At 69.4% G+C, this 114,131-nt stretch carries 106 protein-coding genes (2 of these 106 cut by a window edge); 55 read left to right on the top strand and 51 right to left on the bottom strand.

Features of this window, described 5'->3' with window-relative positions; all coding sequences use genetic code 11:
• The 4 genes in view from pgaA to pgaD are tightly spaced (at most 7 nt apart) and all read left to right on the top strand, a layout consistent with a single transcriptional unit that may run on beyond the window.
• Positions 1-1,229, top strand: the 3' portion of a protein-coding gene (gene pgaA, locus BM004_RS23230; RefSeq protein WP_177206581.1) for a poly-beta-1,6 N-acetyl-D-glucosamine export porin PgaA. The gene continues 1,057 nt to the left of window position 1, outside the view; the window shows 1,229 of its 2,286 coding nt (coding positions 1,058-2,286); its start codon lies beyond the left edge, outside the window; the stop codon is at positions 1,227-1,229.
• Complete coding sequence (gene pgaB / locus BM004_RS23235) at positions 1,226-3,337, top strand: poly-beta-1,6-N-acetyl-D-glucosamine N-deacetylase PgaB (RefSeq protein WP_093217173.1); 2,112 nt, start codon at positions 1,226-1,228, stop codon at positions 3,335-3,337. Before pgaA ends, pgaB begins: the two co-directional genes overlap by 4 nt.
• On the top strand, positions 3,334-4,635 hold the full coding sequence (pgaC, locus tag BM004_RS23240; protein WP_093217176.1) for a poly-beta-1,6-N-acetyl-D-glucosamine synthase: 1,302 nt from the start codon (positions 3,334-3,336) through the stop codon (positions 4,633-4,635). Before pgaB ends, pgaC begins: the two co-directional genes overlap by 4 nt.
• A gap of 7 nt (positions 4,636-4,642) precedes the next feature.
• Positions 4,643-5,206 carry a poly-beta-1,6-N-acetyl-D-glucosamine biosynthesis protein PgaD gene (pgaD, locus tag BM004_RS23245; protein ID WP_177206582.1) on the top strand — a complete coding sequence of 188 codons (564 nt, stop codon included), beginning with the start codon at positions 4,643-4,645 and terminating at the stop codon, positions 5,204-5,206.
• A gap of 28 nt (positions 5,207-5,234) precedes the next feature.
• Here the strand turns inward: pgaD and BM004_RS23250 are convergent, their stop codons facing one another.
• Genes BM004_RS23250 through BM004_RS23270 form a run of 5 tightly spaced genes read right to left on the bottom strand, consistent with a single transcriptional unit; the run spans position 5,235 to position 10,289 of the window.
• Positions 5,235-6,017 carry a citryl-CoA lyase gene (locus BM004_RS23250; RefSeq protein WP_093217181.1) on the bottom strand — a complete coding sequence of 261 codons (783 nt, stop codon included), beginning with the start codon at positions 6,015-6,017 and terminating at the stop codon, positions 5,235-5,237.
• Between the two features lie 54 nt (positions 6,018-6,071).
• A complete protein-coding gene (locus BM004_RS23255) occupies positions 6,072-6,818 on the bottom strand; it encodes an SDR family oxidoreductase (protein ID WP_093217184.1) in 747 nt (248 codons plus the stop codon).
• Positions 6,815-8,407 (bottom strand): class I adenylate-forming enzyme family protein, encoded by a 1,593-nt coding sequence (locus BM004_RS23260; RefSeq protein ID WP_093217186.1) that lies wholly within the window; start codon positions 8,405-8,407, stop codon positions 6,815-6,817. The genes BM004_RS23255 and BM004_RS23260 overlap by 4 nt, the downstream gene beginning before the upstream one ends.
• A gap of 16 nt (positions 8,408-8,423) precedes the next feature.
• A complete protein-coding gene (locus tag BM004_RS23265) occupies positions 8,424-9,410 on the bottom strand; it encodes a tripartite tricarboxylate transporter substrate binding protein (RefSeq protein ID WP_093217188.1) in 987 nt (328 codons plus the stop codon).
• Positions 9,411-9,455: 45 nt separating this feature from the next.
• Complete coding sequence (locus BM004_RS23270; protein WP_093217190.1) at positions 9,456-10,289, bottom strand: SDR family NAD(P)-dependent oxidoreductase; 834 nt, start codon at positions 10,287-10,289, stop codon at positions 9,456-9,458.
• Positions 10,290-10,357: 68 nt separating this feature from the next.
• Between BM004_RS23270 and BM004_RS23275 the strand changes: the two genes are divergently transcribed.
• On the top strand, positions 10,358-11,470 hold the full coding sequence (locus BM004_RS23275; protein WP_093217193.1) for a substrate-binding domain-containing protein: 1,113 nt from the start codon (positions 10,358-10,360) through the stop codon (positions 11,468-11,470).
• Here the strand turns inward: BM004_RS23275 and BM004_RS23280 are convergent.
• The 5 genes from BM004_RS23280 to BM004_RS23300 are packed head-to-tail and all read right to left on the bottom strand — an operon-like array spanning position 11,424 to position 15,741.
• Positions 11,424-12,239 (bottom strand): SDR family NAD(P)-dependent oxidoreductase, encoded by an 816-nt coding sequence (locus BM004_RS23280; protein ID WP_093217195.1) that lies wholly within the window; start codon positions 12,237-12,239, stop codon positions 11,424-11,426. The genes BM004_RS23275 and BM004_RS23280 overlap by 47 nt on opposite strands.
• A 40-nt stretch (positions 12,240-12,279) precedes the next feature.
• Complete coding sequence (locus tag BM004_RS23285) at positions 12,280-13,086, bottom strand: enoyl-CoA hydratase/isomerase family protein (RefSeq protein ID WP_093217198.1); 807 nt, start codon at positions 13,084-13,086, stop codon at positions 12,280-12,282.
• A gap of 30 nt (positions 13,087-13,116) precedes the next feature.
• Positions 13,117-14,274, bottom strand: coding sequence for a thiolase family protein (locus BM004_RS23290; protein WP_093217200.1), 1,158 nt, complete (start codon positions 14,272-14,274; stop codon positions 13,117-13,119).
• The gene (locus BM004_RS23295; RefSeq protein WP_256220005.1) at positions 14,271-14,705 is read right to left on the bottom strand and encodes a Zn-ribbon domain-containing OB-fold protein; all 435 of its coding nucleotides are present in this window, start codon (positions 14,703-14,705) and stop codon (positions 14,271-14,273) included. Before BM004_RS23295 ends, BM004_RS23290 begins: the two co-directional genes overlap by 4 nt.
• Positions 14,706-14,748: 43 nt before the next feature.
• Positions 14,749-15,741: a Bug family tripartite tricarboxylate transporter substrate binding protein gene (locus BM004_RS23300; protein ID WP_093217203.1), complete on the bottom strand. Its 993-nt coding sequence runs from the start codon at positions 15,739-15,741 to the stop codon at positions 14,749-14,751.
• Between the two features lie 196 nt (positions 15,742-15,937).
• Here BM004_RS23300 and BM004_RS23305 point away from each other — a divergent pair, with 196 nt between their 5' ends.
• From BM004_RS23305 to BM004_RS23365, 13 genes are all read left to right on the top strand, one after another.
• Positions 15,938-16,702, top strand: coding sequence for an IclR family transcriptional regulator (locus BM004_RS23305; RefSeq protein WP_093217206.1), 765 nt, complete (start codon positions 15,938-15,940; stop codon positions 16,700-16,702).
• 49 nt (positions 16,703-16,751) lie between these two features.
• Complete coding sequence (locus BM004_RS23310) at positions 16,752-17,900, top strand: acyl-CoA dehydrogenase family protein (RefSeq protein ID WP_093217209.1); 1,149 nt, start codon at positions 16,752-16,754, stop codon at positions 17,898-17,900.
• Positions 17,901-17,920: 20 nt separating this feature from the next.
• Positions 17,921-20,056: an acetate--CoA ligase family protein gene (locus tag BM004_RS23315; protein WP_093217211.1), complete on the top strand. Its 2,136-nt coding sequence runs from the start codon at positions 17,921-17,923 to the stop codon at positions 20,054-20,056.
• Positions 20,053-21,213, top strand: coding sequence for a CaiB/BaiF CoA transferase family protein (locus BM004_RS23320; RefSeq protein WP_093217214.1), 1,161 nt, complete (start codon positions 20,053-20,055; stop codon positions 21,211-21,213). Before BM004_RS23315 ends, BM004_RS23320 begins: the two co-directional genes overlap by 4 nt.
• A gap of 4 nt (positions 21,214-21,217) precedes the next feature.
• Entirely contained in the window at positions 21,218-22,216 is a 999-nt protein-coding gene (locus BM004_RS23325; RefSeq protein WP_093130331.1) for an NAD(P)H-dependent flavin oxidoreductase, read from the top strand.
• The gene (locus tag BM004_RS23330) at positions 22,213-23,178 is read left to right on the top strand and encodes an NAD(P)H-dependent flavin oxidoreductase (RefSeq protein WP_093217216.1); all 966 of its coding nucleotides are present in this window, start codon (positions 22,213-22,215) and stop codon (positions 23,176-23,178) included. The genes BM004_RS23325 and BM004_RS23330 overlap by 4 nt, the downstream gene beginning before the upstream one ends.
• A gap of 129 nt (positions 23,179-23,307) precedes the next feature.
• On the top strand, positions 23,308-24,567 hold the full coding sequence (locus BM004_RS23335) for an MFS transporter (RefSeq protein WP_093130072.1): 1,260 nt from the start codon (positions 23,308-23,310) through the stop codon (positions 24,565-24,567).
• A 165-nt stretch (positions 24,568-24,732) separates the two neighbouring features.
• Entirely contained in the window at positions 24,733-25,218 is a 486-nt protein-coding gene (locus BM004_RS23340) for a sigma-70 family RNA polymerase sigma factor (protein WP_371270343.1), read from the top strand.
• Complete coding sequence (locus tag BM004_RS23345; RefSeq protein WP_256220006.1) at positions 25,219-26,310, top strand: FecR family protein; 1,092 nt, start codon at positions 25,219-25,221, stop codon at positions 26,308-26,310. It begins immediately after the preceding gene.
• Positions 26,311-26,383: 73 nt separating this feature from the next.
• On the top strand, positions 26,384-28,867 hold the full coding sequence (locus BM004_RS23350) for a TonB-dependent receptor (RefSeq protein ID WP_256220007.1): 2,484 nt from the start codon (positions 26,384-26,386) through the stop codon (positions 28,865-28,867).
• A 2-nt stretch (positions 28,868-28,869) separates the two neighbouring features.
• Positions 28,870-29,139 carry a hypothetical protein gene (locus BM004_RS23355; protein ID WP_093217221.1) on the top strand — a complete coding sequence of 90 codons (270 nt, stop codon included), beginning with the start codon at positions 28,870-28,872 and terminating at the stop codon, positions 29,137-29,139.
• The gene (locus BM004_RS23360) at positions 29,139-30,668 is read left to right on the top strand and encodes a PepSY-associated TM helix domain-containing protein (RefSeq protein ID WP_256220008.1); all 1,530 of its coding nucleotides are present in this window, start codon (positions 29,139-29,141) and stop codon (positions 30,666-30,668) included. The genes BM004_RS23355 and BM004_RS23360 overlap by 1 nt, the downstream gene beginning before the upstream one ends.
• Before the next feature lie 2 nt (positions 30,669-30,670).
• Positions 30,671-30,994 carry a DUF3325 family protein gene (locus BM004_RS23365; RefSeq protein WP_093217224.1) on the top strand — a complete coding sequence of 108 codons (324 nt, stop codon included), beginning with the start codon at positions 30,671-30,673 and terminating at the stop codon, positions 30,992-30,994.
• Here the strand turns inward: BM004_RS23365 and BM004_RS23370 are convergent, their stop codons facing one another.
• The 11 genes from BM004_RS23370 to BM004_RS23420 all read right to left on the bottom strand — a co-directional run bounded on the left by BM004_RS23370 (position 30,995) and on the right by BM004_RS23420 (position 42,457).
• Entirely contained in the window at positions 30,995-31,969 is a 975-nt protein-coding gene (locus tag BM004_RS23370; protein ID WP_093217226.1) for a helix-turn-helix domain-containing protein, read from the bottom strand.
• A gap of 52 nt (positions 31,970-32,021) precedes the next feature.
• The gene (locus tag BM004_RS23375) at positions 32,022-33,113 is read right to left on the bottom strand and encodes a DUF2817 domain-containing protein (protein ID WP_093217229.1); all 1,092 of its coding nucleotides are present in this window, start codon (positions 33,111-33,113) and stop codon (positions 32,022-32,024) included.
• A gap of 2 nt (positions 33,114-33,115) precedes the next feature.
• Positions 33,116-34,105: a tripartite tricarboxylate transporter substrate-binding protein gene (locus BM004_RS23380; protein WP_093217232.1), complete on the bottom strand. Its 990-nt coding sequence runs from the start codon at positions 34,103-34,105 to the stop codon at positions 33,116-33,118.
• Positions 34,106-34,192: 87 nt separating this feature from the next.
• A complete protein-coding gene (locus tag BM004_RS23385) occupies positions 34,193-35,224 on the bottom strand; it encodes a pyridoxal-phosphate dependent enzyme (RefSeq protein WP_093217234.1) in 1,032 nt (343 codons plus the stop codon).
• A 4-nt stretch (positions 35,225-35,228) separates the two neighbouring features.
• Positions 35,229-35,642 (bottom strand): RidA family protein, encoded by a 414-nt coding sequence (locus tag BM004_RS23390; protein WP_093217237.1) that lies wholly within the window; start codon positions 35,640-35,642, stop codon positions 35,229-35,231.
• A 108-nt stretch (positions 35,643-35,750) separates the two neighbouring features.
• Positions 35,751-37,424 (bottom strand): methyl-accepting chemotaxis protein, encoded by a 1,674-nt coding sequence (locus tag BM004_RS42425; protein ID WP_305727954.1) that lies wholly within the window; start codon positions 37,422-37,424, stop codon positions 35,751-35,753.
• Between the two features lie 308 nt (positions 37,425-37,732).
• Positions 37,733-38,752 carry a 2Fe-2S iron-sulfur cluster-binding protein gene (locus BM004_RS23400; RefSeq protein WP_093217239.1) on the bottom strand — a complete coding sequence of 340 codons (1,020 nt, stop codon included), beginning with the start codon at positions 38,750-38,752 and terminating at the stop codon, positions 37,733-37,735.
• The gene (locus BM004_RS23405; RefSeq protein WP_256220009.1) at positions 38,749-39,717 is read right to left on the bottom strand and encodes a PdxA family dehydrogenase; all 969 of its coding nucleotides are present in this window, start codon (positions 39,715-39,717) and stop codon (positions 38,749-38,751) included. The genes BM004_RS23400 and BM004_RS23405 overlap by 4 nt, the downstream gene beginning before the upstream one ends.
• Complete coding sequence (locus tag BM004_RS23410) at positions 39,714-40,181, bottom strand: aromatic-ring-hydroxylating dioxygenase subunit beta (protein ID WP_093217242.1); 468 nt, start codon at positions 40,179-40,181, stop codon at positions 39,714-39,716. The genes BM004_RS23405 and BM004_RS23410 overlap by 4 nt, the downstream gene beginning before the upstream one ends.
• Before the next feature lie 36 nt (positions 40,182-40,217).
• The gene (locus tag BM004_RS23415; protein WP_093217244.1) at positions 40,218-41,465 is read right to left on the bottom strand and encodes an aromatic ring-hydroxylating dioxygenase subunit alpha; all 1,248 of its coding nucleotides are present in this window, start codon (positions 41,463-41,465) and stop codon (positions 40,218-40,220) included.
• A gap of 23 nt (positions 41,466-41,488) precedes the next feature.
• Positions 41,489-42,457: a Bug family tripartite tricarboxylate transporter substrate binding protein gene (locus BM004_RS23420; protein WP_093130059.1), complete on the bottom strand. Its 969-nt coding sequence runs from the start codon at positions 42,455-42,457 to the stop codon at positions 41,489-41,491.
• An 81-nt stretch (positions 42,458-42,538) separates the two neighbouring features.
• On the opposite strand from BM004_RS23420, the gene BM004_RS23425 reads away from it, so the two are divergent.
• The 11 genes from BM004_RS23425 (at position 42,539) to BM004_RS23475 (ending at position 51,270) form a co-directional block, all read left to right on the top strand.
• A complete protein-coding gene (locus BM004_RS23425; RefSeq protein ID WP_093130058.1) occupies positions 42,539-43,339 on the top strand; it encodes an IclR family transcriptional regulator domain-containing protein in 801 nt (266 codons plus the stop codon).
• A gap of 304 nt (positions 43,340-43,643) precedes the next feature.
• Positions 43,644-43,904 carry a helix-turn-helix domain-containing protein gene (locus BM004_RS23430; RefSeq protein WP_093217420.1) on the top strand — a complete coding sequence of 87 codons (261 nt, stop codon included), beginning with the start codon at positions 43,644-43,646 and terminating at the stop codon, positions 43,902-43,904.
• 285 nt (positions 43,905-44,189) lie between these two features.
• Positions 44,190-45,053: an STAS domain-containing protein gene (locus BM004_RS23435; RefSeq protein WP_093217246.1), complete on the top strand. Its 864-nt coding sequence runs from the start codon at positions 44,190-44,192 to the stop codon at positions 45,051-45,053.
• A gap of 10 nt (positions 45,054-45,063) precedes the next feature.
• Complete coding sequence (locus tag BM004_RS23440) at positions 45,064-45,438, top strand: STAS domain-containing protein (RefSeq protein ID WP_093130055.1); 375 nt, start codon at positions 45,064-45,066, stop codon at positions 45,436-45,438.
• Positions 45,428-45,832 carry an anti-sigma regulatory factor gene (locus BM004_RS23445; RefSeq protein WP_093130054.1) on the top strand — a complete coding sequence of 135 codons (405 nt, stop codon included), beginning with the start codon at positions 45,428-45,430 and terminating at the stop codon, positions 45,830-45,832. The genes BM004_RS23440 and BM004_RS23445 overlap by 11 nt, the downstream gene beginning before the upstream one ends.
• A complete protein-coding gene (locus BM004_RS23450; protein ID WP_093217248.1) occupies positions 45,823-46,848 on the top strand; it encodes an ATP-binding protein in 1,026 nt (341 codons plus the stop codon). Before BM004_RS23445 ends, BM004_RS23450 begins: the two co-directional genes overlap by 10 nt.
• 3 nt (positions 46,849-46,851) lie before the next feature.
• Positions 46,852-47,742 (top strand): sensor histidine kinase, encoded by an 891-nt coding sequence (locus BM004_RS23455; RefSeq protein ID WP_256220010.1) that lies wholly within the window; start codon positions 46,852-46,854, stop codon positions 47,740-47,742.
• A gap of 2 nt (positions 47,743-47,744) precedes the next feature.
• On the top strand, positions 47,745-49,733 hold the full coding sequence (locus BM004_RS23460) for a hybrid sensor histidine kinase/response regulator (protein ID WP_371270355.1): 1,989 nt from the start codon (positions 47,745-47,747) through the stop codon (positions 49,731-49,733).
• Positions 49,734-49,857: 124 nt separating this feature from the next.
• The gene (gene msrB / locus BM004_RS23465) at positions 49,858-50,307 is read left to right on the top strand and encodes a peptide-methionine (R)-S-oxide reductase MsrB (protein ID WP_093130051.1); all 450 of its coding nucleotides are present in this window, start codon (positions 49,858-49,860) and stop codon (positions 50,305-50,307) included.
• On the top strand, positions 50,304-50,816 hold the full coding sequence (msrA, locus tag BM004_RS23470) for a peptide-methionine (S)-S-oxide reductase MsrA (RefSeq protein ID WP_093217251.1): 513 nt from the start codon (positions 50,304-50,306) through the stop codon (positions 50,814-50,816). Before msrB ends, msrA begins: the two co-directional genes overlap by 4 nt.
• Positions 50,817-50,844: 28 nt before the next feature.
• The gene (locus tag BM004_RS23475) at positions 50,845-51,270 is read left to right on the top strand and encodes a nitronate monooxygenase (protein WP_093217424.1); all 426 of its coding nucleotides are present in this window, start codon (positions 50,845-50,847) and stop codon (positions 51,268-51,270) included.
• Positions 51,271-51,286: 16 nt separating this feature from the next.
• Here BM004_RS23475 and BM004_RS23480 read toward each other — a convergent pair whose 3' ends face one another.
• On the bottom strand, positions 51,287-55,714 hold the full coding sequence (locus BM004_RS23480) for a DEAD/DEAH box helicase (RefSeq protein WP_371270358.1): 4,428 nt from the start codon (positions 55,712-55,714) through the stop codon (positions 51,287-51,289).
• Positions 55,715-55,918: 204 nt separating this feature from the next.
• Between BM004_RS23480 and BM004_RS23485 the strand changes: the two genes are divergently transcribed.
• From BM004_RS23485 to BM004_RS23525, 9 genes are all read left to right on the top strand, one after another.
• Entirely contained in the window at positions 55,919-56,239 is a 321-nt protein-coding gene (locus BM004_RS23485) for a hypothetical protein (protein WP_093217255.1), read from the top strand.
• Between the two features lie 26 nt (positions 56,240-56,265).
• Entirely contained in the window at positions 56,266-56,736 is a 471-nt protein-coding gene (locus BM004_RS23490) for a hypothetical protein (protein WP_093217258.1), read from the top strand.
• Positions 56,737-56,740: 4 nt separating this feature from the next.
• On the top strand, positions 56,741-57,475 hold the full coding sequence (locus BM004_RS23495; protein WP_256220012.1) for an extensin-like domain-containing protein: 735 nt from the start codon (positions 56,741-56,743) through the stop codon (positions 57,473-57,475).
• Between the two features lie 166 nt (positions 57,476-57,641).
• A complete protein-coding gene (locus tag BM004_RS23500; protein WP_093217261.1) occupies positions 57,642-57,980 on the top strand; it encodes a four-helix bundle copper-binding protein in 339 nt (112 codons plus the stop codon).
• 18 nt (positions 57,981-57,998) lie between these two features.
• Positions 57,999-58,349, top strand: coding sequence for a hypothetical protein (locus tag BM004_RS23505; RefSeq protein ID WP_093217263.1), 351 nt, complete (start codon positions 57,999-58,001; stop codon positions 58,347-58,349).
• Between the two features lie 102 nt (positions 58,350-58,451).
• The gene (locus tag BM004_RS23510) at positions 58,452-59,384 is read left to right on the top strand and encodes a non-homologous end joining protein Ku (protein ID WP_093217265.1); all 933 of its coding nucleotides are present in this window, start codon (positions 58,452-58,454) and stop codon (positions 59,382-59,384) included.
• Between the two features lie 334 nt (positions 59,385-59,718).
• The gene (locus BM004_RS23515; protein ID WP_093217268.1) at positions 59,719-60,018 is read left to right on the top strand and encodes a hypothetical protein; all 300 of its coding nucleotides are present in this window, start codon (positions 59,719-59,721) and stop codon (positions 60,016-60,018) included.
• Positions 60,019-60,034: 16 nt separating this feature from the next.
• On the top strand, positions 60,035-60,712 hold the full coding sequence (locus BM004_RS23520) for a phosphoribosyltransferase (protein WP_093217270.1): 678 nt from the start codon (positions 60,035-60,037) through the stop codon (positions 60,710-60,712).
• Between the two features lie 100 nt (positions 60,713-60,812).
• A complete protein-coding gene (locus BM004_RS23525) occupies positions 60,813-61,601 on the top strand; it encodes a YdcF family protein (RefSeq protein WP_093217273.1) in 789 nt (262 codons plus the stop codon).
• Here the strand turns inward: BM004_RS23525 and BM004_RS23530 are convergent, their stop codons facing one another.
• Both BM004_RS23530 and BM004_RS23535 read right to left on the bottom strand, forming a co-directional pair.
• Positions 61,602-61,994: a hypothetical protein gene (locus BM004_RS23530; RefSeq protein ID WP_093217275.1), complete on the bottom strand. Its 393-nt coding sequence runs from the start codon at positions 61,992-61,994 to the stop codon at positions 61,602-61,604. It abuts the gene before it with no gap.
• Between the two features lie 317 nt (positions 61,995-62,311).
• Entirely contained in the window at positions 62,312-63,211 is a 900-nt protein-coding gene (locus tag BM004_RS23535; RefSeq protein WP_093217278.1) for a LysR family transcriptional regulator, read from the bottom strand.
• Between the two features lie 146 nt (positions 63,212-63,357).
• On the opposite strand from BM004_RS23535, the gene BM004_RS23540 reads away from it, so the two are divergent.
• Together BM004_RS23540 and BM004_RS23545 are read left to right on the top strand one after the other, a co-directional pair.
• Positions 63,358-63,969, top strand: a complete 612-nt coding sequence (locus BM004_RS23540) for a glutathione S-transferase family protein (protein ID WP_093217280.1) — start codon at positions 63,358-63,360, stop codon at positions 63,967-63,969.
• Between the two features lie 39 nt (positions 63,970-64,008).
• A complete protein-coding gene (locus BM004_RS23545; RefSeq protein ID WP_093217283.1) occupies positions 64,009-66,081 on the top strand; it encodes a 2Fe-2S iron-sulfur cluster-binding protein in 2,073 nt (690 codons plus the stop codon).
• A gap of 45 nt (positions 66,082-66,126) precedes the next feature.
• On the opposite strand, the gene BM004_RS23550 is transcribed toward BM004_RS23545, so the two are convergent.
• Positions 66,127-67,284 (bottom strand): CaiB/BaiF CoA transferase family protein, encoded by a 1,158-nt coding sequence (locus BM004_RS23550; protein ID WP_093217285.1) that lies wholly within the window; start codon positions 67,282-67,284, stop codon positions 66,127-66,129.
• The gene (locus BM004_RS23555; RefSeq protein ID WP_177206583.1) at positions 67,281-68,507 is read right to left on the bottom strand and encodes a pyridoxal-phosphate-dependent aminotransferase family protein; all 1,227 of its coding nucleotides are present in this window, start codon (positions 68,505-68,507) and stop codon (positions 67,281-67,283) included. The genes BM004_RS23550 and BM004_RS23555 overlap by 4 nt, the downstream gene beginning before the upstream one ends.
• 271 nt (positions 68,508-68,778) lie before the next feature.
• Here BM004_RS23555 and BM004_RS23560 point away from each other — a divergent pair, with 271 nt between their 5' ends.
• From BM004_RS23560 to BM004_RS23600, 9 genes are read left to right on the top strand one after another with little or no spacing between them, the layout of a single operon-like run.
• On the top strand, positions 68,779-70,221 hold the full coding sequence (locus BM004_RS23560) for an amidase (RefSeq protein WP_093217290.1): 1,443 nt from the start codon (positions 68,779-68,781) through the stop codon (positions 70,219-70,221).
• 47 nt (positions 70,222-70,268) lie between these two features.
• On the top strand, positions 70,269-71,861 hold the full coding sequence (locus BM004_RS23565; RefSeq protein ID WP_093217293.1) for an ABC transporter substrate-binding protein: 1,593 nt from the start codon (positions 70,269-70,271) through the stop codon (positions 71,859-71,861).
• A gap of 1 nt (position 71,862) precedes the next feature.
• On the top strand, positions 71,863-72,804 hold the full coding sequence (locus tag BM004_RS23570; protein ID WP_177206584.1) for an ABC transporter permease: 942 nt from the start codon (positions 71,863-71,865) through the stop codon (positions 72,802-72,804).
• 12 nt (positions 72,805-72,816) lie between these two features.
• Positions 72,817-73,716, top strand: coding sequence for an ABC transporter permease (locus BM004_RS23575; RefSeq protein ID WP_093217295.1), 900 nt, complete (start codon positions 72,817-72,819; stop codon positions 73,714-73,716).
• Entirely contained in the window at positions 73,716-75,380 is a 1,665-nt protein-coding gene (locus BM004_RS23580; protein WP_093217298.1) for an ABC transporter ATP-binding protein, read from the top strand. Before BM004_RS23575 ends, BM004_RS23580 begins: the two co-directional genes overlap by 1 nt.
• Positions 75,377-76,303, top strand: a complete 927-nt coding sequence (locus tag BM004_RS23585; protein WP_093130030.1) for a 2-hydroxyacid dehydrogenase — start codon at positions 75,377-75,379, stop codon at positions 76,301-76,303. Before BM004_RS23580 ends, BM004_RS23585 begins: the two co-directional genes overlap by 4 nt.
• A gap of 39 nt (positions 76,304-76,342) precedes the next feature.
• A complete protein-coding gene (locus BM004_RS42045; RefSeq protein ID WP_093217301.1) occupies positions 76,343-77,338 on the top strand; it encodes an alpha/beta hydrolase fold domain-containing protein in 996 nt (331 codons plus the stop codon).
• A 9-nt stretch (positions 77,339-77,347) separates the two neighbouring features.
• A complete protein-coding gene (locus BM004_RS42050) occupies positions 77,348-78,028 on the top strand; it encodes an FMN-binding negative transcriptional regulator (protein ID WP_093217304.1) in 681 nt (226 codons plus the stop codon).
• Positions 78,025-78,798 carry a class II aldolase/adducin family protein gene (locus BM004_RS23600; RefSeq protein ID WP_093217306.1) on the top strand — a complete coding sequence of 258 codons (774 nt, stop codon included), beginning with the start codon at positions 78,025-78,027 and terminating at the stop codon, positions 78,796-78,798. Before BM004_RS42050 ends, BM004_RS23600 begins: the two co-directional genes overlap by 4 nt.
• A gap of 19 nt (positions 78,799-78,817) precedes the next feature.
• Here the strand turns inward: BM004_RS23600 and BM004_RS23605 are convergent, their stop codons facing one another.
• The 9 genes from BM004_RS23605 to BM004_RS23645 all read right to left on the bottom strand — a co-directional run bounded on the left by BM004_RS23605 (position 78,818) and on the right by BM004_RS23645 (position 88,204).
• Entirely contained in the window at positions 78,818-79,594 is a 777-nt protein-coding gene (locus tag BM004_RS23605) for an IclR family transcriptional regulator (protein WP_093217429.1), read from the bottom strand.
• A 155-nt stretch (positions 79,595-79,749) separates the two neighbouring features.
• On the bottom strand, positions 79,750-80,601 hold the full coding sequence (locus BM004_RS23610; protein WP_177206585.1) for an alpha/beta fold hydrolase: 852 nt from the start codon (positions 80,599-80,601) through the stop codon (positions 79,750-79,752).
• 47 nt (positions 80,602-80,648) lie between these two features.
• Positions 80,649-82,601, bottom strand: a complete 1,953-nt coding sequence (locus BM004_RS23615) for a TRAP transporter large permease (RefSeq protein WP_093217309.1) — start codon at positions 82,599-82,601, stop codon at positions 80,649-80,651.
• Entirely contained in the window at positions 82,598-83,611 is a 1,014-nt protein-coding gene (locus BM004_RS23620) for a TRAP transporter substrate-binding protein (protein WP_093130024.1), read from the bottom strand. The genes BM004_RS23615 and BM004_RS23620 overlap by 4 nt, the downstream gene beginning before the upstream one ends.
• A 60-nt stretch (positions 83,612-83,671) precedes the next feature.
• Positions 83,672-85,261: an acyl-CoA synthetase gene (locus tag BM004_RS23625; protein ID WP_093217311.1), complete on the bottom strand. Its 1,590-nt coding sequence runs from the start codon at positions 85,259-85,261 to the stop codon at positions 83,672-83,674.
• The gene (locus BM004_RS23630; RefSeq protein WP_093217315.1) at positions 85,258-86,427 is read right to left on the bottom strand and encodes an acetyl-CoA acetyltransferase; all 1,170 of its coding nucleotides are present in this window, start codon (positions 86,425-86,427) and stop codon (positions 85,258-85,260) included. Before BM004_RS23630 ends, BM004_RS23625 begins: the two co-directional genes overlap by 4 nt.
• Before the next feature lie 12 nt (positions 86,428-86,439).
• Positions 86,440-87,318, bottom strand: a complete 879-nt coding sequence (locus BM004_RS23635; RefSeq protein WP_093217317.1) for an SDR family NAD(P)-dependent oxidoreductase — start codon at positions 87,316-87,318, stop codon at positions 86,440-86,442.
• Positions 87,319-87,339: 21 nt separating this feature from the next.
• Positions 87,340-87,738 carry a PPC domain-containing DNA-binding protein gene (locus BM004_RS23640; protein WP_093130020.1) on the bottom strand — a complete coding sequence of 133 codons (399 nt, stop codon included), beginning with the start codon at positions 87,736-87,738 and terminating at the stop codon, positions 87,340-87,342.
• A complete protein-coding gene (locus tag BM004_RS23645; RefSeq protein WP_256220013.1) occupies positions 87,731-88,204 on the bottom strand; it encodes a PCC domain-containing protein in 474 nt (157 codons plus the stop codon). The genes BM004_RS23640 and BM004_RS23645 overlap by 8 nt, the downstream gene beginning before the upstream one ends.
• Positions 88,205-88,402: 198 nt before the next feature.
• On the opposite strand from BM004_RS23645, the gene BM004_RS23650 reads away from it, so the two are divergent.
• Positions 88,403-89,323 carry a LysR family transcriptional regulator gene (locus BM004_RS23650; protein ID WP_093217320.1) on the top strand — a complete coding sequence of 307 codons (921 nt, stop codon included), beginning with the start codon at positions 88,403-88,405 and terminating at the stop codon, positions 89,321-89,323.
• Positions 89,324-89,341: 18 nt separating this feature from the next.
• On the opposite strand, the gene BM004_RS23655 is transcribed toward BM004_RS23650, so the two are convergent.
• From BM004_RS23655 to BM004_RS23700, 10 genes are all read right to left on the bottom strand, one after another.
• Positions 89,342-89,983 (bottom strand): glutathione S-transferase family protein, encoded by a 642-nt coding sequence (locus BM004_RS23655; protein WP_093130017.1) that lies wholly within the window; start codon positions 89,981-89,983, stop codon positions 89,342-89,344.
• Between the two features lie 127 nt (positions 89,984-90,110).
• Positions 90,111-90,860, bottom strand: coding sequence for a class II aldolase/adducin family protein (locus tag BM004_RS23660; protein ID WP_093217323.1), 750 nt, complete (start codon positions 90,858-90,860; stop codon positions 90,111-90,113).
• Positions 90,861-90,878: 18 nt separating this feature from the next.
• On the bottom strand, positions 90,879-91,538 hold the full coding sequence (locus BM004_RS23665; RefSeq protein WP_093217326.1) for an FMN-binding negative transcriptional regulator: 660 nt from the start codon (positions 91,536-91,538) through the stop codon (positions 90,879-90,881).
• Positions 91,539-91,549: 11 nt separating this feature from the next.
• Entirely contained in the window at positions 91,550-92,536 is a 987-nt protein-coding gene (locus BM004_RS23670; protein ID WP_093217329.1) for an alpha/beta hydrolase fold domain-containing protein, read from the bottom strand.
• A 58-nt stretch (positions 92,537-92,594) separates the two neighbouring features.
• Positions 92,595-93,521 carry a 2-hydroxyacid dehydrogenase gene (locus BM004_RS23675; protein ID WP_093217332.1) on the bottom strand — a complete coding sequence of 309 codons (927 nt, stop codon included), beginning with the start codon at positions 93,519-93,521 and terminating at the stop codon, positions 92,595-92,597.
• Complete coding sequence (locus tag BM004_RS23680) at positions 93,518-94,723, bottom strand: serine hydrolase domain-containing protein (protein WP_093217334.1); 1,206 nt, start codon at positions 94,721-94,723, stop codon at positions 93,518-93,520. Before BM004_RS23680 ends, BM004_RS23675 begins: the two co-directional genes overlap by 4 nt.
• A complete protein-coding gene (locus BM004_RS23685; protein WP_093217432.1) occupies positions 94,720-96,384 on the bottom strand; it encodes an ABC transporter ATP-binding protein in 1,665 nt (554 codons plus the stop codon). Before BM004_RS23685 ends, BM004_RS23680 begins: the two co-directional genes overlap by 4 nt.
• Before the next feature lie 5 nt (positions 96,385-96,389).
• Positions 96,390-97,220: an ABC transporter permease gene (locus tag BM004_RS23690; protein WP_093130011.1), complete on the bottom strand. Its 831-nt coding sequence runs from the start codon at positions 97,218-97,220 to the stop codon at positions 96,390-96,392.
• Between the two features lie 17 nt (positions 97,221-97,237).
• The gene (locus BM004_RS23695; protein WP_093217337.1) at positions 97,238-98,254 is read right to left on the bottom strand and encodes an ABC transporter permease; all 1,017 of its coding nucleotides are present in this window, start codon (positions 98,252-98,254) and stop codon (positions 97,238-97,240) included.
• 7 nt (positions 98,255-98,261) lie between these two features.
• Entirely contained in the window at positions 98,262-99,851 is a 1,590-nt protein-coding gene (locus BM004_RS23700; protein ID WP_093130009.1) for an ABC transporter substrate-binding protein, read from the bottom strand.
• A 276-nt stretch (positions 99,852-100,127) separates the two neighbouring features.
• On the opposite strand from BM004_RS23700, the gene BM004_RS23705 reads away from it, so the two are divergent.
• Positions 100,128-100,925, top strand: coding sequence for an AraC family transcriptional regulator (locus BM004_RS23705; protein ID WP_256220014.1), 798 nt, complete (start codon positions 100,128-100,130; stop codon positions 100,923-100,925).
• 24 nt (positions 100,926-100,949) lie between these two features.
• Here BM004_RS23705 and BM004_RS23710 read toward each other — a convergent pair whose 3' ends face one another.
• From BM004_RS23710 to BM004_RS23725, 4 genes are all read right to left on the bottom strand, one after another.
• Positions 100,950-101,369, bottom strand: coding sequence for a hypothetical protein (locus tag BM004_RS23710; RefSeq protein ID WP_093130008.1), 420 nt, complete (start codon positions 101,367-101,369; stop codon positions 100,950-100,952).
• Positions 101,370-101,438: 69 nt separating this feature from the next.
• Positions 101,439-102,365 (bottom strand): LysR family transcriptional regulator, encoded by a 927-nt coding sequence (locus BM004_RS23715; protein ID WP_093217340.1) that lies wholly within the window; start codon positions 102,363-102,365, stop codon positions 101,439-101,441.
• A 73-nt stretch (positions 102,366-102,438) separates the two neighbouring features.
• A complete protein-coding gene (locus tag BM004_RS23720) occupies positions 102,439-103,125 on the bottom strand; it encodes a TetR/AcrR family transcriptional regulator (RefSeq protein ID WP_256220015.1) in 687 nt (228 codons plus the stop codon).
• Between the two features lie 226 nt (positions 103,126-103,351).
• A complete protein-coding gene (locus BM004_RS23725; RefSeq protein WP_093217345.1) occupies positions 103,352-104,905 on the bottom strand; it encodes an MFS transporter in 1,554 nt (517 codons plus the stop codon).
• A gap of 334 nt (positions 104,906-105,239) precedes the next feature.
• On the opposite strand from BM004_RS23725, the gene BM004_RS23730 reads away from it, so the two are divergent.
• The 3 genes from BM004_RS23730 (at position 105,240) to BM004_RS23740 (ending at position 108,547) form a co-directional block, all read left to right on the top strand.
• Positions 105,240-105,719, top strand: coding sequence for a DUF4188 domain-containing protein (locus BM004_RS23730; RefSeq protein WP_093130004.1), 480 nt, complete (start codon positions 105,240-105,242; stop codon positions 105,717-105,719).
• 439 nt (positions 105,720-106,158) lie between these two features.
• The gene (locus BM004_RS23735; RefSeq protein WP_256220016.1) at positions 106,159-108,027 is read left to right on the top strand and encodes a sensor histidine kinase; all 1,869 of its coding nucleotides are present in this window, start codon (positions 106,159-106,161) and stop codon (positions 108,025-108,027) included.
• 106 nt (positions 108,028-108,133) lie between these two features.
• Positions 108,134-108,547, top strand: a complete 414-nt coding sequence (locus BM004_RS23740) for a GFA family protein (RefSeq protein WP_093217349.1) — start codon at positions 108,134-108,136, stop codon at positions 108,545-108,547.
• 30 nt (positions 108,548-108,577) lie between these two features.
• Here the strand turns inward: BM004_RS23740 and BM004_RS23745 are convergent, their stop codons facing one another.
• Complete coding sequence (locus BM004_RS23745; protein WP_093130001.1) at positions 108,578-109,882, bottom strand: ArgE/DapE family deacylase; 1,305 nt, start codon at positions 109,880-109,882, stop codon at positions 108,578-108,580.
• Positions 109,883-109,991: 109 nt separating this feature from the next.
• Positions 109,992-113,546 (bottom strand): indolepyruvate ferredoxin oxidoreductase family protein, encoded by a 3,555-nt coding sequence (locus BM004_RS23750; protein ID WP_093217351.1) that lies wholly within the window; start codon positions 113,544-113,546, stop codon positions 109,992-109,994.
• Positions 113,547-113,831: 285 nt separating this feature from the next.
• On the opposite strand from BM004_RS23750, the gene BM004_RS23755 reads away from it, so the two are divergent.
• Positions 113,832-114,131, top strand: the start of a protein-coding gene (locus BM004_RS23755) for a LysR family transcriptional regulator (protein WP_093129999.1). Its footprint extends 588 nt past the window's final position; only the first 300 of its 888 coding nucleotides appear in the window; it begins with the start codon at positions 113,832-113,834; its stop codon lies beyond the right edge, outside the window.

Consider the following 114,131-nt stretch of genomic DNA (forward strand, 5'->3'; position numbering starts at 1 on the left):
AGTACGCCGAGGTGCGCAACCTGCGCGCGCTCTACCAGCTCTACACCGAGCGTCCCTGGCAGGCCGAGATGAGCTTTCGCGGCCTCACGTCGCTCGCGCCGCTCAACAGCGGCTTTCGCTCGGGTCTCGCGGAGACCATGAAGCTGCGCGAGAAGCCCGATGAAGCCCTCGGCCGCTACCGCGAGACGCTCGTCGACCATCCGGACGACGTGGCGGCGCGCGCCGGCTATGCGGGCGCGTTGTTCGATGCCGGCGAGATCCGCGCCGGCCGCGAGCTCACCGACCGCCTGCAGGCCGAGGCGCCCGAATCCATCGCGGTGCGCAACGCCGTCACCCAGCGCGACACGCTGCGCGCGCCGCGCCTGGACATCGACGCCGACGTCGGCCAGGGCCATGGCAGCAGCGTGCTGGCCGACCGCGACTGGCGCGTCGACGCGAAGCTGTCCTCGCCGCTGTGGGACGACAGCTGGCGCCTGTTCCTGCGCCATGTGTTCGCGCGCGGCGACACCTCGCTGGGCAACGCCGACCTGTCGCGTACCGGTATCGGCGTGGAGTACCTGCAGGGCCGCTGGCAGGCCAGCGCCGAACTGCACCAGGCCGACAAGGGCCGCTACCGCACCGGCGTCGCGCTGGGCCTGGACTACCGCGCCAGCGATGCATGGCGCCTGTCGGCGCGCTTCGATTCCAACAGCCTGGAGACGCCGTGGAAGGCACGCCTTGCCAATGTCGGCGCGCGCTCGCTCGAGTTCGGCGGCACCTATGTGGTGAACGAGTCGCGCGCCTTCGAGGGCCGCCTGCAGCGCATGGACTTCAGCGACGGCAACAGCCGCGACGCGCTCGGCCTGAGCTGGCGCGAGCGCCTGGTGAGCGGGCCGCGCTTCCAGCTCGAAGGCACCCTGAGCGGCGAGACCGCGCGCTACGCCCGCCAGGACGTCGCGTACTTCGCGCCGCGCGGCGAAAGCGCATTGCAGCTCGGGCTCACCGGCAAGTACCTCGGCTGGAAGCGCGACGACCGCCGCTTCTCGCAGGTGGTCGGCATCGAGGCCGGCAGCTACCGGCAGCAGGGCTTCGGCAGCGGCGGCCTGTGGTCGCTGCGCTATGGCCATGAATGGGTCTTCGGCCGTTCCGCGACGCTGAGCTACGGCCTCGGCATTGCGAGCCACCCCTACGACGGCGTGCGCGAACGCCGCCGCTTCGTCTACCTCAACCTGTCGGTGCCGTTCCAATGAAGAATAAAAATGTGGAGGCCCTTGCGGGCCGAACGTGGGGCCGCGCGCTGCGCGCTGCCACGGCTGCTGTCCTGCTGCCGCTGCTGTCGGTTCTTGCGGCCGCGGCGCATGCCCAGGCCCTCCCGCCCCCCGATGCCGACGACGGCAAGACCTTCCGCGCGATCGCGATGCACGACGTGCGCCACAACGTGCGCGAGAGCTTCGCCGGCGAGCCCGAACCCACCGCGCTCGACGAGCGCACCGTCGCCGATTTCTTCGCCTGGCTGCGCAGCGCCGGCTACCAGCCGGTGAGCCTGCAGCAGATCGTCGATGCGCGCGCGGGCCGCACGCCGCTGCCGCCGCGCGCCGTGCTGCTGAGCTTCGACGACGGCTACGAAAGCTTCTACGCCAAGGTCTACCCGCTGCTCAAGCAGTTCAACTACCCCGCCGTCATGGCGCTGGTCACCGGGTGGCTCGAGGTGCCGCCGGGCCAGGTCGTGAGCGGCTACGGCGCGACGAACGCCGTGCGGCGCGAGGCCTTCATCACCTGGGACCAGGCGCGCGAGATGGGCGCCTCGGGCCTGGTGGAGTTCGCGAGCCACGGCGACGCGATTCACACCGGCGTGCCCGGCAATCCGCAGGGCAACCTGCAGCCGGCCGCCGTCACGCACCGCTACGACAGCGCCACCGGGCGCTACGAGGACGATGCCGCCTGGGTCGCCCGCGTCGAGGCCGACCTGCGCCGCAGCCGCGGCCTCATCGAGCAACGCACCGGCACCCGCGTGCGCGCCATGGTGTGGCCCTACGGCGCCTACAACAAGGCCGCGTTGCGCGCGGCCGACCGCGCCGGCATGCCCATCACGCTCACGCTCGACGAAGGCCCCAACACGGCCGACGTTCCTCTGCAGACCATCCGCCGCGGCCTGGCGACCTACGACATCGCGGTGCCCGACTTCAGCCTGCTGCGCGCGCCCGCGCGGCCCGACCCGCGCGCGCTGCAGCGCGCGATGCACATCGACCTCGACAACGTGTACGACCCCGACCCCGCGCAGCAGGAGGCCAACCTCTCGCGCCTGCTCGACCGGGTGCAGGCCGTGGGTCCGTCGGCGGTGTTCCTGCAGGCCTTTGCGGACCCCGACGGCGACGGCGCGGCCGACGCGCTGTACTTTCCCAACCGCCACATGCCGATGCGCGCCGACCTGTTCAACCGCGTCGCCTGGCAGCTGCGCACCCGCACCGGCGTGGAGGTGTATGCGTGGATGCCGGTGCTCGCCTTCCAGCTGCCCGCGAGCAACCCGCTGGCCGATGTGCGCGTGACGCACCTGGAGCCCGCTTCGCCCGCGGCGCGCGACCAGGTGCGCTACCACCGGCTCTCGCCGGCCGACCCGCGCGTGCGTGCGCTCATCGGCGACATCTACGAAGACCTTGCGAAGAACGCGCCCGTCGCGGGCCTGCTTTTCCACGACGACGCCACCTACAGCGACGACGAGGACGCCAGCCCCGCCGCCTTGCGCGAGCTCTCCGCGCAGGGCCTGCCCGCGAACATCGTGACGCTGCGCGCCGACCCCGCGCTGCGCGCGAAGTGGACCGCGTTCAAGACGCGCCAGCTCACCGACTTCACGCTCGCGCTCGCGCAGCGTGCGCGCGAATGGCAGCCGGACATCCTGACCGCGCGCAACCTCTATGCGCGGCCCGTGCTGGAGCCCGCGTCGCAGGAGTGGTTCGCGCAAAGCCTGGCGCAGTCGCTCGAGGCCTACGACTACACGGCCGTCATGGCGATGCCCTTCATGGAGCAGGCCGCCGACCCGAAGGCCTGGCTCGAGGCGCTGTTGCGCCAGGTCGCCGCGCAGCCGCGGGGGCTCGAGCGCACCGTGTTCGAGCTGCAGGCGCGCGACTGGCGCAGCGGCCGCATGGTCGACAGCGCCACCCTGGCCGGCCAGTGGACGCTGCTGCACCGGCTGGGCGCACGCCACGTCGCCATCTATCCTGACGACTTTCTCGAGGGCCAGCCGCCGCTGGTGACGGTGCGCGACATTCTGTCGGTGCGCGCCAACCTGCGCGGCGGCAAGGTCGACAGCCTCGAAACCCCGCCGGCGCTGGCGCCCGCCAAGCCGGGAGCATCGCGATGAATCCCGACTTCTGGGGCGCCGGCGCGGTCCGCGTGCTGCTCGACTACGTCTTCTACTACCCCTTCATTGCGGCCTATGTGTGGATGGCCGGCGGCATCGCGCACGCGCTGGTGTTCGAGCGGCGGCGCCACCTGCGCACCGACCCGCTGCCGCTCTTGCCCGAGCAGCCGCTGGTGAGCGTGATCGTGCCCTGCTTCAACGAGGGCGCGCAGGTGCAGGAGGTCATCGAGCAGCTCATGCGCAGCCGCTACACCAACTACGAGGTGATCGCCGTCAACGACGGCAGCAGCGACGACACCGGCCCGGTTCTCGACGCGCTGGCCGGGCGCTACGCCGCGCTGCGCGTGGTGCACCACGCGCGCAACCAGGGCAAGGCGGTGGCGCTGAACACCGCGGCCGTGCTGGCCAACGGCGAGTACATCCTGGGCGTGGACGGCGACGCGCTGATCGACCCCGACGCCATCGCCTGGATGCTCACCCACATGCTGCATTCGGAACGCGTGGGCGCGGTCACCGGCAACCCGCGCATCCGCACGCGCACCACGCTGCTCGGGCGCATGCAGGTGGGCGAGTTCTCGTCGAACATCGGCCTCATCAAGCGCACGCAGCAGCTCGCGGGGCGGCTGTTCACGGTGTCGGGCGTGCTGTCGATGTTCCGCCGCAAGGCGCTGCTCGACGTCGAGTTCTGGAGCCCCGACGTGATGACCGAGGACATCGACATCAGCTGGAAGCTGCAGCTGCAGGGCTGGCGCGTGCGCTACGAACCCCGCGCGCTGTGCTGGATCCTCATGCCCGAGACCGTGCGCGGCCTGTACCGCCAGCGCCAGCGCTGGGCCACCGGCGGCATCCAGACCCTGCTGCGCTACGCGGGCCAGGTGATCAGGCCGCGCAACTTCATGATGTGGCCGGTCTTTGCCGAATACCTGGCGAGCGTGGTGTGGGCCTACGCCATGTTCTGCGTGCTGGTGCTCGCGCTGGTGCGCCGCTTCCTGCCGCCCGAGTGGCAGTACGTGGGGTTCTGGCCCGAGTGGCACGGCATGCTGCTGGGCATCACCTGCATGCTGCAGATGTTCGTGAGCCTGTGGATCGACCGCCACTACGACCGCAACATCCTGCGCTATCTCGTCTGGACCATCTGGTACCCGCTTGCCTTCTGGATGATCAACATGTTCACCACGGTCGTGGCCTTGCCGGTCACGCTCCTGCGGCGCAAGGGCAAGCGCGCCCGGTGGACCAGCCCCGACCGAGGAGTCAACAATGAAAGACCTGCAATTGTCCGTTCCATCGACCACGAATGAGCCGCGCATGCGCGCGCACACCGCCGAGCAACCCGCCCCCCCGCGCTTGCGCGGATGGGCCGAGCCGCAGGCGGAAACGCCGGTGCTCGACGCCGCGCGCGTGCCGCTGAGCGAGTTCATCCGCAACAAGCCCATGCTCAGTGCCGTGGCCACCTTCGCGTGGCTGCGGGTGGGGCGGCCCGTGCTGCTGGTGCTCTTCTGGGTGGCCGTGTTCCTCTACGCGTGGCGCCATTTCTTCCATGTGTCGCAGGTACGGCAGGACAACGGCCTGCTCGCCATCTACGCGCTGTGCGCGCTGGGCATCTTCGCGGCGATGCTGCTGCTGGCGCCCGTGCGCCGCCGCGCCATCCGCGGCGAGGAAACCGAAGGCCGCAGCGCCGACAGCACCGTGGCCCAGCTCGCCGAATATTCGTCGCTCGAGGCGCGCAACCTGTCGCTGTGGCAACGCGCGCGGCGCCTGCTGGTGCAGCACGACCGCGACGGCCGCGTGACCGACGCGTCGGACCTGGACACCGAGCCGGCGATGCTGACGCCTTCGGGCACGATCGCGCGGCCGCAGCGCGAAGCCTGAGCGGGCCACGGCTGCGCCGCGCGCCGGGTCAGCCCTTTCGGGCCAGCACGTTGCGCTCGTCCTGCCGCAGCACCAGGTCCCACACCTGCTGGCCGGTCGGCGAGCTGCGCTCTTCATAAACGTGCGCCACCAGCCCGGCGGCGCGCCCGATGAGCGCGAGGCCGCGGCCCAGCAAGGGGTCGAGGCCCATGTCGGCCAGCACGGCGCCGTTGGCCCCGGCGGCATTCAGCGGCAGCCGGCGGCCGTGGTCTTCCCGCAGCACCTCGGTGATGGCCAGCGCCAGTCGCCAGTGGCGGCCGAAGTAGCCGTTCTCCTTCGACACCGCCATGAGCGTCGGTACGCGCGGATCGCCGTCGACGTGGATCGGATGGCCGATGCCCGGAATCGACCGGCGCTGCGCACGGAACTCGCTCACCACCTGCGCCGCGCGCGCACGCACGGCGGTGTCGTCCGCGTCGTCGGCCAGCGAGGCGGCTTCACGGATCAGGATCTCGCTCACGTTCTGCACCGTGCCCAGGAAGTTGTTGCCCGCGCCCAGCAGCCCGGCCGCCACGGCGCCCTGCAGCGATTCCGGCGCGCCCAGCCAGGTCAGCCGCGCGGTGATGGCGCTGGGCGTGAGGCCGTGGTCGGCGGCGGTCACCAGCAGCAGGTTGACCATGTTCTTCTCGCGCGGCTCGGGCGTGCGGCCGAAGATCAGGAGCCAGATCATCTCGACGAAGTCGAGCTTGCCGATGACCTCGGTGGACAGGTTGCGCCCGCGCACCCAGATGGTGTCGGGCGTGGTGTAGCCGATGTCGGTCTTGATGGGCATGTGCGCGCTCTGCTTTTGCTGTTGCTCTGTATGGCTTTGCTCTGCTCGCGGCGTTCAGCCCGCGAGCCCGACCGTGATGCCGCCGCACACGTACAGCACCTGTCCCGTCATGAACGAGGCCATCGGATGCATGAAGCAGCCCACCGCATGCGCCACCTCGGCGGGTTCGCCGAAGCGCTGCACCGGAATGCCCTGCGCGATGCGTTGCGTGCGCGGGCTGTCCGCCGGGTTCGCGGCCTTGAAGGCGGCGGTGGCGATGGGGCCGGGCGCCACCGCGTTCACGGTGATCCCCTGTGGCGCCAGTTCCAGCGCCCAGGTGCGCGTGAGCGCATTGAGCGCGCCCTTGGCCGCCGCGTAGCCGCTTCGCAGTTCCTTGCCGAGCGCCGCGCGGCTCGTGATGTTGACGATGCGCCCGTGCCCGGCCGCGCGCATCGCGGGCAGCACGGCCTGCGTGCATTGCAGCGCGGCGCGCGCGGTGACGCCGATCTGCAGGTCGAAGTCGTCGAGCGAGGTGTCCTCGATGGGCGCCGGGCGGATCGCCGCGACGTTGTTCACGAGGCCGGTGAGCGCCTTGCGCGCCGTCACTTGCGCCAGTGCCTCGGCGAGCGCCGCGCGGTCGCCCATGTCGACGCGCACGAACTCGCCGGAGCTGGCATCGGGCGGCGGCTGGATGTCGAAGTTCACGACCTCCCAGCCTGCCGCGATCAGCGTGTGGCAGATGGCCAGGCCGATGCCCGACGAGCCGCCGGTGACCAGCGCGTGGCGCGGTGCGGCGTCTTTTGTCTGTGGTTGCGATGTCATGTGGGAATGTCAATGTGAGGTGGTTGGGTTGACTGCATGGGCTCCATGCGCCGGACGATGTCCGCGCGCGCATCCTTCTTCGACACCTTGCCGTTCGCGGTGCGCGGCAACTGCTCGAAGAAATGCACGGCCTTGGGGGTCTTCACGGGGTCGAGCCGCGCGCGCACCCATGCGATGAGTTCGTCGCCGGTGGCCTGCTCGCCCGCGCGCAGTTGGACGGCGGCATGCACCGCCTCGCCCCACTTGGCGTCGTCGACGCCGATCACCGCGCAGTCGTACACGGCAGGATGCTTGCCTAGCGCGTTCTCCACGTCGGTCGGGTAGACGTTGAAGCCGCCCGTGATGATCATGTCGCGCACGCGGTCCTTCAGGAACAGGAAGCCGCGCTCGTCGAGGTAGCCGCCGTCGCCGGTGCGCAGCCAGCCGTCGTGGAAGGTCTCGGCCGTCTTCTCGGGCTGCTTCCAGTAGCCCGACATCACCAGGTCGCCGCGCACGACCACCTCGCCGGTTTCGCCCGTGGGCAGCAGCCGGCCCGCGGTGTCCATGATGGCGATCTCGGTCATCAGCGCCGCGCGGCCGACCGAGTCGAGGTTGCGCGCATCGAGCAGGTCGTCCACCGGCATGTACGAGATGATGGCCGGCGCCTCGGTCTGGCCGTAACCCGTTTCCACATGGCCGAACACCTGTTGCGCCTCGAGGATCTTGTCGCGCCGCATCGGTGCGGCGGCATACACGAAGTGGCGCAGCGCCGACCAGTCGCGCCCGCGCGCGGTCTCGTCCTCGAGCAGGCTGTAGATCAGCGTGGGCGGCATGAACACGGCGGTGACGCGGTCGTGCTCGAGCTGGTCGAGCACGTCGCGCGGGCGCGTGGAGGTCGGCAGCAGCACGGTGCCGCCGCAGCCCAGCACCGGCAGCAGGAAGGTCGAGGTGCCGTGCGTGATGGAGGCCACCGCCAGGTAGCGCTCGTGCTCGTCGAGCCGCATGGCCTGCATGATCGACACGATGGTGGTGTTCCACGCGCGGTAGCTCTGCATCACGCCCTTGGGCGCGCCGGTGGTGCCGCCCGTGAACTTGATGGCCTGGGTTTCGCCGAGGTCGTGGCGCACGGCGGCGGGCTGGCGGCCGCGGTATTCGGCGATGAGGGCGCCGAGTTCGTCGAGTTCGTCGAGTTCGCCAGGTTTGCCATTTCCGCGCTGCGCGGCGTGCGCCGCGTCCTGCGGCACATAGCCGATGCGCCGTGCCTGCGTGCCCGCCACCTTGTCTTCGAGGCCGGCCTCGGTCACCAACAGCGCGGCTTCGGTGAACTCGACGATGCGGCTGAGCTCTGCCTGCCCGGCGCGCGGGTTCAGCGGCACCCAGATGCGGCCCGCGAGCAGCGTCGCGAACAGCGCGACGACGTGCGCGATGTGGTTGCCCGCGCAGATCGCGATGCGCCCGCGCGCATCGGGCACGAGCGCCTGGAAGGCGGCGGCCAACGCCTCGGTGCGCGCGAGCAGTTCGGCGTAGCTGATCTCGCCCTCGGGGCCCGAGATGGCGGTCTTGGCGGGATGGCGCCGCGCGCTGCGCAGCAGAAAGTCGATGGGACGCATCGTGCTGTTCCCCGCTCTATTCGGCCTTGGCGCCGGAGGCCCGCACCACCTCGGCCCACTTGTCGTACTCCTTGCGCACGAAGGCGTCGAAGGCCGGCTGCGTCATCTCGGGCGCGTCGGCGCCCAGGTCGCGGTAGCGCGCCTTCACCTTGTCGGTGCGCAGCGCCTTCTCGACCTCGTCGTGCAGCCGTTGCGTGACCGCGGCGGGCACGCCGGTGGGCACGAACAGGCCCGACCATGCGGTGGATTCGTAGCCGCGCACGCCGGCCTCGGCCATCGTGGGCACATCGGGCAGCGAAGGCGAGCGGCGCGTGCCCGTCACGGCCAGTGCGCGCAGCGAGCCCTTGGCAATGTGCGGCAGCGAGGTCGGCAGGTTGTCGAACATCAGGTCGATCTGCCCGCCGATCAGGTCGGTGAGCGCGGCGGCGCCGCCGCGGTAGGGCACGTGCAGGATGCTCACTTGCGCCAGGTGCTTGTAGAGCTCGCCCGACAGGTGGATGCTGCTGCCGTTGCCCGACGAACCCATGCTCAGCTTGCCGGGCTTGCTCTTGGCGATCGCCGTGAGTTCGGCCACCGACTTCGCGGGCAGCGACGGGTTCACCACCAGCACGTTGGGCACCGAGCCCACCATGGCCACCGGCGTGAATGCCTTGCGCGTGTCGTAGGGCAGGTTGCCGTACAGCGTCGGGTTGATGGCATGCGTGCCCACGGTGCCGAGCAGCATCGTGTAGCCGTCGGGCGCCGCCGCCGACACCTCTCGCGCGCCGATGTTGCCACCCGCGCCGGGCCGGTTGTCGACGATCACGGGCTGGCCCAGCGACTGCGCCAGCTCCGCGCCGATGAGCCGGGCGAACAGGTCGGCGGCGCCGCCGGGCGGGAAGGGCACGACGAGGCGGATGGGTTTGGCCGGCCAGGCCGCGGCCGCCGGTTGCGACCAGGCGGCGGGTGCGCACAGCGCGGCCAGTGCGGCAGCGGTGGCAAGGGCGAGGGCTCTTCTGTTCAAGGGGTGTCTCCAGGAATGCGGGGAAGGAATGTGCGGGAGGGGGTGTCAAGCCGGGTGCGAGGGCGCGCGCGCAATGCCGTGGCGCAGGCCGCCGTCCACCGCCAGCTCGGCGGCGTTGACGTAGTCGGCTTCGTCCGAGAGCAGGAAGCACACGGCGTTGGCGATGTCCCATGCGGTGCCCTGGCGGCCGAAGGGCAACGGCCCAGCCGCCCGGCCCGGGCGCGCCGCGCTGGCCGCGCGGCCCATGGGCGTGTCGATCAGGCCGGCGCGCACGAGGTTGGCGCGAATGTCCTTGTCGTGCGCTTCGAGCGCCGTCGCGCGGCACAGGGCCGAGAGGCCCGCCTTCGAACTCTCGTAGGCGGGGTTGCGGCCCGCGGGCATTTCCGCCGCGAGCGACGACACGAAGACGATCGCGCCGCCCGTGTTCATGGCCGGCAGCGCGGCCTGCGCGCACAGCGCATGCCCGCGCAGGTTGACGCCGAAGATCGTGTCCCAGCTCTCGGGCGTGATGTCGCGCAGCGGCCGGCGGTCGCTGATGCCCGCGTTCAGCACCAGGCCGTCGATGCCGATGCCGCGCTGCGCCAGCCCGTCGAACAGGGTACGGATGTCCTCGGGCCGCGCGATGTCGGCCGTGAGCGCGAAGGCGATGCCGCCATGCGCGGTGATGTCGGTCACGGTGCGCGACGCCGCCTCGGCCGAGCGGTCGGCGCAGAGCACGCGGGCGCCGCCGGCCGCCAGGCGCAGGCAGATCGCACGGCCGTTGCCCACGGGTTCCTCGGGGTCGGCCATGGCTTGCCCGCCGCCGATCACCAGCATCGTGCGGCCCGCGAAGCGCGCGCCGGAAGGCTGCGGGTCGTTAAGATATGGAAACGTTTTCATATGGTGCCCGAGGATAGAAAATGCATTCGCCAGCCGCAAGCCATGGAACGTTTTCATAAGGGAAAACAATGAGCAGCGAGACAGGAAGGTCGGTATCCCTGCGCGACGTCGCGGCCGCTTCGGGCGCGTCGATCGCAAGCGTGTCGCGCGTGCTGAACAACAGCGGCTATGTCAGCGCGGACGTGCGGCGCAGGGTGGAGCGCGCGGTCGAGGCCACGGGCTACGTGCCCAATTTCAATGCCAGGCACCTGAAGACCGGGCGCAGCAAGGCGGTCGGGTTCATGGTGTCGAACATGGCCAACCCGTTCCTGTCGGCCTTCTTCGCGGCGGTCGAGATCCGCATGCAGGCCGCGGGCTTCTCGCTGCTGGTTGCCAGCACCTACGACCAGCCCGCGCGCGAGAAGGAGCTGCTCACGCTGTTCGAGAACCGCCGGCTCGAAGGCATCATCGCCTCGCCGAGCGTGGAGGGGCTGCCGCGTGGCGTCGATCCCTTCGCGCGCTGCAAGCTGCCGCTGGTCATCGTCGACCGCGAGGTCGACTGCGACGGCGACGTGGTCTACCAGGACCACCGCAAGGGCGTGGCGCAGGCGGTCGACTACCTGGTGTCGCTCGGCCACCGGCGCATTGCGTTGTTCGGCCCGAGCGTGGCGATCCGGCCGGGCCGCGAAAAGCTGCTCGGCTACCAGGACAGCCTGGCGCGCAACGGCGTGCCCTTCGACGAGGCGCTGCTGTGCATGCTGAGCTCCGCCGTGCAGTCGTCCGAAGCGCAGATGGCGCGCATGCTCGACCTGGCCGCGCCGCCCACCGCGCTGATCGCGCTGGGCACGCGCCTGCTGTCCGGCGCGCTGCGCAGCGTGCGCGCCGCGGGCCGGCGCATTCCGCAAGACCTGTCGGTGGTGGGCATCGGCACCGACGACGCCTTTGCGCTGATGCATCCCGCGCTGACCACCTTGCGCTTCAACATCGACGAGGCCGCGCAGGCCGCGGCGCACCTGATGCTCGACCGCCTGGGCGGCAAGGCGGCCGCCGCGCCGCGCAAGGTGACCATCGGGCTCGACCTGGTGCTGGGCGCGTCGTGCATGCCACCGCCGGTGGTGGCGGCGGGTGCGGCGGCGATCGACGCCGCGGGTGCGGCTACACCATCGCGAAGCCGCCCGACGCGCCGATCGTCTGGCCGGTGATGAACAGCGAACGGTCGGAGGCCAGGAAGGCGACCAGGCCCGAGATGTCCTCGGGGCGCGAGAGGCGGCCCACGCCCTTGGAGATCGGGTAGACGTTCAGCATCTTGCCCAGCCGCTCGTCGTTCTCCACCGTCGCGTGGATGTTGAGCGGCCCGTCCTTGATGCCCGCATGCGATACCGCGCCGAGCGCCACCGAGTTCACGGTGATGGCGTGGCGCCCGTGCTCGCGCGCCAGCGCCTTGCCGAAGCCGGCAATCGCGGCCTTGGCGCCCGAGTACACCGCCATGTTGGCCTCGCCGATGCGCCCGGCCTCCGAGATGATGTTGACGATGCGCCCGCCCTTGCGCTCGACCATGCCCGGCAGCACGCTGCGGCAGCAGTGCATGGTGCCGTACACGTTGAGGTTGACGATCTTGGCCCAGTCCGCGGTCGGCATGTCGAGAAAGGGCGGCGTGCGGCCGCCTTTTTCGCGGCGCTCGGGAATGATGCCGGCGTTGTTCACCAGCACCGCGACCGGTGCGTCGAAGTGCGCCATGCCCTTGGCGACCATGGCCTCGACTTCTTCGGCGCGCGTGATGTCCGCGGGCGCCGCGAGCGCCTGGCCGCCGGCCGCGGCAATCTCGGCGGCCACCGCTTCGGCGCGCTCCGCGAACAGGTCGTTGACGATCACGCGCGCGCCTTCGGCCGCGAGTTCGATGCAGATCTGGCGGCCCACGCCCTGGCCGCCGCCGGTAACCAACGCAACCTTGCCTTCCAATCCGAGTTTCATGTGTGTTCCTTGAGGTAGTCGTGCAAAAAAACGAAGGCGCTCAGCGCCCGGTGAACACCGGCTTGCGCTTCTCGACGAACGCCCGCATGCCTTCCTTGCGGTCCTCGCTGTCGATGATCATGGCGGCCGCATAGCGCTCGTACTCGAGGCCCGAGTCGAGGTCGGTCTGCATGCCGCGGTTGATGGCGCGCTTGGCGAAGCGCACCGCCAGCGGCGGGTGCTCCGCGATGCGCTGCGCGAGCGCGAAGGCCTGCGTCATCAGCTCGGCCTGCGGCACCACGCGGCTCACGATGCCGTAGCGCAGCGCGGTGTCGGCGTCGACCAGGTCGGCGGTGAGGATCAGCTCCTTGGCGCGCGCCTCGCCGACGAGGCGCGGCAGCCGCTGAGTGCCGCCGGCGGCGGGAATCACGCCGAGCTTGATCTCGGGCAGGCCGAAGCGTGCGCTGTCGGCCGCCAGGCGGATGTCGCAGCACAGCGCGATCTCCAGGCCGCCGCCGAGCGCCACGCCGTTGATGGCGGCGATCACGGGCTTCTCGAACTCCTCGATGTTGCGGAACAGGTCGTGCGTGGCCTTCTGCGCCACGAAGTAGTCGGTGCCCGCGGCCTGGTTGCCGGCGCGCTCCTTGATGTCGGCGCCCGCGCAGAAGGCGCGCTCGCCGCTGCCGGTGACAAGCACCGCGCGCACGCGCTCGTCGGCGCGGGCGTAGTCGAAGAAGGCGCGCGCGAGGTCGGGTTTCATGGAGCCGCCGAGCGTGTTCATGCGCTCGGGGCGGTTGAGCGTGACGATGGCGACGTTGTCGCGCACCTCGTACAGCAGCGTGTCGAGCGCGGGGTGGGATGCGGTCATGGGTGGGGTTCCTTCCTGTCTTGCATTCGTTCAGGCCTGTGCCGCCGACAGCACGTGCGCGACGGCCACCGAACCGAGGCCGATCATGTGGGCCATGCCCCAGCGCGCGTTCGCGTGCTGGCGGCCTTCGGCTTCGCCGCGGATCTGCCGCGTGATCTCCGCGATCTGCCCGATGCCCGTCGGTCCGAGCGGATGGCCCATGCCGATCAGGCCGCCCGAGGCATTGATCGCGCAGCGCCCGCCGATCTGCGAGTCGCCGCGCGCCAGGTACGCCGCGCCTTCGCCGGGCGCGCACACGCCGATCGCTTCGCTGTAGAGCAGCTCTTCCACCGAGAAGGCGTCGTGCAGTTCGAGCAGGTCGAGCTGCGTGGCCGCGATGCCGGCCTGTTCGAGCGCGCCCTGCGCGCTGCCGCGCACCAGCTCGATGGGGCCGTCGCCGTACACCGTTTCGTCGCGCTCGCTGTTGGCGAACGAGGCGCGCACGCGCACGCAGCGCTTCGCATCCAGCCCCAGGCGCTTCAGCGCGCGGCCCGACACGAGCAGCACCGCCGCCGCGCCCTCGCCGCGCGGGCAGCACTGCTGCACGGTGAGGTCGCCCGCCACCTTCGGCGAGGCGAGCACCTGTTCGAGCGTGCGCGGCTTGCGGAACTGCGCGTACGGGTTGCGCGAGGCGTTGCCGTGGTTCTTCACCGCGACCCCGGCCATCGCCTCGATGCCGGCGCCGCGCTCGCGCAAGTAGCTGCGCGCCATCAGCGCGAACTTCACCGCCGGGATGGTGGCGGTGTCGCTCAGGCGTTCGAGCCCGTCCTTGTTGGCGGCGCGGCGGCCGTCGCCATGCTTGTCCACCCCCATGGCGAGCACCACGTCGCTGATGCCGCTCGACACCTCCATGCAGGCCTGGCGGAATGCGAAGGAGCCCGAGGCCGAGGCGTTCTCCACCTGCGTGACCGCCACTCCCGTGGCGCCCAGGTGGCGGAACATCACGCGCCCGGCGGCCATGCCGATGGAGGTGGTGCCCACGTACGCGGCCTGCACCTGTTTCCAGTCGAGCCCCGCGTCGGCCAGCGCACCGCGCACGGCCGCAAGGCCGAGGTGGGTGTAGGGCGTTTCGCTCGGGAACTGATAAGGGTGCAGGCCGATGCCCACGACGTAGACGCCGTCGTTGCCGTCGATCCAGTTGCCGCTCATTGCGCGGCCTCCTGCGCGGGCACGAACGCGCAGCCGTAGCTGTCGCCGCAGGCCAGCGGCACGGCCACGGCCCGCAGCGCCATGCCGGGGCGCAGCGCGCGCTCGTCGCCGACCGCGATCACGCCCTCCTCGACCACCTGCGGCGCGATGCGGATGTCGCCCGCGATGCTGGGTGCCGGCATGCCCGGCACCAGGGGCACATGCAGCGTCACGTATTCGAGCAGCGTGCCGCCGCCGGGCCTCGCGACTTGCGCGGCTTCGTCGGTGGGATGGCCGCAGTGCATGCAGCCCGGTGCATTGGCCGGAAAGCTCAGCGCATGGCACGCGGGGCATTGCGCGAAGAGAAAGTCGAGCGAGCGGCCGTCCGCCGCCAGCCGGTAGAGCGACGGCCGCTGGGGCTTCATCGTGGTCAGGTCTTGGGTCATGGGCATGGAAAGGACATGGAAAGGGACATGGGGAAGCGAAAGGGAAAACTCACTCCAGCCTGGCGCCGGACTCCTGGACGACCTCGCGCCAGCGGACCATCTCGGACTTGACGAACTCGCCCAGCCTGGCGTCGCGCAGGTCCTTCAGCGGCACGCTGCCGAACTTCTCGGTGACCTGCTGCATCTCGGGGTCGGCAATGGCCAGCGCGATGGCGTCGCCCAGCCGCTTGACGATCTCTGGCGGGGTCCTGGCGGGCACGAACACCGCGCTCCATGCGGTGGACTCGGCCTTGGGGAAGCCGAGTTCGCTCACGCTCGGGATCTCGGGCGCGATGGCCAGGCGTGTCTTGCCGGTGACGGCCAGCGGCTTGAGCTTGCCGGCCTTCACGAAGGGCATCACGACCACCGGGTAGTCGAACATCAGGTCGAGGTTGCCGCCCATCAGGTCGGTGAGCGCCGGGCTGCTGCCCTTGTAGGGCACGTGGGTCATCTTGATGCCGGTCGCCACCTGGAACAGCTCCGCCGTCAGGTGCGTGCCGGTGCCCGGACCGGCCGAGCCGAAGTTGAGCTTGCCGGGGTTGGCCTTGGCGTAGGCGATGAGCTCGGGCACGGTCTTGAACGGCCGCGAGGGGTTGACGACCAGGATCAGCGGCGTCTCCGACATGGCGTGCACCGGCACGAAGTCCTTCACCGGGTCGTAGCGGATGTTCTTGTACAGCGCCAGGTTGGCGGCCTGCGTGCCCTGGGTGCCGTAGATCATGGTGTAGCCGTCGGGCGGCTGGCGCGAGGCCGCCTCCACGCCGATCGAGCCGCCGGCGCCCGGCCGGTTGTCGACCACCACCGGCTGGCCGAGCTTGTCGCCCACGATCTTCGCGAGCACGCGCGAGGTGTTGTCGGTGATGCCGCCGGGCGTGAACGGCACCACGAAGGTGATCGGCCGGGTCGGCCATGTCTCGCCCGCCGCATGCGCGGCACCCAGCGTCGCGAGGGTCGCCGCAGCCGCGCACAGCCCGGCGAGCGCCTTCTTCCAGAACTTGTCCATGCATGTCTCCAGTTGGTTTTTTGGCCTCGTTTGTCTACGAGTAATCGCAATATACGTCGACTGGTCGTAGAAAGACAAGAGGAGATGTGCCGATGAATCTTGGCCGTTCAAATCGGAAACTACGGTTCCAAGAATGAACAAGACCGCAGGTTGCTCCGCTAATATTCGTGCTTGTCTACGAAATATCGGAGGAAATATGCCCACACTCGTCCCCGCCGCCGCCCGCACCATGTCCTTGCTGGAGCTGTTCGCCCGCGAAAAGCGCGAACTCTCCAACTCCGACCTCGCGCGGCTCATGGACCTGCCCGAGAGCAGTTGCTCCGACCTGCTGCACACGCTGCACGAGCTCGGCTACCTGCTGCGCACGGCGCGCAGCCGGCGCTTCTATCCAACCGCGCGGCTGCTGTCGGTGGCCAGGGAGATCTCGTCGAGCGACCCGCTCTATGCCGTGGCCTCCGAAGCCGCCGAGCTGCTGCGCGACAAGACCGGCGAAACCGGCCTGTGCGGCCGCGTCGAGGGCGGCGTGGTGAAGGTGCTGGCGTTCACCGAGGGGCGGCATCCGTTGCGCTACATGCAGAACGTGGGCGACAAGCTCAGCCTGCACGTGTCGGCGCTCGGCAAGGCCGTGCTCGCGCTGGGCACGCCCGAGGAGGCGGCGCGGCAACTTCGGCTCAAGCCGCTGCGCAAGATCGCCGAAGGCACCATCGTCGACCTTGCCGCGCTCGAGGCGCAGGTCGAGCAGGCGCGCGCGCAGGGCTGGATCTGGGTCGAGAACGAAGGCGGCGACGGCCTCTCCGCGCTCGCCGTGGCGGGCTACGTGGGCGGCGAGCCCATGGCCCTGTCCGTGGCCGGCCCCACCGACCGCCTGCGCCAGCAGCGCGAACCCTTTCTCGCGGCCCTGCAGGAAGTGCAGGCCCTCGTCTTTCGTCCACGCAACGCCCGGGAGCCCGGCGCCTCGTAGCGCACGGGCGCGGCGCGCGCCTTTTTATCCAACCTCAGGAGACAGCCAGATGAGTTTCACCCTTGACGCCGACCAGGCCCTGCTGCGCGACAGCATTCGCCGCTTCATGAAGAGCGAGGTCGCGCCGCTGATCGCGAAGCACGACGTCGAGCGGAGCTTTCCCTTCGAGCTGCTGGGCGAACTGGCGCAGTTCGGCTACATCGGCGGACGGCTGCCGGAGGCCGAGGGCGGCATGGGCATGGACCAGCTCACCTGGGCGATGCTGATGGAAGAGGCGGGCTACGCATGGCTGTCGCTGCGCACCATGCTCAACATCACCAACGGGCCGATCCACAAGATCGCGGCCGAGGGGACGCCCGAGCAGAAGGAGCGCTTCCTGAAGCCGCTGCTGGCTTCGCAGCGCCGTTGCTTCACCGCCATCAGCGAGCCCGGCACGGGCTCGAACATCGCGCAGATCCAGACCCGCGCCGACCTGAAGGACGACCACTACGTGCTCAACGGGCGCAAGCTCTGGATCACCAACGGCGCCTTCGCCGACTTCGGCATCGTGGTGGCGCGCACCTACAGCGCCGACTGCCAGGGCCAGCTGTCGACCTTCCTGGTCGAGCGCGAGGTGTCGCCCTACGAGGTGCGCCGCGTCGACACCATGGTGCTGCGCAGCACCGGCACGGCCGAACTGAACTTCGACAACGTGAAGGTGCCGCGCGCCAACCTCATCGGCGAGGAGGGCAGCGCGCTCAAGCGCATGCTGGTGGGACTGGACAGCGCGCGCGTGAACATCGCCATGGGCGCGGTCGGCGCGGCGCAGTCGGCGCTGGACCTGTCGATCGACTACGCGCGCACGCGCACCCAGTTCGGCAAGCCGATCGGCAGCTTCCAGCTGGTGCAGAAGCTCATCGTCGACATGACGGTGCGCGTGGAGGCCGCGCGGGCATTGGGCCTGCGCGCGGCCGCCGCGCTCGACTCGCAGCACGACGCGCGCATGGCCTGCTCCATCGCCAAGCTGTACGCCACCGAGGCCGCGCACGAGGTGGCCAGCATGGCGCTGCAGGTGCACGGCGGCCTGGGCTATTCCACCGACTACCCGATCGAGCGCATCTTCCGCGACACCCGCGGCGGCACCATTCCCGAAGGCACGACCGAAGTGCAGACGCTGATCGTCGGGCGCGAGATCCTCGGCATGTCGGCCATCGTCTGAAGCAACAGGAAGCACGCACCATGGAGACAACGAAGAACACCCCGGCCGACCTGTCGCGCCTGATCAACCCGCGTTCCATCGCACTCGTCGGCGCGTCCGACCGCGAGGGCAGCATCGGCGAACGCACGCTCACCAACCTGCTCACGCATTCGGAGTTCGAAGGCGACGTCTACCTCGTGAACCCCGGCAAGGCCGAGATTCGCGGCCACCGCTGCTGGCCCAGCGTGGCGGCGCTGCCCGACACGCCCGACGTGGCGGTGGTCGCGGTGCCCGCGAGCGGCGTGCTCGAGGTGATCGAGCAATGCACTGCGCGCGGCGTGAGATTCGCGGTCATCCTGAGCTCGGGCTTCGGCGAGGCCGGCGCCGAGGGCGAGCGCGAGCAGCAGCGCATGAAGGAGATCGCCGAGCGCGGCGGCCTGCGCCTGTACGGCCCCAACTGCCCCGGCCTCACCAACGTGAACAAGCGGCTGGGCCTGACCTTCTCGCCCTCGTTCCCGCACGACCTGATCAAGGGCCCGATCGGCCTGGCCACGCAGGGCGGCGGCCTGGGGCGCAACGTGATGCAGGCGATGGAGCGCGGCATCGGCATCGGCCTGTGGGCCTCCACCGGCAACGAGGTCGACCTGCAGGTGGCCGACTTCATCCACTACATGGCGGACGCGCCCGACATCAAGGTCATCGTCACGCTGCTCGAGGGCATCAAGGACGGCCCGAAATTCGTGGCCGCGGTGCAGCGCGCCGCGGCCAACGGCAAGCCGGTGATCGGGCTGAAGGTGGGCAAGTCGGAGTACGGCCGGCGCGCGGCGCAGTCGCACACCGCGTCGCTCACGGGCTCGGCCGAGGTCAACAGCGCGGTGTTCCGCCAGTTCGGCGTGATCGAGGTGGACGACATCGACGAGCTGGTCGACACGGCGTGGCTGTTCGCGCGCGCCATGCCGGGCGCGCAGGACGCGCTGGGCATCTACTGCTCGTCGGGCGGCACCGCGGCGCTTGCGGCCGACGCGGTGGGCTCGGCCGGCCTCACGCTCGCGGCCTTCACGCCCGAGACCACGGCGGTGCTGCGCGCCAAGCTGCCCGACTACGCGGCCATCGGCAACCCGGTCGACACCACGGCCATGGTGCTCAGCGACAAGACCGTGGTGGAGACCACGCTGGGCTGCGTGGCCAACGACGCCAACCTGGGCCTCACGATCGTGCCCATTGCGCTGGACTACGGCGAGACCACCACGCGCATGGCCGACAACATCATCAATGCGCAGAAGGGCTGCGCCGCGCCGATCGTGCCGATCTGGATGAGCGACCGCCTGGGCGAGGGCTACCAGCGCCTCGTGGCCGCGGGCTTTGCGCCGCCGCGCTCGGTGGGCAAGGCGATATCCGCCATCGCGCGCTGGGTGGCGTATGGGCGCTGGAAGCGGGCGAACCCGGTGATTCATCCGCTCGCGCTGCCACCGCTGGCCGCGCCGATCGGCGAAGGCGCAACGCGCAGCCTGTCCGAAGCGCAGGCCAAGCAGCGGCTGCGCGAAGCCGGCGTGGCGCTGCTGCCGAACGTGCTCGCCACCTCGGCCGACGAGGCGCGCGCGCTGGCCGACCGCATGGGCTACCCGGTGGTCGCCAAGATCGCGAGCGGGCAGATCGTGCACAAGTCGGACATCGGCGGCGTGCGGGTCGGCCTGCAGGACGGCGCGCAGGTGGCCGCGGCCTGGCGCGACATCATGGCTTCGGTCGCACAGCACCAGCCGCAGGCGAAGATCGATGGCCTGCTGATCGAGAAGATGGCGCCGCGCGGCGGCGTGGAGCTGATGATCGGCGTCACGCGCGACCCGGTGTTCGGCCACGTGATGACCTTCGGGCTGGGCGGCATCTACGTGGAGATCTTTCGCGACGTCACGCGCCGCCTGCTGCCGATCGGTCCGCGCGACGCGGCGGCGATGGTGCGCGAGATGCGCTGCTTCGCGCTGCTCGACGGCGCGCGCGGCCGGCCCGCGGCCGACGTGGCCGCGCTCGAGGAGTTGCTGGTGCGCATCTCCGACTTCGTGGTGCGCCACGGCGAGCGCATCGAGGAGATGGACCTGAACCCGGTGTGGGTCGGCGCGAAGGGCGAGGGCGCCATGCCGCTCGACGCGGTGATCATCGAGCGCAGCGGAGGCGCCGCATGACGGGCACCGCTGCCAGGTCTCAAGCCCAGCACCCGGCCCAGCACCCGGCCCAGCACCAGGCCCAGCCCCAACCGCCTTTGGCGGGCATCACCGTCATCGACTTCAGCGAGTTGTTGCCCGGCCCGTTCTTCACGCAAAGCCTGGCCGAGCTCGGCGCGCGCGTCGTCAAGATCGAGCGTCCCCCCGGCGGCGACAACGTGCGCCGCATGGGCCCCGGTGTGTTCGAGGCGGTGAACCGCGGCAAGCAGAGCCTGCTGGCCGACCTGAAGGACGAGGCGCAGCGCGCGGAGGTGCGCGCGCTCATCGCCAAGGCCGACGTGGTGGTCGAGTCGTACCGGCCCGGGGTGATGGCGCGGCTGGGGCTCGATGCGGCCAGCCTGCTCGCCGAGTTTCCGCGGCTCATTTATGTGTCCTTGAGCGGCTACGGACAGGAAGGGCCGTGGGCCGGCCTGCCGGGCCACGACATCAACTACCTTGCCGCCGCCGGCGTGCTCGCGGTGTCGGGCGTGCCCGGCCAGGGGCCGGCACAGAGCTTCGGCTTGCCCGTGGCCGACCTGTGCGGCGCGATGTATGCGCTGTCGTCGACGCTGGCAGCCCTGTACCAGCGGGAGCACACGGGGCGGGGCCAGCATCTCGACGTGGCGCTGGCCGATTGCGCGCTGCACTGGATGAACCCGCGCGTGGGCGCCTACCGCGAGGCCGGAGCCGTCACGCTGGAGGCACAGCGCGAGGCCACGCTGGTCAAGCCTGCGTACGGTGCCTTCGCCTGCCGCGACGGGCGGCACGTGTCCATTGCCGCGCTCGAAGACCACTTCTGGGCGCGTCTTTGCGAAGCGCTCGACCTCGCGCCCTACGGCGGCGAGGCGTTCCGCGCGATGAAGGCGCGCAAGGCCGTGGCCGGCGCCATCAACGCGCGCATCGCCGAGCTGCTGGCGGCCAGCGACGCGGACGAGGTCTTCGCGCTGCTGCAGCGGCACGACGTGCCGGCCGCGCCGGTGGTCGAACCTTCGCGCGTGGCCGCGGTGTCCCAGTTCGCGCAGCGCGGCAAGTTCGAGGGCGGTGGTGTGCTGCCCGTGGCGCGCTACCCGGTACCGATGACCGGTGTGGTGCCGGGCCGGCTCGGCGGCGCGCCGGCGCTCGACAGTGCGCGGGGCTGACGCCGTGCCGCCGGTCTTTCGCACGCGCATCACCGAGCTGTTCGGCATTGCGCACCCGATCCTCGGCGGCGGGCTGATGTGGCTCTCCGGCGCGGACTACGTTGCCGCGCTGGTCAACGCAGGCTGCATGGGCTTCATCACGCCGCGCTCGTTCGACAGCGACGAAGACTTCGCGCAAGCGCTGGTGCGGTGCAGCGCGCTGACCGGCGGCAAGCCCTTCGGCGTGAACCTCACGCTGTCGAGCCGGCCCGAGGCCAACGCGGCCGTGCGGCGCTGGCTCGACATCGCGCTGGCGCACGGCGTGCGCTTCTTCGAGACCGCGGGCTACGCGCCGACCGAGCTGATCGGCACGTTGCACGAAGCCGGCGCCGTCGTGCTGCACAAGGCGCCGAGCATCCGCCATGCGCTGTCGGCCGAACGCGCAGGGGCCGACGCCATCGCGCTGATCGGCATGGAGGAGGGCGGCCACCCCGGCACCAACGAGCTTCCCACCATGCTGATGGGCGCGCTGGCCGCGGAGCAGTTCCGCGTGCCCGTGGTGCTCGGCGGCGGCATCGGCCACGGCCGCCAGCTGGCGGCGGTGCTGGCGCAGGGCCACGAGGGCGTGATGATGGGCAGCCGCTTTCTGGTGTGCGAGGAAATCGGCGCGCACCGTGGCTACAAGGAGCACCTGCTCGGCTGCGACGAGCATTCCACCGTGCGCCTGCTTCATACGCTGGGCAACACCTGGCGCGTGCTGCGCAACGACACCGCGCGCCGCATCGACGAGATCGAGCGCGCCGGCGCGGCCGACCATGCGGCCTTCGGCGATCTGATCAGCGGGCGGGTTGCGCGCGACCATTGCTATGCACAAGGCGACTGGCAGCGCGGCATGCTGTCGCTCGGGCCTTCCATCGCGTTCGCCAAACGCATCGAGCCGCTGGCCGGCATCGTGGCCCAGTTGCTGGACGAGGCGCGCGCGTCGCTCGGCCGGCTTTCTTCACTTGCACAGGTCCCTGCATGACGAAACGACGACTGCCTTTTCTCGATCGGCTCGCGCTGCCCGTCATTGCGGCGCCGATGCTGCGCGTGTCGGGCATCGAACTGGTGTCGGCCGCCTGCCGTGCAGGTGTGGTGGGCGCGTTTCCGACGGCCAACTGTGCGTCGCTGGACGAGTTCGATGCGTGGCTTCGGCGCCTGGGCGACGAGGCAAGGGCGGCCGTGGCTGCCGGCTCCGGTGGCCGGCCGCATGCGCCCTGGTGCCCCAACCTCATCATGCGGCGCGACCCCGCGAAGGTGAAAGCCGAGGTTGACATCATCGTGCGCCACCGCGCGGAAGTGGTGATCACCAGCGTGGGCTCGCCCGCCTCGGTGATCCCCGCGCTGCATGACGGCGGCTGCCTGGTGCTGGCGGACGTGGCCTCGGTGCACCATGCCGAGCGCGCCATCGAAGCCGGTGCCGACGGCCTGGTGCTGCTGACGGCCGGCGCGGGAGGACACACCGGCTGGGCCAACCCGTTCGCTTTCGTGCGGGCCGTGCGGGCCATGTTCGACGGGCCGGTCGTGCTGGCCGGAGGCCTGTCGGACGGCGTTGCGCTCAAGGCCGCCACGGTGCTGGGCTGCGACCTGGGCTCGATGGGCACGCGCTTCATCGCCACGCGCGAGAGCCTCGGCTCCGCGCCCTACAAGCAGATGCTCGCGCAGAGTTCGCTGGACGATGTGATGACCACGCGCGCCTTCACCGGCCTGCCCGCGAACTTCCTGCGGCCCTCCGTGGTGCAGGCGGGGCTCGATCCCGCGGCGCTCGACGAGGCGGTGTCGGTGCAGGAGGCGCGCAGCCGCTTCGGTGGCGGCTCGGAGGGCGCGGTGGTCCAGCGCTGGGCCGACCTGTGGAGCGCGGGGCACTCCGTCTCCGGCGTGGCGGGGCTGCCGACGGTGGCCGAACTGGTGGGCACGCTTCGCGCGGAGTTCGGCGGCGGCACCTGACGCGGGCATGCGGCAGGGCGCCGCTGCGGCATTCGGGGGCCGCCGTGCAGACATCGCGCATCGGCGGGACAATGGCCGCCCCTTGGCCCGCCCGGTGGGCCAGGGCTGCCAACCCGAACCCCTCCGCGCATGTCTTCCCCGCCCGCCGCTTCGTCTGCCTCATCGGCCCCTCCCGCCCCTCCTGCGCCTTCCGCACCTTCCGCGTCTCCTTCACCCTCCTTTTCCCTCTGGCGCATCGCCGTGCCCGCCTTCGGCCCGTCGCTGCTGTTCGGGCTGGGCGAGGGCGCGATCCTGCCGATCGTGCCGCTGACGGCGCGCGAGCTGGGCGCCTCGGTGCCCATCGCCGCGCTGATGGTCGCGCTGATCGGCATCGGCTCGCTGTTCAACAACATCCCGGCCTCGATGATCACCATCCGCTGGGGCGAGCGCTGGGCGATCGTCGCGGCGGGCGTGTGGAGCGGCCTGGGCATGGCGCTGTGCGTGGGCACCTCGCACCTGGGCCTGTTCGCGCTCGGTTGCTTCATGGTGGGCATGTCGCAGTCGGTCTACAACCTCGCGCGGCAAAGCTACATGACCGAGGCCGTGCCCATCGAGTACCGCGCGCGGGCGCTGTCGACGCTGGGCGGCGTCATGCGCATCGGCATGTTCGCCGGGCCCTTTCTCGCGGCGGGCGCGGTGCACGTGTTCGGGCTGTCGGCAGCCTATGTGCTCGGCATCGTCGCGGTGCTGGGCGCGGCGGCGCTGGGCGCGCGCATTCCCGACCTGGAGATGCCGCCGGTGCCGCACGGGCAGGCGGCGCCCGCGTCGACCACCATCGCGTCGACGCTGCGCGACCACCGGCGCGTGTTCCTCACGCTGGGCATCGGCGTGGTGCTGGTGAGCGCGGTGCGCGCATCGCGCCAGGCGGTGATTCCGCTGTGGGCCGACCACCTCATGCTGGCGCCGTCGGTGGCGTCGCTGGTCTACGGGCTGGCCGGCGCGGTCGACATGCTGGTGTTCTACCCGGCCGGCAAGGTCATGGACAAGAAGGGCCGGCGCTGGGTCGCGGTGCCGTCGATGCTCATCATGGGGCTGGCGATGCTGCTGATGCCCTTGACGACCGGCACCTTCACGCTGCTGCTGGCGGCGCTGGCCATCGGCTTCGGCAACGGCATCGGCTCGGGAATGATCATGACCCTGGGCGCCGACCACTCGCCGCGCCACGGGCGCGCGCACTTCCTCGGCGTGTGGCGGCTGATGTCTGACATCGGCTCCTCGTGCGGGCCGGCGCTGCTGTCGTTCCTGGCGGGCAGCCTGTCGCTGGCCGCGGGCATCGCGGTGACGGGGCTGATCGCGTTCGCCGCGGCGGGGACGCTGGCGTACTGGATTCCGCGGCGGCCGCGCGGCTGAGGAACGGCTGCGCGGGCTGGATGCGGCGGTGCGTACGCCGGGTGCGGCGGTGAGCGATGTAGTACCTCAGTCTAAAATAATGATAACTATTCGTATCGCCCGCGGCCAAAGCGAGCGTGGCCAGGAGAAAACATGTCTGCAGGAGGGCCCACATCGCAACAGCACGTGCATGCGCTTTACTGCGAGCACCATGGCTGGTTGTTCGGCTGGCTGCGCCGCAAGCTGGGGTCCGCCGACAATGCCGCCGACCTGATGCAGGACACCTTCGTTCGCATCATTTCCTCCCGCGACACGCTTCTCGGCGTCCGGGAGCCCCGGGCGTTCCTGGTGACCACCGCCAAGCGCCTGATGGTGGACCAGGCCCGGCGCAAGCGCGTCGAAGACGCCTACCTGCACGAACTGACGATGGCCGCGGCGCACCTCGGCAGCCCGCCTTCGCCCGAGCAGCTTCTGGAGACCCTGCAGGCCCTGGCGCACATCGAGATGGCGCTCGACGGCCTGTCGGCGAAGGCGCGCCAGGCGTTCCTGCTGCACTACCTCGACGGTGAAACCCACGTCGGCATCGCGTCCCAGCTCGGCGTGTCGACCCGGATGATCCAGAAGTACCTGGTCCAGGCGCTCGTGCATTGCCACCGGCATGCGGGGGACTGAGTGCAGCTGCGCGAACCCGACCCGTCGAACCTGGCGCAGCAGGCCTCCGAGTGGCTCGTGCTGCTGACCTGCGACGACCCGGCCGAGCGCGCTCGCGGGCAGGCGGGCTTCAGCGCCTGGAAGGCGGCCGATGCGCGCCACGCGCGGGCGGCGGCGCGCATCGAGGCTTTCATCGGCCAGGTCGAAGGCGTGCGCCAGGCCACCGACGGCAATCCCCGTCCGGCGCATGCGGCCCTCGACGCGGTCTACGAAGGACAGCGTCAGGTGCGCCGCACGGGGCGCCGACGCGCCGGCGTCGCGCTGCTCGTGGCCATCGCCGTGGCGGTGCCGGTGTGGTTCACCGCGTCGGTCCCGGCACCCGCGCACCTGCTGGCGGACGTGCGCAGCTCAGAGCGCGAATGGGTCAGCCAGACCCTGCCGGACGGCACGCGCATCACGCTGAGCGGCGCGAGCGCCATCGACCTGCACTTCGACGAGAAGAGCCGCACGGTCGAGCTGCTGTCGGGCGACATTCGCGTGGACGTTGCCAAGGACGCGCAGCGGCCTTTCTATGTGCAGACGCCGCTGGCCCGCATTCGCGCGCTCGGCACCCGGTTCGCGGTCAGCCACGAGAAAGGCAAGTCGAGCCTGGAGATGTTCGAATCCCAGGTCGCCGTGCAGGCGCTTCCCCTGCCCGCCGCCGTCGACGACGCCAGCGGCAACAGCAACAGCAACAGCAACGGCAACGGCAACATCTACGAGAAGGCCACCGTGGTCCGCGCCGGAGAACGGGTCGAGCTGACCCGCCAGGGCATCGGGCAGATCGAGCGCATCGATGCCGAGCGGGTCGAGAACGGCTGGCGGCAGCACCAGCTGGTGCTGGTCGACCGACCCCTGTCCGAGGTGCTGGCGCAGCTGGCGCGGCACCGCCCGGGAGGCATTCACTACGACAGCCGGCAGCTCGCGTCGCTGCGCGTGTCCGCCGTGTTGCCGCTGGACAGGCCGGACGAGGCGCTGCAGCTGCTGCAGACCAGCTTCCCCGAGCTGCGGCTGCGCTTCCTCGCCGATCGCTGGGTCTGGGTCGACCTTCGGGCCGCGCCGCAAAAAAACTAGCCCGCAGGGGTTCCGGATCTTCGTTCTCGTTCGTCATTGCTGATGAACCTAACGAAAGAGGAAGTTCCTACCCGTGACCCAACCAAAGAATCCGGCGCCGCGCAGCCGCTCGCTGTCCCTCGCGCTGGCACTGCAGCTGGGCCTTGCAGCGGCGAGCGTCGCGGCGCCCGGCGCGGCGCTGGCCCAGCCACGGAACTACAGCATTCCCGCCGGCCCCCTGGGCCCGGCACTGACGCGCTTCGCCCAGGAGGCGGGCGTCTCCATGGCCCTGGACGCGCGTCGCGCGGCCAACCTGCGATCGCCGGGGCTGAGCGGTTCGCACGGCGTGGACGAAGGCTTCGCGCTGCTGCTGCAAGGCACCGGCTACGCCGTCGAGAAAACGGGCGTGGGCTATCGCCTGGTGCCTGTCGCACCGCAGGCCGGGGCGCGCACGTCGGGCGCCTCTTCCGTCTCCGCGGCGCCCGTTGCCAGCGGTGCGGTCACGCCGCCGGCAGCCGCGGCGACCGGCGATGCGCCTGTCTTCAGCCCGCGCGCGTCGCTCGAGGAAGTGACCGTCTCCGCGTCCCGCTCGAACATGGAAGCGGCCAAGGCGCCCCAGACCGTGCAGATCCTCGACAAGGAAGAGATCGAGCAGCAGCTGGCCATCTCGTCGAACTCGTCGGATGCGTTGAGCAACCTGATCCCGTCGTACTCGCCCAGCCGCGGCAAGATGAACGGCAGCGGCGAGACCCTGCGCGGGCGCACGCCGCTGATCCTGATCGACGGCGTGCCGCAGTCCAACCCGATCCGCCCCACCGGGCGCGAGGCCCACACCATCGACTTCTCGATGCTCGAGCGCATCGAGGTGATCCAGGGCGCCAACGCCATCAACGGCCTGGGCGCCACCGGCGGCACCATCAACCTGATCACGCGCCGCCCGGAGAAGGGCAGCTTCAACCAGCACCTGGACGTGCAGACCACCATGCCCACGTCGCGCATCGGCGGCGACACGATGGGCTACAAGACCACCTACCGCGCCGACGGCCGCTTCGACAAGCTCGACTACCTGTTCGGCTTCAGTTTCGAGGACCAGGGCCTGTACCGCGACGCCAAGGGCCGCGCCATCGGCGCGGACAACACGCAGGGCGACCTGATGGACTCGCGCAGCCACGACTTCCTCGGCAAGATCGGCTACTGGCTCGACGCCAACCAGCGCCTGCAGTTCTCGATGAACCGCTACCGCATCAAGTCGAAGGCCAGCTACACCGGCGTGGCCGGCGACCGGGAACGGGGCATTCCCACCACCTCCGTTGAGGCGACGCCGCCGGGCACGCCGCCGTGGAACGACGTGTGGACCACCAGCGCCAGCTACAACCACTACGACCTGGGCGGCATGGAGCTGTCGGCCATGGTGTTCCACCAGAAGTTCGAGGCGCTCTTCGGTGCCGACAACTCGTCGACCTTCCAGGACACGCGCATCGCGCGCAACGGCACGCTGTACGACCAGTCGCGCGCCTCGTCGTCGAAGACCGGCAGCAAGGTCAGCCTGACCAAGTCGGACCTGTTCGACAGCCGCATGAAGATCACCGGCGGCTTCGACACGCTGTTCGACAGCGGCGAGCAAGACCTCTACACCACCGGCCGCACCTATGTGCCGCCTTCCAAGTACCGCAACCTGTCGCTGTTCACGCAGGCCGAGTTCAAGCTGCTGGACACCCTCACGCTGCACGGCGGCGTGCGCAAGGAAATCGCCGACCTGGAGGTGGACTCCTACCGCACGCTGGCGCGCTACAACCGCGTGGCCGTGCAGGGCGGCAAGCTCAAGTTCAACAAGACGCTCTTCAACACCGGCCTGGTGTTCGAGCCCGTCAAGGACCTGAACCTGTACACCAGCTACTCCGAAGGCTTCGGCATGCCCGACGTGGGTCGCGTGCTGCGCGCCATCAACATCCCCGGCCAGAGCATCGACAACCTGAGCACCCTCGCGCCCATCGTCACGCAGAGCGTGGAGGTGGGCGGACGCTACAAGCGCGGCGACTGGGACTTCGACGCCAGCTACTTCCGCTCGGCGTCGGACTACGGCGCGCGCGTGGTGCGCGTGGGCGATGCGTTCATGACGGCACGCGAGAAGAACCGCATCGAGGGCATCGACGTCGGCGCGGGCTACCGGCTGAACCGCGCCCACAGGTTCAAGGTGTCCTATTCGCGCACCAAGGGCCGCTACGACAGCGACGACAACGGCAGCCTCGACACCACGCTCGACGGCCTGAACGTGTCGCCCGACCGCCTGATCGCCACCTGGTCGGCCGACTGGAACGACCGGCTGTCTTCCTTCCTGCAGGTGCAGCACGCCTTCAGCCGGCGCTTCGACGACCCGCAGAAGAACTTCAAGGGCTACGCGCTGGTGGACGTGAGCCTGCGCTACAAGCTGCCCAAGGGCAGCGTGCGCCTGGCGGTGAGCAACCTGTTCAACCGCAACTACATCACCTACTACTCGCAGAGCGCGCTGGTGGAGCCGCTGCGCTACTTTGCCGGCCGGGGCCGCACGCTGACGCTGGGCTACTCGGTCGACTTCTGAGGATGGTTCACGCGCGTGTGTTCCTGCGCCTCGTTGCGGCGCTGGGCGGCGGCTACGGCGTGGCCAGCCTGGCCGTGTCGGTGGCCGTGGCCTTGCTGGTGCGTTGCGGCCTGGCGGGCGCCGAGGCGGTGGTGGCGGCGGCCATGGCGGGCTTCGTGCTGTACCTTGCCATCCTGCTGTGGGGCCTGGCCTGCGAGAGCGTGGCGCGCCTGTGCTGCGGGCTCGGCGCGGCGGCCGCGGCCCTGTGCGGCGTGTGGTGGGCCGCGCGCTGATGGCCGGCTTCCGGAGGCGCCTGAGCGGCGTGCACAGCTGGGCCGGCGTGGTCTTCGGCGGCCTGCTGTTCGCCGTGTTCTGGATGGGCACGCTGAGCGTGTTCGACCGGGAAATCGATCGCTGGATGATGCCGTCCACGCGGCTGGCCGCCGCGCCCCGGCTCCCGTCGCTGGACCCGTTGGCGGCCGCGGTGGCGCCGTTGATTCCCGCCGGCGCGCGCCAGTGGCGCATCGACCTGCCGACCCCCCGCACGCCCGTGCTGCGCTTCACGGCCCAGCGCCCCGGCGGCCCCGCGGTCAGCCAGCTGCTGAACCCGCGGGACTTCGCGCCGCTGGGCGACCCCGCCACGCTGGGCGCGAGCGGGTTCTTCTTTCCGTTTCACTACGGCCTGCTCATCTCCTGGAAGGAGCTCGGCAAGTGGATGGTGGGCACGGCCGCCATGGCCATGCTGGTGCTGCTGGTGGCGGGCGTGGTGATCCACCGCAAGCTGCTGGCCGACTTCTTCACCTTCCGCCCGCGCAAGCGCCTGCCGCGCAGCACGCTCGACCTGCACAACGTGACCGGCGTGATCGGCCTGCCGTTTCACTTCCTCATCACGCTGTCGGGCCTGGTGATCTTCTTCAACATGTACTTTCCGTTCGCGTACCAGGGCGCGTTCGACGCCGGCGCCAAGGGGCAGTCGCAGTTCCAGTCGCAGTCCTACGGCCGCTACAGCCGCGCACGCGCCGGCACGCCGGGAACGCTGTCGTCGCTCGACGCCATGGCGGCGCAGGCCGGGCGCGAGTGGGGCGGGGGTGTGCCGTACTTCGTGCGCGTGTGGCACCCGGGCGATGCCAACAGCTACGTGGAGCTGCGCCGCTCCTATGCCGGCGAGGTGACGATGAACCTCGACCAGCTCTACTTCGACGCCGCCACCGGCCGGCTGCTGCAACGCTTCCAGGCCGGCCCGGCCATGGGCGTGCAGCGCTTCCTGTCGGGCCTGCACTTCGTCCAGTTCAACCACTGGCCGCTGCGCTGGCTCTACTTCGTGCTGGGCCTTTCGGGTTGCCTGATGATCGCGACCGGCCTGGTCTTCTGGGTCGAGGCGCGTCCTGCCGACGCCAGGCGCACCCCCAAGCCGGGGCGGCGCGTGGTGCTGGGCCTGTGCGTCGGCAGCGTCACCGGCCTCTTCATCGCCACGCTGGCCTACCTGGCGGCCAATCGCCTGTTGCCTGCCGAGGCCGGCCTGGCGGGCAGCAGCCGCTCCGGCCTGGAGGTCTCGACCTTCTTCCTGGCGTGGCTGGCCTGCTTCGGCCATGCCGCATGGCGTGGGGCGCGTGCGTGGCGCGAACAGGTCGCGTGCATCGGCGTGCTGGCCTGCCTGTGCGTGGCAGCGAACGCATGGACCACCGGCGCGTACGGCGCCGCGGCACCGCCGTTGCCGGCGGCGGTGTGGGGCGTGGACCTCGCATTGCTCGTCAGCGCGCTGGCCGCTGCCTGGGTCTGGCGCAGGCTGGCGCGTGGCCGCGTCGGAACTGCGAAGGCCTGACGATGTCGTTGCTGCTGTTGTGCCTTGCCGCCGTCGCCGGCTATGCCGCATGGGCGTGCGCGGCGCTGTCCATGCCCGTGCACTGGCATGCGATTCGCGCGCTGTCTCGGCGTGGACCCCCTTCGCGCCGGCTGATGCGGGCGTTGGCGCTGGCCTTCGCCGGAGCAGCAGGTGGCCTGTGCATCCTGCGCGACGGCTGGGGCCTGGGCACGCTCCTGGGCGTGTGCATCGCGTGCACGAGCGCCTACGCGGTGGTGCTGACCCTGTCCTGCTTCGACGGGAAGGGCGCACCCGGTGCAGGTGCGCGCGGCGGCCCGGGTGTCTAGTCAGTGCGCCTGGCGCATGCCCCTGCGCGCACCCTGCGGCGTCATGCCGAACTGCCGCTTGAATGCGGTGCTGAAGTTCGCGGCGTGGCCGTAGCCGACCTCCAGCGCAATCTGCGCAATGCTGAGCCGGCCGTCTTCGATGAGCCCGCGTGCGCGCGTCAGCCGCGCATTGCCGACGTATTCGAAAAGAGGAACGCCGAACACTTCGCGAAAGCGGCGGGCGAGGTGGCTTTCGCTGAAGCCGAAACGCTTGGCCAGGTTGCGCATCTCGAGCGCCTCGTGCAGGTTCGCGTCGATGTAGCGCTTGACCGGCATCAGACGTTCGCGGGTTCGCGCACCGGCGGTGTCGGACGCGGCATCGTCGAAGCGCCGGGTGAGAAAGGTGTGCAGCAGCGCGAAGGCCTTCGACTCGGCGTAGATGCCGCGAAAGGCGTCTCCTTGCGGCTCGCCGAGCAGCGCCAGCGCAATGTCGTACTGCGCGGCATCGATCGGAAAGCGCGCCAGTTCGAACTGCTGCGGAGCGCCGCGAACGAAGGTGCCGAACGGCCCGCGAAGCGTCTCGCCGGACAGCCCCAGCTCGTCCATGAGAAAGCTGCGCGAGCAGCACAGCGTGACCGAGCGTTCCTTGACCTCGCTGGCAAAGCACTCTTCCTTGGCCAGCCCCGGCGGCTGCAGCAGCGTGCTCACGCTCATGGCGCTCACGGTCTGCGCGCCGACCGCGCCGGGCTGCCCGACGAAGCTCTCGCCTTCGAGGCGAAAGTGCAGCTTGATGAAGTCGCCGCTGCGGTACACCTCGCGGCTGGGTTCGACATGGTTGACGTGCCCCAGCGCAACGTAGAAGCCCGGGCGAAAGCACAGGAACTCCCGCCGCCCCTGCGCGCGCCCGATCGGCGTCAGCGTCAGGCCCTGCGTGCGACCCCAGCTGCGCGCCGACTCCAGGGCATGGGCAGAAGGTAGGCTGAATGGCATGTCCATGCGCAGGGTCCCCGATCCTTGTTGACGAGGATCGCAAGCATACGCCCGCACTTCAGGGCCCGTGAGAGAGAAAACGCAGGCCCTTGTCGATGACCTGGCGCGACTGGTCGACGAGGCTGCGCTGCCAGGCGGCGTCGTCGGGATAGAAGAAATCGAGCAGCTCGCGCCGCACGCCCGGCAGCTGCGTGCGGCCCAGGCCGCGGGCCCATTCGCGCTGGTCGCGCACCAGCAGGTCGAGCATGTGGCGCGGGCGCCCCGTGCCGAACTCCAGCACGCCGGCCGTCACACGCGCGTGCGGCAGCGCGCGCTCGTAGCCGGGCGTGGTGTGCCCTGCGACGGGCGAGAAGTCGTCGGGCGCGCTGCCCTCGTGCACGGCAACCACCCACCGGCCGAAGGCCTCGCGCATGCGCTGCAGGTCGTCTCCCTGCTGGAGCGCGACGATCGATCCGTAGCTGTACGGGCCCAGGCCCGTGTGGTAGTCGACGATGCACACGTCCGTCGCCGCTGCGCAATGACGCCGCAGCACCGCCTCGATGGTCATGCGCGACCACGTGGGCGCCTGTCCACCGAAGCCCATGCCGTTCGGCACGGTGTACTGGCCGGCCATCAGTGCGTTGTAGAGCGCGTCGTTGCCCCTGGCCTTGGCGAAGGCCGCAAGCATCGCGTCGCCGCGCGCTGCGGCATCGGTGTCCTGCGGGTCGAGGTCGATCGCGGCGTGCAGCGGGTCGTAGGCGCAGGATGCCGGCGATGCAGGCAGCGCCGAATGGTCGATGAAGTTGCGGCAGAGATCGACGTTGTCTTCGGTGTAGCGCCGCAGCCAGGATGCGCCCCAGGGGTTGATGGCATGCACCAGCACGACGGCGGTGTCGGGCGGCAGCTCGGTGCGGTGCTGGGTCAGCAGCCAGTCGACCTGGCAGCCCGAGCCGGCGAACAGTTCCACCCCGTGCACGCCCGAGGTCAGCACCAGCACGCGCCTGGCATTGGCCGGGCCGACGCGCACCACGTCGGTCGAGAGCATCTCGCGTTGCGCGCCGGCCAGCGGGTGCGCATAGGTCTGCGGCGTGAGGCCGCGCAGCGTGCAGGCCGCGAGAAACTTGTCGCGTGCCGTCGCGTAGTCGGCGCTGAACAGGGTGTCGGGGTGCATCGTCAGTCGATCTGGAAGCCCGACTCGCGAATGATCGGCTGCCACAGCGCGAGCTCGCTGCGCACCGCATCGTGCAGCTGCTGCGGGTTGCCGGCCGCCGTGTCGAAGCCCGCGGTCGCCAGGTTGGCGGTGGTGGCCGGCAGCGCCGCGACCTCGAGCACGCCGGCGTTGACGCGGTCGATGTAGGCCTGCGCCGTGCCGGGCGGCGCGAACAGGCCGACCCAGCTCGAGCTTCCCAATGACTTGAAGCCCAGCTCGCCGAAGGTCGGCACTTCGGGCACGGCCTTGCTGCGCCGCGGGCCGGTCACCGCGAGCACGCGGATCTTGCCGGTCTTGTGCGAGGGCAGCAGCCCGCCCAGCGCATCGACGCCGGCCGGAATCTGGTTGCCGATCAGGTCGGCCAGCAGCGGCGCGCCGCCCTTGTAGGGCACCGGCATAAGCTCGACGCCTTCCTGCTTGCCCACCACGTAGCCGACGAAGTGCGGCGAGCTGCCGGCCGCGGGCACGCCGAAGTTGCGGGCCTGCGGCGTGGCGCGCGCCAGCGCGATGTATTCCTTCAGCGTCCTGGCCGGCTGCTCGGCGCTCACCGCCCATGCGACTTCGAAGGTGGCGAGCCGGGCCACCGGCGCGAAGTCTTTCACCGGGTCGTAGCGCACCGTGCGCGAGGTCAGCGGCAAGGTCGAGAACATGTGGCTGTTGCCCAGCAGCAGCGTGGTGCCGTCCGGGCGCAGCGCGCGGAACTGTTCGGCCGCGAGCTGGCCGCCCGCGCCGGGCTTGTTGTCCACGATCACGTTCACGCCCAGGCGCCGCTGCAGGCCCTCCGCGTAGATGCGCGCCACCGCGTCGGCCGTGCCGCCCGCCGGGTAGCCGACCACCAGCCGGATCGTGCGCGGCAGTTCCGGCGCAGCGGGCTGCGCGGCGGCCAGGCGCGGCCACAGCGCGCTGCCCGCGACACCGGCCGGCAGCAAAGACAAAAGGTCGCGTCGCTTCATCGGGGCTGCTCCAGGAAAGTTGAAAAGGGTGGGCGCCGTCGCCGCGCCCGGGGACCCTGGCGTGCTGTTGCGGTGCCGTGCCAAAGCTCAGGCGGTGAGCAGCCGTTCGCCGCGCGCCAGTTGCTGCGCGTAGGTCTCGGCATCGAGGTTGGCGCCGCAGACGATGAGCCCGGTGCGCGCGCCGCGCAGCTCGTCGCGCAGCGGACCCAGCAGCGCGGCAAGCGCCGTGGCGCCCGCCGGCTCGACGGCCAGCTTGGCGTCGCGGAACATGACGGCCATCGCGCGGCAGATCTCGTCGTCGCTCACGGTGACGATGCGCTCCATGTAGCGGCGGCACAGGCCGTAGGCCATCGGCAGCGTCATGGGCGGCGCCAGGCTGTCGGCAATGGTCGAGAGCTTTTCCATGCGCTGCGGCGAACCGGCTTCGAAGCTGCGCCGCATGACGTCGGCGCCTTCGGGCTCGATGCCGATCACGCGGCACGACGGCAGCATCTTGCGAATGGCCGCGGCCACGCCGCTGCCCAGCCCGCCGCCGCCCACGGCGACCAGCACCACGTCGAGGTCTGGCGCCTGCTCGGCGAACTCGAGGCCCAGCGTGGCGGTGCCCAGCGACACGGCCTCGCCCTCGAACGGATGGATGAAGCTGCGCTGCTCGTCGCGCACCAGCGCCTCGGCCATGGCGAAGCCGGTTGCGCCGTCGGGCGCGACCAGCAGTTCGGCGCCGTACGAGCGGGCCAGGGCCGCGCGCGCCGGGTTGGCGCTGGCCTGGATCACGATCTTTGCGCTCACGCCGGCTTCGCGTGCCGCGAACGCCGCGGCCACCGCGTGGTTGCCCGCGCTCACGGCCGTGATGCCGAGCGCCTTCTGCGCGGGCGACAGGCGCCGCACCGAGTTCAACGCGCCCCGCGCCTTGAAGGTGCCGGTACGCTGGAACAGCTCCAGCTTCATGACGACGTCGGCGCGGCCCAGCAGCCGCTCGACGGTGGCGCCGTGCAGCGGGGCGACGGGTGTGCGCAGCAGCGCACCGGCGTTGGCGCGGGCGGTCTCGCGGATCGCTGCGAGCTCGAGGTCGAAGGCCGGGTTCGTGTTCGTGTTCGGGTCTGGAAGTTGTGTGTTCATGCCATCAGTCTCCGGCCGGGGGGCGGTTGCGCGCAATGGCTTCGATCTCGACCAGCGCGCCCGGCACCATGAGGTCGGCGCGCACGGTGGAGCGTGCCGGCGCCGGCGCTTGCGTCGCGGCGAAGACCGCGGCGTAGCTGCAGTTGAATTCAGCGAAGTCGCCCACGCGGCCCAGCCATACCGTCGTCTTCACGACGTCGGCGAGGCCGAGGCCTTCGGAGCGCAGGATGTCGTCGATGCGTCCCAGGCAACGCCTGGTCTGCTCGCCGACCGTGTCGCCCGCAATGAGCGAGTGTTCGTCGAACGCCATCTGGCCGCTGACGAACACCCAGTCGCCGTCGCGGCGGGCCGAGGAGAAGTAGGGCGCGGCAGAGGCGTGGGGGCCTGCTGCGGGAACCGGCAAGGATGCGTGGGGCATGCATGGCAGTCTATGAATCGACCGCTTGCCTGTCTTTTGCATGGCGACCTGAATCCTTTGCGCGCTCTTCTTTTTCTTCTCGTGCTCCTCCTTGTGCTCCGTCCTTGTTCAGGCCGCCATCAGCGCGCGCGCCTTGGGCAGTGCCGGCTTCAGGCGCAGGCTGGCGATGCCCGCGCCCGCGGCCGCCTTGAAGGCGCGTGCCGTCACCCGCGACTCGCTGCCCAGCTTGAAGACGCCCACGGCCTGCACCAGGCTGCCCGCCTGCTCCTGCAGCGAGGCGGCCGACGCGGTGGCCTCTTCGACCAGCGCGGCGTTCTGCTGCGTGACCTGGTCCATCTGCGTGATCGCCTGGTTGATCTGCTCGATGCCCGAGGTCTGTTCCTGCGTGGCGGCGGTGATCTCGCTCATGATGTTCGTCACGCGCTGCACGCTCGTCACGATCTCTTCCATGGTGCGCCCGGCGGTGCCGACCATCGCGGTGCCCGCGTTCACGTTGCCCACCGAGTCGGCGATCAGTTCCTTGATCTCCTTGGCCGCCGCGGCCGAGCGTTGCGCCAGATTGCGCACCTCGGAGGCGACCACCGCGAACCCGCGGCCCTGCTCGCCGGCGCGCGCGGCTTCCACCGCGGCGTTCAGCGCCAGGATGTTGGTCTGGAACGCGATGCCGTCGATCACGCCGATGATGTCGACGATCTTCTTCGACGAGCTTTCGATGTGGCCCATGGTGGCAATCACTTCGCTGACCACCTTGCCGCCGCGCACGGCGACTTCGGTGGCCGACATGGCCAGCCGGTTCGCCTGCAGCGCGTTGTCCGAGTTCTGCTTGACCGTGCTGGTGAGCTCCTCCATCGACGCCGCGGTCTGCTCGAGCGAGCTGGCCTGCTCCTCGGTCCGCGACGAGAGGTCGTGGTTGCCGGCGGAGATCTGCTGGGAGGCCGACGCGATGGTTTCCGCGCCGTTGCGCACGCCGCTGACCACCTCGACCAGGCTGTCGCGCATGCGCTTCATGGCCATCATCAGGCTGCCGGTGTCGCCGGGCCGTGTCTCGATGGGAACGGCAAGGTCGCCTTGCGCAATGCGCCGCGCCGCGTCCGCCGCGTCGCCGGGTTCACCGCCGAGCTGGCGTGTCAGCACGCGCGAAGTGACCAGGCCGATCGCGATGCCGACCAGCACGCCGCCGGCCGTGAGAACGGCCAGCATCGTGCGGATGCGGTTGTAGACCGCGTCCGTTTCCTTGTGCAGCGCTTCCGCGTTCGACTGCTTCAGTTCGATCATTTCGGTCATCAGGTCGTCGGCCTTGTCGCCCAGTGCGCGCACGTCGCCGAAGAGCTTGCTCGCCGATTCGCGCGCCTCGCCGAGCGGCTCTGTGTTCAAGGTGGCGATGACGCCGCCAAGGCCTTCACCGTAGGCCAGGGCCGCGGCGCGCGTGCGCTGGACCAGGTCGCGCCCGTGCTGGGTGACGAACTTCGGGTCCGACTTGTCGAGCTCGTTGTGCAGCTGCTTCAGACGGTCCTGCACGATGGCCAGTTGCTGCTTGCGGTCTTCCTCGGTGCGCGAGAGAACGGCCGTGCGAACGCCGCGGCCGGCAGCCAGCAGGTGCATGTTGGCTTCCGCGACATGCCTCAGCCCGACGGTGTCCCGCTGGAACATGAGGCTGGCCATGCTGTTCATCTGGGCCGCCTTCAGGATGCCCTGAATCCCGATGATGGCGCCGATGGCGGCGACGATCAGAAACCCGCCGACCAGCTTGGTCTTGACTTTCAATCCAATGAACCACTGCATGCGATCTCCTTTGAGTGTCTAGGTCTTCTTCAGGCGGCCCGGATGCGGGCCGCTGCGCGAGAGGAAATTTCTCCCTCAGATCGGCTATCGACTCGAAGGATTGAAAAATTCAGATCTGCGCGGAAAAATAGAAGACGCCTGAAACCATGGAAGATGCGCCGGCCGCCATCGCCGCGCTCCGCGCCGTCCGCCCCCTCGTGCGGATGTCACGCGGATGCACGGCGATGGCTGCAGTGATTACTGACTTAAGGGATGGCCGACCGGCGAAGCGGGGCCGCCGCCGATCGCCGGCGGCGAACCCTTTCGACTCAAGCCGCCGTGTGCGCCGCCGGGCCTTCGACGAACACGTCGGAGTGGAAGTCGCCCGCATCGAGCCCGCGATGCTGCACCGCCGCTTCGCGCACCGCGTGCACCATCGCCGGTGAACCGCAGCAGTAGAGCTCGTGGCCGCGCAGGTCGGGGAATGCGGCCAGCAACGCCTGGTCGGGGCGGCCGGCGAAGTCTTCGCCCGAGGCTTCACCGCCGTCGCTCAGCGCCGCGATGAAGCGCATCTGCGGCCATTGCTTCTGCCAGCGCGCCACGGCCGCGCGCAGGTAGATGCCCTCGGCCTGCTGCGCGCCCCAGATCAGCGTGACGGGCCGGTCGACACGGCGCTTGAGCATGTCGTCGAGGATGGACTTCACCGGCGCGAACCCGGTGCCGCCGGCCACGAACACGACGGGCCGTGCCTGCTCTTCCTGCAGCGAGAACGCGCCGAAGGGCAATTCGATCTCCAGCAGGTCGCCGGGCACAAGCTGCGCCACGCGCGCGCTGAAAGCGCCGCCCTGCACGTGCCGCACATGCAGCGTGACCGCGTCGCTCTCGTGCGGCGCATTGGCCATCGAGTAGCTGCGCGTGCTGCCGTCGGCCAAGGCGACCTGCAGGTACTGGCCGGCGCTGAACTTCGCGCGCTGGCCCGCGGGCAGGCGCAGCTGCAGCACCGACACGTCGCTCGCAGCCAGCTGGTTGCGGTACACCTTGGCCGTGAAGCGCTTGCGCGCGGCCGGGTCGATGCGGCGCCATGACACGGGCGCGATCTGGAGGTCGCCGCGCGGCGCGCACATGCAGAACAGCACCTGGCCCGGCAGGCAGGTCTCGTTGACGATCGCGCCGTTGCCGGCGGCGCCCACTTCGCCCTGCGTCACCGCGCCCGCGCAGTTGCCGCAGACGCCCTTGCGGCACGAATAGGGCAGCTCGATGCCGGCGCGCGCGGCGGCGTCGAGCACGCTCTCGTTGCCGGCGCAGTCGAAGGCGACGTCGCTGTTCGCGATCGCGATGCGGTGGCTCATGCGCGCACCTCCGCGCCGATGCCCGACAGCAATGCGATCGTTCGCAACACCGCTTGCGGATCGGCGATGCCGCGGCCCGCGATGTCCATCGCGCTGCCGTGGCCCACGCTCGACAGCAGCGCATCGCCGCCGATGCTGAGCGCGCTCGCCGCCTGCGGCGCGAGCAGCTTCACGGGAATGTGGCCCTGGTCGTGCAGCATCGCCACGTACAGGTCGTGCCCGCGCGTCGCCAGCAGCGTGTCGGCGCCGGCCGGTCCGTCGGCGCGCAGCCCTTCGGCGCGTACCGCTTCGACGCCGGGAACGACGATGGCCGCGTCCTCCGGCCCGAACAGCCCGCCCTCCGACGCATGCGGGTTGATGCCGAACACGCCGATGGACGGGTTTGCCACGCCCAGCATCGCGCAGGCCCGCGCACCCGCGCGGATCGCTTCGGCGACGAGCGCAGGCGTGAGCCGGTCGAGTGCGGTGCGCACGCTCTCGTGCAGCGTCGCATGCACGATGCGCAGCCCGCCGCCGACCAGCATCAGGAACACGCGCTCCTCGGGCAGGCCGCACACGCGCGCAACCAGCGAGGGGTAGCCGCTGAAGGCAATGCCGGCCTGGTGGATGGCTGTTTCGTGGTGCGGGCAGGCCACCACCGCATCGACCTCGCCGCGGCGGCAGGCCTCGAGGGCGGCCGTGGCGCTGGCGACGGCCGAGGCGCCGGCTGCTGCGTCGATGCGGCCCGGCACGGCGGAACTCGCAGGCAGTTCACCGGCATCGACGAACGCCACCTCGCGCAGCAGCGCGGCAAGACCGAGCTGCGATGCCATCCGTTCGAGAACGCTGCCCGGTCCATAGAGCGTGATTCGCGCGCGTTCGTCGGCAGGCAACGCAGCCAGGGCCTTCAGCGCGATCTCCGGGCCGATGCCGTTCGGGTCGCCGGCCGCCAGCGCCAGCTTGCGCGGCGACGGATGCTTCGTCACAGCGGCAGCGCCAGCAGGGTGTCGGTCACGGTGCTGTCGCACACGGCCACGCGCGACCGCAGCCGCAGCTGCCCGTCGCCTTGCCGCACGAAGCGGTCGTGGTAGCTGCCGGTGGCGAACAGCTCGGTCTGGCCGGTGGCCATGATGCGCGCCACCATGAAGGGCGTGCGCGCCTCGGCGCCGTCGCCCTCGGCCTTCAGCAGCAGCGGCATGCCCAGCAGGTGGCGGTAGCGCTGGCGTTCGTAGATGTTGGCTTCGCGCAGCGCGGCGATGCGGTCCTCGAGCATCGCGCGCGAGTCGGCATACACGATGCCGGCGGGCAGGCCCTCGCGTTCGTTCTCGACGTGGGTGATGCGGTAGTGGCAGTCTTCGGTGAAGAAGCCCGGCCATTGCTCCAGCGCATCGCTGTCGATGGCGTCGGCATAGGCCGCGTTGAAGGCGCACAGCGCCAGCAGGTCGATCATGGTGGGGGTTCTCTTGTCTTCTTTTTTCTCTTGCGCTCAGGCGCCCATGTGCCGGCGGTAGGCCTTCCAGAAGCCGCGCACCGAGGCCTCGGTGGCGCGCCCTTCGCCGGACACCGCGTCGTCGCCGCCCATCTCGACGACGGCCTCGTGGTCGGCCGCGCCCGCGATGCCGCGCTGCACGAAGCCGCCGACCGCGCCGTCTTCCATCGAGATGAAGCCGGCCGGCCCCACCAGGTTCGACTGCTTGAGGCGCACGCGGCGCTGCTCCGGCGTGTCGTCGGTGTAGCCGATGTAGGTCCAGTTGAGCTCGGTGCGCGCCGTGCCCTTGGGCAGCACCTGCCGCACGGCCAGGCAGTTCTGGATCTGCTGCAGCACGAAGCCCGGGAACACCGACAGGATCTGCAGCGTCACGCCGTCGTCGTACTCCTTGAAGCCCGCGAGCAGGCTCGGGTCCTTCAGGCGGTAGCGGTCGTTGTCGGAGCGCAGGGCCTGTTCCTTGTAAGAGGCGTCCTTCTCGGCGGCCGCGTCGATCATCGAATAGCTCACGTGGTGGCCGCCGCTCTCGTCGACGATCACGCCGCCCTTCTGCGACAGGCGGTTGAGCTCGAAGGTGGTGAAGAACAGGTGCAGCAGGCTTGCGTGGTAGCTGTCCTTCACGTTCTCGACGTACAGCTTCCAGTTGTTGGGCAGCGCCTGCGTGAAGCGGCCGATGACTTCCACCGGCTTGTGCAGCACGCGCTCGATGCGCTCGCGGATCTCGTCGCCGAGGTAGTCCTCGATCGAGGGCACGTCTTCATTGAAGCTGCCGAACACCAGCCCGCAGAAGGTGGCGATGCGCAGCTTGCGCGGGCCGTGCGCTTCCTTGCAGAAGCTCGCGGGCATGCCGCCCTGGCCCTTCACGCCTTTCTCGAAGGCCACGCCCGTCAGGCCGCCCTGGCGGTTGTAGCTCCAGGCGTGGTACACGCACTGGAAGTTGTCGGTGCGCCCGGACTTTTCCAGCGCGATGAGCGCGCCGCGGTGCGCGCAGCGGTTCTCGAAGGCGTAGATCTCGCCGTCGTCGTCGCGCACCGCGACCACGGGCGTTTCGCCGGCGAAGGTGGTGCGGTAGCTGCCGCTGTCGGGCAGCTCGGCCTCCAGGCAGAGGTAGTTCCAGACCTCGCCGCGGAAGATGCGCGACTGCTCGTCGGCGGCGAGCTGCGCGTCGCTGTAGACCGCGAACGGAATGCGCGTCAGACCGGGGCCGGCCCAGTGGATGGCTTGGGTGGGGATGTCGTTGTTCGTCATGGCATGCGTGTGTGCTGGCGTGCTCACTCGAGCGTGACCTTGGCGCTCTGGATGACCTTGTTCCACTTCACGGTCTCGGCCTGGATGAACTGGCCGGTGCGCGCGCTGTCCCAGCCGCGCGGCTCGGCGCCCTGCTCGGCGAACTTCTGCTTCACGTCGGGCAGCGCCAGCGCGTTGGCCATGGCCTTCTGCGTGGCGTCGACCGTGGCCGCGGGCGTGCCGGGCGGCGCGACCACCGCGAACCAGGTGACCGCGTTCATGTCGGGCAGCTTCTGTTCGGCGAAGGTGGGAACGTTGGGCAGGGCCTTGGAGCGCTGCTCGTCGGCCACCGCGAGGATGCGGACCTTGCCGGTGCGCTCGAACTGCAGCGACGAGGAAATGTTGTCGAAGAACACATCCACCTGCCCGCCGATCAGGTCGACCAGCGCGGGTGCGGTGCCCTTGTACGGCACGTGCGTCATGGTTGTGCCGGTGAGCTGCATGAACAGGCTGGCCGTCAGGTGCGAGGTGGTGCCGTTGCCCTGCGAGGCAAAGCTCACCTTGCCGGGGTTGGCCTTCAGGTAGGCGATGAACTCGGCCACGTTGCGCACCGGCAGCTTGGGGTTGACCACCAGCACGTTGGGCACGGTGGCCAGCACCGTCACCGGCACCCAGCGCGCGGGGTCGAAGGCGAGCTTCTTGTAGAGGTGCTGGTTGATGGCGATGGGCGCGGGCGGCGACGCCAGCAGCGTCTTGCCGTCGGGCTCCGAGCGGTACACCACGTCGGCGCCGATGTTGCCGCCGGCGCCCGTGCGGTTCTCGACCACCACGCCGCCGGGGTAGAGGTCGCGCAGCTTGTCGGCCACCACGCGCGGCAGGATGTCGGCGGTGCCGCCGGCGGGAAAGGGCACGACCAGGCGTGCCACCTTGTTGTCGTTCTGGGCCTGGGCCTGAGTCATCAGGAAGGCGCAGGCAACCAGCGCCAGCGTGCGCCTGGCAGTGTCTTGGAACATTTTTTGTCTCCGGGTTCTTTGTGCTTCGAGGGGATTTCAGTGTCCCTTTGCAGGCAGCGCGCAACAAGCTAGATTTGCGCTATGCGCAAAAACCAAGCCACCGTCCCCGGAGAAGAGAACGCCGCGCCCGACAAGAATTTCGTGGCCTCGCTGCAGAAGGGCCTCGACGTGCTGACCTGCTTCGGTCGCCAGCACAGCCGCGTCACGGTGTCGGAAGTGGCGCGGCTCACGCAGAGTTCGCCCGCATCCGCGCGGCGTTCGCTGCTCACGCTGCAGGCGCTGGGCTACCTGGAAAGCGACGGCAAGCGCTTCTGGATGCTGCCCAAGGCGTTGCTGGTGGCGCACGCGTACCTGGCCTCGCGGCCGACGCCGTCGATGGCGCAACCGCTGCTCGATGCGCTGTCGGAGCGCACGCGCGAGTCGGCCTCGCTGGCCATGCTGCTGGAGGACGACGCGATCATCATCGCGCGCTCCACCGCGCGGCGCAGCCTGAGCACGGGGCTGGGCATCGGCTCGCGGCTGCCGGCCTACTGCGCGGCGCTGGGCCGCGTGCTGCTCGCGGGCATGCCGCCCGAGGAGGCCGCGCGGCGCGTGCGCGCCATGCCGCGGCCCAGCCTCACCGCGCGCACCGTCACCGATGCGGGCGAGGTGCTCGCGCTGATCGATCGCTGCCGCGAAGAGGGCTATGCGAGCAACGACGGCGAGCTGGAACTCGGTGTGCGGTCGATGGCCGTGCCCGTGTTCGACCGCTCGGGGAAGGTGTTCGCGGCGATGAGCATCGCGGTGCGCGCGGAGCGCATGACGCTGGCCGAGGTGCGCGACACCTTCCTGCCTTCGCTGCGCAAGGCGAGCGGCAACCTGGCGCGGTTGCAGGCGGGATGAGTTGACGCGCAGCACCTGCTGCTGTGCAACGCGATGGCCGGCCTGGTCGTGCCGCATGGCAAGCCGCTGTGCGACGGCGCCAATGAAAAAGCCCGCACGAGGCGGGCTTTGGGAATGTGGTCGTGAACTCTTACGCGGTCCACGCTACGGCAAATTCTTTTGCATGAAGTCATTGTTGTTTTTCTCGTCGTAGTGACTTCGACGCGCTGGCATGAGATTCAGCTTGCCTGGCCAGGCAGCGCTCAGGATCCTTGAGCGACGCGAGAGTGTAACAGACTGGCCGCATCTGGGCGAGAATTCCCGGATGGCTCAAGGCAAACGAATCTCCGTAGACATTGGCGACGACGCCATTCGCGCAATCAAGGACATGGGCGCCGCTGCGAAGCAGGCGCGCCTTGCCGCCGGCGAGGGCCAGGCCGCGGCCGCGGTGCGCCTGGGCGTCCACGTCCAGACGGTCGGGCGGATCGAGGCGGGCGAGCCCGGCGTGGCGATCGGCCATGTGATCGGCATGCTGGCGCTGTACGGCGTCACCACGGAATTGCGCCGAGCCGGCCCGACGGCCTGAGGGGCCAGGCCGGGGCGCAGCCCGAGCGCCGCGCCGCGTTGGCTCTGCTGTGCATGCAGTGTCAAAAGACATTGCGCCCGCCCACCACCGCGGGCTATGAAGAGTCCGCCTGTGGGAGACGGCCTACGTCAAGACGCGCCGTCCGGCATTTGCGGCGGGCCTTTTGCGAGGGCTGGCGCAGATACGATCCTCAACGTGAAACGCCACGTCAGAGCAAGCCGCATTCGCTCGTTCACGCAGCCTCGTCGTTTCACATGAACGACTCCAGAACTACAGAGGAATCCAATGAACAACGAATACCAGGCTTTGCTGGCCACCCTGCGCGACGACGAGAGCACCGTGGTGGAAGGCTGGCTCGATGAAGCCCGCATCAGCGAACCGGGCGTGCGCCGCAGCGCGCAGGCCGAGGCCACCGACATCCTGCGCCTGCTGCGCGAGGCCCTGCAGGCCGACGGCGACCCGGCGCGCTTCGAGGCGCCCGTGTGGACGCCGCTGCGCGACATGCTCGCCAACCTCTCGCGCACCCGCGCCGCCAAGGGCCAGTCTGCCGGCGAGACGAGCCTGTTCGTCCTGTCGCTCAAGAAGCCGCTGTTCGAGGCCCTGCAGCGCCGCATGGCCGCCGACCCGATTGCCATGAGCAGCGCGCTGTGGGCGCTGTCGACCACGGCCGACAAGCTCGCGCAGCACACGGTCGGCACCTTCCAGCTGGCGCGCGAGGAAATCATCCGCCGGCAGCAGGAAGAGCTGCTCGAACTCTCCACCCCCGTCGTCAAGCTGTGGGACGGCGTGCTGGCGGTGCCGATGATCGGCGTGCTCGACAGCAGCCGCACGCAGATGGTCATGGAAGCCCTGCTGCAGAAGATCGTGGAAACAGGCTCCGAACTCGCCATCATCGACATCACCGGCGTGCCCACGGTCGACACGCTGGTGGCGCAGCACCTGCTGAAGACGGTCACGGCCATCCGGCTCATGGGCGCGGACTGCATCATCAGCGGCATCCGCCCGCAGATCGCGCAGACCATCGTGCACCTGGGCATCGACCTGCAGGGCGTGCAGACCAAGGCCACGCTGGCCGACGCGCTGTCGCTGGCGCTGAAGCAGACCGGCTGGCGCGTGTCGCGTTCGTCTGTAGTGTCTGCCGACGTCTGATCGGCACGCCATGGACCGCATTCCAATTCTTCGCATGGGCGAAACCCTGCTGGTGACCATCCAGGTCGACATGCAGGACCAGACCGCCCTCACGCTGCAGGACGACCTGGCCAACCGCATCGCCGCGACGGGCGCCTCGGGCGTGATGATCGACATCTCGGCGCTGGAGATCGTCGACTCCTTCGTCGGGCGCATGCTCACCAGCATCTCGGGCATTGCACGCATCCTCTCGGCCACCACGGTGGTGGTGGGCATGCAGCCGGCCGTGGCCATCACGCTGGTCGAGCTCGGCCTGTCGCTCGACGGGGTGAAAACCGCCCTGAACGTCGAGCGCGGCATGGAGCTTCTCCGGCGCGCCCGGCTGGAGAACGCCCTTGGCCGCTGAACCCACCGGCACCCTGCCGCTGCTGAACGAGCAGAACATCGTCGCGAGCCGGCAGATGGTGCGCATGCTGTGCCAGGACCTGAAGCTCTCGCTGGTCGACCAGACCAAGATGATCACGGCCGCCAGCGAGCTGTCGCGCAACACGCTGATCCACGGCCGCGGCGGGCGCATGCACTGGGAGTTCGCCGAGCGCAACGGGCGGCGCGGCCTCGTGCTGCACTTCGAGGACGAAGGCCCCGGCATCGCGGACATCGCGCTGGCGCTCACCGACGGCTGGACCAGCGGCAACGGCATGGGCCTGGGCCTGCCGGGCAGCAAGCGCCTGGTGAACGACTTCGAGCTCTCGTCGACGCCGGGCAAGGGCACTCGCGTGAGCATCACCAAGTGGAAGTAGCCACCGTCAGGGGTTGGACCCACAAGGCCTTTGCGATCGACGACGCCAGCCGCGTGGGCGAGGCGCGCCGCCATGCGGCGCATGCCGTGGCGGACATGGGCTGGAGCGACGTCGACGCGGGCCGGCTGGCGCTGGTGGTGACCGAGCTGGGCACCAACCTGCAACGCCATGCGCAAGGCGGGCGCCTGCTGATCGCGGCGCGCCCGCAGCAAGGCGAGGTCGAGGTGATCGGCATCGACGACGGCCCCGGCATCCCGGACCTCGCGCTCGCCATGCAGGACGGCCACTCCTCCGGCAGCACGCCCGGCACCGGCCTGGGCGCGGTGAGCCGCCTGGCCGACGATTTCGACATTCACTCGTCCATGCCCGGCGGCACGGTCAGCGTGGCGCGGGTGCGGGCCAAAAGACCCGCGAACGAAGTGCCACCGGCCGCGGCCGTGCAGATCGGTTCGATCTGCCTGCCGGCGCCCCACGAATCGGTGAGCGGCGACGGCTGGGCCTTCGCCGTGCACGGCGAGCAGGTGTCCGTGCTGCTGGCCGACGGCCTGGGCCACGGCCCGGAGGCCGCCAAGGCCTCGCAGGCCGCCATCGACGCGTTCGCGCTGGCGCCGCAGGGCGACCTGCGCGAAACGGTGCAGCGCCTGCACCGCGAGCTGCAGACCACGCGCGGCGCGGCCGTGTGCGCGTTGCGCGTCGACCTGGCCGCCTCGGCCGTCAGCTACACCGGCGCGGGCAACATCGTGGGCCGCGTGCTGTCCGGCGTGTTCGACAAGTCGCTCGTCACCCAGCACGGCACCGCGGGCATCCAGATCCGCAAGCCCGAAACCACCTCGCTCGACCTGCCGGAACACGCGCTGGTGATCCTGCACAGCGACGGCATCGAGACCCGATGGACGGTGGAGCGCATCCGGGCGTTGCTGCAGCGGGATCCCACGCTGGTGGCGGCGGTGCTTTTGCGCGACCATACGCGCCACCGCGACGACGCGACCGTCGTGGTGATCCGCCGAAAGGAATAGCCGATGAACAGCCCCGTCGCCATGACCGACCATGAAGCCGCGCAGGCCGCGCTCGCCCAGAGCCAGCGCGAAGTGGAAGAACTGCGCGAGGAACTCGAGGAAACCAACCGCGGCGTGGTCGCGCTGTACGCCGAGCTCGACGCGCAGGCCGAGCAGCTCAAGAAGGCCACCGAGCTCAAGAGCCGCTTCCTGGCCTACATGAGCCATGAATTCCGCACGCCCATCAGCGCCATCCGCAGCATCGCGCGGCTGCTCAGCGACCGGATGGACGGGCCGCTCACGCTCGAGCAGGAAAAGCAGGTCGGCTTCATCGACACCACCGCGGCCGAGCTGGCCGACATGGTCGACGACCTGCTGGACCTGGCCAAGATCGAGGCGGGCCGGGTCGACATCTCGCCGGCCTGGTTCGAGATGGTCGACCTGTTCTCCGCGCTGCGCGGCATGTTCCGCCCCGTGCTGCACAACCCGGCCACCGCGCTGATCTTCGAGGAGCCCGAGGGGCTGCCGAAGCTCTACACCGACGACCGCAAGCTGTCGCAGATATTGCGCAACTTCATCTCCAACGCGCTCAAGTTCACGCCGCACGGCGAGGTGCGCGTGACCGCAATGCGCGTCGGCGAAGACGCGGTGAAATTCTCGGTGGCCGACACCGGCATCGGCATCGCACCCGAACACCACGCCGCGGTGTTCGACGACTTTTCGCAAGTCGATTCGCCGGTGCAGAAGCGCCTGCGCGGCACCGGGCTGGGCCTGTCGCTGAGCCGGCAACTGGCCGCGCTGCTCGGCGGCCACGTGGAAGTGGCGAGCGAACTGGGCAAGGGGTCGGTGTTCTCCGTGACCTTGCCCGTGCTGCTGCCGCGCGCGGAAACTGCCCAGCCGCTCCGGGCGGAATGACCATGCCACCCGAACCGCTGTTCAACACGACGATCGACCGCTCGCGCCACACGGTGCTGGTGGTGGACGACAACCCCACCACGCGCTACGCCACGGCGCGCGTCATTCGCGCGGCCGGCTTCGAAACCCTCGAGGCCAGCACCGGCGGCGAGGCGCTGGTGCTGGCCTCGCGCCACATCTCGGCGGTGGTGCTCGACGTGCACCTGCCCGACTTCAGCGGCTTCGAGGTGTGCCGCGAGCTGCGCATCAAGCCCATGACGGCCACGCTGCCGGTGGTGCACCTGTCGGCCACCTTCGTGCGCAACGAGGACAAGGTGGCCGGCCTGAACGCCGGCGCCGACGCCTACCTGGTGCACCCGGTCGAGCCGCCGGTGCTGATCGCCACGCTGCAGGCGCTGATCCGCGCGCGCATGGCCGAGGAAAAGCAGCGCAACAGCGAGGCGCGCTTTCGCGCCATCTACGACCACGCGCCCACCGGCATTGCGCTCATCGACGCCGAAGGCCGCTTCGCCGACGTGAACCCGGCCATGGTCGCGATGCTGGGGCAGTCGCGCGACGCGCTCATCGGCCAGCCGGTGAGCGCCTTCGCGCCCGACGAATGGACCCCCTTCGTCAAGGACCACACCGCCGGCACGCAGCCGCCGACCTCGAGCTGGAAGGGCGAGTTCCCGCTGCTGCGGCAGGACGGCTCGTGGATACGGCTCGAATGGACCATGTCGGCGCACATCGAGCCCGGCCTGCGCGTGGGCATTGCGCTGGACGTTTCCGAGCGCTTCGAGCTCGAGGCGCGCCGGCGCGAGGTGCTCGAGCGCGAGCAGGCGGCACGCGCCTCGGCCGAGCGCCTGAGCCGCACCAAGGACGACTTCGTCGCCGTGCTCTCGCACGAGCTGCGCAACCCGCTCAACGCCATCGGCGGCTGGGTGCATGTGCTCAAGGTGGGCAACCGCACGCCCGAGCAGATGGAAAAGGGCCTGAACGCCATCGACCGCAGCGTGAAGGCGCAGACCCGGCTGATCGCCGACATCCTGGACGTGTCGCGCATCAGCTCGGGCAAGCTGCGCCTGCACCGCGAATGGATCGAGCCGCGCGGGCTGGTGGGCGCCGCCATCGACGCGCTGGCCGCACCCGCGGCGGCCAAGCGGCTCGACATCGTGTTCGACCAGCGCAAGGCCGACCCGCCCGCCTGGCTCGACGCCACGCGCTTCCAGCAGATCGTGTGGAACCTGCTGTCGAACGCCATCAAGTTCTCGAGCGAAGCCGGCCGCATCGGCGTCGAACTGCAGCGCGAGGGCGACCTGCTGGAGCTCACGGTGCAGGACTTCGGGCGCGGCATCAGCCACGACTTCCTGGAGCACCTGTTCGACCGCTTCTCGCAGAGCGATTCGCCCGACAACCGCTTCCACGGCGGCCTGGGGCTCGGCCTGTCGATCGTCAAGAACCTGGCCGAGCTGCATGGCGGCAGCGTGTCGGCGTACAGCGAAGGCGAGGGCCGCGGCGCCACGCTGCGCGTGGTGCTCGGCGTGGTGCCCTCGGCCGACGCGCCGCTCGTTCTGCTCGAGGCGGACGATGCGCGCCCCGCCGCGTCGACCGACCGCGTGCTCGCGGGCCTCGACGTGCTGGTGGTCGAGGACAACGCCGACGCCAGCGAGATCATGGCGGTGGTGCTGTCCGATGCCGGCGCCACGGTGCGCCTGGGCACCGACTGCGACGGTGCGCTGCAGCTGTTCGAGCAGAAGTGGCCCGACGTGCTCATCAGCGACATCGGCCTGCCGGGGCGCGACGGCTACGACCTGATCCGCGAGGTGCGGCAACGCGAAAGCGCGCTGGGCAAGCCGCGGCTGTTCTGCGTGGCGCACACCGCCTTCACGCGACCGCAGGACCACGCCAAGGCGACCGAAGCCGGCTTCGACGCCCACCTGGGCAAGCCGCTGCAGCCGCACGCCTTGCTGGCACTGATCAGCGGCCGCCCCGCGACGCGGCTGGAGGGCTGAGGGCGCCGCCGGCCGGCCGGCCGCGCGGAAAAAGGCCGATAGACCCTGCGGGCTTGTCTTTTTGCCGAAGATCCCTACCTTGTTGACTCCGCCGCCACCGGCATCCCTTCCTGGAGAACATTGCATGCCCGACTACCGCAAGACGCCAGAAGCCATTGCTGCACTGTCGCGAGAACAGTTCCTCGTGACGCAGGAGGGCGCCACCGAGCGCCCCGGAACCGGCCAGTACCTCGAGAACGAGGAGCCCGGCATCTACGTGGACATCGTCTCCGGCGAGCCGCTGTTCGCGTCGTCCGACAAGTTCGAGTCGGGCTGCGGCTGGCCTAGCTTCACCAAGCCCATCGAGCCCGCGCACGTCAGCGAGCTGCGCGACACCACGCACGGCATGGTCCGCACCGAGGTGCGCTCGACGCACGGCGACAGCCACCTGGGCCACGTGTTTCCCGACGGCCCTTCGGACCGGGGCGGCCTGCGCTACTGCATCAACTCGGCGTCGCTGCGCTTCATTCATCGCGACGACATGGCCGCACAAGGCTACGGCGCTTACATCGACCAAGTGGAGGACATCAAGTGAACCAAGAAACCGCAATCCTGGCCGGCGGCTGCTTCTGGGGCATGCAGGACCTGATCCGCAAGTACGACGGCGTGATCGCCACGCGCGTGGGCTACTCGGGCGGCGACGTGCCCAACGCCACCTACCGCAACCACGGCACGCACGCCGAAGCCATCGAGATCGTGTTCGACCCCGCGAAGATCAGCTACCGCAAGCTGCTCGAGTTCTTCTTCCAGATCCACGACCCGAGCACGCGCAACCGCCAGGGCAACGACGTGGGGCTGAGCTACCGCTCGGCCATCTTCTACACGAGCGACGAGCAGAAGCGCGTGGCCGAAGACACCATCGCCGACGTGGATGCCTCGGGCATCTGGCCCGGCAAGGCCGTCACCGAGCTCGCGCCGGCGGGGCCTTTCTGGCAAGCCGAGCCGGAGCACCAGGACTACCTGGAGCGCATTCCGAACGGCTACACCTGCCACTTCATCCGGCCCGACTGGAAGTTGCCCGTTCGCGCGGGTTCGGCGCAGTAAGCCGGGGCCTGGCCGCTTCGGCCGGGGCATCCAGTCGGCGCTGAACCGGGGGGCGGCCTGCGTGCAGCCGGGCACGGCCTTCATCCTCTGCCCCGACTCGTCGGCCAAGGCGGCCTGCCGCGCGAACCTGAAGAGCGAGCGTGCCGCGGTCACCGCGCTCACTGCGCTCACCGCGGTCATCGCGCTCACGGCCGTGCTCTCGGGGCGACCGGCGCGAGGCATCGTCAACCGCCTCATTGCGCACGGCGAGGCCGAGGGAAGCCCGCCGTGGGCCGACTACCCGGTGGCGTACGACGCCACCAGGCAGCTGAACGCGCTGGCGGCGAAGAAGGGCGTCGACGACTTCGCGGTGCACCGGGCCGGGCAGGCCGCGCCGCTGGCGCGCGAGATGTCCGCGGCCCGCCTGATGGAAACCTTGCTGCGGGAGTGGCGCGAAGTTCGCGAGCGCTGCTGAAGGCGCGGCTTCGGCCTCAAGAGGCCTGCTGCACGGCCAGGTCGAACAGCCGCAGCGGCGTCTCCAGCGAAAGCGCGCGCGTGGCCGCCTGCGCCTGCGCCGCGTCGAGCGGCGCGAGCATCGCGATCTCTCCCGCCACGCTGGTCGCGATCGGCACGCCGTCGCGGTACAGCACGCGCGAGCCCGCCACGCGCGGCACCTTGGGGCCGTGCACGATGGTGCCGAGCAGGTTGGCCGGGTCGCTGGCCGACAGCGCGACCAGTGCGCCGTCGCCCGGCTGCCTGCGCACCTGCCGCATCGACGTCACGGCCTCCGGCAGCGCGAACTGTTCGCCCGACACACCGGCGATGAAGCGGCCGCCGCGAATCTCGCCGCGCGCCTCCAGCCGCCGGCACACGCGCACCAGGTCGCGCCACGGCGGCAGCCAAGCGGCCTCGCGTTCGAGCAGGCGCCAGCAGATCACGCCGTAGCGGCGCAGCAGCACGTGGACCACCTGCTCGGCGGCGTCGGGCCCGCCCGTTCCTCTTGTCGAGGACGCTTGCGCTTGCGTGGGTGCCGGTGGCCGCACCAGCGTCCAGCGCCCCGCGTCCTCGATGCCGAACAGCGGCGTGCGCCGCCGGCGGCGCGTGTCGGTCGACGCGCGCTTCGAGGCCGGCACCAGCAGCGCGCGCAGGCCGGCATAGCTGTCGCAGCGGGCCCGTCCCTTCGCGACGAGTTCGGTCAGCGCCTCTTCGATCTCGACCGGCAGCAGCCGCGTGCCGTGCGCGATCTCGTCGAAGAAGCAGGCGCCGTGCTGTGTCAGGTGAGCTGCCACGCGGGTGGCGCGCGAGCCCAGGTTGTCATCGTCGACGGGTGCCGGCGCCAGGGTGGTCCACAGCGCGGCGCTGCGGCGCGGCAGCAGCACGACCGGCGTGGCGCGCAACGACAGGCTGCCCGCGCCCTTGCGGCCTTCCGTGGCGCTCGGCCGCAGCCGGGTCCACAGCACGCGCCCGGCGGTGCACAGGTCGTCGAGCCAGGCGCCGGCGTAGTCGGTCACGCGCGCGGGCAACAGCTCGGCCTCCCACAGCGGCGCGGGCGCCTCGTAGCCTTCGAGCTGCGACAGGATGCCCGCCAGCGCCTCCGAGCCGCTCACGCGCGCGGCCGCGCCGATGTGCTGCCACTCGAACAGGAAGCGCACGAAGTCGCGCGGCTCGACCGGCTCGATCTCGTGGCGCAGCCGCTTGAGCGTGTAGCGGTGGATGCGCGCCAGCAGGTGGCGCTCGCACCATTCGAGCTCCGCGGTGCCGGGCGTGAAGCGGCCCTGCAGCACGCTGCCTTCGGCCTGCAGCGCGAGCAATGCGCCTTCGACAGTGGTCGATGGCAGCAACAGCGGCGCGGCCAGTTGCGCCACCGTGACCGGGCCGAGCCCGCCGAGCCGCGAGCGCAGCAGTTCGCGCAGCGCGGTGTCGCGGTCGGGCGGCTGCTCGGCATCGGCGGGCGCCACGATGGCGGGGTGCATCGGCGCGTCGGGCGCGATGGCCTGCAGCAGCGGTAGGCGCTCGGCCGCGACCCACAGGCCGCGCGCATCACGTGCACCCTGGTCCTGGTCTTCGAGCAACAGCCGCGTCGCACGGCCGGCCTTGGCCAGCGCCGTGAGCCACTTCTTCCAGTCCGCCTGCAGCGCCACCTCGCCGTCGCCCAGGGCGCCGAGCATGCCCAGCGCTTCGTGCATTTCGTCGGCGCTGCGCGGTTGCGGCCAGGCTTCTCCGCGCACGCTGGCGATGGCGTCCGCATCGAGCTGGCCGACGTCGTCGGCGCTCTCGGGGTCGGTGTAGCGGCGGTTCTGCACGGCCTGCGTGCGGCGCTCTTCCAGCGGCGCGTCGTCCAGGAACGCGTAGGGCCGCGCGTTGAGCACCTCCATCGCAAGCGGCGAGGGCGCGGGCAGGTCGCGCGCGATCACCGTCACCTCGCCGGCCTCCATGCGGCGCAGCAGCGCGAGCCAGCCGTCGGCGTCCATCGCGTCGTGCAGGCAGTCGTCCAGCGTCTGCGCCACCAGCGGGTGTTCAGGCACCTCGCGCTCGCCGACGATGTTCTCCGCGCACGCCACCTGGTCGGGGAACACCGCCGCGAGCAGGTCTTCGGAGCGCATGCGCTGCAGCTGCGGCGCCACCTTGCGCCCGCCGCTGAAGCGCGGCAGCGCCAGCGCGGTGGTGGCGTTCCAGCGCCAGCGCACACCGAACAGCGGCGCGTCGAGCAGCGCCTGCACCAGCACGTGCAGCGCCGAGGCCGAATGCAGGTAGCGCGCCACCTCGTCGAGCGCGAAGCTGTGGCTGGTGGACAGCGACAGCACGATCGCGTCTTCGGTGGCCGCGGCCTGCAGCTCGAAGTTGAAGGTGCGGCAAAAGCGCTTGCGCAGCGCCAGGCCCCACGCGCGGTTGAGCCGGCTGCCGAAGGGCGAGTGAATCACCAGCTGCATGCCGCCGGAGGCGTCGAAGAAGCGCTCCATGACCAGCGTGCGCTGCGTCGGCAGCGCGCCGAGCACGGCGCGTGCATGCGCCAGGTGCTCGACGATCTGGCGCGCGGCGTCGTCGCCGAGGCCGAGCGTGTCCGTCAGCAGCTTCATCGCGGCGTCGCGGCCGCCGGCCTCCAGCGCCTGCGCCACTTCTTCGCGCAGCCGCGACACGCCGAAGGAGAGTTCGTCGCTGCGCCCCGGCGCCTCGCCGAGCCAGAACGGAATGTTGGGCGCGGCGCCGTGCGCGTCTTCCACCCGCACGCGGCCCGGCTCGATCTTCAGGATGCGGTAGCTGGTGTTGCCGAGCTGGAACACATCGCCCGCCAGGCTCTCCACCGCGAAGTCTTCGTTGACCGTGCCGATCTTGTCGGCCTGCGGCTCCAGCACCACGGTGTAGTCGCCGGTCTCGGGAATGGTGCCGCCGGAGGTCAGCGCCGTCATGCGCGCGCCCTTGCGTTCGCGCAGCAGGTGGTTCACGGCGTCGCGGTGCACGTAGCCGGCGCGCTGGCCTTGCCGCGTGGCGAAGCCTTCGGCCACCATGCGCACCACCTCCATGTAGCGCGCGTGCGTGAGCTGCGCATAGGGCCAGGCGCGGCGCACCAGCGCGAAGAGCTCGTCTTCGTGCCACTCGCGGCAGGCCGTCTCGGCCACGATCTGCTGCGCCAGCACGTCCAGCGGCGCGGGCAGCACGCGCAGCGCGTCGAGCTCGCCGCGGCGGATGCAGTCGAGCAGGGCGGCGCACTCCACCAGCTCGTCGCGCGACTGCGCAAAGAGCCGCGCCTTCGGCACGCCGCCCACGGCGTGGCCCGAGCGCCCGGCGCGTTGCAGGAAGGTGGCAATGGCGCGCGGCGAGCCGAGCTGGCACACCAGGTCGACGTCGCCGATGTCCAGGCCCAGCTCCAGCGAGGCCGTGGCCACCAGCACCTTCAGCTCGCCGCGTTTCAGGCGCTGCTCGGCGTCGAGCCGGGTTTCCTTCGACAGGCTGCCGTGGTGCGCGGCCACGGCCTCCTTGCCGAGGATGTCGCCCAGGTGCCGCGCCGCGCGCTCGGCCATGCGGCGCGTGTTGACGAACACCAGCGTGGTCTTGTGCAGCCACACCAGCTCGGCCACGCGCGCGTACACCTGCGTCCACTGGTCGTTGGACATCACGGCCTCGAGCGGCGTCGGCGGCAGCTCGAGCGCCAGGTCGCGCTGCTTGGCGTAGCCGATGTCGACAATGGCGCACTCGGCCGTGCCGTCGGGCCGCAGTGCGCCGGCGCCCACCAGGAAGCGCGCGACCTCGTCGATGGGCTTCTGCGTGGCCGACAGGCCGATGCGCACCGGCCGCACGCCCGAGTGCGCCATGCACAGCGCCTGCAGCCGCTCCAGCGACAGCGCCAGGTGGCTGCCGCGCTTGCTGGCGGCAATGGCGTGGATCTCGTCGACGATCACGCTGCGCACGGTCGAGAGCAGCTTGCGCCCCGACGCAGAGCCCAGCAGCACGTAGAGCGACTCCGGCGTGGTCACCAGGATGTGCGGCGGGCGCCGCAGGCTCTGCTGGCGGTCGCGCTGCGGCGTGTCGCCCGTGCGCACGGCGGTGCGCACGTCGACGTCGGGCATGTCCAGGGCCGCCAGCTCGGCGCGGATGCCGGCCAGCGGGGCGTCCAGGTTCAGCCGGATGTCGTTGGACAGCGCCTTCAGCGGCGACACATAGACAACGACGGTTTCATCCGGTAACCCGCCGGGTTCGAGGCCGCGGCGGTACAGGTCGTCCAGCGCGGCCAGGAAGGCGGTGAGCGTCTTGCCGGACCCGGTGGGCGCGGCCACCAGCGTGTCGCGGCCACGGCGGATCGCCGGCCAGGCTTCGGCCTGGGCGGAGGTGGGCCCTGGGAAGGTTCGGCTGAACCAGCGGGCCACGGCGGGGTGGAAGAGGCTGAGGGTCACGGGAGGTGTCGCTGGCGTCTGCGGTGCCACGCCCGGAAAGCTGGAAAGGCGTGGCGGCCAGCGTCCATCAGATCGGGATTGGGCGGGCAATGTCAAGTCTCGAGGGCGCGTGGCGCGGCCCGAAGTTGCCTTTGCCTACACAAGATGCCTGCGCCCCCCGACAGTGCGCGGGGCGCGGGTTTCCGCAAATGGAAGCTTCGCAACTTGTTGCTCCCATTTTTTTGGAAGACCCTGATGGCAGACGAAGCAAAGACACCCTCTCAACTCGCAGATGCCGCGCGAGGCATTGCCTCCGATGCGCAGGACGTGGCCGCCGACGCCGTCGACACGGGCAAGGCCTACGCGGAGAACGCCGTCAACCAGGCCGGCAAGAAGATCATCAGCTTCGAGGAGCGCGCCGCGCAGTGGCATGCGTCCTGCACGAAGCGGATCTCGGCCGATCCGGTGAAGTCGGTGCTGCTGGCCGCGGCGGGCGGCGCCTTGCTGGCCGGCCTGCTGCTGGCATTCGATCGCTCTGACCGGCCCGACTGGCTCTACCGCGGCTGGCACCGCTGAACCCCCGCCATGCGAAAGACCAGGCAATGACGGACCTGCTCAGCCCGAAGGAAAAGCTCGCGCTTTCCCGCGCCGCGCTGCTGGCCGCCATGGGCTACCGGACCGTCGAGAGCGAGACCGGCTCGCAGGTGGTGCGCCTTGCAAGGGAGCGAGGCCACAACGCGGTCGGGTCGGGCGCCGGCATGGAGGAACGGGTCGAGCGAAGCGTGCTGGGGCGCTGGTGGCGCCGAAGCCACCTGAGCACCATCGCCGAACTGGGCACGCCGTTCCTGCAGGACTACGCCTCCAGACACCCGAAAAAGCTCATGGCGTACGCGGCGGGCACGGGCTCGCTGATCGTGCTGGTGAAGCCGTGGCGCCTGCTGTCGGTCGGCATGGTTGTCGGCTTGCTCGTGCGCAGCACGAACCTGGCCGGTGTGCTGACCGATTTTCTGGTCCCGCAACTCGGCGACACCGAGGGGCCGAGGGACGACTTTCTGGACCGGCCGCCCGGATAGGGTGTTGAACCGCCCGCTCGGCCTTGCGCTGTGCCTTGCCGCCGCCATGGCTGCGGCGGCCTGGGCCGTGTTCACCGATGCCGTCGAGATTCCGGACCGCTGGAATCCGTGGGCGCCGCTCGACGTGCAGGCGCCGCCCGACTGGTTGACCGGCCACAAGCTGGCACGGGCCCGCCGGGAGCCCGCGCGTTGCCTGGCCGCGCTCGCGCAGGCGGGCATGCGGTACGACCTGCTGCCCGACCGCACCACGGACACGGGCTGCGGCCTCGAGAACGCCGTGAGGTTGCGGTCTGCCGGCGTTCGCCTGAGCCCGGCGGCGCCGTCGCTGAGTTGCCCGATGGCGCTGTCGTTCTTCATGTGGGAACGGCATGCGCTGCAGCCGGCCGCCAGCCAGCGCTTCGGTCAGCCCGTGGCCGCCGTCGAGCACCTCGGCAGCCATGCCTGCCGCAACGTGAACCGCGGCGAGGGCGCCACGCCCGGCGCGGCGCGCAGCCGCCATGCAACGGCCGATGCTTTCGACGTGGCCGGCCTGACGCTGGCCGATGGCCGTCGCATCACGGTGGCACGCGATTGGCCGCATGCCGGTGCTGCGGACACGGACGATGCGGCCGCCTTGCTGTTGCGCGACGCGCACGCCGGCGCGTGCCGCTATTTCGATGGCGTGCTGGGCCCCGACTACAACGCCGTGCACCGTGATCATTTCCACCTGGAGACCGGCGGCTACAGCATGTGCCGTTAGCCAGCGCCCGGGCCACCCGTTTTCGCGCATGGCCGACCGGGGCCGCCGCATTCGTCCGACATGCGGTGTGCGTGGCGATGCGAATCTGTTTTCTTCCCCGGCCGTCGCTCTGCGTCGCTGCCTGCCTGCGCAATGGTCAGAACCCATCTTCTCGAAAGGATCCTCGATGACTTCCGACGTATTCGATCGCTGCATTGCCGCATGCAATGCGTGCGCCCAGGCTTGCGCGCATTGCGCCTCGTCCTGCCTGCGCGAGAAGGACGTGACGCCGATGGCCGCGTGCATCGCGCTCGACGCGGACTGCGAGGCCATGTGCCGGCTCGCGGCTTCGCTGATGGGCCGCCACAGCCCGCAGGCGCATGCGGTGTGCGCGCTGTGCGCCGACATGTGCAGCGCCTGCGCCGACGAATGCGGCAAGCATTCGCACGCGCATTGCCAGGCCTGCGCCACGGCCTGCAGGAACTGCGCGCAGGAATGCCGCGGCATGGCGGCGGCCACGGCCTGAGCACCGCTGGCCTTCGCCATGAAGCACGCCGATCGCCTCCCGCTGCGCCGGATCGCCGTGCACGTCGACGAGCCGCGGCCCGGCAAGTTCGAATGGGTGCTGAACGAGGCATCGCCACCTTCATCGGAGATGTGGACCCTGCTGCAGAAGTCGGCACGGCCTCTGGCCAGTTACCAGAAGGCGATGGCGCAGGGCCTGCTGGCGCTGCAGGCGCTCGTTGAAGACCTCGAGACGGGGCCACGGGCGTCCGAGAGCGACCTGGAGTCGGCGAACGATGAGCCGCCGGCCGACCGAAGAGGCAGGAAGGCGGCGGACCTGCCCGCATCGCAGCGGCGGCGCACCGCATTCGGCTTCGGCCTGATCGGTTGAGCGGCCACGTCCCACAAGCGCTGGGTCGAGCGGGCGTAGGCTGCGGCCTTGCGCGATGCATGGCACTCGCTCACAGCAACGCCCACGACGCGGAGGACATTCATGGCTGCAGGCAGGACACTCTGGAAAGGCGCAATCACTTTCGGGCTGGTGCACATCCCGGTCGGGTTGCACACCGCGAGCACCGAGCAGGGCGTCGATTTCGACTGGCTCGACAAGCGCAGCATGGACCCGGTGGGCTACAAGCGCATCAACAAGCGCACCGGCAGGGAGATCGACAAGGACAACATCGTCAAGGGCTTCGAGTACGAGGACGGCAAGTACGTCGTCATCTCCCCGGACGAAATCGAGGCCGCGTTTCCGCGCACCACGCAGACGATCGAGATCCAGCGCTTCATCGACGCCGACGAGATTCCCTTCGTCTACCTCGAGCGCCCCTACTACGTGGCGCCGATCAACAAGGGCCAGAAGGTCTACGCGCTGCTGCGTGAGGTGCTCATCAAGACCTCCAAGGTGGGGCTGGCCAAGGTGGTCATCGCCACGAAGCAGCACCTGGCGGTGCTGGTGCCCTCCGAGAAGGCACTGGTGCTGAACCTCATGCGCTGGGGCGACGAGGTGAAGTCGCTCGAGGGGCTCGACCTGCCCGCGGCCGGCGTGAAGGGCGCGCACATCACCGCGGCCGAGATGAAGATGGCCGAGCAGCTGGTGAAGGACATGTCGGGCCGGTGGGCGCCCGGCGACTTCAAGGACGAGTTCAAGCACGCCGTGATGAAGATCGTCGACAAGAAGGTGAAGGCGGGCGACACCGAGACCGTGATCGAGCCGGAGGAAGAAGCGCCGAGCGAGGGCGCGGAGGTCATCGACCTCACCGAGCTGCTCAAGCGCAGCCTGAAGGGCGGCGGAGCTGCGCGGGCCAGGAGCGAGGCCAGCGCGTCGAAACCGGCGGAGAAGAAGCGCGCACCGGGTCGCAAGACCGCGACCAGGACCGCGAAGAAAGCTGCGAAGGCGCCAGCCCAGGCGCGAAAGGCCGCCTGAGAGCGACCGGCCGGAGAGCTGAATGCGCCGCGCCCGGCCGCCACAGGATCGCGAGCTGCATCGCGACACGCCGGACGCGCACCAGAACGCCGCTGCTCCATGCCGACATCGGAGAGAAGCAGCTGGCGATCAGGCATTTCAGTGCCTTCCGGCGGCTGCAGGCCCTGCGCCCGGACGCTTGAAGTGTCCGTGCGCTGCGGCAGGGTGCGCCGCATGTTCGCTTCGCCTTGCCGGCGCCGTGGCTGTTCCTACAGAAGCTGTGTCGCCGTTCCCACAACGGGCGTAGGCTCCGAGTCCGACACATGGGTGATTCGTTCTGAAAGCAGAGGACACCATGACCAGCAAGCACACCCGCAAGCATCCAGACACCCGCGGCAACGAGGCCGTGCAGGACGCCATCGGCCCCCACGGCGACAACCCGCCCTCGCGCGGCAGGGTGGAGAGCGGTGGCACGCCCGACACCGCGCCGCTGAACTTCGACGACGACGAGATCTACTCGGGCCGCGGCAAGGTGCGCAGCGGCGGCACCTCGCAGGCCGAAGGCGGCGACAGCGGCTTGCCGGGCCCGCCCGGCGAACAGCTTTCGCCGACAAATTCGCCCAGCGATCCGGCCTTGCGGCGCGGCCGCTCCTGATGCGGCGGGCGCGGCCATGTTCCAGGACCGCGCCGATGCGGGGCGTCGCCTCGCTGAATTGCTGACGCACCACCGCGGCGCGCCGCGCACGGTCGTCCTCGCGTTGCCGCGCGGCGGGGTGCCCGTCGGCGTGGAGGTGGCGCGTGCGCTGAACCTGCCGCTCGACGTGCTGGTGGTGCGCAAGCTGGGCTTTCCGGGCCACGAGGAATACGCGGCCGGGGCCATCGCGGCAGGCGGCGTGCGCGTCACCGGCGAGCCTGGGGTGGACCTGTCGCGCACCTGCGACCGCGAGCAGCGGGAACTGGCGCGGCGCGAGCGGGCGTATCGCGGCGACAGGGCGCCGCTCGTGCTGCAGGGCATGACGGCGATCGTCGTCGACGATGGTCTGGCGACCGGGTTGTCGATGCGCGCCGCGATCATCGCTGCGCGGTCGCTCGGTGCCTCGACGGTGGTCGCTGCGGTGCCGGTAGGCAACGCGCCTGCATGCCACGCAATGAAGGAGCCCGTGGCCGCATCTGCCGTCGAGAACAGCGTGCGCTCTGCCATTGCCACGCATGCGGACGAGGTGGTCTGCATGCAGACGCCGCATCCCTTCCGTGCGGTCGGCGCGTGGTACCGCGTGTTCGATGCGCCGAGCGACGACGACGTGCGCGAGATGCTGGCGCCTTGGCGGGCTTTTTCTTCCAGCGCGTGATGCGACGTGCATGGCCTCAAGCGGCGCCATCGCCATCGCCGCCGCACACTTCATCCGAACTTCACACATGGCCCGCGGCCGGACATTAAAGTCCGGCCCCATGAATTTGTTTGCGACATCGAGTGTGAAACGCGTGCTGGCCATCGCCACTGGACTGGTGCTGGCGGCCGACGGGCTGGTCCTGATCGCCCTCGGCTACTTCAACCTCGGCGTGGTCCTGCCGGTGGCGATGGGGCTCGGGCTGTGCGCGCTCGGCCTCCGCTGGCGGCAGATGCAACGCTGGCTCAGCGTCACGCCCCGACGCGCATGGCTGTGGCGCGGATTCTGGTGGGCCGTGTGCTTCTGGCTGGCAACGCTGGCCGCCTTCTGGGTTTTCCTTGCAAGCAAGAAGCTGACGGATGTGCCGACAAACTCGCCGGCCGCCATCATCGTGCTCGGCTCGGGGTCGCCCGGCTCCACGCCGTCGCCCACGCTCATCGCGCGGCTGGACCTCGCGCTGCGCGATGCGGCGCGCCACCCGAAGGCCCTGGTGGTGGTGAGCGGCGGCATCAGCTTCAGAACCAGCAGCGAGGCCGAGGTGATGGCCGACTACCTGCAGCAGCACGGGCTGCCGGCCGGGCGCATCGTGAAGGAAGAGCGCAGCACCAGCACGGAAGAGAACCTGCTCTTCAGCCGCCGCGTGCTTGCCGCGGCGGGCGTGTCCAGCGATGCGCCCGTGCACATCGTGACGAGCGACTTCCACACGCTGCGCACGGGCCTGATCGCACGGCGTGCCGGCTACCCGGCGGCCACGGCCATCGGCGCGGACACGCCGCTCTACCTGCGCTACAACATCTGGCTGCGCGAGTACTTCGCCGTCATCAGCAGCTGGGCCCTGCGGGAGTACTAGCTAGGCCTGTCTTGCAGGCGCGGTCAGTTCGCCGTTCCACGCATTGAACAGGTAGCCATTCGTCGCGTCCTGCAACGCAGATTGCACCTCGATCAGCGTGTTCATCTCGTCCAGCACCTCGTCCAGGTCGTCGATGCCGATCTCGAACCTGGCGTTGCAGGCCGCCAGGCCGGCGACGTGTTCCGTGCCTTCGGCGATCTCGGCGGCTTCCACGGCCACATGCGCGGCGGTGGACAGGTGGACCCGAAGCGCCGGGCCGTCGTCCCAGCGGACGGTGAGCGCATCGGCGCCGGTCGTGACATCCAGGCCTTGCTCGGCCAGCCAGCGTGCGGCGTCATGCAGGTCCACGCTGGAGGCGCGCTGCTGGAAGAAGATCATGCATACGTCGGACATTTCCAGGCTCTCCTTTCGCTCGGCTGTTGCGGCGAGCGCGTTTCGACTTTGGTGCAATTGCATCGGAATCCGCAGGAATGAATTGCGCGGCAGACGGATTCACGCCGCGCAGCCGATCTCCCACAGTCGAGGCACCGAGACCGATTGCGGAGCCGACATGTTGCCATCACCTTTCTACGACGAAGTGCCCGCCGATCTCGGCGGCGACGAAGTGTGGGTCCGGGCCCAGGCCACCGGCGATGACGAAGCCGGCCCGCTCGCGGCAGGCAAGAGGCTGCTGCAGCGGCTGCTCTCGGTGCTTTGCGCAGGTTTGGGCGCTACTGCAGGTCCGGGTCGTTCCGCAATGCTTCGACAGCCATGTCGATGAACGCGCGCACCTTGTGCGTTGCGTGCCGCCCTTCGCGGTGAACCACGTGGATCGGCACCGCGGGCCGCTCGAAGTCCTCGAGCACCAGCGCGAGGGTGCCGTCCTTCACGGCCTGTGCAATCTGGTAGAGCGGCAGGCGCGTGATGCCGAAGCCCGCCGCGGCGGACTCGGCGGCCGCCTCGTTCATCGTGGTCGTGAGTCGGGGCTGCAGCCGAGTCGTCACGGGCTTGTTGCCGTCGCGAAAGCGCCATTCGGGCGTCGGCGTGATGCCGGTCGCGGCGATCACCACATGCTGCGACAGGTCCTCGGGCCGCTGCGGCGTGCCCTGCGCGCGCAGGTAACCCGGTGAAGCGCACAGCACCTGGCGTACACGCCCGACCCTGATCGCCTGCAGCGACGAGTCGGGCAGTTCGCCGATGCGAACCGCGACGTCGACGCCTTCGTCCACCAGGTTGACCATCCTGTCCATGAACCAGCAGTTGATGTCCACCTGGGGAAACCGCGCCAGGTAGCTGCGCGCGATCGGCGACACGTACATGCGGCCGAAGTTCACCGAGGAGGTCACGGTGAGCTGGCCCCGGGGCGCGGCGTGCGCGCCCGCGGCGGTGCTGTCGGCTTCCTCGATGTCCGCCAGGATGCGGCGGCAGTTGTCCGCGTAGGTCGTTCCCGCCTCGGTGACGCGCACGAAGCGCGTGGTGCGCGTGAGCAGGCGAACGCCCAGGCGTTCCTCGAGTTCGCCGACGGCGCGCGTGACGACCGAGGGCGACACGTTCAAACGGCGCGCGGCGGAGGCGAAGCCGCCGGTTTCCACCACCGCCAGGAACGCCGCCATGGCCTGTATCCGATCCATCGCTGTGCCTTGTGCCCGGTGGTTTATTGACGATTCGAGAAGGGTGACTTGCAGCCCGCAGGGATTCTAGAGGCGCGCGATAAGAAGGACCATCGGTTCCACGGACGGTGCTCCGCCTGTTCGACACCTCACACAAGGAACCTGCCATGAAGCTCTACTACCACCCCCTCTCCGGCCATTCGCATCGCGCACGCCTCTTCCTGAACCTGGTCGGCGCGCAGCACGAGCTGGTCGAAGTCGACCTGATGGCCGGCGCGCACAAGCAGCCCGAGTTCCTCGCGCTGAACCCCTTCGGCCAGGTGCCGGTGCTCGACGACAACGGCACCGTCGTGACCGATTCGAACGCCATCCTGGTCTACGTCGCCAAGAAGCTGAAGCTCACCGACTGGCTGCCCGACGACCCCGTCGCGTCGGCGGCGGTGCAGAAGTGGTTGAGCGTGGCCGCGGGGCAGATCGCCTACGGACCGGCCGCCGCACGGCTCATCACGGTGTTCGGCGCGGGCTTCAAGCCCGAGGAAGTCATCACCCGTGCACACGCGGTGCTCGCGGTGATCGAGGCGCAACTGTCCGGCGGCAGCTTCATCGTTGCCGCGTCGCCCACCGTGGCGGACGTGGCGCTGTACAGCTACATCGCCCGCGCGCCCGAAGGCAACGTCGACCTGCAGGCCTACCCGAACGTGCGGGCCTGGCTCGCGCGCATCGAGGCGCTGCCGGGCTTCGTCGAGTTCCGCAAGACACCGGTGGGCCTGGCGGCCTGATTTCCCGATGACCTGACAAACCCTGCGCACGGCACTTCCATGAACACCCAACCCCAGACCACCGCCGAATCGCCCTGGCACGCCGGCGAACTCGCCCTGCAGGAGAGCATCGGCGTGGTCCGGCTCATGGACCGGCCGGGCCGGCTGTACGTCAGGAACTTCCTGCTCGACCAGCACCGCGGCTTCTACCCGCTGCTGCACTTCGTGGTGCTCGGCGCGGTCGATCCGCAGGGTGACGCATGGGCCACGGTGCGCGCGGGCGAGCCGGGCTTCCTGCAGTCGCCCGACCCCGCGACGCTGCGCATCGGCGCGCGGCGCGACCCGGGCGACCCGGCGGAGCGCGGCATGGAAGCGGGCGACGCGATCGGCCTGCTCGGCATCGACCTGATGACGCGCCGGCGCAACCGGATGAACGGGAACCTCAGGCGCAGCGATGGCAACGCGTTCGACATCACGGTCACGCAGAGCTTCGGCAACTGCCCGCGCTACATCCAGAACCGCAACTTCAGTTTCGCGCGCGATCCGGCGGTGCTGTCCGAACGCCCCGCGGTCGAGCTCGGCGCCCTCGACGCGCGCGCACGCGAGATGATCGCGCGCGCCGACACCTTCTACGTCGCCTCCTACGTGGACCGCGAAGACGGCACCCGCCAGGTCGACGTGTCCCATCGCGGCGGCAAGCCCGGCTTCGTGCGCATCGGCGACGACGGCGTGCTCACCATTCCCGACTTCTCGGGGAACCTGTTCTTCATGACGCTGGGGAATTTTCATCTCAACCCGAAGGCAGGCCTGCTGTTCATCGATTCGGAAACCGGCGACATGCTGCAGATGACCGGCGAGGCGACGGTCGTGCTCGATTCGCCGGAGATCGCCGCGTTCGAAGGCGCCGAGCGGCTGTGGACCTTCACGCCGCGCCGCGTGGTGCACCGCCCCGAAGGCCTGCCGCTGCGCTGGCGCATGGAGCCCGAGGGCTGGTCGCCGAACCTGCTCATGACCGGCAGCTGGGCCGACGCCGACCAGCGACTGGCCGCGATGGCGCTGGCCCAGCGCTGGCGGCCGTTCCGGGTGACGCGCACGGTGGACGAAAGCGCGTCCGTCCGTTCGCTCTACCTGGCGCCGGCGGACGGCGTGGCCATGGTGCCGCCGCTGGCCGGCCAGCACCTGCCGGTGCGCATCGCGCTGCCGGACGGCGGCGAGGCATTGACCCGCACCTACACGCTGTCGCTGGCGCCGTCGGACGGCCAGTACCGCATCAGCGTCAAGAAAGAGGGCAAGGCCTCGCGCCGACTGCATGCGCTTGGCGCCGAAGACATCCTCGAAGTGAAGGCGCCGGCTGGCGGTTTCACGGTGGACGCCGCGCAGCGCCGGCCGGTCGTGCTGCTCGCCGCCGGCATCGGGATCACGCCCATGCTCGCGATGCTGCGCCACCTCGTGCACGAGGGAAAGCGCACGCGAACCCTGCGGCCGACCTGGCTGTTCCACTCGGCGCGCACGCGCGAGGAGCGTCCGTTCGACGACGAGATCGCCGCGCTGGTCGAGGCGGGCAAGGGCGGCGTGCGCTGGGTTCGCACGCTCAGCCAACCCGGCAGCGCCGTGGTCGGCCGCGACTATGACAAGGAAGGCCGCATCGACATCGAACTGCTGAAGGCGACGCTGCCGTTCGGTGACTACGACTTCTACCTGTGCGGTCCGTCGGCCTTCATGCAGGCGACCTACGACGGCCTGCGCGAGCTGAACGTGGCCGACGATCGCATCCATGCCGAGGCCTTCGGGCCGTCGTCGTTGAAGCGTTCGGCCGGTGGCGATGAAGCACCGGCGATGCCGCCGCCGGCCACCGAATCGGTTCGCATCGTCTTCGCGGAATCGGGGAAGGAAGGGCGCTGGAACCCGGGCGACGGTTCGTTGCTCGACGTGGCGGAGGCGCGCGGGCTTTCTCCCTCGTTCGGTTGCCGCGGCGGGAGCTGCGGCACCTGCAAGACGCGCGTGCTCGAAGGCGAGGTGACCTATGCGGAGAAGCCGTCGTTTCCGGTGGCCGCGGGCGAGGCGCTGGTCTGCTGCGCGGTGCCGTCGCAAGCCATGCAGGCATCGAAGGGCGCGCTGCAGCTGGCCCTGTAGCGCGGCGCCATGCCGCGCGCGTGGAGGCCTGTCATCGCCACCTGGCTACCCGGCGGCGGCGCTCCATTCGTTCGCGATGTCGTCGATGCGGTGCTGCCCCAGCGCCGGTGCGGGCGCGCGGATGCTGCCCGGCGTTCGCGAGAAGCCGGTCGGTATGCCCAGCATCTGCAGCGCGCCTTCGGTCGGGTGCGCGTGCGCTTGCACGAGCCCGCTTTCCCGCAGGTGCGGGTCGGCCATCACGGCCTCCATCGACAGCACTTCGGAGTGCGGGATGTCGGCGTCCGCCAGCAAGGCCAGCCATTGCGCGGTCGTGCGTTGCAGCACCAGGTCGGCCAGCATGCCGTACAGCGCGTGGATGTTGCGGCTGCGTTGCGCCGGCTCCATGTACTGCGGGTCTTCGGCCACCTCCGGCCGGCCCGCGAGGCGGAAGAAGCGCTGCCACTGCGCGGTGGTGTAGGGCAGCAGCGCGATGAAGCCGTCCTGCGTCCGGTAGGGGCGGCGCGCGCTGGAAAGCAGGCGCTCGTAGCCCATCGGGCCTTCGGGCGGCGCGAAGGTGTGGCCCGCGAGGTGCTCGACCATGGTGAAGGCGGCCAGCGTCTCGAACATCGGCACCTCGATGGCCTGGCCCAGGCCCGAGCGCTCGCGCTCGTACAGCGCCATCGCCACCGCGTAGGCCACGGTGAGGCCGGCGGTCTTGTCGGCCAGGATGGTGTTCACGTACGCCGGGTGGCCCGTCTGCGGGTTGGCCTGCACGGCCGCGAGGCCGCTCATGGCCTGGATGATGTCGTCGAACGCCGGCCGGCCCGCATAGCGCCCCTTCTCCGAGAAGCCGACCGCCGCGCAATAGATGAGCCGCGGGTTCAGCGCGCGCAGCGCGGCGTCGTCCAGGCCCAGGCGGGCCATCGACTTCGGCCGCACGTTCGACACGAACACGTCGGCATGGCGCACCAGCTCGCGCAGCTGCGCGGCGTCGGGCGCCGACTTCAGGTCGAGCACCACGCTGCGCTTGTTGCGGTTGAGGTTCAGGAAGGGCGCGCCCATGCCCGCGTGCCGGGCCGGTGCCACATGGCGGAACACGTCGCCGTCTTTCGATTCGATCTTGATCACGTCGGCGCCCATGTCGCCCATGATCTGCGTCGCGTAGGGGCCCATCGCGACGGAGGTCAGGTCGATCACACGCACGCCGTGCAGCGGGCCGTTCATCGCGCGGCCTCTTTCGCGTCTTTCTCTTCGATAGGGGCCGAGAGCACGCGCACCGCGTGCGCCACGCCCGGCCCGTAGGCGATGCCGCTCGCGCTCATGGCGGCCTCCACGCCCGCCAGGCAGCCCAGCACCATCGGCGCGTTGAGGTCGCCCAGGTGGCCGATGCGGAAGATCCTGCCCGCGAGGCTGCCCAGCCCGCCCGCAATGCCGACCTGGAAGCGCTCGCGCGCCAGCGTGCGCAGCGCCTCCGGGTCGATGCCCGGGCGCACCGCGATGGTGGTGACCGACACCGAGCGCGACGCCGGGTTGCGCACGTGGAAGGCCAGGTCGCCGCGCTCGCTCCAGCCTTCCACCGCCGCCTGCACCGCGCCGGCCAGCAGGCGATGCCGCGCGATGACCTGCGCCAGCCCTTCCTCGAAGACCAGGCCCAGCGCCGCGTCGAGTCCCATCAGCAGGCTCTGCGGCGGCGTGCCGCAGAACTTGCGGTAGCTCAGCTCGCTCTTGCGGCGCAGCCAGTCCCAGTAGACGCGCGGCGCCTTGTTGTTTTCGGCGACGCGCATGGCCTTGCCGTTGACCGCCACGAAGCACAGGCCCGGCGGCACCATCAGCGCCTTCTGCGACGCGCCGATGGCCACGTCCACGCGCAGCGCATCCATGTCGAACGGCGCGGCGGCCAGCGAAGCCACCACGTCGACCACCAGCAGCGCGGGGTGCGAAGCGGCATCGATCGCGTCGCGAAACGCCTGCATGTCGCTGGTCACGCCGCTGCCGGTGTCGGTGTGCACCACGAACACCGCGGCGATCTCGCGCGCGGTGTCGGCGCGCAGCAGCTGCTCGACCGCGCCGGGGTCGGCCGCGTGGCCGTCTTCGCATGCGGTGCGTTGCACGCGCACGCCCAGCCCTTCGGCATGCGCGGCCCAGGCTTCCGAGAAGGTGCCGCTGCCCGCCACCACCGCGCAGCCGCCCGGTGCCACGAGGTTGCAGACCGTGGCCTCCCACGCCCCATGGCCGTTCGCCGCATACAGGAAGACGTCGGACTCGCGCGTGCCGAACACGCGCCGCAGGCCGTCTTCGCAACGCGCGATGAGCGTGTCCAGCGCGGGGTCGCCGAGCTCCAGCGGCTGGGTGCCCATGGCGTTCACGACCTGCGCCGGCAGCCGCGTGGGGCCGGGGGCATGAAGGAAGGGCGTGCCCGGGATGCGGGGTGAGGAAGAAGGGTTCAAGGCAATCGTCCTGGAAAGGTCGCGGCAGCGCGCCGCGGAAAAAGAAGAACTTCACGCCAATCTGTGCACGAAGCTTGCTTAAATAAATCGTATAGCAATTTTCATGTATCGCTTAAAGATACTTATTGAGGATGATGCACCACGATGAGGCTTTCTGATGACGGGTTTGTACCGATGAGGTTCGGATTGCCCCGTTGCGGCAAACATGGGAATATATCTACATGCAATATTTAAAGATCGCAATGCAATACTTAATGAATGAGGTGCACGCATGAGTGCGTTCACGCCGAACGAATATGACGCGCTCGACGGCGTCGAGATGGCCCGGTTGCTGGCCGAAGGCGAAACCAGCTCGCAGGGCCTGATGGCCTGCGCCACCGACGCCGCGCGCCGCCACGCCGACCTGAACGCGCTGACCTACGAGCGCTTCGACGAATCGCTGGCGCTGGCGCGCGACTGGCAGCCGCGCGGCGTGTTCGGCGGCATTCCGTTTTTGCTGAAGGACTCGGGGCTCGCGTCCACGCGCTTTCCGTCGAGCATCGGTTCGCGCCTGCTCGACGACACCACCTACACGGTGAACGCCACGCTGACCGAGCGCTTCGAAAAGGCCGGCCTGATCTCCTTCGCGCGCTCCACCGTGTCCGAGCTCTGCATGGGCCCGTCGACCGAGGCCGTGCGCAACGGCGGCGCCACCTTCAACCCCTGGGACCGCAGCCGCTCGGTCGGCGGCTCCAGCGGCGGTGCGGCGGTGGCCGTGGCCGCGGGCATCGTGCCGGTTGCGCACGGCAGCGACGGCGGCGGCTCCATCCGCCTGCCCGCCGCCTGCTGCGGCGTGTACGGCCTGAAGCCGTCGCGCGGCCGCGTGCCCATGGGCCCGTTCCGCAACGAAGGTTGGGGCGGCATGGCGGTGGACGGTGTACTCACGCGCACCGTGCGCGACACCGCCGCCGCCATGGACGCCATCAGCGGCTACGAGCCGGGCGCACCGTACGGCGCGCCGCCCAAGGCCGGCAGCTACCTCGAACTGATCGGCCGCGCGCCCGAGCGTGCGCTGCGCATCGGCGTGTGGCGCCATGCGTGGAACGGCATTGCCATCGCGCCCGAATGCCAGGCCGCCGTGGAGCGCACCGTGGCGCTGTGCCGCGACATGGGCCACGAGATCGTCGAGGTGCCGCTGCCCGACATCGACTACGAAGCGTTCGTGCGCGCGCACGGGTCCGTGCTGGCGTCGAACATCGTGCTGGCGGTCGACACGCGCGTGAAGCTGCGGGGCAGGGCGCTGGCGGCCGACGACATCGAGGAGGTCATTCGCGACGGCTATGCGGTCGGCAAGGGCATTGCCGCCACGCAGTACGTGGAAGCCATCCAGCGCTTTCATGCCATCGGCCGCGCCTTCGAGGCGGCCATGCGCGGCTGCGACATCGTGATCAGCACCACGCTCACGCAGCTGCCCGTGAAGCTCGGCGAGCTCGCGCTCACCGGCGGCTTCTGGGACTTTCGCAGCAAGGTGTCGCGCTACGCCACCTTCCTGGCCGTGATCAATGCCTCGGGCCAGCCGGCGGCGACACTGCCGATGAACCGCACCGCCGAGGGCGTGCCCATCGGCACGCAGCTCATCGGGCACTTCGGCCGCGAAGACCAGGTGCTTGCGCTGTCCGCCCAGCTGGAACGCGCGGCGCCCTGGGCGTCGGTGCGCCCGGCCGCGCGCGGCTGAACCACTCATCCCTCGATTCATTCACCTCCGCCCCCTCAAGGATCCACATGAAGAAGAACCTGTTCCTCGCCGCGATCGCCCTGTGCGCGGCCATGGCCCTGCCGGCCGTGCCGTCCTTCGCCAAGGACGCCAAGGACGCCAAGGACGACGTGACCGTGAAGGTCGTCATGCATGCGCCGCTGCGCGTGCTCGACCCCATCTTCACCAACGCCTACATCACCCGCAACCACGGCTACCTGGTGTTCGACACGCTGTTCTCGCTCGACAGCGAAGGCAAGCCGCAGCCGCAGATGGTCAACACCTTCAAGCTGTCGCCCGACAAGCTCACCTACACCTTCACGCTGCGCCCCGGCCTCAAGTTCCATGACGGCTCGCCCGTCACGTCGGACGACGTGATCGCCTCGCTGCAGCGCTGGGCCGCGCGCGACGCCCTGGGCACGCGCCTGATGGCCGTCACCGAGAAGATGGCCGCGGTCGACGCCAACACCTTCACGCTGCAGCTGAAGAAGCCGTACGGCCTGGTGCTGGACTCGCTCGCCAAGCCCGGCTCGCCGGTGCCTTTCATCATGCCCAAGCGCCTGGCCGCGACCTCGCCCAACGAAGCCATCACCGAGATGGTCGGCTCCGGCCCCTACAAGTTCGTGCAGGCCGACTTCCAGCCGGGCGTGAAGGCCACCTACCTGAAGTTTGCCGACTACGTGCCGCGCAGCGAGCCGGCCAGCAACTTCGCGGGCGGCAAGGTGGTGAACATCGACCGCCTCGAGGTGGTCAACATCGCCGACGGCCAGACCGCGGTGAACGCCATGCGCAACGGCGAGATCGACTTCATCGAGAACGTCGCGCCCGACCTGCTGTCGCAGTTCGACGGCGTGAAGGGCGTCAGCACCGCGCCCAAGAGCCGCGAGACCAACATGTACACGCTGCGCATGAACTGGATGCAGCCCCCGTTCGACAACGTGAAGGTGCGCCGCGCCGCCATGGCCGCGCTCTACCAGCTCGACTACCTCGACGCCTCCATCGGCGACCCCAAGCGCTACCGCGTGTGCGGCGCGGTGCTCACCTGCTCCTCGCCCTACAAGTCGGAAGAGGGCGCCACGCAGATCCACAAGCCCGACCTGGTCAAGGCCAAGCAGATGCTCAAGGAAAGCGGCTACAAGGGCGAGAAGGTGGTGGTGCTGCACTCGACCGACGTGCGCAGCCTGGTCAACATCGCGCCCATCACCGCGCAGGCGCTGCGCAGCATCGGCATGAACGTCGACATGCAGGCCATGGACTTCACCACGCTGCTGGCGCGCCGCACCAAGAAGGACCCGGTCGACAAGGGCGGCTGGAGCATCTTCCAGTCGAGCATCGTCGTGCTCGACCTGATCAACCCGGTGGTCAACCCCAACCTGGACGGCCGCGGCGAAGTGGGCTACCCCGGCTGGACCAAGGACGACACCATGGAAGGCCTGCGCGACCAGTTCGCCAGCGAGCCCGACGCCGCCAAGCGCGCGCAGATCGCGCAGGCGATCCAGAAGCGCGCGTACGAGCAGGTGTTCTACGTGCCGCTGGGCGAAGTCATCGAGTACAAGGCCTTCGACGCGAAGATGGGCAAGCTCGTGGACGCGCAGTTGCCCCTGTTCTGGTCGAGCAAGTGACGTGCTGAGCCTCGTCTTCAAGCGCCTGCTCGCCGCCGTGCCGGTGGTGCTGATCGTGGCCACGGTGGTGTTCCTGCTGCTGCGCATGGCGCCCGGCGACCCGGCCCGGGTCATTGCCGGCGACATGGCCAGCGAGGAAACCATCGCGCAGATCCGCGCCAACCTCGGCCTCGACCGGCCGCTGCCCACGCAGTACGCGCTGGCCATGGGCGCCCTGGCCAAGGGCGACCTGGGCACCTCGATCGTGTCGAAGCAGCCGGTGTCCGCGCTCATCGGCGCGCGCATCGGCCCCACGGCCGCGCTCGCGCTCACCTCGCTGCTGCTCACCGTGCTGCTGGCCATTCCGCTGGGCGTGCTGTCGGCGTGGTGGCACCGCCGCGCGTTCGACCGCGTCACCATGGCGCTGACCGTGCTCGCGTTTTCGGTGCCCGCCTTCGTGGTGGGCTACGTGCTGATCCTGGTGTTCTCCGTCACGCTCAACTGGTTTCCGGTGCAGGGCTATGCGCCGCTGGCCGACGGCGTGGGCGGCTTCCTGTACCGGCTGGTGCTGCCCAGCCTCACGCTGGCCACGGTGTTCGTCGCGCTCATCACGCGCATCACGCGCGCCAGCATGCTCGACGTGCTGGGCGAAGACTTCGTGCGCACCGCGCGCGCCAAGGGCGCGCCCGAGCGCTACGTGCTGTTCCGCCATGCGCTGCGCAACGCGGCGGCGCCCATCGTCACGGTGGTCGGCGTGGCCGTCACCACGCTCATCAGCGGCGTGGTGGTCACCGAGACCATCTTCAACATTCCCGGCGTGGGCAGCCTCATCGTCGACGCCGTGCTCGCGCGGGACTACCCGGTGGTGCAGGGAACGATCCTGTTCTTCTCCTTCATCTACGTGTTCGTGAACCTTGCCATCGACCTGATCTATGTGCTGCTCGATCCCCGCATCCGCTACTGACACGGAACGACCATGCCAGCCGCTGTGACGAATCCTCCTTCAACTTCATCCCCGACGCGCGCGCCTTCCCGGCTGCGCGCCGCGGCCTCCGTGCTGCTGCACGACCGCGTCATGCTGGTGTCGCTGCTCCTGCTGCTGCTGCTCATCGCGGTGTCGGTGTTCGCGCCGCTGCTGGCCTCGCAGGACCCGGCGGCCATCGCGCCGCGCGAGCGGCTGCAGGGCGCATCGGCCGCGCACTGGCTCGGCACCGACTCGCTCGGGCGCGACCTGTTCTCGCGCATCCTCCACGGCGGCCGGCTGTCGATCTCGCTGGCCTTGCTGGTCAGCGTGAGCTCGGTGGTGGTGGGCCTGCTGTTCGGCATCGTGGCGGGCTACTTCCGCCGGCTCGACTCCTTCATCATGCGGCTCATGGACGGCATCATGGCCATTCCGGGCCTGCTGCTGGCCATTGCCATGGTGGCGCTGGGCGGCGCGCAGATCTCGACCATGGTGCTGGCCATCGCCATCCCCGAGGTGCCGCGCATCGCGCGCCTGGTGCGCAGCGTGGTGCTGTCGGTGCGTGAAGAGCCGTACGTCGAGGCCTCCTTCGGCATGGGCTCGTCGACCCTGCGCGTGCTCACCTGGCACATCCTGCCGAGCACCATCAACCCGCTGGTGGTGCAGGCCACCTTCGTGTGCGCCGCGGCCATCCTCACCGAGGCAGTGCTGGGCTTCCTGGGCCTGGGCTTCCCGCCCGAGGTGCCGAGCCTGGGCAGCATCATTGCCGAGGGCCGGCCGTACTTCCAGCGCGCGCCCTGGATCATCCTGTTTCCCGGCGCTTTTCTCGCGCTGCTGATCCTGGCCATCAACATGTTCGGCGACGCCCTGCGCGACCGGCTCGACCCGCGCCTCGCGCGCAAAGGCAGGAACTGATGCCGACCCACACCCCCCACCCTTGCGCGTCCCCGCTCGCGCCCATCCTCGAGGTGCGCAACCTGCACGTGCGCCTGCCCGGCACCAGCGACCGCGTGTACGCGGCGCAGGACATCAGCCTCACGGTGGCGCGCAAGGAAATCGTCTGCATCGTCGGGGAGTCCGGCTCGGGCAAGTCGGTGACCGCGGGCGCCGTGATGGGCCTGCTGCCCAAGGACGTGCTCACGCTCGAAAGCGGGCAGATCCTGCTCGAAGGCAAGGACATCACGCACACCTCGCGCGCCGGCTTGCGCGCGCTGCGCGGCGACCGCATGGCCATGATCTTCCAGGAGCCCATGACCGCGCTGAACCCGCTGATGCGCGTGGGCGACCAGATTGCCGAGGTCTTCGAGTTCCACGACGCCTCGCTCAATGCGGCCGAGGTCGCCAGGCGCGTGCTCGCGCTGCTGGTCGACGTGAAGCTGCCCTCGCCCGAGACGCTGCGCAGCGCCTTTCCGCACCAGCTCTCCGGCGGGCAGCGCCAGCGCGTGATGATCGCGATGGCACTGGCCATGAAGCCCGCGCTGATCATTGCCGACGAGCCCACCACCGCGCTCGACGTGACCTCGCAGGCGCAGGTGCTGCGCCTGCTGAACGAGCTGCGCGACAAGCACGACAACGGCGTTCTCTTCATCACGCACGACTTCGACGTGGTCGCCGAGATTGCCGACCGCGTGATCGTCATGCAGCGCGGCCGAATCATCGAAAGCGGCACGGTCGAAGAGGTGCTGCGCAACCCGCAGCAGCCGTACACGCGCAAGCTGCTGGCGGCGGTGCCGCGCGGCGAGTTCGGCGCCGACGCGCATGAAAAAGGTGGCGACACCGTGCTCGAGGTGAAGAACCTCGCGCTGCGCTACGAAACCGCGAGCTTCTTCGCCTCGCGCCGGCGCGTGGTGAACGCGCTCGACGGCGTGTCGCTGTCGCTGGCGCGCGGCGAGACGCTGGGCGTGGTGGGCGAGTCGGGCTCCGGCAAGACCACGCTGGGCCGCTGCCTGGCGCACATGGCCGCGCCCACCGGCGGGCAGGTGCTGCTCGACGGCATCGACGTGACGCACCTGTCGCGCTCGCAGTGGCGTGCCCATTGCAAGCGCGTGCAGATGATCTTCCAGGACCCGTTCCGCTCGTTCAACCCGCGCATGAAGATCGGCAGCTCGCTGGCCGAAGGCCCGATGAACTACGGCGAGACGCGCGCCGAGGTCGAGGCGCGCATGCTGCGCATGCTCGCGCTGGTGCAGCTCGACGCGAGCGCGCTGCAGCGCTTTCCGCACGAGTTCTCGGGCGGGCAGCGCCAGCGCCTGTCGATTGCGCGCGCGCTGATGATGGAGCCCGAGGTGCTGATCGCCGACGAGGCCGTGTCGGCGCTCGACGTGTCGGTGCAGGCGCAGATCCTCGACCTGCTGGAAGAGATCCGCGCGCGGCTCGGCCTGAGCATCGTCTTCATCACGCACGACCTGCGCGTGGCCGCGCGCCTGTGCCACCGCATCGCGGTGATGCAGCGCGGCAAGGTGGTCGAGCTGGGCACGGCCAGGCAGGTGTTCGAACAGCCCTCGGCCGCCTACACGCGCGAACTGCTGTCGGCCATTCCGGGGCAGAACCCTCGGATGGCCGAGGAGGCACTGGCATGACGCGCGTCGCATTGATCAGCCAGTCGGCCAACCTCGCCTACTTTGCGCCGCTGGTGCGGGCCGCCGCGCCCGAGCTCGACGTGGTGGTGTGGCCCGACCCGGCCTTTCGCGAGGCCGAAGTCGCCATGTGCTGGAACGCGCCGCCCGGCGTGTACGCGCAGATGCCCGGGCTGCGGCTGGTGCACAGCATCGCGGCCGGTGTCGACAACGTGGTGGCCGGGCAGGACCTGCGCGGCCTGCCGGTGTGCCGCGTGGTCGACCCCAAGCTGGCCGACGGCATGGTGCAGTACGTGCTGTGGTCGGTGCTGCACTTTCACCGCAGGCTCGACGTGGCCATGGCCAACCAGCGCAACCGCGTCTGGCAGCGGCCGCTGCAGACGCCGGCCGGCGAATGCCGCGTCGGCCTCATGGGGCTCGGCAAGCTCGGCGGCGCCATTGCGCGCAGCCTGCTCGGCCTGGGCTACGCCGTGAACGGCTGGTCGCGCACCGCGCACGACATCGAGGGCCTCACGGTGTTCAGCGGCCCCGCCTCGTTCGACGCCTTCCTGGCCAGCACCGACGTGCTCGTGTGCGTGCTGCCGCTGACCGACGCCACGCGCGGCATTCTCGGCAAGCGCACCTTCGACGCCTTGCCGCGCGGCGCGGCCATCGTCAACTGCGGCCGTGGCGAGCACCTGGTGGCGCCCGACCTGCTGGCCGCGCTCGACAGCGGCCAGCTGCGCGGCGCCGTGCTCGACGTGTTCGCGAGCGAGCCGCTGCCGCAGGACGACCCGCTGTGGCAGGCGCCCGGCGTCATCGTCACGCCGCACATGGCGACCATGGCCTCGTCCGCCGTGGTGGCGCAGCAGGTGGCCGACAACGTGCGCCGGCTCGAAGCCGGCCAGCCTCTTCACAACGTGGTCGACATGAGCCGCGGCTACTGAACCCCTTCATCTTTCCCCCCTGATTCCGCTGGAGAACCCATGAGTTTCGAAGACCCCGCCATTTCCGTTCCCATTCCGACCCGGTCCACGCTGGACCCGCAGGTCGAGCAGTTCGTGCGCGCCATGGACGCCGACGCGGGCAAGTTCGGCCGCCGCGAGACGCTGTCGATCGCGCAGGCGCGCGACATTGCCGAGACCGTGCGCAAGCGCTGGGTCGTCGGCGGCCCCGAGATGGCCCGCAGCGTGGAGCACACCGTGCCCACGCGCCACGGCGACGTGCGCGTGCGCGCCCATTACCCGGTGCAGCGTGCCTTGCCCGGCGTGTTCGTCTACCTGCACGGCGGCGGTTTCGTGCTCGGCAGCCTCGACACGCACGACCGCGTGATGCGCGAGTACGCGCAGCGCGCGGGCATCGTGGTCATCGGCGTGCACTACACGCGCGCGCCCGACGCCAAGTTCCCGCGCCCCATGCAGGAGTGCGCCGACGTGCTGCGCTGGGTGGCCGCCAACGGCGCGCTGCTCGACGTCGATGCGGCGAAGCTCTTCGTGGGCGGCGACTCGGCCGGCGCCAACTTCTCGATGGGCGCGAGCCTCGAGTTGCGCGACTGCGGCGAGAAGATATTGCAGGGCATCGTGCTGAACTACGGCAGCGTCAGCAGCAACCTGTACCGCAACTCGGTCATCCAGTACGGCGGCGGCGACTACGGCCTCTCGCTCATGAGCATGATGTGGTTCCGCGCCATGCACGTGGCCACCGGCGCCGACCTGACCGACCCGCGCGTGGACATCCTGCGCGCCGACCTGCGCAGCCTGCCGCCCACGTGGATGGTGGTGGCCGAATGCGACCCGGTGCACGACGACATGGTCGAGCTCGGCGAGATGATGCGCGCGGCGGGCAACGACGTGCGCATGAAGGTCTACCCCGGCGCCGCCCACAGCTTCCTGGAGGCCGTGTCCATCTCCGACCTGGCGGTCGAGGCCTTCGAGGACACGGCACGCTGGCTGCGCGAGCGCTCGGCCGTCGTCGCGAACTGAGGCCGCGCCATGTTCGTACAACCGGCCTACGCCGAGAAAGACATTGCCGCGCTGCACGCGGGCATGCGCGCCTGGAGCTTCGCCACGCTGGTCACGCAGGGCCCGAGCGGCATCCAGTCGTCGCTGCTGCCCTTCCTGGTCGACACTGAGACCACCGCGGCCGCCCCGTTCGGCACGCTCGTCACGCACCTGCCGCGCCACGACCCGCTGTACCAGGACCTGCTGGTGGCCGCCGAGGTGCTGGTGATCTTCCAGGGCCCGCATGCCTTCATTTCACCGAGCTGGTACCGCAACCAGATGACCTTTCCGACCTGGAACTACACGCTGGTGCAGGCGCGCGGCAAGCCGATCGTGAGCGAGGACGAAGACAAGGTCATGCAGGTGCTGCGCCGCACCGTGGCGCACTACGACACGCCGCTGGGCGGCAGCTGGGACTTCGGGGAGATTCCCATGTCGCATACCGGCTCTCGGCTGCGGGTCATTGCCACGCTGGAGATTCCGATCGTTTCGCTCACCGGGAAAATGAAGCTCAACCAGGACAAGTCGGTCGAAGACCGCCTCGGCGTCATTGCCGCGCTCGAAGCGCAGGGCGATGCGCAGAGCCTGGAAATGGCCGGCCTGATCCGCACGCAGAGCGACATGCGCGAAGCGCTCGCAGCCCCCTCGTTGTCTTTGGAAAGCACGTCATGAACCTTGCCGACATTCCCCTTCAGGGCGCCACCGATGCCGCGGCCCCGGCCGGGGCCGAACCCACCGAAGCCCAGGTGCGCGAAGACCTCGCCGCGCTCTACCGGCTCATCGCGCATTTCAGGATGACCGACCTGATCGACACGCACATCAGCGCGCGCGTGCCCGGGCCGGAGAACCACTTTCTCATCAACCGCTACGGCGTGCTCTTTCACGAGATGCGCCCGCAGGACCTGGTGAAGATCGACATGGATGGCAAGCCCGTGGACCCCGGCGACCCCGAGACCACGAACCGCGTGAACGCGGCCGGCTTCACCATCCACTCGGCCGTGCACATGGCGCGCCACGACCTGGCCTGCGTCATTCACACGCACACGGCCGACGGCATCGCGGTGGCCTGCCGCGCCAAGGGGCTGCTGCCGATCACGCAGCATGCGCTGCGTTTCTACAACCGGCTGGGCTATCACGACTACGAAGGCATTGCCGTCGACCTGCAGGAGCGCGAGCGGCTGGTGGCCGACCTGGGCCCGCACAAGGCCATGGTGCTGCGCAACCACGGCCTGCTGGCCGCGGGCACGACCATTCCCGAAGCCTTCGTGAACATCTACTTTCTGGAGCGTGCGTGCCAGGCGCAGATCAAGGCGACCTCGGGCGGGGACGAACTGGTCTATCCGTCGGCAGAAGTGTGCGAGCGCACCGCGCGCCAGTTCGAGCGGCCCACGGCCATGGCGTATTGCAACCGCGTATGGGCGGCGGCGTTGCGCCTGCTCTGAGGCAGGCGCAGAAGAACGTTCAGGACAACCCGGCCTTGCCGCTCAGCGCCTTGGTGGCGCTCATCAGCATCGGCGCGAAGCGCTTGGCGAAGGCGTCGGCGCTCCAGTCGGCCAGCGAGCCCGAGATGTCGATGGCGGCGATCGGGCGGTTCTCGTTGTCGAGCACCGCGCTGGCCAGGCTGATCTCGCCGAGCATGCTTTCCTCCGACGCGATGGCGTAGCCGTCGGCCGCGCTCTGCGCGATCATTTCGCGGATCTGCGCGTGGTCCGTCACGGTGCGCGATGTGAGCGGCGTGGCGCTCGAGCGCGCGAGGATGCCGTCGACCTCCTCGGCGGGCAGGTGCGACATGATCGAACGGCCGCTGGCCGTGTGGATGGTCGCGAGCCGCCGGCCGATCAGCGTGGTGGTGTAGGTCTGGCGCTTGGTCTGGCGGCGCAGCGCAAAGATGATCGTGAGGTCGTCGAACAGGCTCAGCTCCACGCGCTCGCCCGATTCGCGCTGCACGTCGACGATGAGCGGCGTGGCGCGCTCCAGCAGCGGCACGCTGCGCAGGTAGTCGAAGGTGCGCTCCAGAATCTTCTTGCCGAGCACGAAGCCGCGCCCGTTGATGCCGCGCTCCAGGTAGCCCAGCGTCACCAGCGTGTAGGCCATGCGCTGCGCGGCGCTGCGGTCCATCTCGCAGAACTCGGCAATGTCGTTGAGGCTGAGCGGCGCCGGATGGTCGGCGAAGCATTCGAGCACCTTCATGCCCTTGGCCAGGGACTGGATGTAGAGCGTGTCGGGGCGAGCGGTCATGCGGTGGAAATGCGCCGGGGCGCTGTAGGGCGGAGCGAAGGCCAGAGGATAGCGCATGGGTATCGCATCGCAATGCTTTGAGTGTGATTAACGATATGCACCCGCGTCGACTTTCCGGCTCGCCCACCCCTGAGGCTTCGCGCCTGTGTGCGGTCCTACCCGGCAAACCCCGCCAGCAGCGCATTGAACTTCGCGGGGTTCTCGATGAACATGAAGTGCGAGCCCGCCTCCGCGTCGTCGAAGATCTCGACCCGCGCCCCCGGCACCTGCGTGGCCTCCCACCGCATGCAGCTGTGCGGCACCAGGCTGCCCTTGCCACCGATGAACAGCGTGGGCCGGTCGATGCGCGGCAGCACCTCGCGCCAGTCCTGGTGGCAGTGGTTGTAGAGCATGTCGGCCGCCGCGGCGCGCGGCATCTTCATGTTCATGTCGACGATCCACTGGAACAGGTCGGCGGAAATGCCGGGCGTGACCATGGCGCGCAGAAAGCCCACGGTGGCCTCGGTGCCGCCAGGGCCGCGCAGCGCGTTGGCGGTTTCGCTCACGCTGTCGGCCGTGAAGATGGGGCCGTAGTCCGCAACCTGCTGCTCGCTCCAGTCGGGGTTGCGGGTGAGGCAGGTTGCCTGGTCGCAGAAAACATAGCGGCCGATGCGCCCCGCACCGAAGAGGTCGAAGTGGCACCACAGCACCGAGCAACCCATGGAGTGGCCGACGATGGTCACCTGGTTCAGGTCGAGGGCAACCAGCGCGTTCTGCAGGTCGGTGGCCAGGCGCGCAATGCGGTAGCCGTGACCCGGCTTGTCGGCGTCGCCATGGCCGCGCAAATCGAACGCGATCACGCGGTGCCTGGCGGCCAGCCCTTCGAGCTGGTGGCGGTATTGCGCGGCCGTTTGCGACCAGCCCGGTAGCAGCACCAGGGTCGGGCCGCTGCCCGCCTCCAGGTAGCTCAGCCTGATGTCGCCATCCACTGCGACGGTCTTGCGCACGATGCCTGTCGTTGCTTCCATGTTTGTCTCCATGTCTGTCTGCTTTTATGAAATGAATTGGCCCAAGCTCAAAGGAACCCGATGGACAGCCACGGAATGGCCGCCACGGCAACGGTGCCCACCAGCAGGGCCAGCATGTAGCCGACGATCGGCTTGATGCCCTTGTCGGGCGACACCCTGCCGATGGCGCACGCCGCGTAGTAGCCCACCCCCAGCGGCGGCGCGAACAGCCCCAGGCCCATGGACAGCACCACGACCATGGCGTAGTGCACCTCGTGGATGCCCAGCTGCCGCGCAATCGGAAACAGCAGCGGCCCGAACAGCACGATGGCCGGAATGCCCTCCAGCACCGACCCCAGCACCACGAAGGCGACCAGCGACACCGCCAGGAACATCGGCGCGCCGCCGGGCAGGCTGCCCATCACCTCGGCCAACCAGCGCGAGAAGCCCGATTGCGTCAGCCCCCATGCCATGGCCGTGGCCGTGCCGATGATCAGCAGAATGGCGCCCGACAGCGACGCGGTGGCCGCCAGCATCGGCCCCAGCCTTCGCCAGTCGAACTGCCGATACACCAGCAGCCCGGCCGCTACCGCATAGACGATGCCGATGGTCGACACCTCGGTTGCCGTGGCCACGCCTTCGACCACGGCCGCGCGAATCACAAAGGGCAACGCCAGCGCCGGCAGCGCCACGCCGGCCAGCTTGAGCACCTGGCGCATGGGCGGCCGCGCAACCTGGCTCAGGTCTTCATGCCGGTTGCGAAAGCACACGACCACGCACAGCATCAGCCCCAGCACCACGGCCGGCAACAGGCCGCCGGTGAAGAGCGCGGCAATCGACACGCCCGTGACCGAGCCGATGGTGATGAGCACCAGGCTCGGCGGCACGGTTTCGGTCTGCGCGCCGGTGGCGGCCAGCAGGGCCACGAGTTCGCCCTCGGCCGCGCCGCGCTTCTTCATCTCCGGGAACAGCGCGGGCGCAATGGCGGCCATGTCCGCCGCCTTGGAGCCCGAGATGCCCGACACCAGGTACATCGCACCCACCAGCACGTAGGAAAGCCCGCCCTTCACATGTCCCAGCAGGCTTGCGAGGAAAGCGACCATCGCCTTGGCCATGCCCGTCATCTCTATCAGCAGGCCCAGGAACACGAACAGCGGCACCGCCAGCAGGATGAGGTGCGACATGCCTTCGTCCATGCGCCCGACGATCACGGGCAGGGCGGTGTCGGTGGTCAGCGCCAGGTAGCCCAGGGTGCCCAGGCCAAATGCGAACGCGATCGGAATGCCGCTGAGCACGCAGGCCAGCACCACGCCCACGAAGAACACCAGCAGGTTGAGCCGGCCCAGGTCTTCGAACACCGCGCGCCCCAGCGTGAAGGCCGCAATGAGCGTGAAAACCACCGCGAAGGCCTGAGTCGAGGTCTTCCAGTCGAAGTCGCGCAACAGCCGCAGCACCGCGAACATGCCCATCAGCGCCACGCCCACCGGCAGGGCGGCGGCGCGCCATGCATTGGAAATGTCGAGCGCGGGCGTGGTGATGAAGCGCTCTTCGCTGGCGTATTCCCACGCAGGCCATGCCACCAGCGCCAGGAAGGCGAGGGCGGCGTAGAGCGACACGGCCTCGGCAAAGCGGCGGCGCGGCCCCGTCAGCCTGGACACCATCGCCGTCATGCGCATGTGCTCGCCGCGCCGCAGCGCCACCACCGCGCCCAGCATCGCGAGCCAGATGAAGATCATCGACGCGAGCTCGTCCGACCAGATCAGCGGCTTGTGCAGCACGAACCGCGCGACCACGCCGGCCAGCAGCACCGCCACGTCGGCCAGCACCAGCGCGCCCGCGGCCGTGTCGACCAGCGTGCCCAGCACGCGCTCGGTGCGCGCCACGAACGAGGCCGGGCTGGCCTCGTTGGCCGCGTCGCCATGGCCTTGCCCGTGCCCACCCGCCGTGGTGTCTTCGTCGTCGATTCCTGCAGGCCCTTCGTGGTGCTCTGGCGGCCGCGCCGCCGGGCGCGGCGTGTTCATGCGAGCTTGCCCGTGTTGCGCTCCAGCAGGGCCCAGGCTTCGTCGCCGTACTTGCCCTTCCACTCGGCGTAGAAGCCGGCCTTGCGCAACTGGTCGCGAAACGCGGCGGGGTCGGGCTGGTTGACCTGCATGCCCTTGGCCGCGAGCTCTTTCCGCAGGTTGGCATTGAGCTCGGCCACGTCGGTGCGCTCCTTCATGGCCGCGGCGTTGATGTGCTTTGCAACGACGGTCTGCAGCTCGGGCGGCAGCCTGTCCCACGCGCGCTTGTTGGCCAGGAACCAGAAGCCGTCCCACATGTGGTTGCTCATGGAGCAGAACTTCTGCACTTCGTAGAGCTTGGCGGTCGAGATGATGGCGAGCGGGTTCTCCTGCCCGTCGACAATCTTGGTCTGCAGCGCGGAGTACACCTCGGCGAAGTTGATCGAGGTGGGCGCGGCGTCCAGCGCCTTGAACATGGAGGTCCAGAGCGGCGACACCGGCACGCGGATCTTGAAGCCCTTCAGGTCCGCCGGCGTTGCAATGGCCTTGTTCGACGAGGTGATCTGGCGAAAGCCGTTGTCCCAGATCTTTTCCATGGCCACGATGTTGGCCTTGGCAATCTGCGTGCGAATATGGCTGCCCAGGTCGCCGTCCATGGCCTTCCACACGCTCGCGTAGTCGGGGAAGGCAAAGCCCACGCCGCTGATGGAAGCCGACGGCACCAGCGTCGACAGGATGAGCCCCGACAGCGTGAAGAACTCCACACCGCCCGAGCGCAGCTGGCTCAGCACGTCGGTGTCGGAGCCCAGCTGGTTGTTGGGAAAGATCTGAATGTCTACCTGCCCGTTGGTCTCTGCGCGAATGGCGTCGGCCATCTCCTTGGCCCGCAGGTTCATCGGGTGCGACACGGGCAGGTTGTTGGCGTACTTGTAGTTGAAGACGTTCTTCTGCGCGAGGGCGTGGCGCAACGGGAGCGCAAGGCTCGAGGCGGCGACGGCGGTGCGCAGCACGGTGCGGCGTTGGATGTTCATTCTTTGTCTCGGTGTCTTGGTTTGTTTTGAATGCGATCGTCCGGGGGGCAGAGTGCAGGCTCAGTTCGTGGCGGCCTCCCCGATGTCTCCACGCTCGGCCAGCAGCCGGCGTATGTCGTTCTTGGTCACCTTGCCGTAGCCCGACCGGGGCAGCGACTCCCAGAAGAAAACGTGGCGCGGCCAGCGGTATTTGGCGCAGCGGCCGTCCAGGTGGCCCAGGATGTCCTCGGGCGTCACACCGTCGCGGTTGCACACCAGCACGGCCACGCCCACCTCGCCCCATTTGGGGTCGGGCATGCCCAGCACGGCGGCCTCGCGCACCGCGGGATGGGTCAGCAGAATTTCTTCGACCTCGCGCGGGTAGACGTTGGAGCCACCCGAGATGTACATGTCCGACTCACGGCCCGTGATGTAGAGCAGCCCCTGCGCGTCCACGCGGCCCAGGTCGCCGGTGTGGAACCAGCCGCCGCGCAGCGCCTCGGCTGTGGCCCCCGGGTTGTTGAAATAGCCCGCGAACACGGCGGGGCCGCGGCAGCAGATTTCACCGACCGCGCCTGCGGGAAGGCGTTGCATCTGCTCGTCGAGGATGGCCACCTCCATGCCGGTGCGCGGCCGTCCGCACGAGCCGATGTGCGCGTTGGCATCGGCGTCGTCGGCCGAGTGCATCGACGGCGGCAGCACCGTGATGCAGCCCGTGACCTCGCCAAGCCCGAAGTACTGCACCAGCACCGGCCCGAGCTTTTGCAGCGCGCGCTTCTGGTCGGCCCGGTACATGGGTGCGCCGGCATACACCACGTAGCGCAGCGAGCCGTGGTCGAACTCGTCGACCGACGGGTCTTCCACCAGCATCTTGACGATGGTCGGCACCGTGAACACGTTGCTCACCTTGTGGCGTTCCACCAGCGACCAGAAACTGCGTGGCGCCAGCCTGTCGGAAGGCGGCAGCACCGTGGCCGCGCCGCGCGCCACGTTCAGCAGCGCATGAATGCCCGCGCCGTGCGACAGCGGCGCGACCGCAATGGAGCAGTCTTGCTCGGTGGTGCCGGGAATCAGGTCGGCGAGGTGGTTGGTCACCACGAACGCGAGCTGGCCGTGCGTGAGCACCGCCGCCTTGGGCTTGCCGGTGGTGCCCGAGGTGTAGAAGTACCAGAGCGGCGTGTCGGCCTGTACATCGGCAATGGATTTTTCGGCGCCGGAGTTTGCGGCAAGCATCGGCTCGTAGCCGTGCTCCCCCTGGCGCGGCACGCCGGCAGCGACCACGTGGCGCAGGTGCGTGCTGGCCGCGCGTACCGCGTCCACGTGTGCGGCAAAACAGTCTTCGGCCAGCATCACCGTGGCTTCGCTCGAACTGCCCAGGTACGCCACCTCCGGCGGCGTGAGCCTGAAGTTGACGGGCACCCACACCGCGCCCATGCGAAACGCGGCCCAGCAGCTTTCGAACAGCGCCAGGTTGTTGCGCGACTGCACCAGCAGCTTGTCGCCGGCCCGCATGCCCAGCGCGCGCAGGCCCTGCACGAGCGCGTCGACGCGCTCGTCTATCTCGCGCCAAGTCCACTCGCGCTCTTCCAGGATCAGGCCGGCGCGTTGGGGAAACAGCGCCGCCGTCTGCGCAAGCAGCACCGACAGGTTGGCCGCCTGGGCTGCGCTCACGCCGCCTCCAGCACGCTGAGGTAGTTGGCGACGGCCGCGCCGCCCATGTTGAACACGGCACCCGGCTTGCCCGTGCCCACCTGCATGTCGCCGGCCGTGCCGCTCAGTTGCATCGCGGCCATCACGTGCTGCGACACACCCGTGGCGCCGATGGGGTGGCCGCGCGACTTCAGGCCGCCCGACGGGTTCACTGGCAGCCTGCCGTCCTTGTGCGTCACGCCGTCCAGAATCACGCGCGCGCCCTGGCCGTGCGGCGCCAGGCCCATGGCCTCGTACTCCAGCAGCTCTGCGATGGTGAAGCAGTCGTGCGTCTCCACGAAGCCCAGGTCGTCGAGCGTGAGCTGCGCCGCTGCCAGCCCGCGGTGCCACGCCAGCGCCGCGCCTTCGAAGCGCGTGGGGTCGCGCCGCGACAGCGGCAGGTAGTCGTTGACCTGCGTGCGCGAGCGCCAGCGCACCGCGGGTACCGTCGCCGAGCCCACGGGTGCGGCCGAGATCACCAGCGCCGCGGCGCCGTCGGACACCAGCGAACAGTCGGAGCGCTTGAGCGGACCTGCAACGAATGGGTTCTTGTCCGACGGATTGCGGCAGAAGTCGAAACCCAGGTCGCGCCGCATGTGCGCAAACGGGTTGTGCGTGCCGTTGGCATGGTTCTTGGCCGCAATGGCCGCCAGCGCGTCGCTCTGGTCGCCGAAGCGCTCGAAGTAGCCGCCCGCGATCTGGCCGAACACGCCGGCAAAGCCCGCGGGCGTGTCGCCTTCTTCCTTCACGTAGGAGCAGCGCAGCAGCGTTTGCGCAATGACCGGGCCGGGCACCGCGTTCATGATCTCGAAGCCCACCACCAAGGCGTGGCGCACGCGCCCGCTGGCCACCGCGTCCAGCGCGGCCCAGATCGCGGCCGACCCGGTGGCGCAGGCGTTTTCCAGCCGCACGGCCGGTACGTGGCGCAGGCCGGGCACCGCCATGGCCACCAGCGAGGCGCTGAAATCCTGCGGCAGGAAGCCGCTGTTGAAGTGGCCGACGAAGATGCCGTCGATGTCGCCGGCCTCCAGACCTGCGGTGCGCAGCGCGGGCTCGACCGCGTCACGGATCAGTTGCTCGCTGTCCGCCGCGTCGAGCTTGCAGAAGGGCGTGTGGCCCCAGCCGACGATGTAGCTGTTGGTGTGCATGGGCTTTGCTCCTCAGGCGGGGTTGGCTTGGCTGGCGTGGCCAGCCGTGGCGGTGGTCGTGGCCGTGGCCGTGGGCAGGCCGCGTCGCAGCGTCGGCAGGCCGCGTCGCAGCGTCGGCAGGCCGACGCCGGCCGCGTCGAAGCCGCCGTCCACCGCAATCACCTGGCCGTTGATGAAGCTCGCCGCGTCGCTGCACAGAAAGCCGACCGTGTGGGCCATTTCCTCCACGCTGCCATAGCGGCCCAGCGGAATGGCGTCGCAGTAGTCGGAGCGAATCGCCACGCTGTGGACCAGCTTGGCCATTTCGGTTTCCACAGGGCCGGGCGCGATCACGTTCACGCGCACGCCCGCATTGCCCAGCTCGACCGCGTACTGCTTGGTGAGGTGGATGAGCGCCGCCTTGCTGGTGCCGTAGGCCACGCGCAGCGTGCTGGCGCGCAGGCCCGAGATGGACGCCACGTTCACCACCGCGCCGCGGCCGGCCTCGGCCATCCATGCGCCGAAGGCCTGTGTGCAGAGAAACGCGCCGTCCAGGTTGGTGCCCAGCACCGTGCGCCAGTCCGCGAAGGTGGTTTCCGCGATGCGCTTGAACACCGCCACGCCGGCGTTGTTGACCAGCGCATCGACGCGCCCGAAGCGGCCCAGCACGGCCCTGGCCGCGGCGTCGACCTGCGCGGGGTCGGACACGTCGCAGCGCACGCCCAGCACTCGCTCTGGCAGGGCCAGGTCGCGCACGGCGTTGTCGAGCGTGGCGTGGTCGTTGTCGAGCAGCGCGACCTGGTAGCCGTGCGCCAGGAACCACTGTCCGATGGCCAGGCCGATGCCGCGCGCGCCTCCGGTGACGACGGCGACGCGGGGGGAAGAAGGTGTAGCGGAGGGTGTGTCTGTCATGGTTTTCTTGGGTTTGCGGAATCAGGATTCATCGGAAGGCAGCCACTCTTCGAGCGTGATCTCGAAGGTGACGCACACGGCGTTGGCGCCCGCCACGAAAGGGCCGCCGTAGACCTGGCCCTGCGTGTCGGCGACCACACCGGTCAGTGCCGCGCGCAGCGTGCCGTCGGGCTGGCGGCGCACTTCGCCGGCCAGGCTCACAATTTCCACGGCCGGCCCGCGAATCACCTGGCAGGTGCCGTCGGGCCGCTCCAGGCAGGCGTCGACGAGGCTGCCCAGCGCGCCGCGTACAAAGGCGTTGCCGAAGCCCTGGGCCACGCAGAGCTTTTCAACGCTCTGCATCAGGTCTTCGTTGGGGCCGATGCGTGCGTAGGCCACGCGGCCCATGCGGCCGCGCTCGATCAGGCGCACATCAGACATGGGTCACTGCCCTGGCTTCGGGGCGCATCAGCGGCATGCGGGTTTCTTCGTCGTAGGACACGCGCAGCTCGAAGCTGTCGAGCGCGGTGACCACCACCGTGACGGGAATGCGGCCGACCACCGCGCGCTCGGTCAGGATGTGCCCGCCGCGCACGCGCCCGTCGGCTTCGCGGAACGCGCCGTGGCAGTGCACCACCGGGCTGCCGCTGGCCGTGCGGCCCAGCGTGGCGTTGCCGAAGATGAGCCGCGCGCCGCGCAGCGTCTCGGGTGCGCCGTAGGTGGCAAGCACGCGGCCGGTGGGGTCGGGCAGCGCCATGCAGAAGCTCATGGCGTCGAGTTCGCCGTCGATGAGCGTCATCGATGCGCTGGCCACGTCTTCGCTGTACAGCGCCCGCACGAGGCTGTCGTACAGCGTGGCGCCCGGGGGCAGCGACAGGCGAAAGTGCCGACCCTTGTCGGCGTGCATGTGGGCGATCCGCACAGGCCCGCTAGGGCCGGGGTGAACCACGGTGCGTGCTCGTGGCAGGCCCGTCGTTTTCTCGATCATTTCTTTGTCTCCTTGGCGCGCGGCAGGGGTAGAGCCGGCGTCTGGCACAAAGTCTAGGATCGGACATCCATAGCAACAAATCTACAATTCAGATAGATCAATACAGGATTCAGATCGATGGAACTGCGCCACCTTCGCTGCCTGGTCGCCGTGGCCGAAGAGCTTCACTTCGGCCGCGCCGCGCAACGCCTGCACTTGTCGCAGCCCCCTGTGAGCCTGGCCATCAAGGAGCTGGAAGACGAACTGGGCGTGGCCCTGTTCGAGCGCACCTCGCGGCGCATTGCCATCACTCGCGCGGGCGAAGACGCGCTGCACGACGCGCGCGCCGTGCTCGCCGGCATGGAAACCATGCGCCGGCGCGCGCACGACGGCGCGGCCGGCATCATGGGCTCGATTGCGGTCGGCTTCATCAGCCTGCCCGCCTATTCGTTCCTGCCGCAGACGCTGCGCTGCTTCAACGAAGCGCATCCGCGCGCGCGGGTTGCGCTGCGCGAGGGCATCACCGAGCGGATCGTTGCCGACGTCGAGGCCGGCCACCTCGACGTGGGCATGGTGCTGCAGCCGTCCGACATGCCGGCCACGCTCGGCTCGCGGCTGGTGCAGAAAGACACGCTGATCCTTGCGCTGCCCGAGGCGCATCCGCTGGCCGGTGCCGGGCCGGTGGCGCTGGAGAAGTTCTCGGGCGAGCGCTTTCTGGGCTTCGAGCGCCACATCGGCCCGCAGATGTTCGACGCCATCGTCACAACCTGCATGCGCCGCGGTTTCAGCCCGCTGATGTTTCCGGCGCGGCAGATGAACACCATCGTGAGCCTGGTGTCGGGCGGCGTGGGCATTGCGCTGGTGCCGGCGTGCGTGAAGGCGCTGCACCGCGAAGGCGTGGTGTACCGCTCGCTGAAGGGCGAGAAGACCTACGTCGACACGCTGGTGGTGTGGCGCAAGTCGGACGAGTCGCCGTTGGTGAAGGCCTTGTTGGCGTTGCTGCCCGATGCGGCACCGAGGGCGGGAAGAAAAACAGCGATGGGCGGGGCGCGCGGCTGAGCGCCGGGCGGGCGGCTTTCAGCCGAGCATCGGCGTCAGGTCCGGGTCGCCCTTGGCCATGGCGCGGCGGTACGCCGGCCGCTCGCCGATGCGCTGCAGGTAGGCGCGGATGTTCGGCCAGGGCGCAAGGTCGAGCGGCTGGAACAGCCGCATCGTGGTGAGCGAGAACACGCTCATGATGTCGGCCGCCGTGAACTCGTCGCCCGCCAGGTAAGTCGCTTCGCCCAGCCGTTTTTCCAGCAGCGTCAGCACCAGGTCGAGCCGGCCCTGAACGGCCTTGAGCACCGGGTGGTCTGCCGCCAGCTTGGCGCGGCTCATCATCATCAGGCGGCCCATCGACGGTTGCAGGTTGCCGTTGGCAAAGTGAAACCAGTACAGAAAGGCGGCGTAGTCCGCATGCTCCTGGCCGGGCTTCAGGCGGCCGCCGCCGTGCTTCACGATGATGTATTCGACGATGGCAGCCGACTCGGCCATCAGCAGATCGCCGTCTTCGATGACCGGCGCTGCGCCCAGCGGGTGCAGCGCCTTGAGTTCGGGCGGCGAGAGCACGGTGACCGCGTCGCGCGTGTGGTGCTGAAGCTCGTAAGGAATCTCCAGCTCTTCGCAGAGCCAGACGATGCGTTCGGATTGGGAATGGCCGAGGTGATGGATTTTGAGCATGGGGTGTGGGGGGGAGTGGGGGGAGTGGTTGCGGGTGTCGGGGTGCGCCGCCGGCCAATGCAGAAAGCACGCTGGCGCGGTGGCACGAGATGGTCGCACGGAACCCGACGCCTTCCCCGTCAGCCGATCAGCCTATCAGCCGCAGCGCCGACTCCCACGCCATCTGCGAATGCGCCAGCCCTTCCTCGCGGTTGAACTGCGCCGCCGTGCGCTCGCACACGGCCGCCGGCGGCAGGCTCAGCTTGCGCCCGCCGCTCAGCGCCTTCACCTGCGCCTGGCAGGCGCGCTCCAGGAAGTAGATGTTCAGGAACGCCTCGGCGATGGTGCGGCCCGCGGCCAGCAGGCCGTGGTTGCGCAGGATCATCGCGCGGTGCGTGCCCAGGCTCTTCACCAGCCGCTCGCGCTCGTCGAGGTCCAGCGCAATGCCTTCGTAGTCGTGGTAGCCCAGGTGGCCGTAGAACTTCAGCGCGTGCTGGCTGATGGGCAGCAGCCCTTCTTCCTGGCACGACACCGCGATGCCGTCGGCCGTGTGCGTGTGGATGACGCAGGCCAGATCGTGCCGCGCCATGTGCACGGCCGAGTGGATGGTGAAGCCCGCCGCGTTCACGCGCTCCGAGGCGTCGGTGGCGTTCACGGCCTTGCCGCTCGGGTCGATCTTCACCAGGTCCTGCGGCTGCATCTCGTGGAACAGCACGCCGTAGCGGTTGATGAGGAAGTGGTCGGGCGTGCCCGGCAGGCGCGCGCTGATGTGCGTGTCGACCAGGTCCGTCATGCGGAAGTGGGCGATCAGGCGGTACAGCGACGCCAGGTCGTGCCGCGTGCGGGCCTCGGCTTCTGCAATGGCTTCGGGGGAGAGTGTCTCTTCGTTGGTGGTCATGCGGTGGTCATGCGGTGATCATGCGTTGGGTGCGGCCGCAAGGCCGGGTTGTTGCCGGATCAGCTCGGCCACCGCCAGGCTCTGCGCGTCGCCCTGGCGCTCCAGCGCCGCGATCACGCCCAGGCGGTCGGCCACGGACTTGTCCTGGTTGAGCTTCATCTTTCCTTCGATGCGCGCAATGGGAATGCGCACCGCGGCAATCGCCTTCAGGCGCAGCGCCGTGTAGTCGGCCGGCACGCCGGGAAACGACCAGTCGCCGCCCAGCGGCGTGTCGTAGGTGGCCACGGTGCGCTGCAGCACCGCGTGAATGGCGTCGGTGTCCTCCACGACCTCGGGCGCGCCGTGCACGTGAATGGCGGTGTAGTTCCAGGTCGGGAAGGTCAGGCGGTGCTCGTACCAGCTCGGCGAGATGAAGGCGTGCGGGCCCTGGAAGATCACCAGCGCCGGGGCGCCGGCCTTCAGGTCGCGAAACTGCGCGTTGCTGCGCGCGAGGTGCGTGGTCAGAAGGCCGTGCGCGCTGTGCGAGCCGCCCGGGCCCTCCTCGTCGACCAGGAAGGGCAGGTGCGTGGCGTTCAGCCCGTTCTCGCCGTGCGTCACGAGCGTGGCAAAGCTCCACTCGCGCATGCGCGCGCGCAGCAGCACCTCGTCGGTCTCGGCGTAGGCCGGTGGCGTGTACATCGGCGCGGTCCTCAGGCGTGGCGCTGCAGCCAGCTCACCGTGTCGTCGAAGGCCACGCCGGCCACCTCGGCCACCGACACCGCTTCGAGGAAGCTGTGCACCGTGCCCTTGTAGATCTTCGACTCGACGTCGACGCCCTCTTTCTTCATCTTCGCGACCATGTCGATGTTGCCGTCGTACAGCGGATCGCATTCGGTGATGACGAGGTACGCCGGCGGAATGCCGCGCAGGTCGGCGTCGAGCAGGTTCATGCGCGGGTCGGTGTAGTCCTCCTTGCGGCCGAGGTAGTTCCGGTAGAACCACACCATCATGTGCAGCGACAGGCCGAAGTCGCCCGCGCCGTAGCGCACCACCGAATCCTGGTACAGGTCGGTGCTGAAGCCCGTGTAGTTGAGCACCATGCCGCGAATGGGGCTCTCGCCGATGTCGCGAAAGTGCAGGCAGGTGCCCAGCGACAGGTTGCCGCCGGCCGAGTCGCCGCCGATGAAGAGCTGCGCCGCGTCGAACTCCAGCGCGCCGGCGTTGGCCTTCAGCCAGTTGACGGTGTCGATGCACTCCTCGATCGGCTGCGGGAACTTCGCTTCGGGCGCGCGTGTGTAGTTGATGCCCACCACCACGATGCCCGCGCGCTGTGCGTACTCGCGCATCACGCGGTCGTGCGTGTTCACGCTGAACAGCACGAAGCCGCCGCCGTGGATGTAGAAGAACGCGCCCGGCATGCGGCGCTCGCTCGGGTAGTACACGCGCACCATCACCTCGCCGTGGCGCGTGGGCACCTGGTGTTCGACGGTGCGCGCCATCTGCGGGCCGCCCTCGGTCCAGGGGGCGCGCACCTGTTCCGCGATCTCGCGGCCTTCGTCGATGGAGACGGTGTCGCGGCGCGGAAACTTCGAGGCGTCGGCCGCCATCTTCTGCACGAAGAGCTGGACTTGCGGGTCGAGCGGCGCGGGCTTGGCGCCCTGGGTCGAAGCGGCGAATGCGGGGTCGAGTTGGGTCATGGTTTGCGTTGCCAGAGGAAAAATGTCGAAAGGAGGAGGAAGCGTGAACAGGGCGCGCTCAGTAGCCGCGCGCCGTGTCCACCTGGTTGAAGAACGGCGCGCCTTCGTGCAGCTGCGCCACGTTGCGTGCGATCTGCGCGGCGACCACGTCGAAGGCCGCCATGGTCGCCATGTGCGGCGTGACCACCACGCCGGGCGCCTGCCACAGCGGGTTCTCGGGCGGCAGCGGCTCCTGCTCGAACACGTCGACCACCGCGCCGCGCAGTTGGCCGCTGTCGAGCGCGGCCAGCAGGTCGGCCTCGACCAGGTGCTCGCCGCGGCCGCAATGAATCAGCGTGCTGCCCTTGGGCATGGCCGCGAAGGTGCGCGCGTTCAGGATGCCGCGCGTCTGCGGCGTGAGCGGCAGCAGGCACACCAGCACGTCGGTCTGCGCCAGGAAGGGCTCGAAGCCCTCTTCGCCGCTGAACACCGCAACGCCCCGGATCTCCCGCGCCGAGCGCGCCCAGCCGCTCACCGTGTAGCCCAGCCGGGGCAGGAAGGAGGCGATGTGCCCGCCCAGCTCGCCCAGGCCCATGAGCCCCACGCGGCAGGAGGAGGCGGGCGTCTGCAGCGGGCGCTTCCATTGCTGCACGCGCTGGCTCGCCATGGCCTGGTCGAGCTTGCGGTGGAAGTGCAGCACGCCCCACAGCACGAACTGCAGCATGCCGTCGGCCAGCAGCGGGTCGACCACGCGGCACACCGGCAGGCCGCGCAGGTCCTGCTCGGCCACCACGTTGTCGACGCCGGCCGCGATGCTGTGCACCAGCTTCAGGTTGGGCATGCGCGCATACACGCCGGGCGGCGATTGCCAGCAGGCGGCCACCTCGGCGTCGAGGCAGCGCGGGTCGGGCCAGGTGACGATGTCGAGCGTCGGGTCCGCGGCCAGCAGCAGCGGGCGCAGGAAGTCCATGTCGACGGAACGGCTCAGAAGGGCGACAGTGGTCATGGGTTCGAAAGCAGGTGCAGCGCCAGCGCGTGGTACGCGGGCAGGGTGGTGGGGTCGAGGCCGGCGTTGCCGGCCTTGGGATGGGAGGCGAAGCGCGCGATGGTCATTTCGGCCACGGGGTCGATGTAGACGCCCTGGCCGTGGATGCCGCGGGCGCAGTACGCGCCGTGGGCGTTGTGCGTGACCCACCACATGTGGCGGTAGCTCCAGCCCGGCAGCAGCGCATAGCCCGCGCGCGCGAAGTGCGCGGGGTCGGCGCCGCGGCGAATGTCTTCCACGGCCGCCGCGGGCACGATCTGGCGGCCGTTGAAGAAACCGTTGCCGCGCATCACCTCGCCGAAACGCGCCATGTCGCGCAGCGTGCCGTTGAAGGCGCCGCCCGCGCCCGCCAGGCGCTTGCCGTCGACGCCGAAGTAGGCGTCGTGCTCCGCGCCCATCGGCTGCCACAGGCGTTCCTGCACCAGCTGCTGCAGCGGCTGGCCGGTGACGTTGCACAAGATCCAGGCCAGCACCTCGGTGTTGACGGTCTTGTAGGCGAAGGCTTCGCCGTGCCAGTCGTTGCGCTGCACCGTGCAGACGAACGCGCGAATACCGCAGGGGTCGATCACGCCCGGCTCGCGCGGCAGCTGGCCGGCGGCACGCAGGTACGACCACACCTCGGCGCCGGGGCGCGTGTAGTCCTCGTCGTATTCGAGCGCGGTCGTCATGTCCATCGTCTGGCGCACGGTGGCGTTGCCCCAGGCGCTGGCTTCCAGCTCGGGCACGTAGGCCGTCACCAGCGCATCGGGGTCGATGCGCCCGGCCACCATCTCCGCCGCGGCCAGCGTGCCGACCAGCGACTTGGTGACCGACATGCACACATGCGGCGTGTGCGGGCGCAACGGGCCGTCGTAGTGCTCGTAGACGATGCGGCCTTGGTGCAGCACCACGATGCCGTCGGTGTGGTTGGCCGCGAGCGACTGGCGCCAGCTCATGGGCGCGGCGCCGCCCAGCGGCGTGAACGCCAGGCCGTCGATGTCGTCGCGCAGCGCGTACGGCAGCGTGCTCGCCGGTCCTTCGCCGCGCCACACCTGCGTGGTGGGCACGCCCTCGCGCAAGGCGCTGAAGCGTTCGCGCACGCGCGGTGCCGACCACGCACCAGGGTCTTCGCTGGGGCGGGGCGCGCCCATGCGCCAACCGAGTTCGGGGTGGCTTGCCGTCATGCCGCGAGCTTGTGTTCGAAGAAGTCGAGGCCCGGCATCGCGCCGAGCAGCTGGCGCGTGTAGTCGTGCTGCGGTGCGCTGAAGAGCTGGCCTGGCGCGCCGCGTTCCACGATCTGGCCCTTGCGCATCACCACCACCGAGTTGGAGATCTCCGCGGCCACGCGCAGGTCGTGCGTGATGAACATCATCGTCAGGCCCAGCTCGGCCTTGAGCTCGGCCAGCAGCGCGAGCACCTGCGCCTGGATCGACACGTCGAGCGCGGACACCGCCTCGTCGGCAATCAGCAGGCGCGGCTTGAGCGCCAGCGCGCGCGCGATGGAAATGCGCTGGCGCTGCCCGCCCGAGAACTCGTGCGGAAAGCGGTTGACGGCCGAGGCGCCCAGGCCCACGCGGTCGAGCAGCGCGGCCGCCGCCTTCAGCGCTTCGGCACGCGGCGTGCCGAAGATCATCGGGCCGCGCGCAATCGCGTCGCCCACCTTCTGGCGCGGGTTGAGCGAGGCGAACGGGTCCTGGAAGATGATCTGCACCTGCCGGCGGTACTCGCGCAAGGCCGCGGCGTTCTGCGTGAGCACCGGCTGGCCAGCGAAGGTGATGGCGCCGCTGTCGGGTTCGATCAGCCGCATCACCATGCGCCCGAGCGTCGACTTGCCCGAGCCCGATTCGCCCACCACCGACACGGTTTCGCCTTCCTCGATGGCCAGGTCGATGCCGTCGGCCGCCACCACCGTGCGCGGCGGCGCGAACAGGCCCGACTTCGACACGAAGGTCTTGCGCAGCTGCTCGATCTTCAGCAGCGGCTCGCTCTTCGCGGCGCTGCGCGGCGTGCTGCGGGCATGGCGGCCCGGCACCGCGTTGATGAGCGCGCGCGTGTAGTCGTGCTGCGGGTTGCGCAACACCTCGTCGCGCGTGCCTTGCTCCACCACGCGGCCATGGCGCATCACCACCACGCGGTCGGCAATGTCGGCGACCACGCCGAAGTCGTGCGTGATGAACAGCACGCCCATGCGGCGCTCGGCCTGCAGCGACTGCATCAGGTCGAGGATCTGGCGCTGCGTGGTCACGTCCAGCGCGGTGGTGGGCTCGTCGGCCAGCAGCAGGCGCGGGTTGTTCAGCAGCGCCATGGCGATCATCACGCGCTGGCGCTGGCCGCCCGACAGCTGGAACGGATAGCTGCGCACGATCTGCCTTGGCGCCGGCAGGCCGACCGCCTCGATGATCGCGATGCAGCGCTCCTCGATGGCCGAGGCCGACAGGCCCGCCGCGTTGTGCAGCTGCAGCGCCTCGGCCACCTGCGCGCCGATGCGCTGCAGCGGGTTGAGCGCGCTCATCGGCTCCTGGAACACCATGGCGATGCGCTCGCCGCGCAGCTTGCGCATGGCGGCGGCGTCGAGCCGGGTGAGGTCGGTGCCTTCGAGCAGCACGCGGCTCTTGCTGTCGAGCTTCACGCGCGGGGGTAGCAGCCCGAGGATGGCGTGCGCCGTCATCGACTTGCCCGAGCCGGACTCGCCGACCAGGCAGACGATTTCGTTCTCTGCGATGTCCAGCGTGAGCCGGTCGACCGCGTAGCTGCGGTCGCCCGAGCTCGGCAGGACGATCGACAGGTCCTGGATCGACAGCAGCGGGCCACCGGCGCCCGACGGGCTGGACTGGGAAGGAGGCATCTTCGTCATTGGCGCGAGATCCGTGGGTTGAGCACGTCGTTCAGGCCTTCGCCCACGAGGTTGATGGCCAGCACCGTCAGCAGGATGGCAAGGCCGGGAAAGAAGCTCATCCACCAGGCCTGGCGCAGCATGGTGCGCGCCGCGCCGATCATGAAACCCCAGCTCATGAGGTTGGGGTCGCCCAGGCCCATGAAGCTCAGGGCGCTTTCGATGAGGATGGCGCTGGCGATGCTCAGCGAGCCCGCCACGATGATGGGCGACAGCGCGTTCGGCAGGATGTAGCGCACGATCAGCGACAGCGGCGACTCGCCCTGGCAGCGCGCGGCCTGCACGAACTCGCGCTCCTTCAGGCTCAGGAACTCGCCGCGCGTGAGGCGTGCCACCTGCGGCCAGCTGACCAGCGCGATGGCCACCACCACGGTGCGGATGGAGGGCTCCAGGATGGCCACCAGCAGGATGCACAGCATGAACGCCGGAATGGTCTGGAACAGCTCGGTGAAGCGCATCAGCGCCTCGCCGATGCGCCCGCCCAGGTAGCCCGAGAGGGCGCCCACCACGATGCCGATGACGAGCGCCACCAGCGTGGAGGCCAGCCCGATCATCAGCGACACGCGCGTGCCGTGTGCGATGCCCGAGGCGATGTCGCGCCCCAGGCTGTCGCTGCCCAGCAGCATGCCGTCGGTGCCCGGCGGGGTGAACGGCGCCGCGATGGTGTCCCACGGGTCGCCGGGAAAGAAGAAGGGCGCGGTGACGGCCAGCGCGATGACCGCCAGCAATATCACCAGCCCGAGCATGCCGCTCGGGTGGCGCAGGAAGGAACGAAGGGTGGCTTTCATGGGGGCTTGTGTGGCGCTCAGGCGGCCTTGATTCGGGGGTCGATCACGCGGTAGAGCAGATCGGTCAGCCAGTTGAAGGCGATGACGAGCACGGAGAGCACCAGGAAGATGCCCAGCATCACCTGGTAGTCGCGCTGCAGCACCGCGTCGTAGGTGAGGCGGCCCAGGCCGGGCCAGGCGAACACCGTCTCGATGACCACCGAGCCGCCGATCAGCGTGCCGGCCTGCACGCCCGCCATGGTCACCACCGGCAGCAGCGCATTGCGCAGCATGTGGCGCCAGAGAATGCGGCTTTCCGAGGCGCCCTTGGCGCGCGCGGTCTTCACGTAGTCCTGGTGGCTCACCTCGATGATCGACGAGCGCATCAGCCGCGCGTAGATGGCCAGGTACAGCATGCCCAGCGTGAACGCCGGCAGCGCCAGGTGCTTGAGCTTGTCGAGCATGGCGGCCCAGCCGCTCATCGGCACGCCGATGGTTTCGTAGCCGAAGGCCGGCAGCCAGCCGAGCTGCACCGAGAACAGCAGCACCAGCATCAGCCCCAGCCAGAACACCGGCGTGGCGTAGATCACCAGCGCCACCAGGCTGATGAGCGTGTCCGACGCCTTGCCCGCGCGCACGCCCGCCAGGCTGCCGAGCACCACGCCGCCCACCAGCGAGATGGCGAAGGCCGACAGCGTGAGCAGCAGCGTGGCCGGCAGCCGCTCGCCGATGGCGCTGGCCACCGTGCGCTGCTGGCGGTACGAATACCCCAGGTCGAGCGTGACCACCTTGCCCAGGTACGTGGCGAGCTGCGTGGTCACGGGCTTGTCCAGCCCGTAGTCCTTGCGCACGCGCGCCAGGAAGGCCTCGTCGGTGGCGCCCGACTGCCCGGCGATCACCAGCGCAGGGTCGCCCGGCGCGGCGCGCACCAGCATGAAGTTGAAGATGGCGATCAGCAGCACCACCGCCACCATCTTCGCGAACCGCGCACCCAGCGCGCCCAGCGCGCCCAGCGCGCCCAGAGCTCCCGCTGCGCCCAGCCATTGCTGCTTCATGGATGCGTCAGGCCTTGAACGACACGGTGTCGAAGCTCTCGTGCACGCCGATGGCCGTGGTCACGAGGTTCTGGATGCGCTTGTCGTAGATGGTCGGGAACTCCATCTCCACCAGCCAGGCGATGGGCACGTCCTCGACGATGAGCTTCTGCATCTGGCTGTACAGCGCGCCGCGCTTGGCCTCGTCGACCTCGGTGGCGGCCGCGTCCGCGATCTTGTCGACCTCGGGGTTGGAGTAGCCCACCGTGTTGGTGAACAGGATCTTGCGGATGTTCGAGGTCACGTAGTTGCGGGTCACGCCCAGTGCCGGGTCCCCGAACTGGTAGAGCCACGAGAGGTTCAGGTCGTAGTCCCAGTTGCTGATGCGCTGCGTGTAGCTGCCCGGGTCGGTCGACTCCAGCACCACCGCGATGCCCACCTTGGCCAGGCACTGGCGGATGTACTCGCAGGTGCGCTGCACCATCTCGCCGTAGGGCGACACCGGGAACTTGACCGTCACGCGCGTGCCCTTGGCGTCGGGCTTGAGGCCCATCTCGTCGAGGAGCGCCTTGGCCTTCTCGATGGAGAAGTCGTACTTGCGCACGTTGGGCTCGTAGAACTTGGTCTTCGAGTTCACCGGGCCGGTGGCGACCTTGCCGAAGCCGTACAGGATCTTGTCCTTGATGAAGTTGCGGTCGATCGCATGCATCACCGCCTGGCGGAAGCGCTTGTCGTTCAGCGGCGCCGTGCGGTTGTTGATCTCCAGCCACATGATGGGCGCGAAGTACTCGTAGCCCTTGGTGGTCACGGCCAGGTTCGACTTCTTGCCCAGGCGCTGCGCGTCGAAGAGCTCCAGGTCGGTCCACTGCGTGAGCTGCACCGTGCCGTTCTCGAGCGCCAGCGCGCGCGAGGCGCCGTCGGGCACCACGCGGTAGATGATGGCGTCCAGGTAGGGCAGGCCGGGCTTGAAGTAGTTTTCGTTGCGCACCAGGTGGATGTGCGAGCCGCGCACCCATTCCTTCAGCTTGAACGGGCCCGAGCCCACCGGGTTCAGGTTGGCCGGGTTCTTCACCACGTCGGTGCCCGCGTAGATGTGCTTGGGCATCACCGGCAGGTTCGAGATGTCGAACGCACCGATGAAGGGACCGAAGGGCTCCGCGAGCTTGAAGACCACGGTTTGCGCGTCGGGCGCGGTGATCGACTCGCAGCGCCCGAAGATCGCCTTGGCGCGCGGGTGCGTGAGCGGCAGGAACTCCTTCACCGTGTAGACCACGTCCTCGGAGGTGAGCGGCTTGCCGTCGTGCCACTTGGCGTTGGGCTCCAGCTTGAAGGTGTAGGTCTTGCCGTCGGGCGAGATGGTCCAGCTCTTGGCCAGGCTGGGCAGCGGCTTCAGGTTGACGTCGTAGGTCAGCAGGCTCAGGAAGATCTTGCCGGCCACCATCTGCGTGGGCGTGAGCTGGCTGATGGCCAGGTTCAGGATGGGCGGCTCGGGCTGCACGATCGAGTTCAGCGTGCCGCCGCGCGTCTCGCCGTGCGCGTGGGTGATGCCCAGGTTGAGCTCGAGCATGCCCATGGCGCCGGCGGCCATCAGGAACTTGTTGAAGTCGCGTTTCTGCATGAAGGGTCCTCGAAGGATGGTTTGAATTCAGGAGGTGGCGAGCCGCATGGCGGTGCCCCGAGATCGCTGAATTCAGTTTAGGGAAGGGCCCCCCGCGTGATTGCAGGGATCGAGCCGAGTTCTGTTCCGTGCGGGCCATCCGGACCGGCCGCGGCGCCGCGCGAAGCCGTGGCACATGTCTTGCATGCTGCGTTGTCCTGCCATCGGGGAAGCCCGATGGTCAAGCCCATCGGACGAGGCCACCATTCGAGCCTCCTCCAGCCGGCCAGGAACTGCATGATTCGAAGCAACACTTTCCACGCCTACCAGTCCATTCCGAGGCCGGTATCGATGATCGTGGTCGAGCATGACCCCGAGCCCTCGCTGATCGTGCCCTCCCACTCGCACCCGCGCGCACAGCTCGCGTATGCGGTCAAGGGCACCTTCACGCTGCACACGCCCACCGGTGCGTGGTTGGTACCGCCCAACCGCGCCGTGTGGGTGCCCGGCGGCGTGGTGCATGAAATGCACGCGCGCGGGCAAGCGGTGTCGAACCGATCGCTCTACATCCAGCCCGACGCGTCGCCCAACCTGCCCACCGAGTGCTGCGTGATCGAGGTGTCGCCGTTGATGCGCCAGCTGGTCATCGACGCCATCGGCATTCCGCTGCTTTACGACGAAGCGGGGCGCGACGGGCGCGTGATGCGGCTCATCCTCGACGAGATCTGCGCGGCGCCCAAGGTGCCGCTGCACGTGCCCATGCCGCAGGACCCGCGGCTGCTGCGCATCTGCCGCGCGCTGCTCGACGATCCGGGCAGCGACGGCGATCTCGAGCACTGGGCGCGCCACGGCGCACTGGGCCGCCGCACGCTCACGCGCCTGTTCCGCGACGAGACCGGCATCACCTTCACCATGTGGCGCCAGCAGCTTCGCCTGATGGAGGCCTTGCGCCGGCTGGCCATGGACACGCCGGTGACCACCGTCGCGATGGACCTGGGCTACGAAAGCCCGAGCGCCTTCACTGCGATGTTCCGGCGCGTGATGGGCAAGACGCCCAAGCATTACCTCGGGCGTTGCGACGCCGACATGGCCTGAGGCAGCGCCGGCACAGCGTGAAGCTCACAGCGCCAGCCGCGTCAACGACCACGCCACGGTACCGAGCTGCGCCGCGTTGAGCATCATCCCGGCGATATGGAGCTTGCGGAACTGCAGGATCGACGTGTCTGCGGCCGGAATGCTGCCGCGCAGCATGTCCATGCGCGGAATGATGATCCAGCGGCGCAGCGCGAACGCCAGGCCGGCAATGAAGGCCATGCCGACGGAAAAGACCGGCTTGCCCGACCATGCATAGCTGAGCGCCGCCGCGCTGGCCGTCAGCATCACGGCGACGTAGTACACGTTGAACAGCCCGCGGATGAAGCGCGAGTCCAGCGGGGTGTCGTGCTTGAGCACCAGCAGCGGCAGCGAGCCCATCATGAAGAACCCCATCCAGACGAGCAGGATGACCGTCGCTATGAGCGAAATGACGATGGGAAGCATCTGAACTCTCCGCAATATCGAAGCGTGTCCTTGCGCCGGACCGCTGCGTGAAGCTGGCGCCGCGGCTGGCTAGGCGCGCACCGTTGCAGCGGTCCTGCTGCCTGGCGAAGGATACGCGCCAAGGCGGGTCGAGAGGAAGTCCAGGAGCGCGCGCATGGCGGCGCTGTTGTGCCTGTTCTGGAGGTACACGGCCGACAGCCACATGTCGGTTCGCGCGTAAGCCTCCAGGCCCACCACGAGCTCGCCGCGGTCCACATGCGGCTGCACGAGCAGGGCCGGCAGGTACACCATGCCGTAGCCCTGCAGCGCGACCTGGATCAGCGGCGTGACGTCGGTGGATTCCATGCGGGGCGTGACCGGCACGTCGAGCACGTCGCCGCCGACGTCGAAGCTCCATTCGGGATGCGGCCCGGCGCCCGAGAGCGCCAGCGCGTGGTAGTCGCCGAGCTCCGAGGGATGCTCGGGCATGCCGTGCTTCTTCCAGTACGCGGGCGAAGCGCACAGCATCAGCGGCATCTGCCGCAGCTTGCGCACGATGAGGTTCTCGTCGGCAACGGGGCCGAAGCACAGGGCGAGGTCGATCGCCTCCTCGGCCAGGTCGACGGCGCGGCCGGTGAGCTGCAGGTTGACGGTGATGTCGGGGTAGTGGCCCATGAACTGCGCGAGCAGCAGCGGCAGCTCGCCATGGCCCATGCCGTTGGGCGCCGAGATGCACATCTTTCCCGAAGGCCGGCTCGCGCGTTCCTTGAGGTCGGCGCGGGCCAGCAGGATCATTTCGATGACCGGCGTGCTGCGCTCCAGCAGCAGGGCGCCCGCGTCGGTCATGCTCACGGCGCGGGTCGTGCGGTTGAGCAGGCGCACGCCGAAGCGCGTCTCGAGCTCGGCCACGTACTTGCTGACGCTGGCCTTCGACATGTCCAGCCGTGCGGCCGCGCGGGAAAAGCTGCCGACCGCGACAACCTCGTGGAAGGTGCGGATGAGGTCGAAGCTGTCCATGGTGATTCCTGGCTGCGTGCGTTACGGGTCTGAGCGTTGGCTGCTGTGAGTGTTCGGGGAAGGCATGCTCGCGTCAGCGAGATTTCTTTGCCGCGACCGGCCGCGATTTCTTCGGGAGCTTGGCCTTGGTGGCCGGGCGAGCAGCAGGGCGCGCCTTGCGCTTCGCGTTGCCCGGCACGTCACGGTCGGTCGCAATGGCGCGAGCGAACAGGGTGACCGCGCTGGCCGCCCATTCAGTGAGTTGCGCCGACGACGGCCTGGTGTCCGCGTGCGTCAGGCACCTGAGCTGCGCGTCGTTGCGAACGAGCGAGAGGAACAGCGTCGCGGCGATGCTCGGCGCCAATCCACCGAGATCGGCTTCTTTGGCGGCAACCGCCTGCACCAGCGCTTGCGCCACCGGCACGGCCATGGCCGCCGGTCCCGACACATAGAACTTGCTGGACAGATCGGGGAAGCGGCGCGCCTCCGCGATCGCGACCCGGCACAGCGCGAGGCTGTCTTCGGACAACACGATGCCGAGGTAGGTGCGCGCGAACGCCTGCAGCGTTTCCTTCAGCTTGCCGGGGCGATGGCTGATGTCGCGCATGGTTTGCATGGAGGCATCGATCTGCGCGGTGAGCACCGCGGCAAACAGCGCTTCCTTGTTCGCGTAGTGCGCGTAGACGGTGGCCTTGGAAACACCGGCCTCCTGCTGGATCATGTCCGTCGTCGCCGCACTGAAGCCGTGGCTGAAGAAGACCTTGCGCGCGGCCTGCAGCACGGTGGTCGCCTTCGTGCGCGTTCCCGTTTCTTCTGAGCCTGGCAATGGCGCCTCGGGCGCCGTTGCGCGGGCGGAGCGCGAGGTCTTGGATGGTGTAGGCATGGGGTGGAACAGTCGCAGTCGGCGAACACGTTGCGTGCCCGAATCGTACCGTACCGCTCGGTTCAGTGCAATCACCACCCCGCCTGCAAGGCTTAAGGCGGTGCCCTCTGGCTTCCCGCCGTTTTCAGGCGCGGCTCCACGCCACCAGCGGTTTCCAGGCGGCCTGCAACAGAACGCCCGCAATGCAGATGCAGGCGAACACCGCGAGGATCACGAAGTAGTCGAGCGCGCCCGTGAACAGTGCCTCTTGCGAGACCAGCTGCGAGAGCCGCGCCAATGCCATCCGTGGCGCGAGGGCGGGGTCGCCGTGCGCCGAGAAATGCTGCGTGGCCTGGTCGAGCCACTGCTGCACCGGCGGCGACGTCATGGTCTCGCCGAAGCGCGTGTAGCGCACGGCGCTGCGCCATTGCAGGCAGAGCGTGGCCAATGCCGTGCCCGCGGCCACGCCGAACTGCCCGAGCATGTTCTTCACCTGGATGGCGTGCGAGAACGTGAGCGGGTCGTGCTGCACATTCCTGAAGGTCTGGATGGCGGTGGTCGGAAGAACGAGGATGACGAACGCGCCCATGCAGAAGAGGGCCGGCACGGCGCTGAGCCAGGGGTTGGCCGCTTCGCTCAGGCCGGCGAGGCGCACCGCGCCGATCACGAGCGCGACGAAGCCCGCAACGTAGTAGCGCGTCGGGCCCTGGTGGCCCTTGAGCAGGCGCGACAGCACGATCCAGGTGGCCACGCCGCCGAGCGCGCCGATGCCGATGAAGCTGGCGGCCCGCTCCAGCGGCACGTCGAATGCCCGCTGCAGAAGCACCGGCAGCATGTAGTTGTCGGCACCGAGAACCAGGTACGCGAGCGCGAACATGGCCAGGCCCACGAGGTAGCGGGCAGTCAGCAGCGGGTTGAACTGGATCAACGAGCCGCGCGATCCGCGGCCGTTCCTTGCGAGGAAGATCGCAATGCCCGCCACCCCCAATGCAATCGCGGCCCACAGGCGGCCAGGCGATTCGAAGTAGTGGAACGCCGCCTGCTGCAGGCAATGCAGCACGACGAAGCTGCCGGCCATCAGCCCCGTCAGGCCGGCAGGATCGACTCGGGAGCGCGCATCCGGCGGCACCACGGACGCATCGTCGAGAACGAAGAGGGCCAGCAGCAGGAGCAGCGCCGCAGGCACCAGCAGCACCAGGAACGACAGGCGCCAGCTGTGCTGCGAGAGCGCGAACCCCACGAGAAAAGGGGCCAGCACCAGGCCCCACGCGATGCCGGCCGCGTAGAAGCGGATGCCGGTGAACCGCCGCGGCGACGGCGGAATGCGGTCCACGATCAGGCGCCCCGCGGTCATGAAAGAGGCACAGCCCAACGCCATGGTCACGCGGCCCAGCAGGAACGCCGGCAGGCTGCCGCTGGTTCCGCAGACCAGCGCACCCAGTGCAAACGCGGCGGCCGACGACATCATCAGCGTGCGCCAGCCGAAGCGTTCGACCAGCCAGCGATGAAGACAGATGACACCGATGGCGACAACCGCGTAGGCCGTGGCGACCAGGCTGTACTCCTCGGGGCTCGCGCCGATGTCGCCCATCACCGGCGCGGCGCTGAAGGCCACTGTGCCGGTCTGCAGGAAATCGGCGAGCGGCAGGAGGCCGATGAGGGCATGGAGCCAGAAGCTTCGGCGTTGGGCTGCATGCATATCGGTCGTTTCTTCTCGCGGGCTAAAAGACGGGTTTCCGGGTGCTTGTGGCGAGATCTGGAATCAGGAATCTTGTTCGGTGGATCGGTGCTGGAAAGTCTGCGCACGATTCGGCGCTGCACTCCGTCGGAATGGGAATCGCGCGGTTCGCGGCCTTGAAACAATCGGCGCGCGAGAAACGAAGCGCGGGGCTGTCGAATCTCGCCTTGCCGTTCAGGCGGCATGCGCCGCGCTTGGCGCCGCATGCGGTCATTCCGTCGCACCCGGATAGCCTTCGACACGCCGGTGCGGCACAGTCGCACCCTCGACTTCATTGCCCGGAAGGAGCACCCGAATGATTCGCAAAGAACGCCTCACCGCCAAGCTGGAGGGAGACTTCGTGGTGTTCCTCATCGGCATGCGCATCAACCAGCCCTTGAAGGTCCACAAGTGGCTGCCGGTTGCGGCGGCCATGCCCCGCATGCTCAAGGAGCTTTACCGTCAGCCGGAGCGCGGCCTGCTGCATGCCGAGTTCTGGTTCTCGCGCACGATCGTCGTGCTGCAGTACTGGCGCTCCATGGAGCAGCTGCTGGCCTATGCGAAAGACAAGGAAGCGGAGCACCTGCCGGCCTGGCGCGCGTTCAACAAGTCCGTCGGCACCGATGGCTCGGTGGGCATCTGGCACGAGACCTATGCGGTCTCGCCGGGCACCTACGAGAACATCTACGTCAACATGCCGCCGTTCGGGCTCGGCCGCGCCGGAACGGCGCAGAGCGTGGTGGAAGCCAACCGCTCGGCGGCGGCTCGGCTGAAAGCCACGAGCGCGCAGGAGTGATCTGACACCCTCCTTGCGCCCCCACCCGCCGGCGCGGCCGGCGTTTTGTTAACTATCGGCGTACTTTCGGGTGCGCCTGCGCCCGTTCGACACACAAGATGCCCAAGGCGCCGCTGGAGGCCGAGGAGATAATTGTGTCCCGATGAAACCGTGTCTTCATGCCCTCGATCGCCCCGTCATCCGCCTCGCGATGACGGTGATCGGCATCGGTTTCGGCACTGGTGCCGGAATTGACATCGGCATCGGCATCGGCATCGGCATCGCCGGCGGCAAGGCGCCGCAGCCGATGCCCCCAGGCCCGGCGCATTGAACCTCACCCATGAGGCCCGTCAGCAAAGCTTGTCGGCAAGGCGGCCGATGGATCGCAAGGCTGTGGCTGGCCTTGTCGCTCGCCGTGCTGGCTTGCGCGCACGCCAGCGAATCGCCGACAGCGGACACGGTGCCCCCGCACGATCGCGCACGCCACTTCACCCAGGCCGAGCTGCTGTCCGTTCCCGGCATCGGCTACGCCCTGCCTGCGCAACGCATCGAGGATGCGGCGTTGCCGAGCGAGGGCTGGAAAGAGGTCGATCTCCCGTACACCGCCGGCCGTGAACTGGTCCCCAGCGCGGCGGGCGGCGAGCGGACCGTCACCGACTGGTACCGCATCGACCTGGCCGGACTGCCGCCCTCGACGCAGCCGCGCCTGCTCTATCTGCCGCGCTGGAAGACGCTCGGCCACATCGCGGTGTACGGCGACGGCGTGTTGCTCTACCAGTCGCATGGCAGCCCCATTCACAACGGCTACAACCATCCGCTGCTGCTGCCGCTGAACGCCACCGCCAATGCGCAGCCCCCTTCGTCGGTGCTGATTGGCGTCAATCGCCTGCGCAGCAGCGGCAGCGGTTTCTCCACGGTGTGGGTGGGCGACGAAGACGCCCTGAGCTGGCGCTACCAGGTGCGCCAGTTGCTGCAGGTGCAATTGCCGTTCATGGGCAGCGCCGCGTTCCTGGCGGTCGGCCTGTTCGCGTTCGCGGTGTGGCTGGGCAAGCGGCGCGAATCGCTCTACCTGCTGTTCTTCGCCATCTCCGCGCTGGCCTTCCTGCGCATGCTGCACTACTACGTGGGCGGCAGCTACATCCCGCTGTCGGACGACTGGTTCGAATGGATGACCGTGTCCAGCCTGCTCTGGCTGATCGTGGTCATCCACCTGTTCCTGCAGCGCCTGCACCAGCAGCCCTCGCCCTGGCTGACCCGCCTGGCGCTCGCGTTGACGCTGGCCTGCAATGTCGCGACGCTGCCGCACCTGTCGGCGTCGATCGTCAGCCTCTACCTGTTCACGCCGCTGCTCAACCTCATGGTGCTGCCGGTTGCGGTGCTGATCTTCGCGGTGAACCTGCGCAAGGCGCTGCGCGCGCAGTTGCCCGAAGGGCGCCTGGTGGCGGGCTGGACTGTGTTCGCGGTGGTGTTCACTTCCTACGACGGCCTGCTGCAGAACAACCTGGTGAGCCCGGAGGCCGTGTACACCTCGCCCTACGCCATCATCGGCCTGTTCTTCGTGTTCTCGTACATCATGTTCCAGCGTTACACCGACGCGTTCGCCGAGGTGGCGCGGCTGAACACCGGCCTGGCCCGGCGCCTGCAGGAGCGCGAGGCCGAGCTGGACCAGAGCTACCAGCGGCTGCGCGTGATCGAGAACCAGAACATGCTCAGCGCCGAACGCCGGCGCCTGATGCAGGACATGCACGACGGGCTGGGCTCCACGCTCATCAGCGCCATCCGCTCCGTGGAGCGCGGCGCCATGAGCGATGCAGAGATCTCCGTCGTGCTCAAGGGCTGCATGGAAGACCTGAAGCTGGTGATCGACTCCATGGAAAGCGTCGACGCCGACCTGCTGCTGCTGCTCGCCACCTTGCGCTTTCGGCTGGCGCCGCGCATCGAGAGCGCGGGCGTCACGCTGCGCTGGGAGGTGCAGCCCGTGCCTGCGTTGTCCTGGCTCGACCCGAACAGCGCGCTGCACATCCTGCGGATCATGCAGGAGTGCGTGGCCAACGTGCTGCGCCACACCCAGGCCACCACCATCGGCGTCAGCACCGCAACGGTGGACGGCGGCGTGTGCGTGCGGATCGAAGACAACGGCGCGGGCTTTTCGGTGGACGAGGCCTTGCGCCGCGGCGGCCGCGGTCTGCACAACCAGCACCGCCGCGCGCTGGCCATCGGCGGAACGGTGAGCTGGGAATCGGGGAGCGCCGGCACGCGCTTCACGCTGTGGTTGCCGATTCATCGCGAGCTCGACGCCGACAAGATCGTGCGCCGCTTCGGCTCCTGAGCGTCGCGATTCGCGACGATCTTGTTACTCCCTGCTTGCGCTCCCGCGCCCCTAAATTTGCCCCCACGCCACCCGGCGTTCGAACGACTTCGAAAGGGCAATAGAAATGAGCCAGACCTACACCGGCGGTTGCGCGTGCGGCGCGATCCGTTATGAAATTTCAGGCGAGCCGATCGTGCAGAACCACTGCCAGTGCCGCGACTGCCAGCACAAGAGCGGTACCGGCCACGGCTCGTACCTCACGTTCCCGCGCGGCGGCGTGAAGCACAGCGGGCAGGCGACACTGTGGGACCTGGCCGGCGACAGCGGCAACACCAAGACCCGCGCGTTCTGCCCGGCCTGCGGCTCGCCCGTGTACATGACCTTCGCGGCGATGCCCGACATCTTCACCGTGCACGCCGCGAGCCTCGACGACCCGGCGCGTTTCCAGCCGCAGCTGGTCACGTACGCCGTTCGCGCCCATGCGTGGGACCAGCTGGACCCGGCGTTGCCGAAGTTCGACAGGATGCCGCCGATGTGAGCCCGCCGGAAGTCGGCCGGCGGTGCGGCCTCAGCCGATCTTGTTCACCCCGCACCACCGCGCCATGAACACCGCCAGCACCGCCGTCACCTGCATCACGCTGTCGATCGACACCCACTCGTCGATGCCGTGGATGTTGGCGCCGCCCGAGGGGCCGTAGCAGATGGCGGGCGTCTCGCCGTAGAGGTTGAAGAACTTCGCGTCGGTGGTGCCGGTGAAGGCCGTGGGGGTGAGCACCTTGCCGACGATGTCCTGGTGGCACTTCGACAGCGCCACGACGATGGGCGCGTCCGAAGGCACCTCGCAGCCGTCCGCCTGGAAGCCCTCGTACACGATCTTGTAGCTCAGCGCGGCATGGGCCGGGTGCGCCTCGTAGGCGGCGGCCAGCAGCGCCTCGACCTCGGCCTTCACCTTCTCCACCTTCATGTCGGGGTAGAAGCCCAGGCGCACGTCGGCGCGGCAGGCCGAGGGCACCGACGAGGCCCATTCGCCGCCGCTGATCTTGCCCAGGTTGAAGTTCACCGGGTGGTTGTGGTGCGCGAAGGTGCGGTAGCGCGCGCTCGGTGCGTTCCACTTGTCCTCGAGCTTCTTCAGCTCGTTGAAGAGGTACATGGTGAAGTCGATGGCGCCCACGCCGGTCTGCGCGATCGAGGCATGCACGGGCTTGCCCAGCACCTCGATGGCGAGCCACAGCACGCCCATCTGGCAGGTCATGACGCCGTCGGCCGCCACCGGCTCGGTGATGACGGCCGCGTCGGCGCGGTAGCCCTCCACCAGGCAGGCCAGCGCACCGTTGCCGGTGCATTCCTCTTCGATCACCGACTGGAAGTACACCGGCGACGCAGGCTCCAGCCCCAGCGACTTCAGCGCCTTGTAGGCCATGGTGTACGCGATGATGCCGGCCTTCATGTCCGACGAGCCGCGCCCGTACAGCCGGTCGCCTTCGACCTTGCCGGAGAACGGCGGGTGCGTCCACAGCACCTCGGCGCCCGTGGGCACCACGTCGATGTGGCCGTTGAAGATCAGCGAGTTGCCCTTGAACGGACCGGTGGGGCGGTGGATGCCCACCACGTTCGTGCGTCCGTCGTACGAGACGATCGAGGGCGAATAGCCCGGGTGGGCGCGCAGCTTCTCCTCGTCGATCTGGAACTCGTCCACCTGCAGGCCGAGCGCGCCGAAGGCGTCCGCCATGAAGCGCTGTGCGCTCTGCTCGTGCCCGAGAAGGGAAGGGTGCGTGACCAGCTCGCTCAGCATGGTGACGGCTTCGTCGCGCAGGGCATGCGCAGCGGCAACGATGGCGGCTTCGTCGGCCTGGATGGGGGTGGCTTCTTTCATGAACCCATTCTTTCAGCGGGGCGCCGCGCGCACCGTTGGGAATGGGCCTCGGACTGTCGCGGATGCGCCGTTCTGAGGGCTGGCGCATCCGCGACGGTGGCACGCGCGGTCAGGCGGCCATGGCAGCCTGCCTCGGCGAGGCCTTGGGCGCCGAAGGGCCGGCGGTGTCGAGCTGCTTCACCAGTGCCGCCCAGCGCACGCGCGCGGACACCACGCTTTCTTCCTTCACATGCCCGAAGCCGCGGATCTGCTCGGGCAGTCGCGCGAGCGACAGCGCGGTGTCGTAGTCGATGCGGTCGAATCGCGCGAGCAGGTCTTCGACCATCGCGCGGTAGTCGCCGATCAGCTGGCGCTCCATGCGGCGCTCGGCCGTGCGGCCGAACACGTCCAGCGCCGTGCCGCGCAGCCCGCGGAACCTGGCCAGCAGGCGGAACGCGCCCATCATCCAGGGCCCGAAGCTCGTCTTCACCGCGCGCCCTTCGGCATCGCGGCGGCCCAGCACCGGCGGTGCCAGGTGAAAGCGCAGCACGGGCTTGCCTTCGAACTGCTCGCCTAGCTTTTCCATGAAGCGCTTGTCGGTGTACAGGCGTGCGACTTCGTACTCGTCCTTGTAGGCCATGAGTTTGAACAGGCCCGACGCCACGGCCTTTGCAAGCAAGGTGGTGCCGCGCGTGCGTTGCTCCACGTCGCGTACGCGCTCGACCAGTTCGGCATAGCGCTGCGCATACGCGGCGTTCTGGTACGACGTGAGGAACGCCGTGCGGTCGGCCACCAGTGCCTCGAAGCTCTGCGGCCGCTGCAGGGCCACCACCTTTTGCGGCGTGGCCTCGCGCGTGACCGCCGCCAGGTCCAGCGCGGCCTTGCGGCCCCAGCGGAAGGCCGTCTGGTTCGCCTTCACGGCCACGCCGTTGATCTCGATGGCCTTGTTCAACGCCTCGGCCGACAGCGGCACAAAGCCTTTCTGGAACGCGAAGCCCAGCAGGAACAGGTTGGCCGCAATCGCGTCGCCCATGAGCCGCGTGGCCAATTGCGTCGCGTCGATGAAGTCGGTGCGGCCCTCGACCGACTCCTCGATCAGCGCGCGCACCTGCGCCGCCGGAAACTCCCAGTCGGGCTGCTGCGCGAAATGCCCGGTCGGCTGCTCGAAGGTGTTGACCAGCGCATAGGTGCGCCCCGGCCGCATGCGCGCGATGGCGTCGGGCGCGCCGGCGGTGAGCATGTCGCAGCCGAGGATCAGGTCGGCCTCGCCGGTGGGAATGCGCTGCGCCTTCAGCTGCGCCGCGTCGCGCGCAATGCGCACGTGCGAGGTGACGGAGCCGTTCTTCTGCGACATGCCCGTCATGTCGAGCACGCTCACGCCCTTGCCTTCGAGGTGCGCCGCCATGCCGATCAGCGCACCGATCGTGATGACGCCCGTGCCGCCGATGCCGGTGATCAGGATGTTGTGCATGCCGTCGAGCGCGGCTTGCACGGGTTCGGGCAGCGGCGCCTCTTCGGCCGCGGCCTTTGCCGCCACCGGCGCCTGCTTGCGCGGCTTCACGCCTTCCACCGTCACGAAGCTCGGGCAGAAGCCCTTGATGCACGACTCGTCGGCGTTGCACGCGCTCTGGTCCACGCTGCGCTTCAGGCCCAGGTCGGTCTGCTTGGGCAACAGCGCCGTGCAATTCGACTGCTCGCCGCAGTCGCCACAGCCTTCGCACACCGCGTCGTTGATGAACACGCGTCGCGCGGCCTGCGGGAACTCGCCCTTCTTGCGGCGGCGGCGCTTTTCCGCCGCGCACACCTGGTCGTAGATGAGCACGGACACGCCCTCGCACTCGCGCAGCTGGCGTTGCACCGCGTCCATGTCGTCGCGGTGGTGCACGCTGAGCACGAAGCCGTCGCGCTCCGGTGGCAGCACGCTGCGGTCGGCCCAGCGCGTCGGGTCTTCGGCCACCAGCGCCAGGCGCTTCACGCCTTCGGCGGCCACCTGGTGCGCGATGCGCGGCACGTTGATGGGGCCGTCGACCGGCTGGCCGCCCGTCATGGCCACCGCGTCGTTGTAGAGGATCTTGTAGGTGATGTTCACACCCGCCGCCACGGCCGCGCGAATGGCCAGCGAGCCCGAGTGGTAGTACGTGCCGTCGCCCAGGTTCGCGAACACATGCCGGCGCTTGGAGAACCACGCCTGCCCCAGCCACGGCGCGCCTTCGCCGCCCATGTGCGTGGTGGTCTTGTTGTGCTCGGGGTAGATGGCCGTGGCCATCACGTGGCAGCCGATGCCCGCGAGCGCCAGGCTGCCTTCAGGCACCTTGGTGGAGGTGTTGTGCGGGCAGCCCGAGCAGTACCAGGCCGGGCGCGACGGCGTGGCCCCGGCCTTGCCGAGCACCACGTCCTTCGCGTCGAGGATCGCGAGCCGCATGCGGATGCGGTCGCTGGTGTGAAAGCGCGCCACGCGCCCCGCGATGACCCGCGCGATCTGCGCCACCGAGAAATCGGCCGTGGCCGGCAACAGCCATTGGCCGCGCGGGTGCGCGCCCCATTCGCCTTCTTCGTTGAACTTGCCGATGACGCGCGGGCGCACGTTCTCGCGCCAGTTGTAGAGGTGCTCCTTGAGCTGGTACTCGACGATCTGGCGCTTCTCCTCGACCACCAGGATTTCTTCGAGCCCTTGCGCGAACTCGCGAATGGAGTCCGGCTCCAGCGGCCACGGCATCGACACCTTGAACAGGCGAATGCCGATGCGCGCGGCCTCGTCCGCGTCGATGCCCAGTTCTTCGAGCGCTTCGAGCACATCGCGGTACGACTTGCCCGAGGCCACGATGCCCAGCCGCGCCTTGGGCGAGTCGATGGTCACGCGGTTCAGGCGGTTGGCGCGCGCATAGGCAATGGCGGCGTAGATCTTGTAGTCCTGCATCAGCGCCTCCTGCTTGCGCGCCTGCACGCCCAGCGTGTCGGTCGACAACCGCGCATGCACGCCGCCGGGCGGAAACACGAAGTCCGCGGGCAGGCGCGTGTGCACGTCGAGCGCGCCGGCCGCGATGGAGCCCGACGACTCCACCGTGTCCGCCAGCGCCTTGAAGCCTACCGGCAGGCCGGCGAAGCGCGACATCGCAAAACCGTGCAGGCCCAGCTCGATGTATTCCTCCACGCTCTGCGGGTAGAGCATCGGGATCATCGAGGCCGCGAACAGGTGGTCGCTCTGGTTGGGCAGCGTGGAAGAAGACGCGCCGTGGTCGTCGCCCGCCACCAGCAGGATGCCGCCGTGGGGCGAGGTGCCCGCGTGGCTCATGTGCTTGAACACGTCGCCGCAGCGGTCCACGCCGGGCGCCTTGCCGTACCACATGGCAAACACGCCATCGACCGCGCTCTCGCCCGTGAGGTGCACCTGCTGCGTGCCCCACACGGCGGTGGCCGCCAGCTCCTCGTTCACGCCGGGCAAAAACTTGACCGCGTTGGCCTGCAGCTGCGGTTGCGCCTTCCACAGTGCTTCGTCCAGGCCGCCGAGCGGTGAGCCGCGGTAGCCCGAGACAAAGCCCGCGGTGTTCAGCCCCGCCTGCTGGTCGCGCCATTTCTGCACGAGCATGAGGCGCACCAGTGCCTGGATGCCGCTGAGGTAGATCCGGCCTTCGGTGGCCGTGTATTTGTCGTCCAGCGCAACGCTGGCCAGTTCGTGGGATGCCATGACTGAAAAAGACTCCGGGTAGGACTCGTGGGATGCGGGCGTGGCCCCGGTAAAGGGCCGGCCCGCCGGTTGCCGCGCCGGGGTAGACGGCGAGGCAGCAACGATTCTTCCGCTTTGCGCCCGGAAAGTGCTTCTTCGTTTTGGCGGAACGGCGCGCTTTCCGGAAGATTTGTCTTTTGCGGATGCGATTGACCGAAAGTCTTTCGGCGCCGGTCGCCGTGCCTGCCGGGCGACCGCTGGCCTGACAATGGCGGCCCCCGCAGAACCCGGAGACGCCAGAGACCCATGAGACCCGACCTCGATTCGCTGGCGCTTTTCCTGCGCGCCATTGAGCACGGCAGCCTGTCGAAGGCCGCCGCCGAGAGCCACATGGTGCTGTCGGCCGCCAGCCGGCGCCTGGCTATCCTGGAAGGCCACCTGGGCGTGGCGCTGCTCAATCGCACGTCGAAGGGCGTGACGCCCACCGGCGCGGGTGAGTCGCTGGCAATGCATGCGCGCCAGATCCTGCGCGACGTCGACCGCATGCGCGCGGACCTGTCCGACTACGCGCAGGGCGCCACGGGGCGCGTGCGACTGCATGCCAAC

Source organism: Variovorax sp. OK212, assembly GCF_900112425.1.
Lineage (GTDB): Bacteria > Pseudomonadota > Gammaproteobacteria > Burkholderiales > Burkholderiaceae_C > Variovorax.

Coding starts and splice junctions, on each gene's coding strand:
- BM004_RS23335 (WP_093130072.1), top strand. CDS start 23,308: ATGTCTTCCCCGCCCGCCGCTTCGTCTGCCTCATCGGCCCCTCCCGCC.
- BM004_RS42045 (WP_093217301.1), top strand. CDS start 76,343: ATGAGTTTCGAAGACCCCGCCATTTCCGTTCCCATTCCGACCCGGTCC.
- BM004_RS23410 (WP_093217242.1), bottom strand. CDS start 40,181: ATGATCGACCTGCTGGCGCTGTGCGCCTTCAACGCGGCCTATGCCGAC.
- BM004_RS23490 (WP_093217258.1), top strand. CDS start 56,266: ATGACGGACCTGCTCAGCCCGAAGGAAAAGCTCGCGCTTTCCCGCGCC.
- BM004_RS23365 (WP_093217224.1), top strand. CDS start 30,671: ATGTCGTTGCTGCTGTTGTGCCTTGCCGCCGTCGCCGGCTATGCCGCA.
- BM004_RS23530 (WP_093217275.1), bottom strand. CDS start 61,994: ATGTCCGACGTATGCATGATCTTCTTCCAGCAGCGCGCCTCCAGCGTG.
- BM004_RS23620 (WP_093130024.1), bottom strand. CDS start 83,611: ATGAACATCCAACGCCGCACCGTGCTGCGCACCGCCGTCGCCGCCTCG.
- BM004_RS23500 (WP_093217261.1), top strand. CDS start 57,642: ATGACTTCCGACGTATTCGATCGCTGCATTGCCGCATGCAATGCGTGC.
- BM004_RS23295 (WP_256220005.1), bottom strand. CDS start 14,705: ATGCCCATGACCCAAGACCTGACCACGATGAAGCCCCAGCGGCCGTCG.
- BM004_RS23665 (WP_093217326.1), bottom strand. CDS start 91,538: ATGTACACGCCACCGGCCTACGCCGAGACCGACGAGGTGCTGCTGCGC.
- BM004_RS23610 (WP_177206585.1), bottom strand. CDS start 80,601: ATGGAAGCAACGACAGGCATCGTGCGCAAGACCGTCGCAGTGGATGGC.
- BM004_RS23420 (WP_093130059.1), bottom strand. CDS start 42,457: ATGTTCCAAGACACTGCCAGGCGCACGCTGGCGCTGGTTGCCTGCGCC.
- BM004_RS23250 (WP_093217181.1), bottom strand. CDS start 6,017: ATGCCCATCAAGACCGACATCGGCTACACCACGCCCGACACCATCTGG.
- pgaB (WP_093217173.1), top strand. CDS start 1,226: ATGAAGAATAAAAATGTGGAGGCCCTTGCGGGCCGAACGTGGGGCCGC.
- BM004_RS23605 (WP_093217429.1), bottom strand. CDS start 79,594: ATGACCGCTCGCCCCGACACGCTCTACATCCAGTCCCTGGCCAAGGGC.
- BM004_RS23260 (WP_093217186.1), bottom strand. CDS start 8,407: ATGCGTCCCATCGACTTTCTGCTGCGCAGCGCGCGGCGCCATCCCGCC.
- BM004_RS23690 (WP_093130011.1), bottom strand. CDS start 97,220: ATGAAAGCCACCCTTCGTTCCTTCCTGCGCCACCCGAGCGGCATGCTC.
- BM004_RS23730 (WP_093130004.1), top strand. CDS start 105,240: ATGATTCGCAAAGAACGCCTCACCGCCAAGCTGGAGGGAGACTTCGTG.
- BM004_RS23630 (WP_093217315.1), bottom strand. CDS start 86,427: ATGCACACCAACAGCTACATCGTCGGCTGGGGCCACACGCCCTTCTGC.
- BM004_RS23485 (WP_093217255.1), top strand. CDS start 55,919: ATGGCAGACGAAGCAAAGACACCCTCTCAACTCGCAGATGCCGCGCGA.
- BM004_RS23725 (WP_093217345.1), bottom strand. CDS start 104,905: ATGCATGCAGCCCAACGCCGAAGCTTCTGGCTCCATGCCCTCATCGGC.
- BM004_RS23270 (WP_093217190.1), bottom strand. CDS start 10,289: ATGAAAACGTTTCCATATCTTAACGACCCGCAGCCTTCCGGCGCGCGC.
- BM004_RS23710 (WP_093130008.1), bottom strand. CDS start 101,369: ATGCTTCCCATCGTCATTTCGCTCATAGCGACGGTCATCCTGCTCGTC.
- BM004_RS23645 (WP_256220013.1), bottom strand. CDS start 88,204: ATGCACGCCGACAAGGGTCGGCACTTTCGCCTGTCGCTGCCCCCGGGC.
- BM004_RS23330 (WP_093217216.1), top strand. CDS start 22,213: ATGACGAAACGACGACTGCCTTTTCTCGATCGGCTCGCGCTGCCCGTC.
- BM004_RS23740 (WP_093217349.1), top strand. CDS start 108,134: ATGAGCCAGACCTACACCGGCGGTTGCGCGTGCGGCGCGATCCGTTAT.
- BM004_RS23460 (WP_371270355.1), top strand. CDS start 47,745: ATGCCACCCGAACCGCTGTTCAACACGACGATCGACCGCTCGCGCCAC.
- BM004_RS23455 (WP_256220010.1), top strand. CDS start 46,852: ATGAACAGCCCCGTCGCCATGACCGACCATGAAGCCGCGCAGGCCGCG.
- BM004_RS23375 (WP_093217229.1), bottom strand. CDS start 33,113: ATGCACCCCGACACCCTGTTCAGCGCCGACTACGCGACGGCACGCGAC.
- BM004_RS23575 (WP_093217295.1), top strand. CDS start 72,817: ATGCCAGCCGCTGTGACGAATCCTCCTTCAACTTCATCCCCGACGCGC.
- BM004_RS23285 (WP_093217198.1), bottom strand. CDS start 13,086: ATGACCGCATCCCACCCCGCGCTCGACACGCTGCTGTACGAGGTGCGC.
- BM004_RS23310 (WP_093217209.1), top strand. CDS start 16,752: ATGAGTTTCACCCTTGACGCCGACCAGGCCCTGCTGCGCGACAGCATT.
- pgaD (WP_177206582.1), top strand. CDS start 4,643: ATGCGCGCGCACACCGCCGAGCAACCCGCCCCCCCGCGCTTGCGCGGA.
- pgaC (WP_093217176.1), top strand. CDS start 3,334: ATGAATCCCGACTTCTGGGGCGCCGGCGCGGTCCGCGTGCTGCTCGAC.
- BM004_RS23685 (WP_093217432.1), bottom strand. CDS start 96,384: ATGCCTCCTTCCCAGTCCAGCCCGTCGGGCGCCGGTGGCCCGCTGCTG.
- BM004_RS23715 (WP_093217340.1), bottom strand. CDS start 102,365: ATGGACAGCTTCGACCTCATCCGCACCTTCCACGAGGTTGTCGCGGTC.
- BM004_RS23315 (WP_093217211.1), top strand. CDS start 17,921: ATGGAGACAACGAAGAACACCCCGGCCGACCTGTCGCGCCTGATCAAC.
- BM004_RS23535 (WP_093217278.1), bottom strand. CDS start 63,211: ATGGATCGGATACAGGCCATGGCGGCGTTCCTGGCGGTGGTGGAAACC.
- BM004_RS42425 (WP_305727954.1), bottom strand. CDS start 37,424: ATGCAGTGGTTCATTGGATTGAAAGTCAAGACCAAGCTGGTCGGCGGG.
- BM004_RS23370 (WP_093217226.1), bottom strand. CDS start 31,969: ATGGACATGCCATTCAGCCTACCTTCTGCCCATGCCCTGGAGTCGGCG.
- BM004_RS23565 (WP_093217293.1), top strand. CDS start 70,269: ATGAAGAAGAACCTGTTCCTCGCCGCGATCGCCCTGTGCGCGGCCATG.
- BM004_RS23360 (WP_256220008.1), top strand. CDS start 29,139: ATGGCCGGCTTCCGGAGGCGCCTGAGCGGCGTGCACAGCTGGGCCGGC.
- BM004_RS23435 (WP_093217246.1), top strand. CDS start 44,190: ATGAACAACGAATACCAGGCTTTGCTGGCCACCCTGCGCGACGACGAG.
- BM004_RS23560 (WP_093217290.1), top strand. CDS start 68,779: ATGAGTGCGTTCACGCCGAACGAATATGACGCGCTCGACGGCGTCGAG.
- BM004_RS23660 (WP_093217323.1), bottom strand. CDS start 90,860: ATGACCACCAACGAAGAGACACTCTCCCCCGAAGCCATTGCAGAAGCC.
- BM004_RS23750 (WP_093217351.1), bottom strand. CDS start 113,546: ATGGCATCCCACGAACTGGCCAGCGTTGCGCTGGACGACAAATACACG.
- BM004_RS23425 (WP_093130058.1), top strand. CDS start 42,539: ATGCGCAAAAACCAAGCCACCGTCCCCGGAGAAGAGAACGCCGCGCCC.
- BM004_RS23355 (WP_093217221.1), top strand. CDS start 28,870: ATGGTTCACGCGCGTGTGTTCCTGCGCCTCGTTGCGGCGCTGGGCGGC.
- BM004_RS23650 (WP_093217320.1), top strand. CDS start 88,403: ATGGAACTGCGCCACCTTCGCTGCCTGGTCGCCGTGGCCGAAGAGCTT.
- BM004_RS23255 (WP_093217184.1), bottom strand. CDS start 6,818: ATGACATCGCAACCACAGACAAAAGACGCCGCACCGCGCCACGCGCTG.
- BM004_RS23515 (WP_093217268.1), top strand. CDS start 59,719: ATGACCAGCAAGCACACCCGCAAGCATCCAGACACCCGCGGCAACGAG.
- BM004_RS23655 (WP_093130017.1), bottom strand. CDS start 89,983: ATGCTCAAAATCCATCACCTCGGCCATTCCCAATCCGAACGCATCGTC.
- BM004_RS23705 (WP_256220014.1), top strand. CDS start 100,128: ATGATTCGAAGCAACACTTTCCACGCCTACCAGTCCATTCCGAGGCCG.
- BM004_RS42050 (WP_093217304.1), top strand. CDS start 77,348: ATGTTCGTACAACCGGCCTACGCCGAGAAAGACATTGCCGCGCTGCAC.
- BM004_RS23640 (WP_093130020.1), bottom strand. CDS start 87,738: ATGTCTGATGTGCGCCTGATCGAGCGCGGCCGCATGGGCCGCGTGGCC.
- BM004_RS23390 (WP_093217237.1), bottom strand. CDS start 35,642: ATGCCCCACGCATCCTTGCCGGTTCCCGCAGCAGGCCCCCACGCCTCT.
- BM004_RS23525 (WP_093217273.1), top strand. CDS start 60,813: ATGAATTTGTTTGCGACATCGAGTGTGAAACGCGTGCTGGCCATCGCC.
- BM004_RS23440 (WP_093130055.1), top strand. CDS start 45,064: ATGGACCGCATTCCAATTCTTCGCATGGGCGAAACCCTGCTGGTGACC.
- BM004_RS23385 (WP_093217234.1), bottom strand. CDS start 35,224: ATGAACACACAACTTCCAGACCCGAACACGAACACGAACCCGGCCTTC.
- BM004_RS23680 (WP_093217334.1), bottom strand. CDS start 94,723: ATGACGGCAAGCCACCCCGAACTCGGTTGGCGCATGGGCGCGCCCCGC.
- BM004_RS23290 (WP_093217200.1), bottom strand. CDS start 14,274: ATGAGCGGCAACTGGATCGACGGCAACGACGGCGTCTACGTCGTGGGC.
- BM004_RS23505 (WP_093217263.1), top strand. CDS start 57,999: ATGAAGCACGCCGATCGCCTCCCGCTGCGCCGGATCGCCGTGCACGTC.
- BM004_RS23585 (WP_093130030.1), top strand. CDS start 75,377: ATGACGCGCGTCGCATTGATCAGCCAGTCGGCCAACCTCGCCTACTTT.
- BM004_RS23700 (WP_093130009.1), bottom strand. CDS start 99,851: ATGCAGAAACGCGACTTCAACAAGTTCCTGATGGCCGCCGGCGCCATG.
- msrB (WP_093130051.1), top strand. CDS start 49,858: ATGCCCGACTACCGCAAGACGCCAGAAGCCATTGCTGCACTGTCGCGA.
- BM004_RS23430 (WP_093217420.1), top strand. CDS start 43,644: ATGGCTCAAGGCAAACGAATCTCCGTAGACATTGGCGACGACGCCATT.
- BM004_RS23545 (WP_093217283.1), top strand. CDS start 64,009: ATGAACACCCAACCCCAGACCACCGCCGAATCGCCCTGGCACGCCGGC.
- BM004_RS23415 (WP_093217244.1), bottom strand. CDS start 41,465: ATGACGAACAACGACATCCCCACCCAAGCCATCCACTGGGCCGGCCCC.
- BM004_RS23615 (WP_093217309.1), bottom strand. CDS start 82,601: ATGAACACGCCGCGCCCGGCGGCGCGGCCGCCAGAGCACCACGAAGGG.
- BM004_RS23550 (WP_093217285.1), bottom strand. CDS start 67,284: ATGAACGGCCCGCTGCACGGCGTGCGTGTGATCGACCTGACCTCCGTC.
- BM004_RS23745 (WP_093130001.1), bottom strand. CDS start 109,882: ATGAAAGAAGCCACCCCCATCCAGGCCGACGAAGCCGCCATCGTTGCC.
- BM004_RS23380 (WP_093217232.1), bottom strand. CDS start 34,105: ATGAAGCGACGCGACCTTTTGTCTTTGCTGCCGGCCGGTGTCGCGGGC.
- BM004_RS23275 (WP_093217193.1), top strand. CDS start 10,358: ATGAGCAGCGAGACAGGAAGGTCGGTATCCCTGCGCGACGTCGCGGCC.
- BM004_RS23300 (WP_093217203.1), bottom strand. CDS start 15,741: ATGGACAAGTTCTGGAAGAAGGCGCTCGCCGGGCTGTGCGCGGCTGCG.
- BM004_RS23675 (WP_093217332.1), bottom strand. CDS start 93,521: ATGACCACTGTCGCCCTTCTGAGCCGTTCCGTCGACATGGACTTCCTG.
- BM004_RS23695 (WP_093217337.1), bottom strand. CDS start 98,254: ATGAAGCAGCAATGGCTGGGCGCAGCGGGAGCTCTGGGCGCGCTGGGC.
- BM004_RS23510 (WP_093217265.1), top strand. CDS start 58,452: ATGGCTGCAGGCAGGACACTCTGGAAAGGCGCAATCACTTTCGGGCTG.
- BM004_RS23670 (WP_093217329.1), bottom strand. CDS start 92,536: ATGACCCAACTCGACCCCGCATTCGCCGCTTCGACCCAGGGCGCCAAG.
- BM004_RS23400 (WP_093217239.1), bottom strand. CDS start 38,752: ATGAGCCACCGCATCGCGATCGCGAACAGCGACGTCGCCTTCGACTGC.
- BM004_RS23320 (WP_093217214.1), top strand. CDS start 20,053: ATGACGGGCACCGCTGCCAGGTCTCAAGCCCAGCACCCGGCCCAGCAC.
- BM004_RS23305 (WP_093217206.1), top strand. CDS start 15,938: ATGCCCACACTCGTCCCCGCCGCCGCCCGCACCATGTCCTTGCTGGAG.
- BM004_RS23635 (WP_093217317.1), bottom strand. CDS start 87,318: ATGACAGACACACCCTCCGCTACACCTTCTTCCCCCCGCGTCGCCGTC.
- BM004_RS23580 (WP_093217298.1), top strand. CDS start 73,716: ATGCCGACCCACACCCCCCACCCTTGCGCGTCCCCGCTCGCGCCCATC.
- BM004_RS23600 (WP_093217306.1), top strand. CDS start 78,025: ATGAACCTTGCCGACATTCCCCTTCAGGGCGCCACCGATGCCGCGGCC.
- BM004_RS23540 (WP_093217280.1), top strand. CDS start 63,358: ATGAAGCTCTACTACCACCCCCTCTCCGGCCATTCGCATCGCGCACGC.
- BM004_RS23280 (WP_093217195.1), bottom strand. CDS start 12,239: ATGAAACTCGGATTGGAAGGCAAGGTTGCGTTGGTTACCGGCGGCGGC.
- BM004_RS23520 (WP_093217270.1), top strand. CDS start 60,035: ATGTTCCAGGACCGCGCCGATGCGGGGCGTCGCCTCGCTGAATTGCTG.